95 protein-coding genes, 7 tRNA genes, 1 other RNA gene and 3 pseudogenes (1 of these 106 running past the window's edge) are annotated in these 106,451 nt (G+C 72.8%); 55 read left to right on the forward strand and 51 right to left on the reverse strand.

Features of this window, described 5'->3' with window-relative positions:
• From ABZ721_RS15505 to ABZ721_RS15520, 4 genes are all read right to left on the reverse strand, one after another.
• A protein-coding gene (locus ABZ721_RS15505; RefSeq protein ID WP_358789133.1) for a Cof-type HAD-IIB family hydrolase crosses the window boundary here: on the reverse strand, window positions 1-257 show its beginning. The gene continues 610 nt to the left of window position 1, outside the view; only the first 257 of its 867 coding nucleotides appear in the window; the start codon lies at window positions 255-257; its stop codon lies off the left edge, out of view.
• A gap of 63 nt (window positions 258-320) precedes the next feature.
• Entirely contained in the window at window positions 321-1,286 is a 966-nt protein-coding gene (locus tag ABZ721_RS15510) for a MerR family transcriptional regulator (protein WP_358789134.1), read from the reverse strand.
• 23 nt (window positions 1,287-1,309) lie between these two features.
• Window positions 1,310-3,109 (reverse strand): SDR family oxidoreductase, encoded by a 1,800-nt coding sequence (locus ABZ721_RS15515; protein WP_358789135.1) that lies wholly within the window; start codon window positions 3,107-3,109, stop codon window positions 1,310-1,312.
• Window positions 3,106-3,963 (reverse strand): M24 family metallopeptidase, encoded by an 858-nt coding sequence (locus ABZ721_RS15520; protein WP_358789136.1) that lies wholly within the window; start codon window positions 3,961-3,963, stop codon window positions 3,106-3,108. The genes ABZ721_RS15515 and ABZ721_RS15520 overlap by 4 nt, the downstream gene beginning before the upstream one ends.
• A gap of 264 nt (window positions 3,964-4,227) precedes the next feature.
• On the opposite strand from ABZ721_RS15520, the gene ABZ721_RS15525 reads away from it, so the two are divergent.
• From ABZ721_RS15525 to ABZ721_RS15540, 4 genes are read left to right on the forward strand one after another with little or no spacing between them, the layout of a single operon-like run.
• Window positions 4,228-5,307: an ABC transporter ATP-binding protein gene (locus ABZ721_RS15525; protein ID WP_358789223.1), complete on the forward strand. Its 1,080-nt coding sequence runs from the start codon at window positions 4,228-4,230 to the stop codon at window positions 5,305-5,307.
• Entirely contained in the window at window positions 5,297-6,223 is a 927-nt protein-coding gene (locus ABZ721_RS15530; protein ID WP_358789137.1) for an ABC transporter permease subunit, read from the forward strand. The genes ABZ721_RS15525 and ABZ721_RS15530 overlap by 11 nt, the downstream gene beginning before the upstream one ends.
• Window positions 6,220-7,137 carry an ABC transporter ATP-binding protein gene (locus ABZ721_RS15535; RefSeq protein WP_358789138.1) on the forward strand — a complete coding sequence of 306 codons (918 nt, stop codon included), beginning with the start codon at window positions 6,220-6,222 and terminating at the stop codon, window positions 7,135-7,137. Before ABZ721_RS15530 ends, ABZ721_RS15535 begins: the two co-directional genes overlap by 4 nt.
• Window positions 7,138-7,169: 32 nt before the next feature.
• The gene (locus ABZ721_RS15540; protein WP_358789139.1) at window positions 7,170-7,889 is read left to right on the forward strand and encodes an ABC transporter permease subunit; all 720 of its coding nucleotides are present in this window, start codon (window positions 7,170-7,172) and stop codon (window positions 7,887-7,889) included.
• Window positions 7,890-7,938: 49 nt separating this feature from the next.
• Here the strand turns inward: ABZ721_RS15540 and ABZ721_RS15545 are convergent, their stop codons facing one another.
• A complete protein-coding gene (locus tag ABZ721_RS15545; protein ID WP_358789140.1) occupies window positions 7,939-9,216 on the reverse strand; it encodes an MFS transporter in 1,278 nt (425 codons plus the stop codon).
• 112 nt (window positions 9,217-9,328) lie between these two features.
• Window positions 9,329-10,063, reverse strand: a complete 735-nt coding sequence (locus ABZ721_RS15550) for a FadR/GntR family transcriptional regulator (protein ID WP_358789141.1) — start codon at window positions 10,061-10,063, stop codon at window positions 9,329-9,331.
• A 125-nt stretch (window positions 10,064-10,188) separates the two neighbouring features.
• Here ABZ721_RS15550 and ABZ721_RS15555 point away from each other — a divergent pair, with 125 nt between their 5' ends.
• Together ABZ721_RS15555 and ABZ721_RS15560 are read left to right on the forward strand one after the other, a co-directional pair.
• On the forward strand, window positions 10,189-10,800 hold the full coding sequence (locus tag ABZ721_RS15555) for a YceI family protein (protein ID WP_358789142.1): 612 nt from the start codon (window positions 10,189-10,191) through the stop codon (window positions 10,798-10,800).
• Between the two features lie 116 nt (window positions 10,801-10,916).
• Window positions 10,917-11,675, forward strand: a complete 759-nt coding sequence (locus ABZ721_RS15560; protein ID WP_358789143.1) for a rhomboid-like protein — start codon at window positions 10,917-10,919, stop codon at window positions 11,673-11,675.
• Here ABZ721_RS15560 and ABZ721_RS15565 read toward each other — a convergent pair.
• The 10 genes from ABZ721_RS15565 to ABZ721_RS15610 form a co-directional block, all read right to left on the reverse strand.
• On the reverse strand, window positions 11,605-12,987 hold the full coding sequence (locus ABZ721_RS15565; protein WP_358789224.1) for a PLP-dependent aminotransferase family protein: 1,383 nt from the start codon (window positions 12,985-12,987) through the stop codon (window positions 11,605-11,607). The two genes, ABZ721_RS15560 and ABZ721_RS15565, sit on opposite strands and share 71 nt — an antisense overlap.
• A 178-nt stretch (window positions 12,988-13,165) precedes the next feature.
• On the reverse strand, window positions 13,166-13,984 hold the full coding sequence (locus tag ABZ721_RS15570; RefSeq protein WP_358789144.1) for an HAD family hydrolase: 819 nt from the start codon (window positions 13,982-13,984) through the stop codon (window positions 13,166-13,168).
• Window positions 13,981-15,258, reverse strand: coding sequence for a serine--tRNA ligase (gene serS / locus ABZ721_RS15575; RefSeq protein ID WP_358789145.1), 1,278 nt, complete (start codon window positions 15,256-15,258; stop codon window positions 13,981-13,983). The genes ABZ721_RS15570 and serS overlap by 4 nt, the downstream gene beginning before the upstream one ends.
• Window positions 15,259-15,892: 634 nt before the next feature.
• A complete protein-coding gene (gene pheA / locus ABZ721_RS15580) occupies window positions 15,893-16,819 on the reverse strand; it encodes a prephenate dehydratase (RefSeq protein WP_358789146.1) in 927 nt (308 codons plus the stop codon).
• A gap of 27 nt (window positions 16,820-16,846) precedes the next feature.
• Window positions 16,847-18,166, reverse strand: a complete 1,320-nt coding sequence (gene efeB, locus ABZ721_RS15585; RefSeq protein ID WP_358789147.1) for an iron uptake transporter deferrochelatase/peroxidase subunit — start codon at window positions 18,164-18,166, stop codon at window positions 16,847-16,849.
• The gene (locus ABZ721_RS15590; protein WP_358789148.1) at window positions 18,163-20,043 is read right to left on the reverse strand and encodes a copper resistance protein CopC; all 1,881 of its coding nucleotides are present in this window, start codon (window positions 20,041-20,043) and stop codon (window positions 18,163-18,165) included. The genes efeB and ABZ721_RS15590 overlap by 4 nt, the downstream gene beginning before the upstream one ends.
• Before the next feature lie 12 nt (window positions 20,044-20,055).
• Window positions 20,056-20,532, reverse strand: coding sequence for a copper chaperone PCu(A)C (locus ABZ721_RS15595; protein ID WP_358789149.1), 477 nt, complete (start codon window positions 20,530-20,532; stop codon window positions 20,056-20,058).
• Entirely contained in the window at window positions 20,529-21,173 is a 645-nt protein-coding gene (locus tag ABZ721_RS15600; RefSeq protein WP_358789150.1) for an SCO family protein, read from the reverse strand. The genes ABZ721_RS15595 and ABZ721_RS15600 overlap by 4 nt, the downstream gene beginning before the upstream one ends.
• Window positions 21,174-21,267: 94 nt before the next feature.
• Entirely contained in the window at window positions 21,268-21,987 is a 720-nt protein-coding gene (locus ABZ721_RS15605) for a YcnI family protein (RefSeq protein WP_358789151.1), read from the reverse strand.
• A 109-nt stretch (window positions 21,988-22,096) separates the two neighbouring features.
• Window positions 22,097-22,879 carry a hypothetical protein gene (locus ABZ721_RS15610; RefSeq protein ID WP_358789152.1) on the reverse strand — a complete coding sequence of 261 codons (783 nt, stop codon included), beginning with the start codon at window positions 22,877-22,879 and terminating at the stop codon, window positions 22,097-22,099.
• Between the two features lie 205 nt (window positions 22,880-23,084).
• Between ABZ721_RS15610 and ABZ721_RS15615 the strand changes: the two genes are divergently transcribed.
• Complete coding sequence (locus tag ABZ721_RS15615) at window positions 23,085-23,528, forward strand: ATP-binding protein (RefSeq protein WP_358789153.1); 444 nt, start codon at window positions 23,085-23,087, stop codon at window positions 23,526-23,528.
• Here the strand turns inward: ABZ721_RS15615 and ABZ721_RS15620 are convergent.
• From ABZ721_RS15620 to ABZ721_RS15630, 3 genes are all read right to left on the reverse strand, one after another.
• Complete coding sequence (locus ABZ721_RS15620; protein WP_358789154.1) at window positions 23,515-24,078, reverse strand: winged helix-turn-helix domain-containing protein; 564 nt, start codon at window positions 24,076-24,078, stop codon at window positions 23,515-23,517. The genes ABZ721_RS15615 and ABZ721_RS15620 overlap by 14 nt on opposite strands.
• Before the next feature lie 67 nt (window positions 24,079-24,145).
• Window positions 24,146-25,627 carry an aminopeptidase P family protein gene (locus ABZ721_RS15625; protein WP_358789155.1) on the reverse strand — a complete coding sequence of 494 codons (1,482 nt, stop codon included), beginning with the start codon at window positions 25,625-25,627 and terminating at the stop codon, window positions 24,146-24,148.
• Between the two features lie 112 nt (window positions 25,628-25,739).
• Entirely contained in the window at window positions 25,740-27,122 is a 1,383-nt protein-coding gene (locus ABZ721_RS15630) for a PP2C family protein-serine/threonine phosphatase (protein WP_358789225.1), read from the reverse strand.
• 720 nt (window positions 27,123-27,842) lie between these two features.
• Here ABZ721_RS15630 and ABZ721_RS15635 point away from each other — a divergent pair.
• Both ABZ721_RS15635 and ABZ721_RS15640 read left to right on the forward strand, forming a co-directional pair.
• On the forward strand, window positions 27,843-28,529 hold the full coding sequence (locus ABZ721_RS15635; RefSeq protein WP_358789156.1) for a bifunctional DNA primase/polymerase: 687 nt from the start codon (window positions 27,843-27,845) through the stop codon (window positions 28,527-28,529).
• Window positions 28,530-28,709: 180 nt separating this feature from the next.
• The gene (locus ABZ721_RS15640; protein WP_358789157.1) at window positions 28,710-29,354 is read left to right on the forward strand and encodes a hypothetical protein; all 645 of its coding nucleotides are present in this window, start codon (window positions 28,710-28,712) and stop codon (window positions 29,352-29,354) included.
• A 243-nt stretch (window positions 29,355-29,597) separates the two neighbouring features.
• On the opposite strand, the gene ABZ721_RS15645 is transcribed toward ABZ721_RS15640, so the two are convergent.
• From ABZ721_RS15645 to ABZ721_RS15655, 3 genes are all read right to left on the reverse strand, one after another.
• Window positions 29,598-30,560 carry a DUF5926 family protein gene (locus ABZ721_RS15645; RefSeq protein ID WP_358789158.1) on the reverse strand — a complete coding sequence of 321 codons (963 nt, stop codon included), beginning with the start codon at window positions 30,558-30,560 and terminating at the stop codon, window positions 29,598-29,600.
• 217 nt (window positions 30,561-30,777) lie between these two features.
• Complete coding sequence (locus ABZ721_RS15650; protein WP_358789159.1) at window positions 30,778-31,353, reverse strand: ATP-binding protein; 576 nt, start codon at window positions 31,351-31,353, stop codon at window positions 30,778-30,780.
• A gap of 142 nt (window positions 31,354-31,495) precedes the next feature.
• On the reverse strand, window positions 31,496-32,326 hold the full coding sequence (locus ABZ721_RS15655) for a glycerophosphodiester phosphodiesterase family protein (RefSeq protein WP_358789160.1): 831 nt from the start codon (window positions 32,324-32,326) through the stop codon (window positions 31,496-31,498).
• A gap of 178 nt (window positions 32,327-32,504) precedes the next feature.
• On the opposite strand from ABZ721_RS15655, the gene ABZ721_RS15660 reads away from it, so the two are divergent.
• The 5 genes from ABZ721_RS15660 (at window position 32,505) to ABZ721_RS15680 (ending at window position 38,072) form a co-directional block, all read left to right on the forward strand.
• Window positions 32,505-34,295: a trypsin-like peptidase domain-containing protein gene (locus tag ABZ721_RS15660; RefSeq protein ID WP_358789161.1), complete on the forward strand. Its 1,791-nt coding sequence runs from the start codon at window positions 32,505-32,507 to the stop codon at window positions 34,293-34,295.
• A 254-nt stretch (window positions 34,296-34,549) separates the two neighbouring features.
• Window positions 34,550-36,040 carry an APC family permease gene (locus ABZ721_RS15665; protein WP_358789162.1) on the forward strand — a complete coding sequence of 497 codons (1,491 nt, stop codon included), beginning with the start codon at window positions 34,550-34,552 and terminating at the stop codon, window positions 36,038-36,040.
• Window positions 36,037-36,474 (forward strand): hypothetical protein, encoded by a 438-nt coding sequence (locus tag ABZ721_RS15670; protein WP_358789163.1) that lies wholly within the window; start codon window positions 36,037-36,039, stop codon window positions 36,472-36,474. Before ABZ721_RS15665 ends, ABZ721_RS15670 begins: the two co-directional genes overlap by 4 nt.
• 3 nt (window positions 36,475-36,477) lie before the next feature.
• Entirely contained in the window at window positions 36,478-37,836 is a 1,359-nt protein-coding gene (locus ABZ721_RS15675; RefSeq protein ID WP_358789164.1) for a dipeptidase, read from the forward strand.
• Between the two features lie 149 nt (window positions 37,837-37,985).
• Window positions 37,986-38,072, forward strand: a tRNA-Ser gene (locus ABZ721_RS15680).
• Between the two features lie 72 nt (window positions 38,073-38,144).
• Here ABZ721_RS15680 and ABZ721_RS15685 read toward each other — a convergent pair.
• A complete protein-coding gene (locus ABZ721_RS15685; RefSeq protein WP_358789165.1) occupies window positions 38,145-38,375 on the reverse strand; it encodes a hypothetical protein in 231 nt (76 codons plus the stop codon).
• A 166-nt stretch (window positions 38,376-38,541) separates the two neighbouring features.
• Window positions 38,542-39,420: a bifunctional DNA primase/polymerase gene (locus ABZ721_RS15690; protein WP_358789166.1), complete on the reverse strand. Its 879-nt coding sequence runs from the start codon at window positions 39,418-39,420 to the stop codon at window positions 38,542-38,544.
• Between the two features lie 238 nt (window positions 39,421-39,658).
• Between ABZ721_RS15690 and ABZ721_RS15695 the strand changes: the two genes are divergently transcribed.
• The 9 genes from ABZ721_RS15695 to ABZ721_RS15735 all read left to right on the forward strand — a co-directional run bounded on the left by ABZ721_RS15695 (window position 39,659) and on the right by ABZ721_RS15735 (window position 48,470).
• The gene (locus tag ABZ721_RS15695; protein WP_358789167.1) at window positions 39,659-39,967 is read left to right on the forward strand and encodes a hypothetical protein; all 309 of its coding nucleotides are present in this window, start codon (window positions 39,659-39,661) and stop codon (window positions 39,965-39,967) included.
• Between the two features lie 265 nt (window positions 39,968-40,232).
• Window positions 40,233-41,393 carry an acyl-CoA dehydrogenase family protein gene (locus tag ABZ721_RS15700; protein WP_358789168.1) on the forward strand — a complete coding sequence of 387 codons (1,161 nt, stop codon included), beginning with the start codon at window positions 40,233-40,235 and terminating at the stop codon, window positions 41,391-41,393.
• Window positions 41,390-42,355: an OB-fold domain-containing protein gene (locus ABZ721_RS15705; protein ID WP_358789169.1), complete on the forward strand. Its 966-nt coding sequence runs from the start codon at window positions 41,390-41,392 to the stop codon at window positions 42,353-42,355. The genes ABZ721_RS15700 and ABZ721_RS15705 overlap by 4 nt, the downstream gene beginning before the upstream one ends.
• A 1-nt stretch (window position 42,356) precedes the next feature.
• Window positions 42,357-43,412 (forward strand): acyl-CoA dehydrogenase family protein, encoded by a 1,056-nt coding sequence (locus ABZ721_RS15710; protein ID WP_358789170.1) that lies wholly within the window; start codon window positions 42,357-42,359, stop codon window positions 43,410-43,412.
• Window positions 43,409-43,867, forward strand: a complete 459-nt coding sequence (locus tag ABZ721_RS15715; protein ID WP_358789171.1) for a MaoC family dehydratase — start codon at window positions 43,409-43,411, stop codon at window positions 43,865-43,867. The genes ABZ721_RS15710 and ABZ721_RS15715 overlap by 4 nt, the downstream gene beginning before the upstream one ends.
• Window positions 43,864-45,048, forward strand: a complete 1,185-nt coding sequence (locus ABZ721_RS15720) for a lipid-transfer protein (RefSeq protein WP_358789172.1) — start codon at window positions 43,864-43,866, stop codon at window positions 45,046-45,048. The genes ABZ721_RS15715 and ABZ721_RS15720 overlap by 4 nt, the downstream gene beginning before the upstream one ends.
• A 63-nt stretch (window positions 45,049-45,111) precedes the next feature.
• Window positions 45,112-45,957, forward strand: coding sequence for a DUF1906 domain-containing protein (locus ABZ721_RS15725; protein WP_358789173.1), 846 nt, complete (start codon window positions 45,112-45,114; stop codon window positions 45,955-45,957).
• Window positions 45,958-46,220: 263 nt separating this feature from the next.
• Complete coding sequence (locus tag ABZ721_RS15730) at window positions 46,221-46,736, forward strand: SigE family RNA polymerase sigma factor (protein WP_358789174.1); 516 nt, start codon at window positions 46,221-46,223, stop codon at window positions 46,734-46,736.
• Between the two features lie 69 nt (window positions 46,737-46,805).
• Window positions 46,806-48,470, forward strand: coding sequence for a long-chain fatty acid--CoA ligase (locus ABZ721_RS15735; protein ID WP_358789175.1), 1,665 nt, complete (start codon window positions 46,806-46,808; stop codon window positions 48,468-48,470).
• A 63-nt stretch (window positions 48,471-48,533) separates the two neighbouring features.
• Here ABZ721_RS15735 and ABZ721_RS15740 read toward each other — a convergent pair whose 3' ends face one another.
• Window positions 48,534-52,310 (reverse strand): PAS domain-containing protein, encoded by a 3,777-nt coding sequence (locus ABZ721_RS15740; RefSeq protein ID WP_358789176.1) that lies wholly within the window; start codon window positions 52,308-52,310, stop codon window positions 48,534-48,536.
• 228 nt (window positions 52,311-52,538) lie between these two features.
• Entirely contained in the window at window positions 52,539-53,204 is a 666-nt protein-coding gene (locus ABZ721_RS15745; protein ID WP_358789177.1) for a hypothetical protein, read from the reverse strand.
• Window positions 53,205-53,391: 187 nt separating this feature from the next.
• Here ABZ721_RS15745 and ABZ721_RS15750 point away from each other — a divergent pair.
• The 4 genes from ABZ721_RS15750 to ABZ721_RS15765 all read left to right on the forward strand — a co-directional run bounded on the left by ABZ721_RS15750 (window position 53,392) and on the right by ABZ721_RS15765 (window position 54,377).
• Window positions 53,392-53,482 (forward strand) — tRNA-Ser (locus ABZ721_RS15750).
• Window positions 53,483-53,673: 191 nt separating this feature from the next.
• Window positions 53,674-53,746, forward strand: a tRNA-Arg gene (locus ABZ721_RS15755).
• A 60-nt stretch (window positions 53,747-53,806) separates the two neighbouring features.
• A tRNA-Met gene (locus ABZ721_RS15760) sits at window positions 53,807-53,880 on the forward strand.
• 125 nt (window positions 53,881-54,005) lie between these two features.
• Complete coding sequence (locus ABZ721_RS15765) at window positions 54,006-54,377, forward strand: MmcQ/YjbR family DNA-binding protein (protein ID WP_358789178.1); 372 nt, start codon at window positions 54,006-54,008, stop codon at window positions 54,375-54,377.
• A 49-nt stretch (window positions 54,378-54,426) separates the two neighbouring features.
• Here ABZ721_RS15765 and ABZ721_RS15770 read toward each other — a convergent pair whose 3' ends face one another.
• Window positions 54,427-55,302 (reverse strand): MEDS domain-containing protein, encoded by an 876-nt coding sequence (locus ABZ721_RS15770; protein WP_358789179.1) that lies wholly within the window; start codon window positions 55,300-55,302, stop codon window positions 54,427-54,429.
• Window positions 55,303-55,531: 229 nt separating this feature from the next.
• Window positions 55,532-56,425: an LLM class F420-dependent oxidoreductase gene (locus ABZ721_RS15775; protein WP_358789180.1), complete on the reverse strand. Its 894-nt coding sequence runs from the start codon at window positions 56,423-56,425 to the stop codon at window positions 55,532-55,534.
• A gap of 173 nt (window positions 56,426-56,598) precedes the next feature.
• Between ABZ721_RS15775 and ABZ721_RS15780 the strand changes: the two genes are divergently transcribed.
• From ABZ721_RS15780 to ABZ721_RS15805, 6 genes and pseudogenes are all read left to right on the forward strand, one after another.
• Window positions 56,599-57,342, forward strand: coding sequence for a response regulator transcription factor (locus ABZ721_RS15780; protein WP_358789181.1), 744 nt, complete (start codon window positions 56,599-56,601; stop codon window positions 57,340-57,342).
• Complete coding sequence (locus tag ABZ721_RS15785) at window positions 57,339-58,925, forward strand: HAMP domain-containing sensor histidine kinase (protein WP_358789182.1); 1,587 nt, start codon at window positions 57,339-57,341, stop codon at window positions 58,923-58,925. The genes ABZ721_RS15780 and ABZ721_RS15785 overlap by 4 nt, the downstream gene beginning before the upstream one ends.
• 25 nt (window positions 58,926-58,950) lie before the next feature.
• Window positions 58,951-60,348, forward strand: a complete 1,398-nt coding sequence (locus ABZ721_RS15790) for a bifunctional glycosyltransferase family 2/GtrA family protein (RefSeq protein ID WP_358789183.1) — start codon at window positions 58,951-58,953, stop codon at window positions 60,346-60,348.
• On the forward strand, window positions 60,345-62,582 hold the full coding sequence (locus ABZ721_RS15795) for a glycosyltransferase family 39 protein (protein ID WP_358789184.1): 2,238 nt from the start codon (window positions 60,345-60,347) through the stop codon (window positions 62,580-62,582). The genes ABZ721_RS15790 and ABZ721_RS15795 overlap by 4 nt, the downstream gene beginning before the upstream one ends.
• A 243-nt stretch (window positions 62,583-62,825) precedes the next feature.
• Window positions 62,826-63,590 (forward strand): TetR/AcrR family transcriptional regulator, encoded by a 765-nt coding sequence (locus ABZ721_RS15800; RefSeq protein WP_358789185.1) that lies wholly within the window; start codon window positions 62,826-62,828, stop codon window positions 63,588-63,590.
• A 68-nt stretch (window positions 63,591-63,658) separates the two neighbouring features.
• Window positions 63,659-64,124 (forward strand): annotated as a pseudogene (locus tag ABZ721_RS15805) (PPOX class F420-dependent oxidoreductase).
• 25 nt (window positions 64,125-64,149) lie between these two features.
• Here ABZ721_RS15805 and ABZ721_RS15810 read toward each other — a convergent pair.
• The 4 genes from ABZ721_RS15810 to ABZ721_RS15825 all read right to left on the reverse strand — a co-directional run bounded on the left by ABZ721_RS15810 (window position 64,150) and on the right by ABZ721_RS15825 (window position 69,345).
• Window positions 64,150-64,977 carry a YceI family protein gene (locus tag ABZ721_RS15810; protein ID WP_358789186.1) on the reverse strand — a complete coding sequence of 276 codons (828 nt, stop codon included), beginning with the start codon at window positions 64,975-64,977 and terminating at the stop codon, window positions 64,150-64,152.
• 258 nt (window positions 64,978-65,235) lie between these two features.
• Window positions 65,236-67,707 (reverse strand): MFS transporter, encoded by a 2,472-nt coding sequence (locus ABZ721_RS15815; RefSeq protein ID WP_358789187.1) that lies wholly within the window; start codon window positions 67,705-67,707, stop codon window positions 65,236-65,238.
• An 11-nt stretch (window positions 67,708-67,718) separates the two neighbouring features.
• A complete protein-coding gene (locus ABZ721_RS15820) occupies window positions 67,719-68,216 on the reverse strand; it encodes a MarR family transcriptional regulator (RefSeq protein ID WP_358789188.1) in 498 nt (165 codons plus the stop codon).
• 184 nt (window positions 68,217-68,400) lie between these two features.
• Window positions 68,401-69,345 carry an aldo/keto reductase gene (locus ABZ721_RS15825; protein ID WP_358789189.1) on the reverse strand — a complete coding sequence of 315 codons (945 nt, stop codon included), beginning with the start codon at window positions 69,343-69,345 and terminating at the stop codon, window positions 68,401-68,403.
• A 137-nt stretch (window positions 69,346-69,482) separates the two neighbouring features.
• Between ABZ721_RS15825 and ABZ721_RS15830 the strand changes: the two genes are divergently transcribed.
• Window positions 69,483-69,671 carry a hypothetical protein gene (locus ABZ721_RS15830; RefSeq protein ID WP_358789190.1) on the forward strand — a complete coding sequence of 63 codons (189 nt, stop codon included), beginning with the start codon at window positions 69,483-69,485 and terminating at the stop codon, window positions 69,669-69,671.
• Window positions 69,672-69,707: 36 nt separating this feature from the next.
• Here the strand turns inward: ABZ721_RS15830 and ABZ721_RS15835 are convergent, their stop codons facing one another.
• From ABZ721_RS15835 to ABZ721_RS15875, 9 genes are all read right to left on the reverse strand, one after another.
• Window positions 69,708-70,487 carry a hypothetical protein gene (locus ABZ721_RS15835; RefSeq protein ID WP_358789191.1) on the reverse strand — a complete coding sequence of 260 codons (780 nt, stop codon included), beginning with the start codon at window positions 70,485-70,487 and terminating at the stop codon, window positions 69,708-69,710.
• 44 nt (window positions 70,488-70,531) lie between these two features.
• The gene (locus ABZ721_RS15840) at window positions 70,532-71,362 is read right to left on the reverse strand and encodes an RNA polymerase sigma factor SigF (protein WP_358789192.1); all 831 of its coding nucleotides are present in this window, start codon (window positions 71,360-71,362) and stop codon (window positions 70,532-70,534) included.
• A gap of 168 nt (window positions 71,363-71,530) precedes the next feature.
• Window positions 71,531-72,358, reverse strand: coding sequence for an RNA polymerase sigma factor SigF (locus ABZ721_RS15845; protein WP_358789193.1), 828 nt, complete (start codon window positions 72,356-72,358; stop codon window positions 71,531-71,533).
• Between the two features lie 232 nt (window positions 72,359-72,590).
• Entirely contained in the window at window positions 72,591-72,884 is a 294-nt protein-coding gene (locus tag ABZ721_RS15850; protein ID WP_358789194.1) for a Dabb family protein, read from the reverse strand.
• Window positions 72,885-72,912: 28 nt separating this feature from the next.
• Window positions 72,913-73,077, reverse strand: a complete 165-nt coding sequence (locus tag ABZ721_RS15855) for a hypothetical protein (RefSeq protein ID WP_277439019.1) — start codon at window positions 73,075-73,077, stop codon at window positions 72,913-72,915.
• Between the two features lie 241 nt (window positions 73,078-73,318).
• Window positions 73,319-73,405: transfer RNA gene (locus tag ABZ721_RS15860), tRNA-Ser, on the reverse strand.
• Between the two features lie 10 nt (window positions 73,406-73,415).
• Window positions 73,416-73,922, reverse strand: coding sequence for a nucleoside deaminase (locus tag ABZ721_RS15865; protein WP_358789195.1), 507 nt, complete (start codon window positions 73,920-73,922; stop codon window positions 73,416-73,418).
• A 62-nt stretch (window positions 73,923-73,984) separates the two neighbouring features.
• A complete protein-coding gene (locus tag ABZ721_RS15870; protein ID WP_358789196.1) occupies window positions 73,985-74,527 on the reverse strand; it encodes a hypothetical protein in 543 nt (180 codons plus the stop codon).
• A 219-nt stretch (window positions 74,528-74,746) separates the two neighbouring features.
• Window positions 74,747-74,926 (reverse strand): hypothetical protein, encoded by a 180-nt coding sequence (locus ABZ721_RS15875; RefSeq protein WP_358789226.1) that lies wholly within the window; start codon window positions 74,924-74,926, stop codon window positions 74,747-74,749.
• A gap of 318 nt (window positions 74,927-75,244) precedes the next feature.
• Here ABZ721_RS15875 and upp point away from each other — a divergent pair, with 318 nt between their 5' ends.
• Window positions 75,245-75,880, forward strand: a complete 636-nt coding sequence (gene upp, locus ABZ721_RS15880) for a uracil phosphoribosyltransferase (RefSeq protein ID WP_277439017.1) — start codon at window positions 75,245-75,247, stop codon at window positions 75,878-75,880.
• A gap of 145 nt (window positions 75,881-76,025) precedes the next feature.
• On the opposite strand, the gene ABZ721_RS15885 is transcribed toward upp, so the two are convergent.
• Both ABZ721_RS15885 and ABZ721_RS15890 read right to left on the reverse strand, forming a co-directional pair.
• Window positions 76,026-76,670: a LytR C-terminal domain-containing protein gene (locus tag ABZ721_RS15885; protein WP_358789197.1), complete on the reverse strand. Its 645-nt coding sequence runs from the start codon at window positions 76,668-76,670 to the stop codon at window positions 76,026-76,028.
• A gap of 185 nt (window positions 76,671-76,855) precedes the next feature.
• The gene (locus ABZ721_RS15890; RefSeq protein ID WP_138356234.1) at window positions 76,856-77,152 is read right to left on the reverse strand and encodes a type II toxin-antitoxin system VapB family antitoxin; all 297 of its coding nucleotides are present in this window, start codon (window positions 77,150-77,152) and stop codon (window positions 76,856-76,858) included.
• Window positions 77,153-77,250: 98 nt separating this feature from the next.
• Here ABZ721_RS15890 and ABZ721_RS15895 point away from each other — a divergent pair, with 98 nt between their 5' ends.
• The 8 genes and pseudogenes from ABZ721_RS15895 (at window position 77,251) to dacB (ending at window position 88,285) form a co-directional block, all read left to right on the forward strand.
• Window positions 77,251-78,963, forward strand: a complete 1,713-nt coding sequence (locus ABZ721_RS15895) for a helicase HerA-like domain-containing protein (RefSeq protein WP_358789198.1) — start codon at window positions 77,251-77,253, stop codon at window positions 78,961-78,963.
• 114 nt (window positions 78,964-79,077) lie between these two features.
• Window positions 79,078-79,656, forward strand: a complete 579-nt coding sequence (locus ABZ721_RS15900) for a SigE family RNA polymerase sigma factor (RefSeq protein WP_358789199.1) — start codon at window positions 79,078-79,080, stop codon at window positions 79,654-79,656.
• Window positions 79,649-80,224, forward strand: a complete 576-nt coding sequence (locus tag ABZ721_RS15905; RefSeq protein ID WP_358789200.1) for a hypothetical protein — start codon at window positions 79,649-79,651, stop codon at window positions 80,222-80,224. The genes ABZ721_RS15900 and ABZ721_RS15905 overlap by 8 nt, the downstream gene beginning before the upstream one ends.
• Window positions 80,225-80,331: 107 nt before the next feature.
• The gene (locus ABZ721_RS15910) at window positions 80,332-81,636 is read left to right on the forward strand and encodes a mannosyltransferase family protein (protein ID WP_358789201.1); all 1,305 of its coding nucleotides are present in this window, start codon (window positions 80,332-80,334) and stop codon (window positions 81,634-81,636) included.
• 227 nt (window positions 81,637-81,863) lie between these two features.
• Window positions 81,864-82,313 (forward strand): annotated as a pseudogene (locus ABZ721_RS15915) (ATP-binding cassette domain-containing protein); the annotation flags it as partial.
• A 231-nt stretch (window positions 82,314-82,544) separates the two neighbouring features.
• Window positions 82,545-83,672: pseudogene (locus ABZ721_RS15920) on the forward strand (ATP-binding SpoIIE family protein phosphatase); the annotation flags it as partial.
• A 210-nt stretch (window positions 83,673-83,882) separates the two neighbouring features.
• Entirely contained in the window at window positions 83,883-86,492 is a 2,610-nt protein-coding gene (locus ABZ721_RS15925) for a SpoIIE family protein phosphatase (RefSeq protein WP_358789202.1), read from the forward strand.
• Between the two features lie 191 nt (window positions 86,493-86,683).
• Complete coding sequence (dacB, locus tag ABZ721_RS15930; RefSeq protein ID WP_358789203.1) at window positions 86,684-88,285, forward strand: D-alanyl-D-alanine carboxypeptidase/D-alanyl-D-alanine-endopeptidase; 1,602 nt, start codon at window positions 86,684-86,686, stop codon at window positions 88,283-88,285.
• Window positions 88,286-88,359: 74 nt separating this feature from the next.
• Here dacB and ABZ721_RS15935 read toward each other — a convergent pair.
• Window positions 88,360-88,444 (reverse strand) — tRNA-Ser (locus ABZ721_RS15935).
• 72 nt (window positions 88,445-88,516) lie between these two features.
• On the opposite strand from ABZ721_RS15935, the gene ffs reads away from it, so the two are divergent.
• From ffs to ABZ721_RS15985, 10 genes are all read left to right on the forward strand, one after another.
• Window positions 88,517-88,613: signal recognition particle sRNA small type (gene ffs, locus ABZ721_RS15940), an RNA gene on the forward strand.
• Window positions 88,614-88,630: 17 nt separating this feature from the next.
• Window positions 88,631-90,892, forward strand: a complete 2,262-nt coding sequence (locus ABZ721_RS15945) for a DNA polymerase III subunit gamma and tau (RefSeq protein WP_358789204.1) — start codon at window positions 88,631-88,633, stop codon at window positions 90,890-90,892.
• A gap of 118 nt (window positions 90,893-91,010) precedes the next feature.
• Window positions 91,011-91,343, forward strand: a complete 333-nt coding sequence (locus ABZ721_RS15950) for a YbaB/EbfC family nucleoid-associated protein (protein ID WP_358789205.1) — start codon at window positions 91,011-91,013, stop codon at window positions 91,341-91,343.
• Window positions 91,344-91,406: 63 nt separating this feature from the next.
• Complete coding sequence (gene recR, locus ABZ721_RS15955) at window positions 91,407-92,006, forward strand: recombination mediator RecR (RefSeq protein ID WP_358789206.1); 600 nt, start codon at window positions 91,407-91,409, stop codon at window positions 92,004-92,006.
• Entirely contained in the window at window positions 91,999-92,721 is a 723-nt protein-coding gene (locus tag ABZ721_RS15960; RefSeq protein WP_358789207.1) for a DUF5063 domain-containing protein, read from the forward strand. The genes recR and ABZ721_RS15960 overlap by 8 nt, the downstream gene beginning before the upstream one ends.
• A 484-nt stretch (window positions 92,722-93,205) precedes the next feature.
• Window positions 93,206-94,480 (forward strand): aspartate kinase, encoded by a 1,275-nt coding sequence (locus tag ABZ721_RS15965; RefSeq protein ID WP_358789208.1) that lies wholly within the window; start codon window positions 93,206-93,208, stop codon window positions 94,478-94,480.
• Complete coding sequence (locus tag ABZ721_RS15970; protein WP_358789209.1) at window positions 94,477-95,586, forward strand: aspartate-semialdehyde dehydrogenase; 1,110 nt, start codon at window positions 94,477-94,479, stop codon at window positions 95,584-95,586. Before ABZ721_RS15965 ends, ABZ721_RS15970 begins: the two co-directional genes overlap by 4 nt.
• 392 nt (window positions 95,587-95,978) lie before the next feature.
• A complete protein-coding gene (locus tag ABZ721_RS15975; RefSeq protein ID WP_358789210.1) occupies window positions 95,979-96,542 on the forward strand; it encodes a SigE family RNA polymerase sigma factor in 564 nt (187 codons plus the stop codon).
• Window positions 96,543-96,565: 23 nt separating this feature from the next.
• A complete protein-coding gene (locus tag ABZ721_RS15980; RefSeq protein WP_358789211.1) occupies window positions 96,566-97,738 on the forward strand; it encodes a hypothetical protein in 1,173 nt (390 codons plus the stop codon).
• Between the two features lie 209 nt (window positions 97,739-97,947).
• Window positions 97,948-98,799: an SURF1 family protein gene (locus ABZ721_RS15985; RefSeq protein WP_358789212.1), complete on the forward strand. Its 852-nt coding sequence runs from the start codon at window positions 97,948-97,950 to the stop codon at window positions 98,797-98,799.
• Window positions 98,800-98,818: 19 nt separating this feature from the next.
• Here the strand turns inward: ABZ721_RS15985 and ABZ721_RS15990 are convergent, their stop codons facing one another.
• Window positions 98,819-100,603 (reverse strand): prolyl oligopeptidase family serine peptidase, encoded by a 1,785-nt coding sequence (locus ABZ721_RS15990; protein ID WP_358789213.1) that lies wholly within the window; start codon window positions 100,601-100,603, stop codon window positions 98,819-98,821.
• Window positions 100,604-100,687: 84 nt separating this feature from the next.
• On the opposite strand from ABZ721_RS15990, the gene ABZ721_RS15995 reads away from it, so the two are divergent.
• Window positions 100,688-101,350, forward strand: a complete 663-nt coding sequence (locus tag ABZ721_RS15995) for a class I SAM-dependent methyltransferase (RefSeq protein WP_358789214.1) — start codon at window positions 100,688-100,690, stop codon at window positions 101,348-101,350.
• Between the two features lie 6 nt (window positions 101,351-101,356).
• Here the strand turns inward: ABZ721_RS15995 and ABZ721_RS16000 are convergent, their stop codons facing one another.
• From ABZ721_RS16000 to ABZ721_RS16025, 6 genes are all read right to left on the reverse strand, one after another.
• Window positions 101,357-101,680, reverse strand: coding sequence for a DUF6191 domain-containing protein (locus ABZ721_RS16000; RefSeq protein ID WP_358789215.1), 324 nt, complete (start codon window positions 101,678-101,680; stop codon window positions 101,357-101,359).
• 42 nt (window positions 101,681-101,722) lie between these two features.
• Entirely contained in the window at window positions 101,723-102,565 is an 843-nt protein-coding gene (locus ABZ721_RS16005) for a methyltransferase domain-containing protein (RefSeq protein WP_358789216.1), read from the reverse strand.
• A gap of 171 nt (window positions 102,566-102,736) precedes the next feature.
• Window positions 102,737-102,810, reverse strand: a tRNA-Pro gene (locus ABZ721_RS16010).
• A gap of 64 nt (window positions 102,811-102,874) precedes the next feature.
• A complete protein-coding gene (locus ABZ721_RS16015) occupies window positions 102,875-103,825 on the reverse strand; it encodes a metallophosphoesterase (protein ID WP_358789217.1) in 951 nt (316 codons plus the stop codon).
• Entirely contained in the window at window positions 103,792-104,625 is an 834-nt protein-coding gene (locus ABZ721_RS16020) for an alpha-L-glutamate ligase (protein ID WP_358789218.1), read from the reverse strand. Before ABZ721_RS16020 ends, ABZ721_RS16015 begins: the two co-directional genes overlap by 34 nt.
• Entirely contained in the window at window positions 104,622-105,551 is a 930-nt protein-coding gene (locus ABZ721_RS16025; protein WP_358789219.1) for a hypothetical protein, read from the reverse strand. The genes ABZ721_RS16020 and ABZ721_RS16025 overlap by 4 nt, the downstream gene beginning before the upstream one ends.
• 305 nt (window positions 105,552-105,856) lie before the next feature.
• On the opposite strand from ABZ721_RS16025, the gene ABZ721_RS16030 reads away from it, so the two are divergent.
• A complete protein-coding gene (locus tag ABZ721_RS16030; protein WP_358789220.1) occupies window positions 105,857-106,324 on the forward strand; it encodes a GatB/YqeY domain-containing protein in 468 nt (155 codons plus the stop codon).
• The last annotated feature ends 127 nt before the right edge of the window (window positions 106,325-106,451 follow it).

A 106,451-nucleotide genomic window follows, 5' to 3' on the forward strand; every position in this document is an offset into this window, starting at 1 on the left:
GCGCAGATCGCCATCCCGTGCCGGGCGGTGTGCTCGGCGACGACGTTCATCCAGCGGGCGGGCCGGCCGGTGACGAAGAAGACCTCGATGCCGGCCGCCTCGGCGTCCGCGAGCGCGGCGATCGTGCGGTCCGAGACCGTCTTGTCGTCACGCAGCAGCGTGCCGTCGAGGTCGGTGGCGATCAGCCGGGGCGGGCGGGCCGACGGGCGGGCGTCCGGGGACTGGGGATGCTCGGGGGCTGAGGTCACAGCCCCCATCCTCCCGTATACGACCTCGCCACCCGCACACAGGTACGGCCGCGGGTCGCCCCGCGGTGCGACTCATCCCTGGTCGCGCGCCCCCTCCGTCCGAGTGGCGCCGTCGGCGGGGAGGCCGGCGAGGGTGTCCAGGGTGCGGGCCAGGACCTCGCGTTCCGCGGCGGCCGCGACGAAGGCCGGGACGCCTCGACGGCCGACCAGCTCGCGGACGGCGCTCACCGTGTCCGCCGGCAGCGAGACCGGGACGACGGCGGGCTCCGCCGGGGGCGCCGGCTCCGCCACGAGATCGCCGAGGTGCCTTCTGACCTGCTCGGTGGCCATCATGCGCATCGCGCGCGCCAGCTCCGCGTCCAGGGTCTGCTGGGCGAGCGGGCGCAGCCGCCGGACGAGGGACGCCGCCTCCGCCGCCTCGGCGTCGGTGGGCGGATGGTCCAGATAGCGCTGGAACACGTGCTCGGTGGTGAACTGCAGGAACCGCTCCGAGATGTACTCGACCTGGATCCGCAGCTCCCTCAGGTGGCCGCTGATCGCGGACAGCGGGACGCCCGCGGAGTACAGCTCGGCGGCGGCCGCCAACTCCTGCGGGCTGGGGACGAGGAACTCGTCCTCACTGCCGGGGACGGCCTCCAGCACCCCCAGGTCCAGGGCGTCGGTGATGGCGGCCTCGTCCGGCACGCCGCCGAAGGACTCGATCAGCTCGGCTCGGGAGATCCGGGCCGGCGTCTCGTCGGACCAGGGCCGGTCCACCTCGTTGACCAGGCCGAGGACCCCGCCGAGGCCGGTGCCGGAGTCCCACGCCTCCAGCAGCTCCTTGATGCTGGCCAGCGTGTAGCCGCGCTCCAGGAGGTCGGCGATCTGCCGCAGCCGGGCCAGGTGCGTCTCGTCGTACACGTTGGCCCGGCCCCGGCGTTCGGGTTTCGGCAGCAGCCCGCGGTCCTGGTAGCCCCGGATCGTGCGGACCGTGGTGCCACTGGAGTGGGCCAGGTCCTCGATCCGGTAGCCGTGGCGCTCGACGGTCGGGTGGCTCATGGTGGGGGACCTCCTGGCCCGGCCTAGACAGGCGGGTCGAGACGGGCCAGGCCGCGGAGCGCCCTGGGGGACAGCCGGCCCAGCAGCCGGGCGCCGCGCGCCTCGGGGGTGACCGGGACGACCGCGGAGTTGCGCAGGACCGCGCGCACGATCGCCTCGGCGACCTTCTCCGGAGGGTAGTTGCGCAGCCCGTACAACCGGGACGATCGGGCACGGCGCCGGTCCTGCTCGGCGTCGTCGGCCCCGGCGAAGCGGGTGGTCGAGGTGATGTTGGTGTTGACGATACCGGGGCAGATGGCGGTCACCCCGATGTCGTGCGGGGCCAGTTCGGCCCGCAGGCACTCGCTGAGCATCAGCACGGCGGCCTTGGACGTGCTGTAGGCGGGCAGCGCGCGCGACGGCTGGAAGGCGGCGGCCGAGGCGGTGTTGACGATGTGGCCGCCCTGGCCGCGGTCGACCATCTGCCGGGCGAAGAGCCGGCAGCCGTGGATGACGCCCCACAGGTTGACGTCCAGCACCCGCTTCCACTCCTCGGGGGTGGTGTCGAGGAAGGAGCCGGCCAGGCCGATGCCGGCGTTGTTGACCACGACGTCGGGCACGCCGTACTCGGTGGCGGTCCTCTCCGCGAGCTTCTCCATGGCCTGCTCGTCGGAGACGTCCACGGTCTCGGCCCACGCGTCCGGCGCGCCGATCAGCCGGGACAGCTCCGCGGTGCGGGCCGCGGACTCCGCGTCCCGGTCCACCGCGATGATCCGCGCGCCCGCCTCGGCGAAGGCGAACGCGGTGGCCCGTCCGATGCCGCTGCCCGCGCCCGTCACCAGCACCAGCCGGCCGGCGAAGCGCTCACCCGCGGGACCGGGCCGGTCCGGGGTGGTCCGGGCGGGACGGCCCTCCTCGTTGGACGTCACGAACTCCCCGATCCACTGGGCGAGCTGGTCCGGACGGGTCCGCGGCACCCAGTGCTTCGTGGCGATCGTGCGGCGCCGCAGGTCGGGGACCCACTGCTCCAGCCCGTCGTAGAGCTTCTGCGACAGGAACGGGTCGCCGGTCGGGGTGATCAGCTGCACCGGCACGTGGGCGTACGCGTCCGTGCGCGGGGCGCGCATCCGCTCCCTGACGTTGTCCCGGTAGAGCCACGTGCCGTGGGCGGCGTCCTCGGGCAGCGAGGCCGTCGGGTACTCAGCGGACGAGACCTTCTCGGCGCGGGCGAGCAGCTTGGGCCACTGCCGGCCGAGCACTCCGCGCCAGGCCAGCTCCGGCAGCACGGGGGTGTGGAGCGCGTACACGTACCAGGACTTGGCGCCCTGGCCGAGGAGCTGGGCGAGCCGGCGCGGGGTCGGCCGCGCGACGCGCTGCTTGATCCAGTGGCCGAGGTGGTCGAGGGAGGGGCCGGAGAGGGACGTGAAGGTCGCGATCCGGCCCTCGGTGCGTCCCACCGTGGCGAACTCCCAGCCCTGGACCGAGCCCCAGTCGTGGCCCACGAGGTGGACCGGCCGGTCCGGGCTGACGGCGTCCGCGACGGCCAGGAAGTCGTCGGTCAGCTTCTCCAGCCGGAAGCCGCCGCGCAGCGGTCGCGGCGCGGTCGAGCGCCCGTGGCCGCGCACGTCGTAGAGCACCACATGGAAGCGGTCCGCGAGCCGGTCGGCGACCTGCGACCACACCTCCTTGCTGTCCGGGTAGCCGTGCAGCAGCACCACGGTCGGCAGCGACACGTCCCCGTACTCGACGACGCACAGCTCCACCCCGTCGCCCGCCACCCACCGCTCGCGCGGCGCCCGGTGCTCCGGACTCGCCTTGCCTTCTCCCACGCCGTCTCGGCTCATACGGTCAGACCCGCTTCCTTCCAGCGCTTCACATGCGGTACCTCGTCGTCCAGCCAGTACGCGTCCGTGGCCGTGACCACGAGGATCTCCTCGAACTTCGCCCCGGTCCCGCGGAATCCGAGATGGGGCTCGACGGCCCACAGGCCCGGTTGCGGCGGGTGGTCGGACATCCGGTACGGGCTCCACAGCGGGGACCAGCCGTCCCGGTGCCCGTGCAGCGCGTCCTTCGCCAGCCCCCGCAGGCTCTGGGTGCCGAAGCCGGCGATCCGCGGCGACCAGCGCCGCTCGCGCACCCGGTCGACCTTGTGCGCGATGACCCCGAACGGATAGGCGCGGTGGCGGTTGGCGTACCCCTGCCGCACCATCAGCCGGTCCACGTCCTCGTAGATCGTCCGCAGTGGGCGGCGCTCGCGCACTCCGTGCAGGATCAGCTCACGGTGGTCGCGCAGATCCGCCAGCAGCCGGTCGTGGACGGGGTTGAGGCCCAGGCAGCCGGAGTACCCGATGTCGGCGGTGTACGCCTGGAAGACCGGGGCGACGTCCAGGATGAAGGGCATCCCCGGCTCCAGCCGCCGCTGCGTGGGGAAGAACTGCAGCGGCACCCTGAAGCCCGTGAAGGCCGTCCGGTCCCCGAACCAGGCGAACGGCAGATGGAACCAGTCCCGCACGCCCCGCTCGCGCAGCCACTCCCGCATCAGGCGGGCGGCCTCCCGCTCGGTCACCCCCGGTCTGAGCTGCGCCGCGACCGCCTCGGCGCACGCGTACGCCAGCCGCTGGACCTCGCGGAACCCGTCCAGCTCGTCCGCCGGTACGCTCGCCGGCCCCTGCACCGGCACGTTCGATCGATGACTCATCGCCACCGCCCACCCCCAGTACGGCACCCAGCCCGGCGTGCGCCGACCAACCCTGACATCGATGAATGTGACATCACTCCATGGCAAGGTCAAGAGCGCCTTCCCCGCCTGTGGAAAACCCCTGTCACCCCGCCATGACCCTGACATCGATCCCGCGCTCGGAGGACATCCCCTACGGGGGGTCAGCCCGCAGGACTACGCGGATTGGGCCCCCGAGAGGGACGCTCCGGTGTGGTCTGCGCCACTACCGTCGGGGACGTGACTGTGATCGTGACCGAAAGCCTGAGCAAGCGGTACCCGAGGGTGACCGCCCTGGACCGGCTCTCCGTGGACATCACCCCCGGTGTGACCGGGCTGGTGGGTGCGAACGGCGCCGGCAAGTCGACCCTGATCAAGATTCTGCTGGGTCTGTCCCCGGCCACCGAGGGCCGTGCCGCCGTGCTCGGACTCGACGTGGCCACCGATGGCGCGGCGATCCGCGGTCTGGTCGGGTACATGCCCGAACACGACTGCCTGCCGCCCGATGTCTCGGCGACCGAGTTCGTCGTCCACATGGCGCGGATGTCCGGGCTGCCGCCCGCCGCGGCCCGCGAGCGCACCGCCGACACCCTGCGCCACGTCGGGCTGTACGAGGAGCGGTACCGCGCCATGGGCGGCTACTCCACGGGCATGAAGCAGCGCGTCAAGCTGGCGCAGGCGCTGGTGCACGACCCGAAGCTGGTCCTCCTCGACGAGCCGACCAACGGCCTGGACCCGGCGGGCCGCGACGAGATGCTGGGACTGATCCGCCGGGTCCACAGCGACTTCGGCATCTCCGTCCTGGTCACCTCGCACCTGCTCGGCGAGCTGGAGCGCATCAGCGACCACGTCGTCGTCATCGACGGCGGGAAGCTGCTCCGCTCCTCCTCCACCAGCGACTTCACGCAGGCCACCGCCTCCCTCGCGGTCGAGGTCACCGACACCGACCGGCACCCGCACGGCACCGAGGCGCTGCGCACGGCGCTGACCGCGCTGGGCGTCTCCGTCCGGGGCGAGGGCCCCGGCTCCGCCGGCGCGAACATCGGCCACATCCTGCTCGTCGACATGGACGGCGAGGCCACCTACGACCTCATCAGGGACTCGGTCGCCGACCTGGGCCTGGGCCTGGTGCGGATGGAGCAGCGGCGCCACCGCATCGCGGAGGTCTTCAGCTCCGACGACACGACTGACGACACGACTGACGACACGACTGACGACACGACCCACGACGCAACCGACGCGAAGGGCGGCGAGTCCGACGCCCTGGAGACCGCGGGCGCCGACGGCAGCCGGCCGCAGAAGGGAGGCAGCCGAGATGCAGCCTGACACCGTTCCCGTTCCCGCCCAGCAGGAGCCCCAGCGCGCCGCCGACGTCATCCACAACATCGGCTACCGCCACTACGACGGCCCGCGCCTCGGCCGCGGCTACGCCCGCCTCTCCCTCTTCTCGCAGAGCCTGCGCGGCGCCTACGGCCTCGGCCGGTCGGCGAAGTCCAAGGTCCTGCCCATGCTGCTGTTCGCCGCGATGTGCGCTCCCGCGCTGATCATCGTCGCGGTCGCGATCAGCACGAAGATGACCAAGCTGCCGCTGCAGTACATGCAGTACACGATCTACCTGCAGATGGTCATCGCGCTCTTCGTCGCGGCCCAGGCCCCGCAGTCCGTCTCCCGCGACCTGCGGTTCAAGACGACGCCGCTGTACTTCTCGCGCCCCATCGAGCGCATCGACTACGTCGCCGCCAAGTTCGCGGCGATGACGGCGGCGCTGTTCATCCTGACCGCGGTGCCGCTGGTCATCCTCTACGTCGGCGCGCTGCTGGGGAAGTTCGGCTTCGCGTCCCAGACGGCCGGCTTCGGGAAGGGAATCGTGGCCGCTCTCCTGCTCTCCCTGCTGCTGGCCGGCATCGGCATGGTCATCGCCGCCATCACCCCCCGCCGCGGGTTCGGCGTCGCCGCGATCATCGCGGTCATCGCCATCTCGTACGGCGCGGTCAGCGCCATCCAGGGCGTCGCCTACAGCCAGGAGAACTTCGACGCGGAGGGCTGGTTCGGCCTCTTCTCCCCGATCAGCCTGCTGGACGGTGCGCAGTCCTGGTGGCTCGGCGCCACCGTCTCCAACCCGGGCAACTACGGCCCGCCCGACGCCCTCGCGGGCATCGTCTACCTGATCGTGCTCCTCGGTGTGATCGCCGGCTGCTTCGGCCTGCTGATGCGCCGCTACCGGAAGGTCGGACTCTCGTGACGACGATCACCATCGACAACGTCTCGCGCTGGTTCGGCAACGTGGTGGCGGTCAACGACGTCACCATGTCGATCGGCCCCGGCGTGACGGGCCTGCTCGGCCCGAACGGCGCGGGGAAGTCCACCCTCATCAACATGATGGCCGGCTTCCTCGCCCCCTCCACCGGCTCCGTCACCCTCGACGGCACCCGGATCTGGCGCAACGAGCAGGTGTACCACCACATCGGGATCGTGCCCGAGCGGGAGGGGATGTACGACTTCCTCACCGGCGCCGAGTTCGTCCTGGCCAACGCCGAGCTGCACGGGCTGCCCGACCCCGGCGCCGCCGCGCACCGCGCCCTGGCGACCGTCGAGATGGCGTACGCGCAGGACCGCAAGATCGACACATACTCCAAGGGCATGCGGCAGCGCGTGAAGATGGCTTCGGCCCTCGTCCACGACCCGTCGGTGCTCCTGCTCGACGAGCCCTTCAACGGCATGGACCCGCGCCAGCGGCTGCACCTGATGGACCTGCTGCGGCAGATGGGCTCCGACGGCCGGACCGTGCTGTTCTCCTCGCACATCCTGGAGGAGGTCGAGCAGCTCGCGAGCCACATCGAGGTCGTGGTGGCCGGCCGGCACGCCGCGTCCGGCGACTTCCGCAAGATCCGCCGTCTGATGACGGACCGCCCGCACCGCTACCTCGTCCGGTCCAGCGACGACCGGCAGCTGGCCGCCGCGCTCATCGCGGACGCGTCGACCGCCGCGATCGAGCTCGACTGGTCCGAGAAGGCGCTGCGCATCCAGGCGATCGACTTCTCCGGCTTCACGGAGCTGCTGCCGCGCGTCGCCCGGGAGAACGGCATCCGGCTGTACACGGTCTCGCCGTCCGACGAGTCCCTGGAGAGCGTCTTCTCCTACCTGGTCACGGCGTAAGCGCGGCCCAGACGGCCCTAAGGAGCCCACCGATGTACAACCCCACCGTGGCCCGGCTCACCTTCCGGGCGCTGCTCGGCAGGCGCCGCGCACTCATCCTCTTCGCGCTGCCCGCGCTGCTGATCGTCATCGCCGGCGCCGTGCGCGCCCTGGCCGGCGTGGACGACCAGGTCACCAGCGACCTGCTGGGCGGCTTCGCGCTCGCGACGATGGTGCCGCTGATCGGCGTCATCGCCGGCACGGGCGCCATCGCACCGGAGATCGACGACGGATCGATCGTCTACCTGCTGGCCAAACCGCTGAAGCGGCCGTCGATCATCCTGACGAAACTGGTCGTCGCGATCGGCGTCGCCATGGCGTTCTCGGCCATCCCGACCCTCATCGCCGGCTTCATCCTGAACGGCAACAGCCAGCAGCTCGCGGTCGCCTACGGCATCGCCGCGGCCGTCGCGTCGGTCACCTACGCCGCCGTCTTCCTGCTGCTGGGCGTCGTCACCCGGCACGCGGTGGTGGCGGGGCTCGTCTACGCGCTGGTCTGGGAATCCCTCATCGGCAACCTCGTGCCGGGCGCCCGCACCCTCAGCGTCCAGCAGTGGGCGCTGGCGCTGGCGGAGAAGATCGGCGGCGGCGAGATCGTGCAGTCCGACGTCGGGCTCCCGGTCGCGGTCGTCCTGCTCCTCGCGGTGACGGTCGCCGCCACGTGGTTCGCCGCGCAGCGGCTGCGCTCGCTGACCCTGGCGGGCGAGGAGTAACACCCGCAGGGGGCAGGACAAGGGCAGGGGCGAGGGCGGGGACCGGGTCTCAGATCCTGCGGTCCCTGCCCGCGCCCAGTCCCGCGGCGAGCTGCGCGCAGCACACCAGCAGCATCAGCACGATCGGCGCGGTCCAGCCGCCGGTGCTCTGGTAGAGCGCGCCGGCCGCCAGCGGTCCCGCGGCGGCGAGCAGGTAGCCGACGCCCTGCGCCATCCCCGACAGCCGTGCGGCGGTGTACGCGTTCCGGCTGCGGAGCACGATCATCGTCAGCGCCAGCCCGACGGCGCCGCCCTGGCCGACGCCGAGCAGCGCGGCCCACACCCAGGCGCCGCCCACCGGGTCCACCAGCAGCCCCACGTACCCGGCGGCGGTCAGGCCGACGGCGGCGGCGACCAGCGGGCCCTGGCTGCGCATCCGGCCCGCGAGCAGCGGGAAGACGAACGCGCCCACCACCTGGATCAGGTTGCTGACGGCGAAGACGATCCCGGCGGTGCCCTTGCTCATCCCGTGGTCGGTGAGGATCGTCGGCATCCAGGCGATGACGACGTAGACGAGCAGCGACTGCAGGCCCATGAAGCAGGTGACCTGCCAGGCCAGCGGCGCCCGCCAGACGTTCGTGTCGCGGACCGCCGGACCCGTGCCGGGAGGCGTCGCGGGCGTGCCGGGCGGGCCGGAGGCGCCGGAACGGCTCCGGCGCGACAGCACCACCTGCGGGAACCAGACCGCGGCCGCGACGGCCGCCGGCAGCGCCCAGAACGCCAGCGCCTCCTGCCAGCTGCCGCCGAACGACTTCTCCAGGGGGACGGACACCCCGGCCGCCGTCGACGCGCCGATGACCATCGAGCAGGTGTAGAGCGACGTCATGCTCGCGGCCCGGTGCGGGAAGTCGCGCTTGATCAGGCCGGGCATCAGGACGTTGAGCAGGGCTATCGCCGTTCCCAGCAGGATGCTGCCGGCGAACAGCGCGGTGACGGAGGAGAGCGAGCGCACCACGATCCCGGCGGCCAGCGCCACCAGCGCGGCGAAGAGCACCTGTTCGGTGCCGAACCGCTGCGAGAGCCGGGGCGCGACCATCGAGCCGAGACCGAGGAAGAGCACCGGCACCGACGTGACCAGGCTGCTCACCGTCGAGGAGAGCCCGTAGTGCGCGCTGACGTCACCGACCAGCGGCGCCATGCTGGCCAGCGCGCCCCGCATGTTGAGCGAGGCCACGACGATGCCGGCCAGCAGCAGGAAGGGGTGGGAGAGCAGCCGGGACGACGCGGACGGGCGGCGGTGGCCGGGCTCCGCGTCGATCAGCGGGACGGTGACGGTCGTACGGGGCAAAACGGGCGCCTTTCCGGAACGTGATGCGTGGAGCGGTGGAGCGGTGGAGCGGTCGAGCGGTGCAGCGGTCGATCGGGTGGTGCGGGTCGGCGGTCGTGCGGTCCCGGACGGTTCAGCCGGCGGCGGGGTCGTCCGGTGCCGCGGCCGGGCCGTCCGGTTCGACGGCGAGGAGGGCCTCGACCGCGCGCAGCGGCTCCCGCAGCAGCGCCCGCGCGGCGCTGTCGGCCGCCTGCGGGTCCCCCGCCTCGATGGCGTCGACCAGCGCGGTGTGGGTCGCGAGGTCGATCGGCGGCATGTCGCTGTCGCCGACCGCGGCCAGCAGCGACTCGCGGACGGACGAGCTGAAGTAGCGGTAGACCTCGGTCAGCGCGGCGTTGTGCGCGGCCTCCACCACGTACTGGTGGAAGCGGACGTCGTCGTCGGCCTGGGCGTCGCCGACCAGTTCCGCGCCGTGCCCGTGCACGGTGCCGAGCGCCGAGCGCATGCGCTCCAGGTCCGCCGGCGTCCGCCGGACGGCGGCCAGCCGGGCACCCTCCGCCTCCAGTGCGACACGCAGCTCCAGCACGTCGCGGATGCCGGCCCTGCGCATGCCGCGGAGCACGGCGGCGGGGTCGGCCCGGGAGATCACGTACGTGCCCTGGCCCTGGCGCGACTCCAGCTGGCCGGCGTGCGCCAGCACCCGGACCGCTTCGCGGACCGTGTTGCGGCCGACGCCGAGGAGGTCGGCCAGTTCGTGTTCGGTGGGGATGCGCATCCCGACCTGCCAGGTCCCGGCGGCGAGCTGCTCGCGCAGCTGCTCGACGACGGTGTCGACGAGGGAGCGGCGGTCGGCCGCGTGCAGTGTCATCCGGTCATCCTACAACTTGGTCGAACGCCTCGGGTCGAGCCCGTCGGGCGGCCTTGTTGAAACTTCAAGGGAATGGGGTTATGGTGAATGAAGTTGAACGTTGAACTACTCGTAAGGAGCACATCATGGGCCTCTTCAACCGCACCAGGACCGCGGACGCCGGCACCGCCGTGGCGACCGCCCCCGCCGCAGCCGACCTGTCGCACCTCACCGGTGAGTACACCGTCGACCCGACCCACAGCGAGATCGGCTTCTCCGTCCGGCACGCGATGGTCACCACCGTCCGCGGCCAGTTCACCGAGTACGAGGGCTCGCTGCACCTCGACGGCGGCAACCCGCACCTGTCCACCGCCGAGCTGGTCATCAAGGTCGCCAGCATCGACACCAACCAGGCCCAGCGCGACGAGCACCTGCGCACCGGCGACTTCTTCGACGCCCCCGCCTTCCCGGAGATCACCTTCCGCTCCACCGCCGCCGAGCGCCTGGGCGAGGACTCGTACCGCATGACGGGCGACCTCACCATCAAGGGCACCACCCGCCCGGTCACGCTCGACCTCGCCTACAACGGCTCCGCCAAGGACCTGTACGGCAACGAGCGCGTCGGCTTCGAGGGCACCGCGAAGATCGACCGCACCGACTGGGGCCTGAACTACAACGCGGCCCTGGAGACCGGTGGCGTGCTCATCGGCGAGCAGGTGAAGCTGAGCTTCGACATCTCCGCCATCAAGAACGCCTGATCCTGATCCCGACCCTGGCCCCCGGGGCGCCTCCCGCGCCCCGCCGACCGGGCGTGATCAAGAACGTCCGAAACGCGATTGGCCGCGTCGAGCGGCCCTGACAGATGATGAGGGTGATGGCCGCAGAGCAAGTCACCCCAACGCCCGCCGAGCGCCGCCGCATCACCCTCAAGGGTGTGGGGCGCTTCGGCGTCTCCTGGGTGCGTTCCTCCCCCGGGACCCACATCTGGCTGCTGATCCTGACGATCACGACCTGCGTGGTCGCCGTCGTGTCGCCGCACGTGCGGGCGTACCTGCTGCACCACGTCAGCACCAACCTCATCGAACTGCGGCAGCACCCGATCCGGGTGCTGCTCGCCAGCGCCCTGTGGGTCGCGACCCCGTCCGGCTTCGCCATCTACTTCGTCTTCTACGAGCTGGTGCACGCGCCCGCCGAACGCTGGCTGGGCACCTGGCGCTGGCTCGTCGTCGTCGCCACCGCGCACATCGGCGCCACGCTCGTCAGCCAGAAGGCCGTACTGTTCGGCATCCATTACGACCGGCTGCCGCGCTCCCTCGCCCACACCATCGACGTGGGGGTCAGCTACGGGATGGCCGGGGTCGTCGGGGTGCTGACGTACCTGGTGCCGCGCCCCTGGCGGTGGGGTTACCTGCTGGGGATCCTGACGTTCTTCACGGTGCCGGTCCTCACCAGCCGCACCTTCACCGACCTCGGCCACCTCACGGCCGTCCTCATCGGCCTGGCCTGCTACGCGCTGACGCCGGCCGCGCGCCTGCCCGGGAGCCCGCGCCCGCCGCAGCCCCCTACGGGCCGTCCGGCCGCCGACCGCCGGCCGGCGGAAGGATCCGGCACAGGGCTTCGAGAGCGCCGCTGAACGCGTGCTCCGGCGGGGTGCCGTACCCGACGACCAGCCCGTCCTGCACCGGCATCGTGCTGTCGGGGTGGCGGTATCCGGCCAACCCGTCCAGGACGAGACCGCGGGCGAGCGCCGCCCGGACGGCGGCGTCCTCCGTACCCGGCGGCAGCTCCAGCACCGCGTGCAGCCCGGCCGCGACGCCGGAGACGTCGATGTGCGGTGCCCGCTCGGCGAGCGCGGCGACGAGCAGATCGCGCCGCCGGCGGTAGCGCTGCCGCATCCGCCGGACGTGGCGGTCGTAGGCGCCGGAGGTGATGAGGTCCGCCAGGGTCAGCTGGTCCAGGGCGCTCGCCGTGGCCTCCCGCTCCCCCTTGGCGGCCACCACCTCCGCCACGAGCGGACCGGGCAGCACCATCCAGCCCAGCCGCACCGCCGGTGACAGGCTCTTGCTGACCGACCCGAGGTGGACGACGCGCTCCGGGTCGAGCCCCTGCAGGGCGCCGACCGGCTGCCTGTCGTAGCGGAACTCCCCGTCGTAGTCGTCCTCCAGGACGGTGCCGCCCGTCGTCCTGGCCCAGTCGACGACGGCCGCCCGCCGCTCCGGGCCGAGCGGCCCGCCGGTCGGGAACTGGTGGGCGGGCGTGAGCAGCACGGACCTCGCGCCGCTCGCCGCCAGCTCCCCGGTACGGGCGCCCTCCGCGTCGACCGCGAGCGGCACCGTGCGCATCCGGGCGGCGGCCAGGATGCCCCGGTGGAACGCCAGCCCGTACGCCTCCACGGCCATCGGGCCGCGCAGCACCCGGACCAGCAGCCGCAGGCTGTGGGCGAAGCCCGAGCTGATGACGATCGAGGCCGGGTCGGTCCGCACCCCGCGGGCGCGGGCGAGGTACTCGGCCAGCGCCTCGCGCAGCTCCGGGCGGCCGTGCGGGTCACCGGGGCCGAACGCCTCGGTGGGCGCCGCGGTCAGCGCGCGGCGGGCGGAGGTGAGCCAGGAGGAGCGGGGGAAGCTGCTCGCGTCCGGCTGCCCCTGCAGCAGGTTGTACGCGGGCCGCGCGGGCGGCGGGGAGGGGACGGGGGAGGCGGGTCCGCGCCGCGCGGGCGCGGCCCGCGGTGCGACGCGGGTGCCGGAGCCCTGGCGGGCGGTCAGCCAGCCCTCGGCGACGAGTTCGGCGTACGCCTCCGCGACGGTGTTGCGGGCGATGCCGAGGTCGGCGGAGAGCGTGCGGTAGGGCGGCAGCCGGGTGCCGGGGGCGAGCCGCCCGGAGCGGATCGCCTCGCGCAGTGCCCGCATCAGCGAGGCCCGCCGGCCGCCGGGACCGGTCAGCTCCAGGTGGAGATCGCTGCCGAAGGACCCGGCGGCACCCGGACCCGACGCCGGACCAGGACCCGGATCGGCACCTGAGCCCGAACCCACGCCCGCATCCGCACCTGAATCCGCACCTGAACCCGGATCCGCACCTGCATCCGCACCCGCTGGACCGCCCCTCGCCACCGTCATGGCGCGGTGCCTAGGCGGCGGCCGCGAGGAGCCGTTCCAGGACGACGGCGATGCCGTCGTCCTCGTTCGACGTGGTCACCTCGTCGGCGACGGCCTTCAGCTCGTCGTGGGCGTTGGCCATCGCGACGCCGTGGGCCGCCCACGCGAACATCGGCAGATCGTTGGGCATGTCGCCGAAGGCGATGGTGTCGGCGGCCTTGAGGCCCAGCCGGCGGGCGGCGATGGAGAGGCCGGTGGCCTTGCTGAGGCCGAGCGGCAGCAGCTCGACGATGCCCTCGCCCGCCATCGTCACCCCGACGAGGTCGCCCGCGACCTCGCGCGCGACCCGGGCCAGCTCGTCGTCGTCCAGGTCGCCGTGCTGCAGGTAGAGCTTGTTGAGCGGGGCGCTCCACAGCTCGCTGTCGTCCTTCATGTGGATGACCGGCAGCTCGGGGTGGTACTGGTACCCGGCGCCGACCAGCACGTCGCCCTCCAGACCGTCCTGGCTCGCGGCCAGGAAGATCGGGCCGATCTCGGCCTCGATCTTGGCCAGCGCGAGCCCGGCGAGCTGCCGGTCCAGCGTCACGGAGGTCAGCAGCCGGTGCTCGCCCGCGTGGTAGACCTGCGCGCCCTGGCCGCACACGGCCAGGCCGTCGTAGCCCAGGTCGTCCAGTATCTGCCGGGCCCAGGGCACGGAGCGGCCGGTGACGACGATGTGGGCGGCGCCCGCCGCGGTGGCCGCGGCGAGCGCTGCCCGCGACCGCTCCGAGACGGTGTGGTCGCCGCGCAGCAGCGTGCCGTCCAGGTCGGTGGCGATCAGTCGGTACGGGAGGGGTGCGGAGGAGCTCACTTGCTGACCGGCTCCAGGAACTCACGGCCGCCCAGGTAGGGGCGCAGGACCTCCGGGACCCGGACCGAGCCGTCGGCCTGCTGGTGGTTCTCCAGGATCGCCACGATGGTGCGCGGTACGGCGCACAGCGTGCCGTTGAGCGTGGCGAGGGGGCGGGTGCCGTTCTCGTCACGCATCCGGATCGACAGCCGGCGGGACTGGAACTCGGTCGTGTTCGACGTCGAGGTCAGCTCGCGGTACTTGCCCTGGGTCGGGATCCACGCCTCGCAGTCGAACTTGCGCGACGCCGAGGCGCCCAGGTCGCCCGAGGCCAGCTCGATCACCTGGAACGGCAGTTCCAGCGCGGTGAGCCACTGCTTCTCCCACTCCAGGAGCCGCTGGTGCTCGGCCTCCGCGTCCTCCGGTGTGGTGTAGACGAACATCTCGACCTTGTCGAACTGGTGCACCCGGATGATGCCGCGGGTGTCCTTGCCGTACGAACCGGCCTCGCGGCGGTAGCAGGGCGAGAAGCCCGCGTACCGCAGCGGCAGCTTGCCCGCGTCGATGATCTCGTCCATGTGGTACGCGGCGAGCGGGACCTCGGAGGTGCCGACCAGGTACAGGTCGTCCTTCTCCAGGTAGTACACGTCGTCGTCGACCTGGCCGAGGTAGCCGGTGCCGGCCATGGCCGCGGGCTTGACCAGGGTGGGCGTCAGGATCGGCACGAAGCCGGCCGCGGTGGCCTGCGCGATGGCCGCGTTGACCAGGGCCAGCTCCAGGAGCGCGCCGACGCCCGTCAGGTAGTAGAAGCGCGAGCCGGAGACCTTGGCGCCGCGGTCCACGTCGATGGCGCCCAGGATCTCGCCGAGCTCCAGGTGGTCCTTGGGCTCGAAGCCCTCGGCCGCGAAGTCGCGCGGCGCACCGAGCTGCTCCAGGACGACGAAGTCCTCCTCGCCGCCGATCGGCGCGTCCGGGTGCACGAGGTTGCCGAGCTTGAGCAGCAGGCTCTGGGCCTCCTGCGCGGCCTCGTTCTGCTCCGCGTCCGCCGCCTTGACGGCGGCCGAGAGCACGCCGGTCTTCTTCAGCAGCTCGGCCTTCTCGTCCCCCTGGGCCTTGGGGATGAGCTTGCCGAGCTGGCGCTGCTCGGCGCGCAGCTCGTCGAAGCGGTGACCGGACGACCTGCGCCGCTCGTCGGCGGAGAGGAGGGCGTCGACGAGCGCGACGTCCTCTCCACGGGCGCGCTGGGAGGCGCGCACACGGTCGGGGTCCTCACGAAGCAGGCGAAGGTCAATCACGGCTACAGGCTACCGGGGCGGCGGGGCCCAACGCGACAACTTAAGGGCTTTTGATGGCGTTATGTCCGTTTCGAAGAAACGGGGGGCGGAATGCAATAACGGACAAAAGGTCGCCGTCAACCGAATTCACCGCATCCCTCCATCGGGGCACCGCCCTTGTGGAGAAGGGGAGTTGGGAGGGGGTGCGAGCCCCTCCAGAACCCCGGTTATCCACAGGTGGATGGGGATTCTTTTCCTTTGTCCACAGGTTGTGTGTGCGAACTGTGGAAGACGGACTTGATCGTTCCGGACGCCCTGTGTTCGGCGAAGGATTCCCGGTCCAAACCCTCTTAACACGCACTTTCGAGTGAGAAGTGTTCCCTCTATAGAGTTGATCAGCGGAATTGGGCTGACGAAGGGTGACCTGAGCCGCTGTGGCCGACCGTGGTGCCTGTGTACCGATTTGTCGACTAGGTCGGATTGGTCTGTCGACTTATCCCCAGTTATCCCCAGGCCCGACCTCAGGCCTGTGGATAACTCGGTGGACAACGTGGAAGCCTTGACGAGGGCCCTGACGAGGGCCCTGATGGGGACGTGGACGGGGCGTGGACGAGCGCCTCGGCGGGGATGTGGACGGGGCCCGGAGCGGGACGGGTCAGCCCCGTCCGTCCAGTGCCCGTCCCAGCCAGTCCGCGGCGTCGGTGAACTCGTCGTCGGTCGTCCCGGGGCGCACCTGGGGGCGGACCTCGTCGGCCCGCGGGTACGAGCCCAGGAACCGCACCTGGGGGCAGATCCGCTTGAGCCCCATGAGCGCCTCGCTGACCCGGCGGTCGGTGATGTGCCCCTCGCAGTCCACCGAGAAGCAGTACCGGCCGATGCCCTCGCCTGTCGGCCGGGACTCGATACGCACGAGGTTCACGCCGCGCACGGCGTACTCCTGCAGCAGCTCCAGCAGCGCGCCCGGATGGTCGTCGCCCAGCCAGAACACCGCCGAGGTCTTGTCCGCGCCGGTCGGCGCCGCCGGCCGGCCCGGCCGCCCGACCAGGACGAAGCGCGTCGCCGCGTTCTTCGCGTCATGGATCTCGGTGACCAGCGGCTCCAGCCCGTACGTGGCCGCCGCGAACTCGCCCGCGAAGGCCCCGTCGAAGCGGCCCTCCTGCACCAGCCGCGCCCCGTCCGCGTTCGACGCCGACGACTCCCACACCGCGTCCGGCAGCTGCGCCCGCAGCCACTTGCGCACCTGAGGCTGCGCGACCGGGTGGCCGGTCACCGTCTTCACGTCGCCGAGCTGCGTGCCCGGCCGCACCAGCAGCGCGAACGCGATCGGCAGCAGCACCTCGCGGTAGATCATCAGTGGGGTGCCGGTGGCCAGCTCGTCCAGGGTGGCGGTGACGCCGCCCTCCACCGAGTTCTCGATGGGCACCAGTGCCCCGCCGGCCTCGCCGTTGCGCACGGCGTCCAGCACCGCCGGCACCGACACCATCGGCACCAGCTCCCGGGTCGCCGCCTCGGGCAGCGTTCTGAGCGCTGCCTCGGTGAAAGTGCCTTCAGGACCCAGGTACGTGTAGCGGCTTGCCGACATACGGTCACCCTAATGGGCCGGAAGGGTTCACGACTCCAGCAGCCGCTGCCCCACGTACTCCCCGGGCGCGCCCGCGCCGGGCACCGCGAACAGGGCGCTCGACTCGTGGCGCAGGAAGCGGGACAGCCCGTCCCCCCGGTCCAGTTTCCGCTGCACGGGGACGAATCCGCGCTCCGGATCGGCCTGCCAGCAGACGAAGAGCAGGCCCGCGTCCGGGCTCCCGTCCGCACTGATGCCGTCGTGGTACGAGAACGGCCGGCGGAGCATCGCCGCTCCGCCGTTGGAGGCGGGGGCGGCGACCCGGATGTGCGCGTCGCCCGCGATGGCCGGCGCCCCCGTCGCGTCCCGCTTGTCCAGGTCCACGGGCGTTGTCCCGGTGCCGCCGGACAGCGGTGCGCCGTCCGACTTGCGGCGGCCGATCACCTTCTCCTGCCGTTCGACGGAGAGGTGGTCCCAGGAGTCGAGCAGCATCCGGATCCTGCGCACCACCGCGTACGAGCCGCCCGCCATCCACTCCGGGGAGCGGGCCGTGCCGCCCGCCGGTACGAAGATCCGCCGGTCGAAGTCCGGGTCGGTGGGCCGGGGGTTGTTGGTGCCGTCCACCTGCCCCATGAGGTTGCGGGAGGTCACCGGGCGCAGGGTCGCGCCGGGGGTGCGGTTGAAGCCGTTCATCTGCCAGCGCACCCGGACGGTGTCGCCCGCGGTCTTCTGCAGCACGCGCAGGGCGTGGAACGCGACGAGCGCGTCGTCGGCACCGATCTGCACCCACAGGTCGCCGTTGCTGCGGGCCGGGTCCAGCGCGTCGGCGGAGAACGGCGGCAGCGGCGCGAGGGCCTGCGGCGCCCGGTCCGCCAGCCCCGCCTTGGCGAAGAGCGAGGCGCCGAACCCGAAGGTGACGGTCAGCGAGTTGGGGCCCGCGTCGCCGGCGATCTGGTCGTCGTCGCCGTGCAGCCGTTCGTTGCGGACCAGCTGCCGGGCCGTGGCCGACCAGCGCGCCATCAGGGCCGCGACGTTCCGGCGGGTCTGTCCGGCGGTGAGGTCGAAGGCCACCAGGTGGCCGCGGGCCTGCTGCGGGGTGGTGATGCCGGCCTGGTGCGTGCCGTCCCGGAAGGGGACGGCGGTCGCGCCGACCGAGGTCAGCGGCGTCGGGCCGTTCCGCAGGACCGCGTCGCCGAGCACCCCGCCCGCGCCGCCGGCGACGAGCCCCGCAGCGCCGGCCGCTCCGGCGGTGCCGAGCAGCCGCCGCCGGGTGAACGCCGGTCCCGCGGCGGGGGGCTCGGGTGTCCCGCCGCCGGGCGGCTCGCTGCCGGGCCGCCGCGTCGAGCGCTGTTCGGCCGTCCCGGTCATGAGGTGATCTCCACGTTCCTGGTCTCGGTCACCTGGTCGATGTCGGAGGTCCGCACGGTGACGGACACCTGCCATGTGCCGGCGATCGGCAGCTGTACCGAGGCCGCCGTCCAGTGGCCGACGTCCAGGTGCTGCAGCGCCACCGGCAGCGGTCCGATGTTCTTGGCCTTGAGGGTGAATTCGAGCTTCACCTCGGGCACGTCGACCGGCACCGGATCGGTGCCGGAGATCAGGACGTGCACCTCGTTCTGGCCGACCCGCCCCGGATCGATGGTGATCAGGGCCTGACCCTTGCCCTTGGCGCCGCCGGTGTCGTACGGGATGCGCACGCTGAGCGGCAGCCCGGAGGGGGCGTCCGCGGTCGCGGGCACCGAGCCGGTCTTCTCCTGCGCCGCGCGGCCCGGCTGCGTGCCGGTGAGCAGCGTCGTCACGGCGAGCACCACCACGGCGACGGCGACCTCGGCCAGCACGGATCTGCGCAGCCCGGTGCGTTCGAGGTCGGCCTCGCGGGTCCGCTTGGCCTGCGCCTTGTCCCGGGCGGTGCGCTGCAGGCGCAGCTGCGCCTGCCGGGCCGGGTCGGTGGACGAGCCGGCCACCACCCGCTCCGGCCGCTTGGCGGCCGGGGCCGTGACGGACACGGCGGGCGCGCCCAGCCGCGCGGTCCAGCGGCGCGACAGCCAGGCCAGTTCGACCAGCAGGACGACCAGGCCGATCTTGACGAGCAGCAGTTGCCCGTAGGAGGTGGAGACGAAGGCGTCCCACGAGCCGAGCTGCCGCCAGGACTGGTAGACGCCGGTGGCGACCAGCGTCACCACGGCCGCGAAGCCGATGCGCGAGAAGCGCTCGACGGCTTCCCGTTCGATGCCGAGCCCCGCCACCAGGGCGGTCAGCAGGGCGGTCAGGCCGCCCAGCCACACCGCCATGGCCAGCAGGTGCAGGACGTCGACCGGCATGGCGAGGCCGGACTGGATGCCGACGGAGGCGTGCTCCGCCATCGCCCAGGTCGCGGCGATGCCCGTCGCGATGACCCCGCCGCCAATGCCGAGACCCCAGGCGAGGTCGGCGCGCTCGGCCCGCTCGCTCTCGTTGGCGGGCGTCCCGCGCTTGGCGTAGGAGCCGAAGAGCACCGTCAGGAAGACGGCGGCGGCGGCGAGCAGCAGCAGCCGGGAGAGCAGTGCGGCGCCCGGCCGGGTGTTGAGCACGTCGCGCATCACCCCGAGGTCGAACGCGTCACCGAGCCCGCCGCCGTTCGCGTACGGCCCGCGCAGCATCAGCAGCGCGATGGTGGACGCGACGAGCGCCACCCAGCCGGCGCCGGCGATCCGCTGCATGGGGCGCAGCAGCGCGCCGCGCGGCCAGCACACGGCGAGGAAGACGGAGGCGCCGACGAGCAGCGCGTACCCGGCGTAGGCGACGTAGCGCCCGATGCCGTAGAGGACGCCCGCGGCGCCGCCGCCGACGGCCCGCGCCTGCTCGGCGACGTCGACGGTGGTCTTGGAGGGGGCGCCGACGGAGAACGTGAACGCGCCCGCGACCGGGTGGCTGTCCTCCGAGACGGCCTTCCAGGCGACGGTGTAGGTGCCGTCGCCGAGCCCGGCGCGCAGCGCGACCATGGCGGTGGAGCTGTTGCCGTTCGCGTGCTGCGGCGGGCCGCTGTCCACCCGCCCGCCGGCCGGGTCGAGGACCCGCAGCGAGTCGGCGGACAGCAGCACGCCCTCGGAGAAGGTGAGCAGCACCTGCTGGGGCGCGGTCTTGACGATCGCGTCCTCGCCGGGGTTGGTGTTCACCAGCGCGGCATGCGCCGAGGCCGGGGCGGCCGCTCCCAGCACGACGGCGAGCAGGGCACCCAGTACGACCAGCGCACGCCTGATGGTCATCGTCGCTCCTCCTCAGCCCTTCGGCCGGTAGCCGGCCGGCTCGACCGGCACGGTGACGCCGATCGGGTCGGCCCGGGCGAAGTGCAGTTCCATGGACACCTTCTCGCCAGCGACCGGTTTGTGCGTCAGCTCCATCAGCATCAGGTGGTTGCCGCCGCTGCTGAGCGTAAGCCGCCCGCCCGCCGGGACGGTCAGGGAGCTCACCTTGCGCATACGGTTCTCCGCGGTGGAGTGCAGGGTGATATCGGCGGCCAGGTCGCTGCTGACGGACGTCAGTTCCGCGTCGGTGTCGCCGGTGTTGACCACCGTGAAGTAGCCCGCGGCCATGTCGGCCATCACCGGCTGCGGTATGTACGCCCCGCTCACCGACAGCTTCGGCCCCTTCGCACCGGCGCGCGCCGAGGCGTCCGGCCCCGACGAGCAGCCGGCGAGGGCGAGGGCGGCGGCGAGCAGGACGGGAAGGGCCGCCGCTGACCTGCGGAGCCTCACGGGGCCTCGCTCCGCAGGAGCTTCGGCAGGTAGGCGGCGAACTCGTCCGCGGTCGTGCCGGACATGTACAGGACGTGCCCCTTGTCGTCCTTCGGCCAGAAGGCCAGCACCTCGGCGCCGTGCGTGACGGTGACGCTGCCGTCCTTCTCCGTCACCGGCTTGTCGATGCCGACGCCGACGGATCTGGCGGCCTTCTGGATCGTGGCGAAGTCGCCGGTCAGGCCGACGAAGTCCTTGTCCTGGGAAGCCAGCCACTCGCCGAGGCGCTGCGGGGTGTCGCGCGCGGGGTCCGTGCTCACGAACACGACCCGCAGCTTCTGCTGGTCGGCCTTGGGCAGCCGCGACTTGGCGATGGCGATGTCGCTCATCGTCGTCGGGCACACGTCGGGGCAGTGGGTGTAGCCGAAGAAGAGCAGGACGGGCCGGCCCGCCGTCTCCTTGACCAGGTCGTACGGCTTGTTGTGGGTGTCGGTGAGGGTCAGGGCCGGCTTGGTGAAGGGGGCGTCGAGGAGGGTGCCCGGCTGGGACGCCCCTCCGGAGACGACGGCGAGCGGCTCCTTGGAGTCGCCGCTGGAGGCCCCGCATCCGGCGAGGGCCGCGACGGCCGCGAGGGCGACGCCGATCTTGACGGTGGTGCGCATGAGAGTTCCCGAGGAGTGCGATGGCGGGGCCGGGCCGGCCGTACGGGCCGACGGGTGGCGTCGGATCGTGCCGTACGGCCGCCCGGCCGGTGCGTCAGACGGAGGTGCGGCGGCGTCCGGCCAGGACGCCGAACGCGACGCCGATGACACCGACGACGATGCCGGCGACGCCGAGGATCCGTGCGGTCGTGTCGCTGTCGTCCGAGTCGGCGGCCGCGGTCGTCGACGCCTGCGCCTTGGTGTCGGCGGCGGGGGCCGCGGAGCCGTGGGCGTCGGTCGTGGCGGCGGTCAGCTTCAGCGCGGGCGCCGGGTTCGCCGGCTCGGCCGCGCCGGGCTTCTCCTCCTCGATCCAGCGCACCACCTCGTTGTTCGAGTACGTCTGGAGGGCCTTGAAGACCAGCTGGTCCGTGTCGTCGGGCAGCGGGCCGAACGAGACGGGGAACTGCTGGAACTGGCCGGGCTCGATCGTGCCGCCGCTCCAGGTGATCTTCGTGACGGCCTCGGTGACCTGCTTGCCGTGCATGGTGATCGGCTTGGCGAGCTTGGACTTGACGACCTCCACCTTCCAGCCGGGAACGGCCTGCGTGGAGACGGACGCGATCGGGTGGTCGGCGGGCAGGTTCACTTCGAGCTTGATCGTCGAGGCGTTGTCCCGCTCGTTCGGGACCTTGAACGCGACGGTGCTGTAGCCGCCCTTGGCGGCACTGCTGGGCGTCACGGAGACGTGCGCGAAGGCCGGTACGGCGGCCAGCAGCAGCGCGGAACCGGTGAGCGCGCCGACGGTGGTCAGGCGGCGCGTGCGGGAACTGTTCATGGGGCACTCCACAGTGAGTGGGGGGAAGGGGGTCGGCGCGTGTGCGGAACGCGCGAGACCGCCGCCCCCCGTGCACCGGTGGGAACCGGGCCGGTGGAGAGCGCTCGCGTCAGACCGCCAGGGCGTACGCCGGTGGCCCGCGCCGCGCCAGGCTGTGGCGCAGCCGTACGCCGCGCGCCTTCCCCTGCCCGGCGGCGAACCGGCGCGGCCGCAGCGCGGCGAGCCGGTCGTCGGCCGCCCCCGCGACCAGGACGCGCACCAGCGCGACGAGCACGCCGCGCAGCACGTCCGCCGACAGGCCCACCAGCCGCCACAGGGCGGCCTCACCGCGCCGCAGCAGCCAGCCGACGGCCAGCGCGGCGAACAGGTGGGCGAGCAGCATCGGCAGCGAGTACGCCATCGCCGCGTGCATTCCGGTGACGCCGGCGTCACCGGATCGGGTGACGGGCTCCATGGGCATCGCGGACGCCGGGTCGATGCCCGCGTCGCGCACGATCCGCTCCGCGCTCTGCCGGGTGAGGGCCGCCGCGGAGGTGTGGCCGCCGCACAGCAGGCGGCCGGCCAGCGCCATCACGCCGGCACCGCCGTCCTGGCCCGTGGCGGGGTCCCCGCAGGCCTGTCCGGCGCCGAAGACGGCGTGCAGCGCGAGCTGCCCCAGGGCGAGCGTCGTGGCGATCCCCCGCAGCGACCGTTCGCGCCCGGCCAGCGGCGCTGCCACGGCGAACACCGCGAGGCAGCCCACCGCCAGCGCTCCGGCCGGCACCCCGTGACGGGACGCCAGCGCGTGCCCGGCCGCGGACAGCGCGACGCAGACCGCGGTGAACACCGCGGCCCTCAGCAGTCGCAGCCCGGTGCCCGCGCGCACGGGGGAAACGGGGGAAAGGGAAGCCATGACGGCCGTCATCCTCTCACCGCCGGGAACCGGCGCATACGGGGGGTGCCCGGCTTGAGGGGGTGCGGGCGAGACGTCCTTTTACACCTGTACGCCGGGGTCCCACATCCGCCGAATGAGCGGGATCACGCCAAGAGGACGCTTACGGGGCGCAATTCGTGGCTATAGGTATCCGTAAGTCGAGCCGTGGCCTGGAGGCTGGAGCATGAGCATCTGGTGGTCTCTCCACTTGCGGCGCGAGGCCGCGAGCGTTCCGCTCGCCCGACGGCTGCTGCTGGGGACGATGCAGACCGCCGGTGTCGATCCGGAGATCTGTTACGACCTGTCCGTGGCGGTGTCCGAAGCCTGTGCCAACGCCGTGGAACACGCGGGCGAGGGCGACTACAGCGTGACGGCGCGCATCGACGGCGACCGCTGCCGTATCGAGGTCGCCGACTCGGGTCCGGGCTTCGCGCCCGACCGGCCGCGCCACCAGCTCGCCCGGCCGCTGGCCCTCAAGGGCCGGCACGCCGAGGACGGGCGGGGGCTGTTCCTCATCGAGGCGCTGGTGGACCACGTCCACTTCCACAACCGGCCGGGCCGGGGCGCCGTGGTGACCATCGACAAGATCCTCAAGTGGCGGGACGACTCGCTGCTCAAGGTGTCGTAGGAGCCTCGGGGCCTTCGGCCCCTTCGTCTCCGGCGTGTCCCGCGTCCGTCTCCGCCTGCACGAGGAACGCCATCACGGTGGCGCCGAGCAGGACGGATCCGGGGGCGTGCGGGGCGCGGGCGGCCTCGTGGAGGTCGACGAGGAGTTCCGTCATCCGGGTGCGGAAGACGTCCCAGGCCTCGGGCGCCACCCACAGCTCCGCGTCGGACGTCACGCCCTCCTGCCCCGGCGCCCGGCGGGCGGCCCGGTCGCGCAGGTTGTGCGCCAGCGCCTCGGCGAGCAGCGGGGTGCCGTCCTGCCGGTCGGACAGCGGGGTGCCCCGCACGGTGCGGTAGCGCCGCTCCCGGCCGCCGCGGTGCGAGCGGACCTCGGCGAGCTCCGCGAGCCCGGCGGCGTCCAGCCGGCGCAGGTGCTGGCTGGCCAGCGCGTGCGAGATGCCCAGCTCGCGGGAGAGCTCGGCCGCGGACAGCGGCGCGGCCCACATCAGGGACAGCATGCGCAGCCGCACCGGGTGGGCCATGGCGCGCAGCGCGGGGTCGGTTGTCGTCACGGCGGCCAGTAAACCGCCCCGGGTGCCGCGGTGCGGCGCCCGAGGCGGTTCACGTGCGGTGCGCGGCTCAGCCCCGCAGGCCGGCCATCCACGCCTCGACCTCGTCGGAGGCGCGCGGCAGCGCCTCCGAGAGGTTCCGGTTGCCGTCGGCGGTGACGAGGATGTCGTCCTCGATGCGGACGCCGATGCCGCGGTACTCGGCCGGCACCGTCAGGTCGTCCGCCTGGAAGTACAGGCCGGGCTCGACGGTGAGCACCATGCCGGGCTCCAGCACGCAGTCCACGTACGTCTCGGTCCGCGCGTGCGCGCAGTCGTGGACGTCCAGGCCGAGCATGTGGCCGGTGCCGTGCAGGGTCCAGCGGCGCTGCAGCGCCAGCTCCAGCACCCGCTCGACCGGGCCCTCGACGAGGCCCCACTCGACGAGCTTCTCCGCGAGCACGCGCTGCGAGGCGTCGTGGAAGTCGCGGTAGGAGGCGCCGGGCTTGACCGCCGCGATGCCCGCGGTCTGGGACGCGTGGACCGCGTCGTAGATCTTGCGCTGGATGTCGGTGAACCGGCCGTTGATCGGCAGGGTGCGCGTGACGTCGGCGGTGTAGAGGCTGTGGGTCTCCACACCGGCGTCCAGGAGCAGCAGCTCGCCGGAGCGGACCGGGCCGTCGTTGCGCACCCAGTGCAGGGTGGTGGCGTGCGGGCCGGCGGCGCAGATCGAGCCGTAGCCGATGTCGTTGCCCTCGACGCGGGCCCGGAGGAAGAACGTCCCCTCGATGTACCGCTCTGAGGTCGCCTCGGCCCGGTCCAGCACCTTGACGACGTCCTCGAAGCCGCGGGCGGTGGAGTCGACGGCCGCCTGCAGCTCGCCGATCTCCCACTCGTCCTTGACCAGCCGCAGCTCGGAGAGGAACTCCTTCAGCTCGGCGTCGCGCTCGGCGGTGACCTTGTCGTGCAGCGCGCCCTCGACGCCCGCGTCGTAGCCGCGCACGACCCGGACCGGGCCGGTCGCCACGGCCAGCTTCGCGACGACCTCACGGACGTCGGAGCACGGCAGGCCGAGCAGTTGGGCGCCCTCGGCGAGGCTGTTGCGGCGGCCGGTCCACAGCTCGCCCTGGCCGTCGAGCCAGAACTCGCCGTTCTCACGGCTGGAGCGGGGGAGCAGGTACGCGGTCGCGTCGTGGCCCTCGCCGCCCTTGGCGGGCTCCAGGACCAGGACGGCGTCCTGCGTCTGGTCGCCGGTGAGGTGGACGTACTCGCTGGAGGCCCGGAAGGGGTACTCCGTGTCGTTCGCGCGCGTCTTGAGGTTGCCGGCCGGGATGACCAGCCGCTCGCCCGGGAACCGGGCGGACAGCGCGGCGCGGCGGCGGGCGGCGTGCGGCGCCTGGGCGATCGGCTGCAGGTCGTGCAGCTCGGTGTCGGCCCAGTCGGACTTCATCAGCTCGGCGAGCTCGTCGGAGACCTCGGGGTAGAGGCCGTTCTTGCGCTGCTTGATCGGCTGCTCTTCGGCCGCTTCGACCTCTTCGGACACGTCCTGCCTCCTCGCAATAGACCGATCCATCGTATGTGCGTACGGAAGGCCGACTACAGGGGGCTTAGGTCACGAAGTGCGGCAAAGCGGACCAGGGGGTTGGAAGGGGCAGGAGGGGCGGAAGCCCGGTCGAGGCCGAGGCTCAGTCGAAGCGGACGGCGAGCAGGACGACGTCCTCCGGACTGTCGAGGGTGTCGAGGCCGTCCGGCAGCACCGTGCGCAGGACGTGGTCGGCGAGCAGGTCCGGGTCGTCGCGGGTGGCGCGGGGCGCGCTCTGGGCGGCGCTGTGCAGCCGGGCGAGCGCACGGTCCAGCGGCTCGCCGGTGCGGTGCAGCAGGCCGTCGGTGTAGAGCAGCAGCGTCTCGCCCGACTCCGGCCTGACCTCCACGCTGGGCGCCTCCCAGCAGGCCAGCATGCCCAGCGGGGCCGAGAGCGAGGTCTCGATGTACTCGATCCGGCGGTCGCCGACGATCAGCGGGGGGCAGTGTCCCGCGCCGGCCAGCACGAGCTTGTGCTGCTCGGGCTCCGCGTAGGCGAAGAGCGCGGTCGCCGAACGGGCGGGCTCGGTGAGCCGCAGCAGCAGCTCCAGGTCGGACAGGACGGCGACCGGGTCCTCGCCCTCCATGACGGCGTAGGCCCGCAGCGAGGCCCGCAGCCGGCCCATCGCGGCGACCGCGCTGGGCCCCGAGCCGGTGACGCCGCCGACCGCGAGGCCGAGCGCGCCCTCGGGGAGCGGCAGCGCGTCGTACCAGTCGCCGCCGCCGCGCGGTCCGGTGTCGTGCCGGACGGCCATCCGGACGCCGGCGACGCGCGGCAGCCGGGCGGGCAGCAGTTCCTCGGCGACGACGGCGAGGGTGGAGCGGGCGCGGCTGAGTTCCAGCTGGCGGGCGATGTGCTCGGCCGCGTACCGGCCGTAGAGGCCGACGAGATGGCGCTGGCGTTCGACCGGTTCGGCCGGTTCGTCGTACAGCCAGACGGCCGCGGCGAGGTGGCCGGTCCGCTCGGTGGTGAGCCGCAGCGCGTAGCTGGCGTCGAAGCCGAGGTGGGCGGCGACCTCGCGGTGGCGCGGGTCGAGGCCGGGCTCGTGCGGCAGGTCGGCGTGGATGATCTCGTCGCTGTCGACGGGCGGTCGCGCGGGGGTGGGCGGCTGCGGCTCGGCGTCCGGGGCGATCGCGGTGTCCGCGGAGACCGGGGTGGCCGTGGCGGCTGCCGTGGCCGTGGTGGCCGTGGCGGCTGCGGTGACTGGGGCGGAATCGCCGGTTCCGTCGCCGCTGTTGCTCCGCTCCGCTCCGTCGAGGAGGATCCCGTACGAGGCGGCGCCGCGCGGCACGGTCTCGATGGTGCCCAGATCGGCGTGACCGAGCCCGTGACCCACGGTGGTGTCGGGACCCAACCGGTCGGCCGGTTCCAGGACGAGCAGACCGCGGCGCGCGCCGACCAACGCGGCACCGGCCCGCAGGACTTCCCGCAGGGACGCGTCGAGGCCGGTGGTGCCGGCGAGGCGTTCGGTGAGTTCGTGCAGCATGGTGAGGTCGGAGATCCAGCAGGCCAGCCGGTCCTGGACGGCCGCGAGGCGGTCCACGGGGCGGCATTCGGCCGCAGGGGCGGAAGTGTGTGGCGCGACGGGGATGGGAGGCTTGGTTCCGGCCACTTTTGGAACCCGGGTGGTGCTCATGGCCGGCGGCTTCGCGCGAGATCACGGCCCAGCCGAAAAACAGTGCTATTTGTCGGCGATTCAGGATTTTTGCCGACTCGCGTGCGGGGCTTGATGAAGCAGGTCAATTGCGTCAATAGCATCGCAAACCCCCATATCGTGCTGCGCCGCTACCAGGTTTCCACTTGTACACGCCTGCTGCTGGCCATGTCCAGGATTGTGCTGGTAGAACGAGTGGTGTCGCACTCGAAAAGCTTGGCCGAAAATGACCACACCCGAAGACAATTGCCGGTCGACTGATGGCGTCCAACAGCGCGTCATATTGACGGCGGTGGGTAGGAACCCGGTGTCTGGCTCCAGCGTCCTACTAGTAGATGACGGCCGGCCTACCCCCGAGTGGCGGGGTGTTCACACACCCAGCGGAAGCGCACAGCGCGGCAGACAGAACACGAAGCGCCATGCGTGCGCCACCCCTCGCCACGTTCCACGCTCGGCTAGCAGCGTGATGCGCTGCCTTGTAAGCGGTGTGCTCGAGATTACGTTGTGTCATGGGCAGATCCTCTGAGCGTTAACGGAAAGGAACTTTGCGCTATGCGCGAGATCCTCGGAAGGCGACGCAAGCTCTCGTTCCGACGGAGGGGCCAGTCCGCGCTGCTCAGCGCGGTTCTCACCTACACCGAACAGTGGAGCTGGCCGGTGGTGCCCGGTGTCGGGCACGAGCGCCGTGGTTCCTGGCGGAGCGCGGGGGCGCAGTCGTGCGCCTGTCCGCGCCCGGACTGCCCCGTTCCCGGCGTGCACCCGCACGATCCCGGTCTCATGGCGGCCACCCGCGACCCGCGCATGGTGCGCTGGTGGTGGACGGCCCGCCCCGACGCGCCCGTGGTGCTCGCCACGGGCGACCGCGTTTCAGCGGTCAGCCTGCCGGCCGTGGCCGGTGCGCGGGCCCTGGACACCCTCGACCGGCTGGGCGTGCGGCTGGGCCCGGTGCTGGCCACCCCGACGCGCCTGGTCCTGCTCGTCGCCCCGTACTCCCTGGAGGAGTTGGGCGAGCTGCTCGACTCCCACGAATGGGTGCCCAGCTCGCTGCGCTACCACGGGCAGGGCGGCTACGTGGCGCTGCCGCCGTCGACCGGCGGCGCGGCGCAACTGCGCTGGGTCCGGCCGCCGGTGGTCGACGAGGGCACCACCTCGCCGTGGCTGCCGAGCGTCGCGCTCATCGTGGACACCCTCGTCGGCGCGGGCCGGACGGCGCCGGACGGGACACACCTCACGTACTGACGCACGACCGGCGGGAGACGCGTGCCGGCCCGGTGCACCGGGCCGTTGACGGGGTCACTCGTTCGGGTAGCAGCAGGGGGTCGTTGCCCGGTATACGGGCCAACGGCCCCCTTTTCGGTGCGATGGGACCGATATGTTCGGCGTACCGCACCCGCCGCAATCCCTGACAGGTGGAACCCGATGGAGCGCGCCCCGAATCTGCGCATGATCGCCCTCACCAGTGTGATCGCGCTCGCGGTGGTGCTGCCGCTGGCCGCCGCCACGGCGGGTCCCGCGGGGCCGGCCGGACCCGCGCGCGGCGTCCGGGGCGACCGGCCGCAGGCCGTCCCGGGCGCGGTGGACGGCCCGGCCGCCGGGACCGTGGGCGGGCTGCTCCCGGGGCTGGGGCCGGTCTCCGGCGGCGTCTCGGGGGTGGGGACGGCCCAGGAGTCGCCGAGGGGCTCCGGGGCGGGCGCCGGCGCCGCGAAGGCCGCGCTGCGGCCGGCCGCGGCCTGCGGACCCCAACTCACCTCGCCGGAGGGCCTCCAGGCCCAGACGTGCACCATCACGGTCGGCGGCGACACCTGGGGGCGCTCGTACTACCGCAACGGGACCGGCGAACCGCTCGGCGGCGTCCTGACCCTCATGCGGCCGGACGGCCGGACGGTGCGGGTGGAGTGCCCGGTCGGGGCCGGGGCGGATCCCGCCTCGTGCGAGACCCCGCGCGAACGGACTGTGAAAGCGGTTTCCCGGGATGACGGTGTGACGCAGGTCTACAGCGCTGTCGCGGAGTTCGCTTCTGCGGGAAGTGAGCGAATGCTGCTACGAGTCGGTAGCAATCGGTAGCAATAGCTGAACAGAAATCAGCCAATGTAGATCAACTTCCGGACATGCCCTGGTGAAGGGCGTGGTCCGGGCATGGCAAAACCCGGTCGCTGGCGACGGGGGATGCACCAGCGACCGGGCTGTTTAAACGGTAACAAGATTTCTTCCGTACGCAAATTCGGCAGAAGGAAGAGGAACCCGTAATTACCGGTGGGCAGGCGGAGTTGTGACCGGAGTCACTCGTTCCGCCGGGTCCCGGGCGCCTCAGCTCAGGGTGATCTGCCGGTTCATGAAGCCGCTGCGGGCGCGGCGCTCGTCACCGGTGAGCGGGGCGGTCGCACCGAGCGCCTCCAGGAGCCGCTCGCCGAACGCGGCGGCCGGCTTCTCGACCTCGTCCGCGGCCATGCCCACCGGCAGGTCCCACACCGGCACGACGAGCCCGTGGGCGCGGAACGAGCCGACCAGGCGCGTGTCGTCGCCGAGCGAGGACGCGCCGGCGGCGTGCAGCCGCGCCATGGCGTCGAGGAGCTGCTCCTCGGGGTGCGACATCACCCAGCGCAGGTGGTTCTTGTCGGGCGTCTCGCACCAGTAGGCGGCGTCCACGCCGGACAGCCGGACGGTCGGGATCGCCGCGGCGTTGGCGCGCTCCAGGGAGGCGGCGATGTCGCCGGAGGCGTCACCCGCGTTCTCCAGCCAGAACTCGAACCCGGTGTGCACGACCGGCTCGAACGGCGCGTCCAGGTCCAGCAGGTCCTGCAGGCGCGGCCCGTCGCCGTCCGTGCGGGCGCCCTCGACGGGCGAGCCCGGCTCGGCCGTCAGCGCGCGCTGCAGGATGTCGGCGAGGCCGCGGCTGAGGTCGCCGGAGGCCGTGTCGTTCTGCAGGCCCAGCAGGACCTTGCCGCTGTCGCGGCGCAGGCCCGGCCACGCCATCGGCAGCACGGTCGCCAGCGTCAGCGACGGCACGTCCGAGGGGAGCCCGCCCTTGAGCGCCAGCTCGACGGTGGCGGCCGGCACCAGCTCCCGCAGCGCGACCCAGTCGCACTCGCCGGGCAGCCCCTCGAAGGGGCGCAGGACCAGCTCGGTCACCGCGTGCGAGGCCTCGCGGCCGTGGCACGCCTTGTACCGGCGGCCGGAGTTGCAGGGGCACGGCTCCCGCGCGCCGACTACTGGGATCTCCCCGTCGACGATCTGCGGGGCATTCGTCTTCGTCGGGCGCTTCTTGGCCATGGCTCGATCTCTCCCGGTACGGCTACGTTTCGGCCGTGAGCCTAGCGCCCGCGGGGCCCGGTGCCGGAAACGCGCGGGGTAAACCTTCGACGGATCCGGGAAAGCGGGCTGTGCGGCCGTCGTGCGGCTGCTGTGCGGCCGCCGGTCGGACCCGTGCCTCCGTGCCTCCTCCGGAAGCGTCAGGGTCGGTCGGGGCCGGTCGGTCGGGGCTCGTCGGTCAGGGCAGGTCGTCGAACGGGTCCGCGAAGTCGATCGGGACGTCCCGCCGGGGCGCCAGGTCGTCGCGGCGCGCGTGCCGGCTCCTGACCGGCAGCAGGGCCCAGACGGTGACCTCGCCGGGAGCGTCGCGCACGCCCCAGCTCAACGACAGGTTGCTGACGATGCCCAGCCCGCGGCCGCCGCGGGCCGTGAGCGACGGGCTGGCCGGCCGGGGGCGGGTCGGGCCGCCGCCGTCGGTCACCTCCACGCTGAGCAGGCCGTCGTCACCGAGCCGCCACGCGGCGCGGATCCCGCAGGAGTCGGTCGTCCCGGCCGTGCCCTCGGCGGCCGTGCCGCCTCCGTCGACCCGGTCGGCGCCCTCCTCCGGTTCGTCGCAGAGGGGGCGTGCGTGCCGGTACGAGTTGCTCAGCAACTCCGAGAGGATCAGAACCGCGTCGTCCACCACCGGCTCCGGCACCTCGTTCGCACACAGCTCCCTGCGGAGCCTGCGCCGTGCGTCCGCCACGCCCACCGGACCATGCGACAGGGACATGGTCGAGGACGTCGGCAACTCCTGTGCCACCACCAACGCCACCCCCGAGACCTCCTTGACCCCACGCCACGGGATGAATGCCCTCCCGAGCTGGGCCGGAAACAAGCCAACTGCGATCCCTTGGGGCACTCACTTCGGTCGAACACGGTCCGAACGCGCCGGTGCACTCCCGTAATAACCGTGTTTACCGCCCCAATTGGGACAGCACCTGCTTCGGCCGATTGGTGATGATCGCGTCCACCCCGAGCCGCGCGCACAGCTCGACGTCCGCCGGTTCGTTCACCGTCCACACGTGGACCTGGTGACCGGCCCGGTGCACCCGGGCGACGTATCCCGGGTTGGCCCGCAGGATCCGCATGCTCGGACCGGCGACGCCCACCCCGGCGGGCAGCCGTCCGTCGCGGTGCCGCGGCGACACGTACTGCATCAGGTAGACGGTCGGCAGCGCCGGCGCCGCCGTGTGGACGCGGCGCAGCGAGCGGGACGAGAAGCTCATGACGCGCACGGCGGAACGCTCCCCCGGCGGCGGCGCGTCCAGGTTGAAGCGGCGCAGCAGCTCCAGCAGCCGTTCCTCGACCTGGCCGGCCCAGCGGGTGGGGTGCTTGGTCTCGATCGCCAGCTCGACCCGCCGGTCGGTGTCGGCCACCAGCTCCAGCAGCCGCTCCAGGGTCAGCACGCTGCTGCGCTCGTCGTCGGTGGTGTCCGGGGCCTCGGCGTCGCTGTGCTGCCCCTTCCACGAGCCGAAGTCGAGCGTGGCGAGGTCGGCCAGTTCCATGGACGAGACGGCGCCGCGGCCGTTGGACGTGCGGTTGACGCGCCAGTCGTGCACGCAGACCAGCTCGCCGTCGGCGGTCAGCCGGATGTCGCACTCCAGCGCGTCGGCACCGTCCTCGATGGCCCTGCGGTAGGCCGCGAGCGTATGTTCGGGTACGTCCTCGGACGCCCCCCGGTGGGCGACGACCTGGATCGGGTTCCCGTCCGGGAACGCATCCCGGGCCGTATGCGCAGAAGTCACCGGGCTATGGTGCCATCGCTGCGTGTCGTGGCGGAAAGCCGACCGCGTACCGGGGGCACCGCCACACGCCCGGCTCCATACGCGGGTCATACACAGCTACCGCTTACGGCGGTCCGACACCCGGTGGGAAATGCTGTGTCCAGTCCGACACCCGCGCTCAGACCATAGGAGAACCGCTGTGAGCACCGAGAACGAGGCCGGCCAGGTCCCGGCTGCGCCCGAGCCCGGCGCGGAGTCGGTCGCGCGGGAGCACGGTGAGCTCTCGAAGGCGGCCTCCCCGGCCGAACCCGCCGCTCCCGCCGCCGCGCCGGCGCCCCCGGCCGAGCCGCCGACCGCCGTCCTGCCGACGGTCCCCCCGGCCCGGCCCGACATCCCCGCTCCCGCCGCGCCGGTGGCCGACTCCCTGCCCGCCCCGTCCCCCGCCTCCGTGTCGCACGGCGACCCGACGCCCCCCGCGGCGTACCGCGAGCCCGCCGCACCGGCGCCCGCGGCGCCCGCGGCGCCCGCGGCGCACAGCGAACCGGCCGCGCCCGCGTACGGCGAACCGGCCGCGGCCGCGCCGTACGGCGAACCGGCCGCGTCCCGCGGCGAACCCGCCCCGGCCGCGCCCTACGGGGAGCCCGCCGCGGCGGACCCGTACGCCGCGCCCGCGGGCGTGCTGACCGCGGCGCCCGGCTCGTCGTACCCCGACCCGTCGCAGGGCCACGCCCAGCACCCGTACCCGGGCGCCCCGCAGACGGCGCAGTACCCGCAGTACGCCGGCGCGCTCCCCCAGCCGGGGCAGCCCGGCGGTCCCGGCGGCCCGGTGTGGGGCACCCACGTGCCCGCGCCGCCGCCCGCCGAGCGCAAGCCGCGCGGCATGGGGTCGCTGGTCGCCGCGGTGCTGGTGGCCGCGCTCGTGGCCGGCGGTGTCGGCGGTGGCGTCGGCTACTGGGCCGCCCAGAAGGAGGACAACAACAACTCCACCACCGTCAGTTCGTCCTCGGACCCCAAGGTCCTGGACCGCGCGCCCAACTCGGTGGCGGGCATCGCCGCCAAGGCGCTGCCGAGCGTCGTGACGATCGAGGCGTCGGGCGGCAGCGAGAGCGGCACCGGCACCGGCTTCGTCTTCGACAAGCAGGGCCACATCCTCACCAACAACCACGTGGTGGCCCCGGCCGCCGACGGCGGCAAGCTGACCGCGACGTTCTCCAACGGCAAGAAGTACGACGCCGAGGTCATCGGCCGCGCCCAGGGTTACGACGTGGCCGTCATCAAGCTGAAGAACGCCGGCGACGCGAAGCTCGACCCGATACCGCTGGGCGACTCCGACGCCACGAAGGTCGGTGACGCCACCATCGCCATCGGCGCCCCCTTCGGCCTCTCCGGCACGGTGACCACCGGCATCGTCAGCGCCATGCACCGCCCCGTCGCCTCCAGCGACGGCCAGGGCGCCAGCGCCTCGTACATGAGCGCCATCCAGACCGACGCGTCGATCAACCCGGGCAACTCCGGCGGCCCGCTGCTGAACGCCAACGGCGCGGTCATAGGGATCAACTCGGCCATCCAGTCCGCCGGCGGCGGCGACGGCAAGTCCCAGGCCGGCAGCGTCGGCCTCGGCTTCGCCATCCCGATCAACCAGGCCAAGCGCGTCGCCGCCAACCTCATCGCGACCGGCAAGCCCGTCTACCCGGTGATCGGCGTGTCCCTGGACACCCAGTACCGCGGCGAGGGCGCCAAGGTCACCGAGAACGGCAACGGCGGCAACCCGGCCGTCGTCCCGAACGGCCCGGGCGACAAGGCGGGCCTCAAGCCCGGCGACATCATCACCAAGTTCGACGACACCGTCATCGACAGCGGTCAGACCCTGATCGGCGCCATCTGGCAGCGCCAGCCCGGCGACAAGGTCACCATCACCTACACCCGCGGCGGCAAGACCGCCACAGCCACCCTCACCCTCGGTAAGCGCGACGGCGACGAGACGAACTGACCCTGACGGGCCCCCAAGGGGCTGTCAGGCCAGTTGAGGCGGGGTGCCGGTAGCAATACCGGCACCCCGCCTCCTGTCGTTTACGCCTCCTGCGTGCGGGCCGCGTTCGGGCCGAACCGACCCGCATGGCGGCCGGCGGACGTGTCACCCGTTCGGCTGGCTCGCGATGCCGATCAGCCCGGGGCCGCTGATGCTGACGGCATGTGAGCGTCGCCGGTGTCCGGCTGCGCCGTTCCATGAGACGGAGGCTGCCCGTGAGTTCCATGGACATGCCGGCCGATGCTCCGCGGCAGCGGGCTTCGGGCCGGACGGCGGCGGTGGTGACCCGCCCGGCCACGCCGCTGCTCAGCTGGGTGACCCTGGCGATGATGACGACGGCGTCGGTGGCCAGCCTCAGGGCCGCGCCGACCATGGCCGTCTACGGCCTGGCGTGCGTGTTCCTGTACCTGATCCCGGCGATCGTGTTCCTGCTGCCGACCGCGCTGGTCTCCGCCGAGCTGGCGTCGGGGTGGAACGGCGGCGTCTACCGGTGGGTCAGCGAGGGCTTGTCGAAGCCGCTCGGATTCCTCGCGGTGTGGTGCCAGTTCGCGATGACGATCTTCTACTACCCGAGCCTGCTGGCGTTCGTGGCCAGCACCATCGCGTACGTCATCGATCCCGCACTGGCCTCCAACGGCCTCTACACGGCCATCGTGATCATGGTGCTGTACTGGACCGGCGTATGGATCTCCTCCCGCGGTACGAAGGCGCTGGCCGGTCTCTCCTCCTGGGGACTGATCATCGGCACGCTGGTGCCCGGCACGGTGCTGGTCGTCCTCGGCATGGTCTTCCTCGGCCAGGGCAACCCCTCGGCCGCCCCGATGACGGCCAGCCATCTGATGCCGCAGTGGGCCGGCCTCGCCAGCCTCGTACTGATCGTGAACAACTTCCTCTCCTACTCGGGGATGGAGATGAACGCCGTCCACGTCTCCTCGCTGAAGAACCCCGCCAAGGAGTATCCGAAGTCGATGTTCCTGGCGATGGGCCTGGTCCTGCTCATCTTCATCCTGCCGGCGCTGGCCATCAGCTGGGTCGTGCCCGCCGACCAGCTGAGTCTGACCGCGGGTGTCATGCAGGCGTTCGACGCCTTCTTCGGCTACTTCCACGTCGGCTGGCTGACCCCGATCGCCGCCGTCATGCTGGTGGCCGCCGCGCTCGGCGGCATGCTGACCTGGCTCGCCGGTCCTTCCAAGGGTCTGCTGGAGATCTCCCGCAGCGAGGGGTACCTGCCCCCGTACCTGCAGAAGCTCAACAAGAACGGCATCCAGCAGAACATCCTGGTCACGCAGGGCATCGTCACCACGGTCATCGCGCTGATGTACGCGCTGATCCCGGGTGTCTCCAACGTGTACTGGATCTTCTCGACGATCACCACGCAGGTGTACCTGATCGTCTACCTGCTGATGTTCGCCGCCGCCGTCCGGCTGCGGAAGACCCAGCCTGACCACCCGCGCGGCTACCGGGCCCCCGCCCTCGGTCTGCTCTGCGGGGTCGGCCTGGCCGCCTCGCTGGCCGCGCTGGCGATCGGGTTCGTGCCGCCCTCCCAGTTCGGCGGCGGCAGTGTCCTGGCCTACGTCGGCGTCGTCGGCGGCGGCCTGCTGATCCTCGGCCTGCTGATCCCCTGGGCGTTCCTGAAACTGCGCAAGCCCGGCTGGCGCACCCACACGGCCGACAACGCGGCCGCCGGTGAGGGAGGTGCGGCATGAGCCCCACCCGTTTCGCCTCCGAACACAGGTGGCTCTACATCGGGGCCATCGTCCTGCTGGTCGTCCTCGCCGTCGTCGGGATCATCCAGTACAACACCGTCAAGACGGGCCGAGAGGCTTCCGAGAAGGCCAACCAACTCGCGGACGCCGCCGTCGAGGCCGGCTACCCCCGCCCGGACACCGGCACGATCGAGCGCACCCTGGGCACCGACGGCGGCAACGTCTGCAACGATCCCGCCAGCGCCCTCAAGTCCGCCCTGTGGAAGATCAACGTCTCCAACGGGGCCGCCTTCGTCGGGCAGCGTCCCGTCATCGGCGACGGACGCGCCCTGCGGGCCGCCGCCACGATCATCCGGATCTACTGCCCGGACAAGCTCGACAAGATCAAGGACAGGATCGACGACCTCAAGACCGACACCACGGTGAGGCGGTAGGCCGTGAACGACCCCGATCTCGCGGCCCGTATCGCCGCCCTGATGCCCCGGGCCAAGGCCGACCTCACCGAACTCGTCGCGATCCCCTCGGTCGCCGACCCCCGCCAGTACCCGCCCGAGAAGTGCCGCCAGGCCGCCCAGTGGGTCGCCGACGCCTTCACCGAGGCGGGTCTGGAAGACGTCCACCTCGCGCTGACCCCGGACGGCAGCCACGCCGTGCTCGGCCACCGCCCGCCCCCGCCCGGCGCCCCCACCGTCCTGCTCTACTGCCACTACGACGTCCAGCCCCCGCTGGACGAAGCGGCCTGGACCACCGAGCCGTTCGCGCTCACCGAACGCGACGGACGCTGGTACGGGCGCGGCGCCGCGGACTGCAAGGGCAACATCGTCATGCACCTCACCGCTCTGCGGGCGCTCGGCGACGACATCCCCGTCGGCATCCGGTTCGTCGCGGAAGGCTCGGAGGAACAGGGCACCGGCGGCCTGGAGCAGTACGTCGCGCAGCACCCCGAGCAGTTCGCGGCGGACGCCCTCCTGGTGTGCGACACGGGCAACGCGGCCGTCGGCGTCGGCACCGCGACCATCACGCTGCGCGGTCTGGTCAATGTCGTCGTCACCTTCAGCAGCCTGCGCGGCGAGATCCACTCCGGCATGTTCGGAGGACCCGCGCCCGACGCCCTGGCGGCCCTGATCCAGACGCTGTCGACCCTGCGGGACCCGCAGACCGGCGCCACGCGCGTCCAGGGGATGGAGTGCGAGGGCACCTGGGAGGGCGTCGGCTACGACGAGCAGCAGTTCCGCGACGACGCCGGCGTCCTGAACGGCGTCCGGCTCACCGGGACCGGCAGCGTCGCCGACCGGCTGTGGGCCCGCCCGGCCGTCACCGTCCTCGGCATCGACTGCCCGCCCGTCGTCGGATCGGCCGCCGCCGTGCCGCACACCGCGCGGGCGCGCGTCAGCCTGCGCGTCCCGCCGGGCACAGACCCGTCGGCCGCCCTCGACGCCCTGACCCGGCACCTCACCGAGGCGACACCCTGGGGGGTGCGGGTCTCCGTCGAGACCGAGAGCACGGGCTCCCCGTTCCGCGCCGACACCGACGGCTCCGCGTACGCGGCACTCGACACGGCCATGCGGCAGGTCTACGGCAAACCCCTGGCCTACCTGGGCCAGGGCGGGTCCATCCCGCTGTGCAACGTCCTCGCCGACACCTACCCCGACGCGGAGATCATCCTCATGGGCGTCGAGGAACCCCAGTGCCTCATCCACGCGCCCAACGAGAGCGTCGACCCCACGGAGATCCAGAACATGGCCCACGTCGAAGCCGCGTTCCTCCGCGCCTACGCCGGCACCGCTCCGCGCTGACGCGTCCGATCCCCACGGGCGGCAGCCCGTCCGCGAGGCTCCCCGGAACGCGGTTCCGGGAAGCCCGTGGGCCGGGTGTGGGCCAGGGGCTCTGCCAAAGCGCGGCAGACGCTAGGCTGTAGCCGCTCCACCGCAGGTGGCGGGGCGCGGGAGGATTGCCCGAGCGGCCTAAGGGAACGGTCTTGAAAACCGTCGTGGCAGCGATGTCACCGTGAGTTCGAATCTCACATCCTCCGCAGCGACCTGACGAAGGGGCGCCCGCATCGAGCGGGCGCCCCTTCGGTGGTCTCCGGCGGGGGTCCGCGGGTTCAGGGGCGGTGTACCTGGTAGGAGCGGTGGCGGCCCGGGACGCGGGTGAGGACGCCCATGCGCTCCATGATCCGCAGGTGGTGGGCGACCGTGGCGGGGCTGCGCAGGCCGACGGCCGCGCCGATCTCGCGGACGGTCGGCGGGTAGCCGTAGAGGTCCGTCCACTCGACGACGACCTTCGCGATCTGCTCCTGCCGATCGGTCAGATACCGGGGCGCGTCCGCGCTCATGGCCGCGCCCTCTCGTTCGTCGCACTGCTCTCGGGGCCCAAGGCCGGGGCCAGGGCGGTGGGTTGGCGGCGGACTCCGCGGGTCGGCTGGTCCGGCGCAGCGCCGTGCGCGGCGCGGGCGGGGGCCCGTACGCGGCATGGCCAGGCAATTCAAGCACGTGTTCGAATTACGGCGCAGCCTGGCGCGCGGCGGAGGCGACGGTGGCGGCGGCCTCCTGGTGCGGCAGGCCGGTCCGGGTGGCGGCTTCGATCAGCGCGGGGGCGAGCGCGTCGCCGTTGCCGGACTCGTACGCGCGGCACGCGGCCCAGTACAGCCGCGAGTTGCGCTGGCCATGCGGGGAGTCGCGGACGAACTGGACGAGCGCGAGCGAGTGCCGGGGGACCGGGCGGCGGGGTAACGCGGGCGGGGGCAGCGTGAGGAGGCGCAGCAGCCGGGCGGGGATCGGGGCCGCCGGTAGACCGGGGGAGCGGGGGTCCAGCAAATAGCGGCCGGCGTTGGTGACGGAACCGGGGCCCACCAGATAGCCGCCGTGGCCGCGGACGTCGATGCCGGGCCCGGGGGCGGCGCCCGGCCTGCCGACCGAGTTGGGGACGGCGGTCCCGGCGTGCCCGGTGAACCACAGGTGGCGGCCGCCGCTGGGGGTGAGGACCGTCACGGTCTCCGGGACGGCGAAGCCGTGTTCGCGCGCCAGGGCGGCGAGGGCCGCGACCCCGTCCAGGCCGTGCTTGACGTCCAGGTCGAGGCCGACGAGGTGGTGCGGGGCGACCCCGCAGGCGATGCCGTAGCCGGTGGCCCAGGGCGCGGCGGCGAACAGCGCGCGGACGGCGTCGTGGTCGGTGGTCGCGTCGTGCACGCCGTGGCCGATCCGGCCGCACTCGCCCAGGCAGCGCGCGGGTGCGGTGTCCGCGCCCCGCGGGGGCTCGCCGCGGTGCGGGGAGCGCACGGCGGGGAGCTTGGTGCGGGAGAGCGGGATGACCGCCAGTTGCCGGGAGGCGGCGGCCAGGGCGTTGGCGAGCGCGGCGCTGTGCAGGACGGAGGAGGCCATGGCCCTATTTTCGTACTCATGTTCGAAAAAAGGGAAGGGGGCAGGGTGAAAAGAGCTTTTAGGACGCTTTGCAGGTTTGTCGACAGATCATCACGCTTGCGAGCTAAAGAGGCCATCCGGGTGGGTTCGTCGGGCATTGCGTGGGCAATTCTGCTTCCGGCGACGTCGTGATCAATCGAGCGGAGCGGTCGGCCAACCGCCTCGCAGCATCCCGTTCTCAGTTCTGTGGAGGAACAACATGGCAAGCATCCGCACCTTCCGCGTCCTCACCGCGCTGGCGGCACTCCCCGTCGCCGCGGTCCTCTTCGCGGGGTCGGCAGCTGCTGACGACGGCGCTTTCGCCGGCGACCACTCGAACGCGACCATCGTGAGCAACACCGGTGGCAACGTGGGCGGTTCGAACCACGGCAACGTGACGACCACCCAGCAGGGCGCGAGCGGATCGGGCGCCTCGAACCAGAACAACACCGCGAGCGTGAACGGCTCCGGGTTCACCAGCATCGGGCAGAGCAACGTGAACGTGCACTTCTCCCCCCTGTGGTGGTGACGTACCGGTACGACCGGGGGTAGGTGACACGACCGCGCGGCGGCACGCCCAGTGCCGTCGCGCGGTCGCGTTCTCCCGGCAGGATGTACCGGTGGATCTTGGCCGGGTGCTCGGGCGAGAGGCCCGGACGGCTTGTCCAGAGGTTTCCGAACTTCCGTCCACAGCCTGTGGACAACTTCCCACGCCTTGACAGGGGCGGGCCGGGACCAGGAATCTGACGGTACGTCAGAAATCCGGAACCCGGAAACCCGCGGAGGCCGTCCCCGTGCACCTCGCCCCCACCCCGCGCCAGCTCCGGCTACGGGCCGAGCTGCGCGACTACTTCGGCCGGCTGATACCCGAGGAGACCCGCGAGGCCCTCCGGGCCGAGCCGCCCGGCGGCCCGCTCGCCCGGGGCCTGCTGCGGCGGATCGCCGCCGACGGCCTGCTCGGCCTCGGCTGGCCCACCGAGTACGGCGGGCAGGGCCGCGGCCCCGACGAGCAGTTCGTGTTCTTCGACGAGTCCTACCGGGCCGGCGCCCCCGTGTCGATGGTCACCCTCAACACCGTCGGCCCGACCCTGATGAAGTACGGGACGGCCGCCCAGAGGGAGTACTTCCTCCCCCGGATCCTGGCCGGCGAGTGCGTCTTCGCGATCGGGTACACCGAACCCGACGCGGGCACCGACCTCGCCTCCCTCCGCACCCGCGCCGTCCGCGCCGACGGCGAGTGGCTGATCGACGGCTCCAAGACCTTCACCAGCAACGCCCAGGGCGCCGACTGGATCTGGCTCGCCTGCCGCACCGACCCCGAGGCCCCCAAGCACCGGGGCATCTCGATCATCCTCGTGCCGACGGACACCCCCGGCTTCTCCTGGACCCCGATCCACACCGTCGGCGGCCAGACCACCAGCGCCACGTACTACGACGGCGTCCGCGTCCCGTCCGGCAACCTCGTCGGCGAGGAGAACGCCGGCTGGTCGCTGATCACCAACCAGCTCAACCACGAGCGGGTCGCGCTGGCCGCCATCGGCATGCAGGCCGAGGACCTCTACGACGCGGCGCTCGCGAGCGCCCGCGCACCCGGCCCGGACGGCACCCGCCGGATCGACACCCCCTGGGTGGCGTCCCGGCTGGCCGAGGCCCACGCCCGGCTCTCCGCGACCCGGCTGCTCAACTGGCGCCTGGTCCAGGACGTCGGCGCCGGCACCCTCACCCCCGGCGACGCGTCGGGCGTGAAGTTCGCGGGCACCGAGAGCGCGATCGAGGTCTACCGGGCGCTCCAGGAGGCGGTCGGGGAGGACGCGCTCATCCGGGGCGGCGAGAGGGGCGAACTGGAACGGATGAACCGGGCCGCGCAGATCAACACCTTCGGCGGCGGGGTCAGCGAGGTCCAGCGGGAGATCGTCGCGACGATGCGGCTCGGGATGAAGAGGAGCAAGCGGTGACGGGCGAAGCAGCCGGCAACGGGCAGGACGGGCCGGACGAGCTGTACGAGCGGCTCGCGGTCCACGTCGGGCAGGTCGCCGCGGCCGGGGGCGAGGGCAAGGACCCGGTCAACGAACCGATGATCCGCCACTGGTGCGAGGCGATGGGCCACCCCGTCCCCGCCGACGGCTCCGCCCCGGCCACCATGCTCCAGGTGTGGACCATGGGCGGGCTCTCCGGCCACACGGCGGGCACCGCGCGCTCCAGCGCCTACGACGACGTCCTGGCGCTCCTCGACGAGGCCGGCTGCACCTCGGTCGTCGCGACCGACTGCGAGCAGGAGTACCTCAGGCCGCTGCGGCCCGGCGACCGGATCACGTACGACGCCGTCATCGAGTCCATCTCGCCGCGCAAGACCACCAAGCTCGGCACCGGCCACTTCGTCACGACGCGGATGGACGTCCAGGCGAACGGCGAGCTGTCCGGCACCCATCGCTTCCGCATCCTCAAGTACGCGCCCGCGCGGCCCCCGGACCCCGCGAGCCCCCGGGCCGACGCGAAGCCCGCCGTCAGGGCCACCCGCCCGCGCCCCGTCGTCAACCGCGACAACGCCGGCTACTGGGAGGCGCTGGAGCGGCACGAGCTGCTCATCCAGCGCTGCACCGGCTGCGGCACGCTGCGGCTGCCGTGGCTGCCGGGCTGCAACGCGTGCGGCTGCCCGGACTGGGACACGGTCCCGGCGGCGGGCGCGGGCACCGTCTTCAGCTACGTCGTCATGCACCATCCGCCGTTCCCGGCCTTCGATCCGCCGTACGCGGTCGCCCTCGTCGAGCTGGCGGAGGGCGTGCGCGTCCTCGGCAACGTCACGGGAGTGCCGTACGACAAGGTGCGCGCGGGGCTCCCCGTGACGCTCGATTTCCTGACGGTGGACGGCGAGTTCACGCTGCCCGTCTTCCGGTCGGTGGAAGCCGGAGAGGGCTGACATGGACTTCACACCCACCGAGGAGCAATCGGCGGCGAGCGGGCTCGCCGCCGGGATCCTCGACCGCAGCACCGACCCCCTGAAGGCGTGGAGCGCGCTGTGCGAGGCGGGACTCGTCGCCGCCGTCGAGGAGATCGGGCTGCTCGGCCTGGTGCTGCTGCTGGAGGAGGTGGGCCGCCGGACCTCGGCCGTCCCGCTCGCCGCGACCTGCGCGTACGGCCTGCTGCCGGTCGGCGCGTACGGCACCGACGAGCAGCGCGCGCGCCTGCTGCCCGGCCTGCGCGACGGGTCGTACGTCGCCACGGGAGCCTTCCCGCACCGGTCGGCGCGCGCGGTCGCGAGCGCCGACGGCCCCCGGCTGACCGGCACCTTCCCCGCCGTGCCCTGGCTGTGCGAGGCCACGCACGTCCTCGTCCCCGCCACGACCGGCACCGCCACGACCGGCACTGGCACCCGGCTGTTCTGGCTGCCGGTCCCCGCCGGCGTCGAGCCCGTCGCGACCACGGCCCCCTGGGCCGCCGGCCGGCTCGTGCTGGACGGCACGCCCGCCGAGCCGCTCGGCGACGCGAGCGCCTACGGGCAGGTCCTCGCGCGGGCCCGCACCGCCTTCGCGGGGCTCCAGGCGGGCGTCTGCGCCGGGTCGCTGGCGCGGGCGGTCGCGTACACGTCGGTGCGCGAGCAGTTCGGGCGTCCGCTGTCCACGAACCAGGCGGTGCTGCTGCGCGCCGCCGACATGTACATGGACACCGAGGCGATCCGCGTCACCGCCTACGAGGCGGCCTGGCGCTTCGACAACGCGCTCGCCGCCGACTCCCACGCCCTGACCGCCGCCTGGTGGGCGTCCGAGGGCGGCAAGCGCGTCGTCCACGCCGGGCAGCACCTGCACGGCGGGATCGGCGCGGACCTCGAGCACCCCGTCCACCGGCACTTCCTGTGGGGGCGGCAGCTGGACGCGTATCTCGGCGGCGGGGCCGAGGTGCTCGCCGAACTCGGCGCGCTGCTGGCCGATCCGGCCGTCGACCAGGGCAAGAGCGAGCACGAGGAGGAGGCCGTATGACGCACTCCCCGGTCCGGGTACCGGCCGGCCCCGTGCGGGCGGGCGACGAACTGCCGCCGCTGCGCGTCCCGGTCACCCGCACGCTGATCGTCGCGGGTGCCATCGCCTCGCGGGACTTCCAGGACGTGCACCACGACGTGGAGCTCGCCCGGCAGAAGGGCTCGCCGGACATCTTCATGAACATCCTCACCACGAACGGCCTGGTCGGCCGCTACGTCACCGAGTGGGCCGGGCCCGGCGCGGTGCTGCGAGCGGTGCGGATCCGGCTGGGGGCGCCGAACTACCCGGGCGACGAGATGGTGCTGACCGGCCGGGTGACGTCCGTCGACGGCGACGCCTCGGCCACCACCGTCGAGATCGCCGTCCTCGGCGCCAACCACCTCGGGCACCACGTCACCGGCACGGTGACCGCCGTGCTCCCGACCGCCGCCCGGAGCCCGGAGGAAGCCGTATGAGCGTCCGCAACCGCGACAGCCTCGGCGGCAGGGCCGCGATCGCCGGGATCGGCGCGACGGAGTTCTCCAAGGACTCCGGGCGCAGCGAGCTGAAGCTCACCGTGGAGGCCGTGCGGGCGGCCCTGGACGACGCCGGGCTGACGCCGGCAGACGTCGACGGGCTGGTCACGTTCACCATGGACACCAGCCCGGAGATCACGGTCGCCCAGGCGGCCGGCATCGGCGAGCTGTCGTTCTTCTCGCGCGTCCACTACGGCGGCGGGGCCGCCTGCGCGACCGTCCAGCAGGCGGCGATGGCGGTGGCGACCGGGGTGGCCGACGTGGTCGTCTGCTACCGCGCGTTCAACGAGCGGTCGGGCCGCCGCTTCGGGTCGGGGGTCCAGCAGCGCGACCCCTCCGCCGAGGGGGTGGCGCTCGGCGCCAACCTGCCCTCGGGCCTGCTCACGCCCGCCTCGTGGGTCGCCATGGCGGCGCAGCGCTACCTGCACGCCTTCGGCCTCGATCCGTCCGCGTTCGGGCCGGTCGCGGTCGCCGACCGCCGCCATGCCGCGAACAACCCCGCCGCGTACTTCCACGGCAAGCCGATCACCCTCGCCGACCACGCCGCCTCGCGCTGGATCGTCGAGCCGCTGCGGCTGCTGGACTGCTGCCAGGAGACGGACGGCGGCCAGGCGATCGTCGTGACGTCGCCCGAGCGGGCCCGCGACCTGCGGCACCCGCCCGCCGTGATCGCGGCCGCCGCGCAGGGCGCGGGCCGCGCGCAGGAGCAGATGACGAGCTTCTACCGGGACGACCTGACCGGGCTGCCGGAGATGGGGGTGGTCGCCCGCCAGCTGTGGCGGACCTCCGGGCTGGCGCCGGCCGACATCGACACCGCCGTGCTCTACGACCACTTCACCCCTTTCGTGCTCATGCAGTTGGAGGAGTTCGGCTTCTGCGGCCGGGGCGAGGCGGCGGACTTTGCGGCGGGCGGCGGCCTGGAGATCGACGGCCGGCTGCCGGTGAACACCCACGGCGGCCAGCTCGGCGAGGCGTACCTGCACGGGATGAACGGCATCGCCGAGGGCGTCCGCCAACTGCGCGGCAGCAGCGTCAACCAGGTGGCGGACGCCGCGCGCGTCCTGGTCACCGCCGGGACGGGCGTTCCGACGTCGGGGCTGGTGCTGACGGCAGACGGCTGAAACCGGGCGGCGGGGCGGGCGTGTCTGCCCGGGGCCGCCGGGCGCGGCGCGTTGACTCGCGCCATGCGTGGAACAAACCGGATTATTCGATATTTCCTTCCCGTCCTGTCCGCCCTGACGTCGCTGGCCTGCCTGGTCGGCGCCGGAGTGGCGAGCGCCGACCCCAACGCCGACTCGCTGCGCGGGGCCCGGTTCTTCCAGGGGACCGGCTTCGAGACCTGCGAGACCCCCGCGGCCGACACGATGCAGGCCTGGCGCGGCACCTCCCCCTACGGTGCCGTCGGCGTGTACTTCGGCGGCCGGGGCCGCGCCTGCGCCCAGCAGCCGAACCTCACCCCGTCCTGGGTGCGGACGGTGAACGACACCGGCTGGAGCATCCTGCCGATCTACGTGGGCTCGCAGGCGCCCTGCACGCTGAGCGACGCGAAGAAGGCGTTCTCGATCGACCAGGGCAACCCGGGCCAGGGCGGCACGAACGAGGGCAGGGACGCCGTCCAGCGCGCCCAGGACCTCGGCTTCGTCGAGAACAGCGCCCTGTACCTGGACATGGAGGCGTACGACATCCGCTCCGCGTCCTGCACGGCGACGACGCTCGCCTTCGTCCAGGCCTGGGACCGGGAGGTGCGCCGGCTCGGCTACATCCCGGGCTTCTACAGCAGCGCGGACTCCGGGATCGCGCACCTGGAGAAGGCCCGCGCCGCCGGGGTGGACGACCTGCCGAGCGTCGTCTGGTACGCCCGCTGGAACGTCCCGGCCACCTTGGAGGCGGAGCCGGCGCTGCCCCGCGAGGCCTGGCAGCCGCACAGCCGCATCCACCAGTACCAGGGGAACACCAAGGAGCAGTACGGGGGCCGGACGATCACCATCGACCGCGACCTCGTCGACGCCCCGGTCGCCGTGATCGGCTGACCTCCCCGACCCCGACCCCGACCCCCCCGATCCCCCGAAACCCCCTGCCCCCTGGATCGCCTGCCGGCCCGTCCCCGGGCCCCCGGAACGACCCGCACCCCGCTCCGACCCCACCTCCCGACCCCACCCAGGGCCCTGTGATCCTCAGGGACGGGTCCGCCTACGGGAGGTGGGGACAGCCCCCGTCCTACGACTTCAGGGTGATCCCGCTTCGGCACCTCCGGCGGATCCGCCGGGCGGGCGGCGCTCATAGCGTTATGGGCATGACCACGCCTGTGTGCACCAGCACCAGCACGATGCAGTTCTCCAGCTACGTCCGGGCCAAGGGCCCGACGCTGCTGCGTACCGCGCGCTCGCTCACCGCGAACCCGTGCGACGCCGAGGACCTGCTGCAGACCGCGCTGACCAAGACGTACCTGGCATGGGACCGCATCGACGACCACCGGGCGCTGGACGGCTACGTCCGCCGCACGCTGGTCAACACGCGCACCTCGCAGTGGCGCAAGCGCCGCGTCGACGAATTCGCGACCGAGGACGTCCCCGAGCCGCTGTCCACCGTTCCCGACCACACCGAGCAGCAGGCCCAGCGCGATGCGCTGCTGCGGGCCATCTCCCGGCTTCCTGCCAGGCAACGCGCCATGGTGGTGCTGCGCTACTACGAGGACATGAGCGAGATACAGACGGCCGAGGCCCTCGGCGTCTCGGTCGGCACCGTCAAGAGCGCGGTGTCCCGAGCGCTCGGAAAACTACGGGATGACCCCGAATTGCGCGTTGGGTAGTGACATACCGACTGGTATGGAAGCAGAATCACCGGGACCCTACCCGCACGTAATACGTGGAGGCTTCCGGTGCTGAGCACGATGCAGGACGTACCGCTGACCGTCACCCGCATCCTGACCCACGGTGCGCTGGTGCACGGTCGGTCCCAGGTCACCACCTGGACCGGGGACGCCGAGCCGCACCGCCGCTCCTTCCGCGAGATCGGGGTCCGGGCCATCCAGCTCGCGAACGCGCTCCGCGACGAGCTGGGGGTGGCCCGGGACGAACGGGTCGGAACGCTCATGTGGAACAACGCGGAACACATGGAGGCGTACCTCGCGATCCCGTCCATGGGATCCGTGCTGCACACGCTGAACCTGCGGCTACCCACCGAGCAGCTGACGTGGATCGTCAACCACGCCGCCGACCGCGTCATCCTCGTCAACGGCTCGCTGCTGCCGCTCCTCGCGCCGCTGCTGCCCGTCCTGGAGCCCGTCGAGCACATCGTCGTCGTCGGCGCCGGGGACCGCTCGCTCCTCGACGGCTGTCGCCCCGCCGTGCACGACTACGAGGAGCTGCTGGCCGGCCGCCCGACCACGTACGACTGGCCCGAGCTGGACGAGCGGGACGCCGCCGCCATGTGCTACACCTCGGGCACCACCGGCGACCCCAAGGGCGTCGTCTACTCCCACCGCTCCATCTACCTGCACTCGATGCAGGTCAACATGACCGAGTCGATGGGTCTCACGGACCGCGACACGACCCTCCTCGTCGTCCCCATGTTCCACGTCAACGCCTGGGGACTGCCGCACGCCACCTTCATGACCGGCATCAACATGCTCATGCCGGACCGCTTCCTGCAGCCGGCCCCGCTCGCCGAGATGATCGAGAGCGAGCGCCCCACCTACGCCGCGGCCGTCCCGACCATCTGGCAGGGCCTGCTCGCGGAGCTCGCGGCCAAGCCGCGCGACATCTCCTCCATGGCCACCGTCACCATCGGCGGCTCCGCCTGCCCGCCCGCCCTCATGAAGGCGTACGAGGAGCACGGGGTGCGGGTGTGCCACGCCTGGGGCATGACGGAGACCTCGCCGCTCGGCACCATGGCCCACCCGCCGGCCGGCCTCACCGCCGAGGAGGAGTGGCCGTACCGCACCAGCCAGGGCCGCTTCCCCGCCTCGGTCGAGGCCCGGCTGGTCGGCCCGGCGGGCGAGTTCATGCCGTGGGACGGCGAGTCCGCGGGCGAGCTGGAGGTCCGCGGCCCCTGGATCGCCGGCGCCTACTTCGGCGGCGCCGGCTCCGAGCCGCTGCGCCCCGAGGACAAGTTCAGCCCGGACGGATGGCTGCGCACCGGCGACGTCGGCGTCATCTCGCCCGACGGCTACCTGACCCTCACCGACCGGGCCAAGGACGTCATCAAGTCGGGTGGTGAGTGGATCTCCTCCGTCGACCTGGAGAACCACATCATGGCCCACCCGGACGTCGCCGAGGCCGCGGTCGTCGCCGTGCCCGACGACCGCTGGGGCGAGCGGCCGCTGGCGACCGTGGTGCTGAAGGAGGGCGCCACCGCCTCCTACGAGACGCTGCGGGAGTTCCTCGCCGGGCGCATCGCGCGCTGGCAGCTGCCCGAGCGCTGGGCGATCATCCCGGCCGTGCCGAAGACCTCGGTCGGCAAGTTCGACAAGAAGGTCATCCGCGAGCAGTACCGGCTGGAGCAGATCGACGTGACGTACGTGGCGGGCGCCGCGAAGGAGTGAACCCCGGACGGGTCGGGCCGGTCGGCGCAGCGCCGACCGGCCCGTCTGTGGGTCCGTAGGGCTCTAGGAGCCGATCTTGCCGAGCAGGTCCACGATGCGTGACTGCACGTCCGTGCTGGTCGAGCGCTCCGCGAGGAAGAGCACCGTCTCGCCGGAGGCCAGCCGCGGCAGTTCCGCCGGGTCGATGTCCGCCGAGGTGTAGACGACCATCGGGGTGCGGTTCAACTGGCCGTTGCCGCGCAGCCAGTCGACGATCCCCTGCCGCCGGCGGCGCACCAGCATCAGGTCCATCACCACCAGGTTCGGCCTGACCTGCGCGGCCGTCGTCATCGCCTCGACCTCGGACGAGGCGTGCGCGACCTGCATCCCGCGCCGCTCCAGCGTCGCGGTGAAGGCCTGCGCGATGTCCGGGTGGCCCTCGATCAGCAGGACCCGCGGCGGGTGCTGCTCGCTGTCGCGCGGCGCGAGCGCCTTGAGCAGGACGGCCGGGTCGGCGCCGTAGGCCGCCTCGCGCGTCGCCTGGCCGAGCCCGGCGGTCACCAGGACCGGCACCTCGGCCTCCGCTGCCGCCTGACGCAGCGACTGCAGCGCCGTACGGGTGATCGGGCCGGTCAGCGGGTCGACGAAGAGCGCGGCGGGCGGCTCGGCGACCTGCGCGTCGACCTCCGCGCGGGACCTGACGATGACCGGGCGGTAGCCGCGGTCGGTCAGCGCCTGGCGCGTCGAGACGTCCGGCTCGGGCCAGACCAGCAGCCGGCGCGGCTCGTCCAGCAGTTGGCCCGGCTCGTCGGCGGGCTCGGTCATGACCTCGACGGCGCCGTTCGGGCCGTCCAGCGGCTCGGGGCCCTCGTCGCCCTCAGCGGGCGCTCCTATGGCGAACGCCCGGCCGGGAGCGACCGTGCGGAGCAGCGCCGTCTGCTGGTCGGCGTCCTGGCCGTCGCCCTGCTCCTCGGCGGCGGGGGGCGGGGAGATCCGGAGGGCGCCGCTGTCGGGGTCCGCCTGCGGGTGCGGGCGGGCCTCCACGTCGGGGCCGTCGTCCTGCTGCGGCCCGTTGAGCTTGCGCCGCCGGCCGGAGCCGGAGGGGTTCTGCTGGGGGAACGCGTCGGGCTGGGGTTGGGGTTGGGGTTGGGGCTGGGGTTGGGGCTGGGCCTGCGTCGGCACCGGCTGGACGAAGGCCACGCCCTGGCCGAGCGTGCGCACGCTGATCGCCCGGCCGTGGCTCTGGCCCTGCTGGACCTGTCCTTGGCCCTGCTGGCTCTGGCCCTGCTGGACCGGGCCCGGTACCTGCGCGGAAAGCTGTGCCTGCGGCTGCCCGGGGTTCGGGTGCGGGCCGGACGGCGGCACCGGGGAGCGCTGCCCCTGGCTCGGGATCGGCTGGGGGGCCGGCCCCTGCGCCGGGTTCTGGAGGCGCGGCTGCGCGCCCGGTTCGGCCGCGGGCGCAGCCGGAGCCACCGGCCGCCCGGCGTCCGGCCACTGCGGACTCACCGGCTGCGGTGCGCCGTTCTGCCCCTGGGGGCCGCCCTGGTGCGGCACCGGCGGAACCTGCGGGCCGGGTGCCTCCGCCGGCAGCGGCGCCGGCGCGGCCTCGTGGACGTGCTGGGCGGGCAGCTCGACGGGACCGCCGGCTCCGTCCGACTCCCCCGGCTGCGGGGGTGCGATCCGCCGCGCCCGGCGTCCCGCCGCGGGCTCCTGCCCGGCGAGCGCGGCGCCGGTGCCGTCGCTCCCCTGCGGCACGGCCGGCTCGCCGGCCGCCGGAAGGGCGTGCTGGACGGGGGTCGCGGAGAGTTCGGGCGTGGGCTGCTGGCCGTCGGACAGCGTCCGGCGGGCCCGGCGCCCGCTGGGCTGCTGGCCCGGCCGGTGCTGCTCCGGCTGGCCGCCCGGCGCCGGAACGGCCGCCGCGCCGCCCGCGGTGTCGCCCGCGCCCGGCTCGTCGGGCAGCGGCAGGCGCAGCGCGCGCCGGCGCCCGGTCGGCGTCTCCGGCTCGCCCGGCTGCGCCTGGCTGTGCCCCTCGTTGCGGGCGCGGCCCTCGTCGTCCGGTCCCTCGGTGGGGATCGCCCACGGCGCCACCACCGTGCCGCTGTCGTCCGCGGACCGGCGCGGGCGCGCCGCGCGGTCGGTGCCCGCGACGCCGGGCTCGCCGCTTCCGGCCCAGCCCGCCGCCGGCGTGCCGTCGGCGGGGGTGCCGGCCGCGGGGGAGCCCTGGCCGTTCGAGCCGGCGGTGCCCGCCACGGGGGCGGACGCGCCGCGCACCGGGGCCTTGGCGCCGCCGGTAGCGCCACCCGTGCCGCGAGCGGGCTTCGCGGGCATCGGCATGACGGTCGTCTCGGACTCGCGCGCCCCGTCCTTCGCCGCCACCGCGGCCGCCGCCCGGCCCGCGGCCGCGACGGCCGCCGAGCCCAGCGGCACCTCCAGGACGTACGCGCTGCCCTGGCCCGGCACTTCGTGCGTCTGCAGGACGCCGCCGTGCCGCTCCACGATGCCGCGGGCGATCGGCAGGTGCACCGCGTTGCCGCCCGCGTGCGGGCCCCGCACGTCGATCCTTATGACGTCGCCGCGCTGCGCCGCCGCCACCACGATCGTCGAGTCGCCGCCGCCGGTGACGACGGTGGCGTTGCCCGCCGCGTCCACCCCCGCGACGTCCGCGATCAGGTGGGCGAGCGCCTGGGCCATCCGCTCGCCGTCGATCGCCGCCTCGATCGGCGGGGCGTGCACGGCGTACTGCGCGCGTCCCGGGCCGATCAGCTCGACGGCACCCTCGACGGCCGCCGAGACGACCTTGTCGAGCCCGATGGGCTCGCGCCGCAGCCGGTCCTCGCCGCGGTCGAGCCGCTGGAAGGCCAGCACGTTGTCGATGAGGGTGGTGATGCGGGCGTAGCCGGCCACCAGGTGGTGCAGGATCTGGTTCGCCTCGGGCCACAACTGCCCGGCGGGGTCGGCGGCCAGGCCGGACAGTTCGCCGCGCAGCTCCGCCAGCGGGCCGCGCAGCGCCTCGTCCAGCACGGCCTGCAACTGGTCGCCGCGGGCCACGGCGGCGTCGAACGCGCTGCGGTCGGTGAACGTCATGACGGCGCCGACGAGCTGCTCGCCGTCCCGCACGGGGGCGGTCGTCAGGTCGACGGGCACGGCCCGGCCGTCCTTGCGCCAGAGCACCTGGCCGCGCACCCGGTGCTTGCGGCCCGAGCGCAGCGTGTCCGCGAGCGGCGTCTCCTCGTACGGCAGCGGCGTGCCGTCGGCGCGCGTGTGGTGCGCGAGGGGGTGCAGCTCCTGGCCGCCGAGGTCGGTCGCGCGGTAGCCGAGGATCTGGGCGGCGGACGGGTTGACGAGGACGACCTTGCCCTCGGTGTCCACGCCGATGACACCCTCGGCCGCGGCGCGCAGGATCATCTCCGTCTGGCGCTGCTGGCGGGCGAGTTCCGCCTCGGTGTCCATCGTGCCGCTGAGGTCCCGCACGACCAGCATCAGCAGCTCGTCACCGGTGTAGCTGTGCGGCTCGTCGTACGGGGTACGGCCGTCCTCGAGGTTGGCGCTCGTCACCTCGACGGGGAACTCCGTGCCGTCGGTGCGGCGCGCGACCATCCGGGTCGGCTTGGTGCGGCCGTTGTCGTCCTCGGCCTTCTGCGCGCTGCGCATCGACCCGGGGATCCGCTTGGAGTCGAACGCGGGCAGCAGGTCGAACAGGCCCCGCCCGACCAGTGCCGTCCCCGGTGACTCGAAGGTCTCGATCGCTATGGCGTTGGCGTTGACGACCGTGCCGTTGCCGTTGACCAGCAGCAGCGCGTCGGGCAGGGCGTCGAGTATCGAGGCGAGGCGAGCAGCGCCTCTGGATGGCCTGCTGCTCACGAGACGCGTCCTCCCTGTTACCGCACTTACCGCACTTCCTGCGGTGGCCCCGCGCAACCCGCGCGATCGGCTCTCACCGGCGGCCCATCTTGCCGCTGACCCCATGGCATGTCACTAGAGCGAGTGTACGTGCAGCGGTTGGCCGAGCGGCCGCGGATGCCCATGTACCCCTGAGTGATTCGGTGTTCGAGCGCATACGGTGCGAGATCATCGCCCGTGTGGCGTGCGTCACGCCTGCCCGGGGCCGGCGGGCAGAACCGGTGCCATGCGGTTCCAGCGGGCGACCTCGCAGCCGTTGCTCCTGCTGTACTTCTCCTTGACGGCCGTACCGTGCCAGACCCCTGTGACCTGCGCGGTCTGCGATCCGCCGTAGATCATCGAGCACATCTGGCCGCTCGGCACGGGGCCCACGGGGCCGCCCTGCCGCCTCAGCTGCGCGCAGGAGTCCGCCACGTGCCGGGCCGGCCCGGTGAGCGGGTCCGAGGGGGACGCGATCGAGGGGTTCGCGGCCGAGGGGGACGCGGGCGAGGAGGACGCCGCCGAGGGGGACGCGAGGGGCGCGGGCAGGATCGAGGCCTCGACCGGGGCGCCGGGGGCCGCGGGCTTCGCCGCCGGGTCCTGGTCGGGCCCGCAGTCGAGCCTGCTCGTGGTGATCTTCCCCGTGCCGTCGTCGACGGTGATGGTCAGCTGGTTGTTCGCGGGGGGAGCGGGGGCCTCGGAGGCAGGCGGCACCGGGACCGCACCGGCGTCGTTCGCCAGGAGCAGCGGCAGGCCGGCGGCGAGCACGACGCCGAGGACGGCGGCGAGCGGGAGCCGCCTCGCGGGCCGGGGGCGGGTGGGCGCCGCGGGGCGGGCGAGGGAGCGGACGGGGCGGGTGGGGGCGTTGAGTCGCATCCCCCAGTCCTTACCGTCCCGGACGCCACTTTCCGCGCAACTCACCCGAACGGGGGCGAGCCGCCCTCGGAGGCCCCGCAACCTCTTTGCCGTCCCCCTCGGCAGGCTTGTACTCTGGTCTGCGATTGGTGACAGCCTGCCGGGCTGTGCCATCATCTCCACACGCCCTCGCTCGCGCGGGTGTGGAGGAGGCTTCGCCTAGTCTGGTCTATGGCGCCGCACTGCTAATGCGGTTTGGGACTTCAATCCCATCCGGGGTTCAAATCCCCGAGCCTCCGCTCGTTTCCGGAGCCCCGGTCGTCTCAGGACGACCGGGGCTCCGTCGTTGCCGAGGTGCCTCGCCGGCACCCCTCCGACGGCTGTTTTTGCAGCTCAGGCGGGGTGAGGGCAATGGATTTCACCTCACGCCGCAGGTCATGTAATGTTGTTCTCGCAACGCCGACCGGTGAGAAACCGCCGGAAAGCACAAGCACTCGTAGCTCAACGGATAGAGCATCTGACTACGGATCAGAAGGTTGCAGGTTCGAATCCTGCCGAGTGCACTCAGGTCAGAACCCCCGAGGAGATCGTCTGAGGGGGTTCTGGTTTGTTCAGTACAACGGCGCGGGGTGGAGCAGCTCGGTAGCTCGCTGGGCTCATAACCCAGAGGTCGCAGGTTCAAATCCTGTCCCCGCTACTACGACCAGAGGCCCGACACGGAAGTGTCGGGCCTCTGGTGTTTTCCGGACCCGGTGTCCCCGTCCCCCGTCCCCGGTCGCCCGCTCCGGTGGACTGTCGGTGGCACGGGCTACTGTCGGCCGGATGGTGGCGATGAACGCGCGGGGGCTGAAGGCGGCGTGCCTGGCGATGCCGGGTGCCGTGGAGGAGTTCCCGTTCCCGGGGAACCCGGATCTGTCGGTGTTCAAGGTGGAGGGGAAGGTCTTCGCGCTGAGCGCGCTGGAGGCCGAGCCGCTCAAGGTCAGCCTCAAGTGCGATCCGGAGATCGCCGAGCAGTTGCGGGCGGAGTACCCGGCGGTCATCCCCGGCTACCACCTCAACAAGCGGCACTGGAACACGGTGACGCTCGACGGTTCGCTGCCGGCCCGCATGGTGCGGGAGATGATCGAGGACTCCTACGACCTGGTGGTGGCGTCCCTGCCGCGCGCGATCCGGCTCACGTACGACCGGCCCTGACGGATCCCCCGCTGCCCCGCGCTGCCCGCCGGTACCCGGTGGCGCCCGTTCACCAGCCCGCCTCGACGTAGAGCGTCAGTTGCGGGACGCTCCGCGCGCCGCACAGGCGCAGCACGCGGGCGTGGGTCGCCGGGCAGTGCACGGCGAGCCGGGCGGACGGGGGCAGGGCCGCCGCGAGCCGGATGAGGGTCGTGGCGCAGTGGGCGTCGATGAACGACAGGGCGGTGAGGTCGATCAGGCGCGGGGGCGGTCCTGTGCCGCCCAGCGACCGCCGCAGCTCCGTGTCGAACTGCTCCCGGGTGGCGAGGTCGGCGTTCCCCGCGAGGTGCAGGATCGTGCCGGTCCTGGTGATGTGCAGCGCTTCGAGGGACTGCAGGATCTCGGTGGGGTGGGACGCGCCGACCCGGTCCATCAGCTCGGGCGGGAACAGTCGGCGGTCGTACTCGCAGATCGCGGTGAAGCCGATGTCGGCGAAGAGCGGGGTGAGCCCGTTCTCGTAGTCGATGAGCTCCTCGGGGTCGACGCCGGGCCCCAGCGCCCAGGTCATGTCGCCGACGGCCCGCAGCCCGCTGAACCCCATGACGCTCGCGCCCTCGGTGAAGTCCAGCCAGGTCGTGGCGCGGCGCTCGGCGTCGAAGCCGCGCTCCGGGTCGTAGCCGGGCGTCTCGTTGATGACGAGGAGCCGCTCGTCGCGCAGGGCCTCGGCCGCCGGGACGCCGTGGTCGGCGAGGCGGGCGGCGGCCGTCCCGGGGGTGGTGGCGGGGTCGACGAAGAGGATCACCCGTTCGCCGCGGAGCAGCCCGGCCTCGGTGAAGGCGGCCCGGACCGCCCAGCGCGCCCGGTGGCTGTCGAAGCCCAGACAGGCGTGATCCCCGGAGGCCATCCGGTCGATGGAGACGGTGTAAGGGACGGCGCCACTGTCCATGCGGGGAACGTACCTCCGTTTGTCGTGTGGTGGAGGTGCCGCGATTGAATTCGTACGAATACGACATGACGTGACCGTATGTCGGACGACAACTGCGCATGTTTGTCACGAGTATGACGAAACGTCACATATGGGACACGAGACGGCAGTTGATCAACTGCGCTGCTCCACACGCCATGTTGATCAACTGACGTCTCCCATGTGCCCCTTGGCGAGAGCCCCGTCGCCGTCAGCCCAACACCTCTGCCAGGCGCCGCCATTCGGCACGCGGCAGCACCGATCGGGCCTGGCCGGTGACGACTTGCAGGGCAACGTGGTCAGCGCCGGCCGTACGGAAGGATTTGATCCGGCCGAGGATGTGGTCGTCGTCGCCCCAGGCGAAGACGGTGTCGATCAGACGGTCACTGCCGCCGCCGGTGAAGTCCCCCTCCTCGAAGCCGAGTCGGAGGAAACTGTTGGTGTAGTTCGGCATCGCCAGGTAGGGGGCGAGGTAGCCGCGCGCGATCCCGCGGGCGACGTCCGGGTCCTTCTCCAGCACGATCTTGAACTCGGGCGCCAGCAGAGGCCCTTCGCCCAGGAGCGCGCGGGCCTGCTCGGTGTGCTCCGGCGTGACGAGGTACGGGTGCGCGCCGCCCGCCCGGTCGCGGGACAGCTCCAGCATCTTCGGGCCCAGGGCGGCCAGCACCCGCCGTCCGGCCGGTACGGGCGCGGGCGCGGCGTCCAGCGCGTCCAGGTAGGCCACCATCGCCGAGTACGGCCGCCGGTAGCGGTCGGAGAGCTGGGCGTGGCTCACCCCGAGGCCGAGCAGGAAGCGGCCCGGGTGGGCCGCCTCGACCTCGGCCGTGCGCGCGGCGACCGCGTCCGCCTCGTGGTCCCAGATGCTGAGGATCCCGGTGGCGACCGTGATGCGCGGGGAGGCGTCGAGCACCCGGGCCGCGTCCTCGACGGAGGCGCTGCCGCCCAGCCAGATCGCGCCGAAGCCCAGCTCGTCCAGCTCGGCCGCCGCCTCGGCGATCTCGCCGCGCAGCTCCGGATCGTCCGAGCGCATACCGCCGTTCCAGATCCCGTACCGGCCGACCGACTCCCGGGCGTCCGTGCCGCCGCCGCTGTCCTTGCTCCCCATGTCCGGGCTCCCCGTCCTCGCCGCTATCTCCGGTGCGTGCTGTCGGCAACCCGCTCGCCGACCGCCGTATTCCGCGCGCCCGCCCCGGCCGCACGGGGCCCCGTCCGCCCTTTCTCAGGAGATTCACAGGTTTCCGAAAGACTGCTCTCAGGGCCCCCTCGCAGGCTCGACCCATGCCTTCCTCCCCCGCGGCGGCCTCCGCCGAGCTGTCCCGCCCCGACGGGTCCCCGGTCCGTGTCCTCGTCGTCGACGACGAGACCGCCCTCTCCGATCTGCTCTCCATGGCCCTGCGCTACGAGGGCTGGGAAGTCCGTACCGCGGCCGACGGCGCCGGGGCGCTGCGCGCCGCCCGCGACACCCGGCCGGACGCCGTCGTGCTCGACGTGATGCTGCCCGACATGGACGGCCTGGAGGTGCTCGCCCGGCTGCGCCGCGAGACCCCCGACGTGCCGGTGCTCTTCCTCACCGCCAAGGACGCGGTCGAGGACCGGATCGCCGGCCTGACGGCGGGCGGCGACGACTACGTCACCAAGCCGTTCAGCCTGGAGGAGGTCGTGGCCCGGCTGCGCGGGCTGATGCGCCGCTCGGGCGCCGCCGCGGCACGCAGCGAATCCCTGCTGGTCGTCGGCGACCTCGTACTGAACGAGGACAGCCACGAGGTGTACCGCGGGGACGACTCGATCCACCTCACCGCCACCGAGTTCGAGCTGCTGCGCTTCCTGATGCGCAACCCGCGCCGGGTGCTCAGCAAGGCGCAGATCCTCGACCGCGTCTGGTCCTACGACTTCGGCGGTCAGGCCAACGTGGTCGAGCTCTACATCTCCTACCTGCGGCGGAAGATCGACGCCGGACGCGCCCCGATGATCCACACCCGGCGGGGGGCGGGCTACCTGATCAAGCCGGGCGAGGCGGCGTGAGGACCGCCCGCCGCCGTCCCTGGCCGCTGCGGGGCCGCCCCTGGTCGCTCCGGCGCCGGCTCGTGGTGTCGTCCGTCGCGCTGGTCGCCGTCGTGTGCGCGGTGATCGGCACGGTCACCGCGATCGCCCTGCACACCTACCTGTACGGGCAGCTCGACACCCAGCTCGCCGCCGTCGCGCACCGCGCCGGCGGCCCGCCGCCCGGCGCCACGATGCTGCCGCACCTGGGGTCCGGCAACGACCTGGGGTTCGTCATCGGCGGCGGCCAGCCGGTCGGCACGATCGGCGCGAAGGTCGTCGACGGGCGGATCACGGCGACCGCGATCAGCGCCCAGCGGGAGAGCGGCGAGGCGGTCCCGCAGGTGACCCCCGAGTCCCTCGCGGCCGCGCAGACCGCGGTCCTCGCCGACCTGCCGCTCGACGGCGGCGCGCACAGCATCGACGTCCCCGGCCTCGGCGCGTACCGCATGCAGTCGGTCGCGACGCAGGACGGCACGTACCTCGTCGGGATCCGGGCCTCCGGCGTGCGGGACACCCTCGACACCCTCGTCTGGGTGGAGGTGTGCGTGACCGCCGCCGGGCTCGCGGCCGCCGGGCTCGCCGGGACCGCCCTGATCCGCATCTCCCTCCAACCGCTGCGGCGCGTCGCCGCGACCGCCTCCCGGGTGTCGGAACTGACGCTGCACCGCGGGGAGGTGGCGCTGCACGAGCGGGTACCGGCGGCGGACACCGACCCGCGCACCGAGGTCGGCCAGGTCGGCGCGTCCCTCAACCGGCTGCTCGGACACGTCGGCTCCGCGCTGCACTCCCGGCAGGAGAGCGAGACGCGGGTGCGGCGCTTCGTCGCCGACGCCAGCCACGAGCTGCGCACCCCGCTCGCCTCGATCCGCGGCTACGCGGAGCTGACCCGGCGCGGCCGGGAGGACGTCGGCCCCGACACCCGGCACGCGCTGGGCCGCATCGAGTCCGAGGCCGGACGGATGACGTCGCTGGTCGAGGACCTGCTGATGCTCGCCCGGCTGGACTCCGGACGGCCGCTGAGCCTGGCCGCCACCGACCTGTCGCCGCTCGTCGTGGACTCCGTCAGCGACGCGCGGGCCGCCGGCCCCGACCACGTCTGGCGGCTGGACCTGCCCGACGAGCCGGCCACCGTCCACGGGGACGCGGAGCGGCTGCAGCAGGTGCTGGCGAACCTGCTGGGCAACGCCCGCACCCACACCCCGCCGGGCACGACCGTGACCGCGCGCGTCACCGGCGACCGGCACCACGGAGTGCTGCTCCAAGTGGTGGACGACGGGCCGGGCATCCCGCCCGACCTCACGCCGTACATCTTCGAACGGTTCGCGCGCGGCGACGCGTCGCGCGCCCGCGGCGCCGGATCGGGCTCCACCGGTCTGGGGCTGGCGATCGTGCACTCCGTGGTCGCGGCGCACGGCGGCCGCGTGTGGGTGGAGAGCGCCCCGGGCCGCACCGCCTTCACCGTCCAACTCCCCGGCCCCACAGGGACGTTGTCCGCACAGGACGCCGCCTCGGCCGAGGCCGGGGACTCACAGCGGAGCCTCAGGTTCACCACAAGGTCGTGACAGCGCGGCGGTGGAGCGTCGGGGTATGCGAACCCACCTCGGCACCCTGCCGTCCCGGCAGCACCTGCCGGTCGCACACAGCGACCCGGTGCTCGACGTCGTCATCCCCGTCCACAACGAGGAGAACGACCTGGAGCCGTGTGTCAGACGCTTGCACGCGCACCTGGCAGGCACCTTCCCCTACCCCTTCCGGATCACCATCGCGGACAACGCGAGCACCGACCTCACGGAGGCCGTCGCGAAGAGCCTCGCGGCGGAGATCCCCGAGGTCGCGTCCTTCCGGCTCGACCAGAAGGGGCGCGGGCGGGCCCTGCGGGCCGTCTGGACGCGGTCCGAGGCGCCGGTGCTCGCCTACATGGACGTCGATCTCTCGACGGACCTGAACGCGCTGCTGCCGCTGGTCGCCCCGCTGATCTCCGGCCACTCGGACCTGGCGATCGGCTCCCGGCTGACCCGCAGCTCGCGCGTCGTGCGCGGCGCCAAGCGCGAGTTCATCTCCCGCACGTACAACCTGATCCTGCGCGGCTCGCTCGCTGCCCGCTTCTCCGACGCGCAGTGCGGCTTCAAGGCGATCCGCAAGGACGTCGCCGAGCGGCTGCTGCCGATGGTGGAGGACACCGGCTGGTTCTTCGACACCGAGATGCTGGTGCTCGCGGAGCGCGCGGGGCTGCGGATCCACGAGGTGCCGGTCGACTGGGTCGACGACCCCGACAGCACCGTGGACATCGTCCGCACGGCCGCCGACGACCTCAAGGGCGTCTGGCGGGTGGGCCGCGCGCTCGCCACCGGGGCGCTCGCGCTCGACCGGCTGCGCCGCCCCTTCGGCGACGACCCGCGCGACCGTGAACTGGGCGGCGTGCCACCGGGCCTCGCCCGCCAGCTGGTCGGCTTCTGCGTCGTCGGCGCCCTGAGCACCCTGGTCTACCTGGTGCTGTACTCGGCCTTCCGGCTCGGGCTCGGCTCGCAGCCCGCCAACGCGGCCGCGCTGCTGGTCTCCGCGATCGGCAACACCGCCGCCAACCGCCGGCTGACCTTCGGCGTCCGGGGCCGGGAACAGGCCGTCCGGCACCAGGCGCAGGGCCTGGTCGTCTTCGCCATCGGCCTCGCGCTGACCAGCGGGTCGCTCGCCGCGCTGCAGGCGGCCAACACCCGTCCCTCGCACGGCACGGAACTCGCCGTCCTCATCGCCGCCAACCTCGCGGCGACGGTGCTGCGCTTCCTGCTCTTCCGCGCCTGGGTCTTCCCGTCGGGGGCGGCGACCGCCGCCGGGCCGGAACCGGCCCGCGAGTACGCGCTCGCGACCGCTGACGACCACGAGCCGGTCCTCGCACACGGCTCCGCCCACGCCACCGGCGACTTCGACCACAGACACCACCACACCCCCGACCTCGACCACGACTCCGACCCGAGGAGCGCACGATGACCGCGCCGTACAGCACCCCGGCCGACCTCCCGGCCGCCGGGCCGCCCCCGCAGCCCGCCGAGCTGCCCGGCCCGGTGACCCGCACCCCCGTGCCCGAGCACGCGCCCCCGCCCGGCGCACCGCCCGCGACCGTGCCGTCCGGCCCGGCCGTGCCGCCCGGCCCCCGGGGCTTCGCGGTGCGCGTCTGGAGGGGCCGTCCCGAGGACGCCCGCTGGGTGCGTCCCGCCTTCCTGGCGCTGCTGGCGGTGACCGCCGCGCTGTACCTGTGGGACCTGAGCGCGTCCGGCTACGCCAACTCCTTCTACAGCGCCGCGGTCCAGGCGGGCAGCGAGAGCTGGAAGGCGATGTTCTTCGGCTCGTCCGACGCGGCGAACTCGATCACCGTCGACAAGCCCCCGGCCTCGCTCTGGCCGATGGAGATCGCCGTCCGGATCTTCGGCCTCAACTCCTGGTCGGTCCTGGTCCCCGAAGCGCTGATGGGCGTCGCGACGGTGGGCGTGCTCTACGCCGCCGTCCGCCGCCGCTTCGGCGCCGCGGCCGGGCTGATCGCGGGCGCCGCACTGGCCGTCACCCCGGTCGCCGCCCTGATGTTCCGCTTCAACAACCCGGACGCGATGCTCGCGCTCCTCATGACGGCCGCCGTCTACTGCGTGCTGCGCGCCCTCGAGGGCGCCAGGACGAAGTGGCTGGTCTGGGCGGGCGTCGCCTTCGGCCTCGCCTTCCTGACCAAGACGCTGCAGGCCTTCCTCATCCTCCCGCCGCTCGCGGTCGTCTACGCGGTCGTCGCGCCGACGACGCTGCGCCGGCGCCTCGGCCAACTGGCGCTGGCCGGGCTCGCGCTGCTGGTCTCCTGCGGCTGGTGGGTGGCGATCGTCGAGCTCTGGCCGGCCTCGTCCCGCCCGTACATCGGCGGCTCGCAGGACAACAGCTTCCTGTCGCTGACCTTCGGCTACAACGGCTTCGGCCGCATCACCGGCAACGAGACGGGCAGCGTCGGCGGCGGGGGCGGCGGCCAGGGCGGCGGCCAGTGGGGGAGCACGGGCATCACCCGGCTCTTCGACGGTGACATGGGCGGCCAGATCGCCTGGCTGCTGCCGGCCGCGTTCGTCCTGCTCGTCGCGGGGCTGTGGCTGACCCGACAGGCGCCGCGCACCGACGCCCGGCGCGGCGCGTTCCTCGTCTGGGGCGGCGCGCTGCTGATGACCTTCGGGGTCTTCAGCTTCATGTCGGGCATCTTCCACCAGTACTACAACATCGCCCTGGCCCCCTACATCGCCGCCCTCGTCGGCATGGGCGCCACCCTGCTGTGGGAGAGGCGCACGCACCTCGCCGCCGCGGCGGCGCTGGCCGTGACGGCCGCGGGCACCGGCTACTGGGCGTACGTCCTGCTGGGCCGGGCGTCGGACTGGCACCCGTGGCTGCGCTGGACGGTGCTGGTCGGCGGCCTGGTGGCGGCGGCCGGCCTGCTGCTCGCCGCACGGCTCGGCCGGCGGGCCGCGGCCGCCGTGGCGGGCTTCGGGGTCGCGGCGGCGCTCGCGGCACCGTTCGCGTACACCCTGAACACCGTCGACACCGGGCACAGCGGCTCGATCGTGACGGCGGGACCCGCCGTCCAGGGCGGCATGGGCGGCCCCGGCGGGATGCGCGTCTTCGGTCCCGACGGGACGCCGGGGCAGGGCGGCCAGGGCGGCCGGACCCTGCCCGGCGGCCAGCAGCCGCCGGCGATGCCGGGCGGCGGGCAGAACGGCGGGACCGGCACGCAGGGCCGGCCCGGTCAGGGCGGCCAGGGCCAGACCGGCCCGCAGACGCAGATCTTCCCCGGCGGCGGCACCGACGGCGGGAGGACCGGCGGGCGCGGTGGCGGCGGGATGGGCGGCCTGCTCGACGGCGCCGACGTCAGTTCGGCGATGAAGGCGCTGCTGGAGAAGAACGCCTCCGACTACACCTGGGTCGCGGCGGCCATCGGTTCGCAGAACTCCGCCAGCTACCAACTCGCCACGGGCGAGCCGGTCATGGCCATCGGCGGCTTCAACGGCAGCGACCCGTCACCGACGCTCGCGCAGTTCCAGCGGTACGTCGCCGAGGGGAAGATCCACTACTTCATCTCCTCCGGCGGCGGCATGGGCGGTCAGGGCACGTCGTCCGCGATCAGCACGTGGGTCGCGTCCGCGTTCACCGCGAAGACGGTCGGCACCACCACCGTCTACGACCTGACGAGCCCCGCGAAGAGCTGACGCGGGGCACCGAACAACCCGGAGGGGTGGTTCTCGCAGGTCGACCGACCTGCGAGAACCGCCCCTCCGCCGGGTGGCGGTGTCGTGGCGCCGCTGCCGCGCCGGGCCGAGCGTCCGGAAGCGGCATAGCATCGGGTGCGGGCGGCCCCCGGGCCCACGGACCCGAACGAGCGCGCTCGCCCGAACCTGTCCGTCCGCCCGGAACGGCCCGCCGACCCGGAACACCCGAAGGGAACGCCCGCCATGGCCGAGGACAGCCGCGCGACCGCGCCCGGGGCCAGCGTGTGGCTGCATGAGCGGCCGGCGGCCAAGCGCCGCAGCGAGCAGCCGACCGGCCTGGACCGCGACAAGATCGTGGCGACCGCCGTCCGGCTGCTCGACGCCGACGGCCTCGCCAAGTTCTCGATGCGCAAGCTCGCCGCCGAGTTGGGCGTGACCGCGATGTCCGTCTACTGGTACGTCGACACCAAGGACGACCTGCTGGAGCGCGTCCTGGACGCCGTGCACCGCGAGATCGTGCTGCCGGCCGAGGAGCCGTCCGAGGAGCCGGACGCCGACTGGCGCGACGAGGTGCGCCAACTCGCCCGCGGCTTCCGCGCCATGCTGGTGGCCCACCCCTGGACGGCGCACCTGATCGGCGAGTACCTGAACATCGGCCCGGTCTCGATGGACTTCGCGAACACCGCGATGCGCGCCATGACCCGGTCCGGCCTGCCGACCGAGCAGCTGACCGGCGCGCTCGGCTGCGTCTTCCAGTTCGTCTACGGGTACGGGACCGTCGAGGGCCGCTGGGGCGAGCGGTTCCGCGCCGCCGGCCTGGACGAGGACGAGTTCCTCGCCGACTGGATGGGCGGCGTCGAGGGCCGCCCCGGGTTCGCGCCGTCCCTCGAAGTGCTGGGGCGGCGCTCCACCTCCGTCGCCGAGCAGCGCGAGCGCGACTTCACCTTCGGGCTGGAGTGCGTGATCGCCGGTATCGAGACGATGCGCGACCGCGACCCGCGGACGTGAGGGCGGGCGTCCGGCTCGCCGGGCCGCCGCACCGGAGCGGTGCGGCGCCCGCCGCGTAGGGTTTCCGCATGGCTCCCAAAACGATCGCCACCAACACCACGGCGTCCCTCGACGAGCTGCTGGAGTTCGTCCGTCCGCGCCACCGCGCCATCCTGCTCACCACCCGCGCGGACGGTCGCCCCCAGGGCTCGCCGCTGACCTGCGGGGTCGACGACGCCGGGCGGATCGTCGTGTCGACGTACCCCCGAGCGGGCCAAGACCGCCAACGCCCGGCGGGATCCGCGGACCAGCGTCATCGTCCTGTCGGACGAATGGAACGGCCCCTGGGTGCAGATCGACGGCTCGGCCGAGGTCATCGACGCGCCGGACTCCGTGGAGCCGCTCGTCGAGTACTTCCGCAACATCTCGGGCGAGCACCCGGACTGGGACGAGTACCGGGCCGCGATGATCCAGCAGGGCAAGTCCCTGATCCGCGTCACCCCCGAGCGCTGGGGCCCGATCGCGACCGGCGGCTTCCCGGCCCGGCTCGCCTGACCTTGCCTGGCCTCGCCTGACCTCCTCAGACCGCGGGCAGTTCGGTCCCGCGCACCGCCTGGACGGCGAGTTCGATCCTCAGCGTGGTGCCGATGGCGGCGATACCGGCCTGGACGACCTGGTTGTAGTTCAGCGCGAAGTCGGCGCGGCGCAGCTCGGTGGTGGCGCGGAAGGCGGTGCGCAGGCCGCCCCACGGGTCGGGGCCGGTGCCGAGGTACGCCAGGTCGAGGTCGACGGGCCGCGTCACGCCGTGCAGGGACAGCTCGCCCCGCACGGTCCAGCGGTCCTCGCCGGCCGGCTCCAGGCCGCCCGTGCTGCGGTAGGTGATCTTCGGGTGGGCGGCGGTGTCGAGGAAGTCGGGGGAGCGCAGGTGGCTGTCCCGCAGGGTGTTGCCGGTGTCGATCGACGCGGCCTCGATGACGGCGTCGACGGATGACGCGGCCGTCCGCCCGTCGATCTCGATCCGCCCGCCGAACTGCGTGAACCGGCCCTGCACGCTGGAGATCCCGAGGTGCTGGGCGGTCGCGGTGACGGAGGAGTGCGCGGGGTCGATGGTCCAGGCGCCGGGCGGCGGCAGTTCCACGCCGCCCGCCCGGGAGAGCGTCACGGTGCCGGCGTCGGCGGAACCCGACGCGGTGACGATCGCGGTCGAGGCCGCGGGCAGGTAGCCGATCGCGGTCACGATGGCGGTGTAGGCGCCGGCGGGCAGCGGTCCGGTACGGACGACGCCGTCGCCATCGGCCTCCCCGCGGTCGACTTGACTGCCCGTCATGTCGGTGACGGTCAGCACCGCGTGCGAGACGGCCCAGCCGTCCCTGGTGCGTACGCGGGCCCGCAGGCCGGGGCTGCTCATCGAGGTTCGCCTTCCGTGAGGTCCCGCCGGCGGCCCGTGGGCCCGGCGGTGGTGCCGTTGATCGCCGGGCGGGCCCGTTGGACGGAGCCCGCCCGGCGAGGGATCCGGGCGGCGGCCTCGGCCGTCCCCTGCTCCGGCCGTCGCCCGGATCCCGATTCCTCCGGACCGGCCCGCACTTCTCCGCAGGAGTGCGGGCCTCCCGTCCGGAAGCCCTGTCCCCCTGCCCGGCAACTCTCCGGGGCAGGGGAGCTGTTCCCGTTACCCCTCGGGGTGGTGGAGCTCGACGTCGAACTCCTCGGCGCCGCGCCCCTGCAGGCTCAACGCGGTGGCCAGCGGCGGGTAACCGCTCGCGACGAGCGAGTACTCGCCCGCGCCGAGGTCGGTGAACGCGTACGCGCCGTCGGCGCCGGTGGTCGTGGTGCCGGCCACGTTCCCCGCCGCGTCCACGAGGACGACCTTGGCGTCCGGCAGCGGCCGCCGGTCGGCGCCCGCCCGGACGATGCCGCACACCTGCGCACCGGGCTGGAGCGCGATCTCGACGCGGGTCGCGCCGGTGCCGCCGACCTCGACGGGCAGTGCCGCCGGCCGGTGGCCGGGCGCGTTCACGGCGACGGTGAAGTCGCCCGCGGGCAGCTCGGCGAAGGCGAACGTGCCGTCGTCACCGGTCTTCCCGGTGCCCAGCACCTCGCCGCGCACGTCGGTCACGACGACCATCGCCTCGACGACGGGCAGGTTGTCGAGCGCGCCCAGCACGGTGCCGGCGAGGCCGCCCGCGCCGCTGAGCACCACGTCGAACGACAGCGCCGCGTCGCCGACCAGCACGGTCGACGCCTGCGGCTGGTGGCCGTCGGCCGCCGCGATCAGGACGTACGAGCCGGCCTCGGGCGCCTGGAGGAGGTAGCGGCCGTCGGTGCCGGTGACGGACCGGCCCAGCTGCTGTCCCTGGAGCGAGATCAGGGTGACCTTGGCGTGGTTGATGGCCGTGCCGTCGGTGATCTTGACGGTGCCGAAGACGGGCGTACCGCCGTCGCCGGGCCGGGCGTCCAGCACCGCCACCGGGGTCATCGCGGCCACCTCCTTGGCGAACGAGGTCGCGGGTGTCACCGCCCCGGCGCTCTCGGTGCTCCCGGCCGTCCCGGTGCGGTCGGCGGGAGCCGCCTCCGCGCCGTTCGCGACCTGCTGCAGACCGCTGTTGGTCTTGAGCGCGACCTCCTTGACGAAGATCACCAGGAGCAGGGCGACGAGCGCGAACGGTGCCGCGTACAGGAAGGCGTCACCGATGCCGCGCCCGTACGCGCTCTCCACGACGCCCCTGACGGGGGCCGGGAGCTTCGCGACGTCCGGGATGCCGCCGCCGTCGCCGCCCTTGATGCCCAGCTCCGCCAGGCCGTCGGAGACCAGGTTCGTGACGCGGCTGCCGAGGACGGCGCCGAGCGCCGAGACGCCGACCGCGCCACCGAGCGAACGGAAGAACGTGACGAGCGAGCTGGCCGCGCCGAGGTCCGCGGGCGTGACCTGGTTCTGCACGGCGAGCACGAGGTTCTGCATCATCATGCCGACGCCGAGCCCCAGGAGCGCCATGTAGACGGCGACCTGCCAGTACGGGGTGTCGTAGCGCAGCAGGCCCAGCGTCGCCGCGCCGGCGGTCAGGAAGACACCGCCGCCGACCAGGAAGCCCTTCCAGCGGCCGGTCCTGGTGATGACCTGGCCCGAGACCGTCGAGGAGATGAACAGGCCCGCGATGAGCGGGATGGTCATCACGCCGGACATGGTCGGGGTCTTGCCGCGCGCCAGCTGGAAGTACTGGCTCAGGAAGACGGTGCCGGCGAACATCGCGACGCCGACGAAGAGGGAGGCGATCGAGGTGAGAGTGATCGTCTTGTTGCGGAAGAGCCGCAGCGGGATGATCGGCTCGGTGGCCTTGGACTCGACCAGCAGGAAGATCAGGCCGAGCACGACGGCGCCGGGCACCATCACGTAGGTCTGCCACGACAGCCACGGGTAGTTGGTGCCGCCGAGCGAGACCCAGATCATCAGCAGGCTGACGGCCGCGGAGATGAAGAACGCCCCGGACCAGTCGATCTTGACCTTCCGCTTGACCACCGGCAGGTGCAGCGTCTTCTGCAGCACGATGAGCGCGATGATCGCGAACGGGACGCCGACGTAGAAGCACCAGCGCCAGCCGAGCCAGTCGGTGTCGACGATGACGCCGCCGACGAGCGGGCCGCCCACGGTCGCGACGGCGAAGACGGCGCCGAGGTAGCCGCTGTAGCGACCGCGCTCGCGCGGGGAGATCATCGCCGCCATGATCACCTGGGTGAGGGCCGACAGGCCGCCGGCGCCGACGCCCTGGAGCACGCGGCAGGCGATCAGCATGCCGGGGTTGGTGGAGAACCCGGCGATGATCGAGCCGAGCACGTAGATGACCAGGGCTATCTGGATCAGCAGCTTCTTGCTGACCAGGTCGGACATCTTGCCCCAGAGCGGGGTGGTGGCGGTGACCGCGAGCAGGGCGGCGGTGACCACCCAGGTGTACGCGCTCTGGCCGCCGCCGATGTCCGCCAGGATGGCGGGCAGGGCGTTCGAGACGATCGTGGAGGAGAGGATCGCCACGAACAGGCCGAGCAGCAGCCCGGACAGCGCCTCCATGATCTGCCGGTGCGACATGGGGGCCGCGTGCCCGCCGTGGGCTTCCGCCTCCCGCACACCGGTGGGTGTGGTTGTAGCCATCTTCGTCCTTGTCAGTTCGCGTGTGTACGGGGTGGGTGGGATGCACCGGCCGGAACGGCCGGGTCGCCGACGGGGCGGGCCCGGCAGTCGCCGAAGCTCAGGCGCAGCCGTTCCAGCAGGCCGGACAGCAGGTCGACGTCGTCGTCGGACCAGTCGTTCAGATGGGCCGCCAGCACCTCGGCGGCACGGTCGGAAGCGGCGGCCAGCACCTTTTCCCCGTGCTCGTTCAGGCGCAGCAGCCGGGATCGCTTGTCCTGGGCATCGGCCGTGCGGACGATCCAGCCGCGCTCGGCGAGATGGGCGACATGTCGACTGGTGACCGAGATGTCGATGTCGAGGTACTCGGCGAGCCTGCTCATCCGCATCTCGCCGTGCCGGCCGAGGGCCATGAGGACGCCGACGGTCGCGGGCGGGGTCTCGGGCGGCAGCGCCCGGCCCACTTCCCTGCCGACGCCGACGACGACGCGCAACCGGCGCGCGAGTTCCGCGCAGTGCTCCTTCGTCGCCACGGCTGCCCGCCGATCCCCTCGATGCCATTTGGTTGCCTTAAGCAACTGTAGGATTGGTTGGTTGCTACAGGCAAATGAATACCGGCCGGATCGGGTCAAGAATCCTCAAAGGAACCGCCCGCCCCCGGCAAAGCGGGGCGGGCGGTGGCCCGCTGCCGCGGGCCGGCTCCGAGGGCCAGGAGGGTCAGGCGGACGCGACCGACAGGCGGTCCAGCTCCTCGGACGTCAGCTTCAGGTCCGCCACCGCCAGCAGCGCCGGCAACTGCTCCACGGTGCGCGCGCTGGCGATCGGCGCCGCGACCGTCGGCTGCGCCGCCAGCCAGGCCAGCGCCACGGTCGGGACCTCGGCGTCGTGCGCCCGCGCGACCTCGTCCAGCGCCACCAGCACCCGCTGCCCCCGCTCGGTGGCCAGGTACGTGCCGGCCTTGCCCGCCCGCGGGCTGTCCACCACGGCGCCGGCCCGGTACTTGCCGGTCAGGAAGCCCGAGGCCAGTGCGGAGTAGGGGACGGAGGAGAGGCCGTGCGCGGCGACGACGTCGGCCATCGCGGCCTCGTACTCCGTGCGCTCCACCAGGTTGTAGAGCTGCTGCAGCGCGACGTACGAGGCCAGCCCCTCGCGCTGGGAGAACAGCAGCGACTCGGACAGCCGCTCCGGGGAGATGTTGGACGCGGCGATCTGCCGCACCTTGCCCTCGCGCACCAGCTCGTCCAGGGCGCCGATGATCTCCTCGACCGGGACCTGCGGGTCGTCGAAGTGCGTGTAGTAGAGGTCGATGTACTCGGTGCCGAGCCGGCGCAGCGACGCCTCGGCGGCGGCCCGGATGTTCCCGGCCCGCAGTCCCTTGAAGTCCGGGTGGCTGTGGACCTTGGTCGCGACCACCACCGTCTCCCGGTTGCCGCGCGAGGCCAGCCACTTCCCGATGAGGGTCTCCGACTCGCCGCCCGAGTTGCCCGGGGCCCAGGCGGAGTAGCTGTCGGCGGTGTCGACGAAGTTGCCGCCGGCCGCCGTGTACGCGTCCAGTACGGCGAAGCTCTGCGCCTCGTCGGCCGTCCAGCCGAACACGTTGCCGCCGAGGGCGAGCGGGAAGACGTCCAGGTCAGATGTTCCGATGCGTGCCATGGGGAACATCAACGAGGCCGCGGCGGGCGGTATTCCGCCGTGGCCCGGAATGGCCCCGAACGAGGCATTGCCGGACGGCTGGACCGATGGCCGGACCGCCACCCGGGGGTGCCCCCGATTCCGCTTGTTCGCTAAGGTCGGGCAGCATGTCGAACCCTGAGAACAATTACGACCCCGCCGGCGACACCCAGATGTTCCGCGCCTTCGTCGAGGAGCCGCAGCAACAGCAGCAGCAGCAGGCTCAGACCGGGTCCGGCAGCCGCACGGGCCTGATCATCGGCATCGTCGTCGCCGTCCTCGTGATCGCCGGGGTCGTCGCGCTCGCGATGCGCTGACGCACCGCCCACGGGCAGCGGCCCGGGGCACCTCGCTCACGTGAGGGTGACGTCCCGGGTCTCGATGTGCATCCCCAGCGGAACGCGCCAGGCGTCCACGCAGACCTCCCAGGTCTGGGCCTTGGAGGCGCCGCCCGCCAGGGGCACCGGCACCGGTTTCGTGGTCTCGATCGTCGCCCAGTCGATGCCGAGGCCGCCGATGATGTGGGTGCCGAAGGTGACGCTGCCCGAAGTCGCCGCTCTGCCGCCGGAATTGGTGAAGGTGACCGTCACCTTCTCGCACCACCGGTCCGCGGCCGGAGCGCGCTTCGGCGTGCTCACGGTCAGCCGCGCGGGCGTCGCCGGCGGGGTCGTGCCCGGCGGGGACGTGTGCGGAGGTGTCGTGCCGGGTGGCGCGGGCGTCGTCGTGCCGCTGCCTCCCGCTGGTGGGTTCGCCGGTGCGCCCGGCGCCGTGGAGCCGCCCTGGACCCGTCCCGGGGTCGTCCCCGGGGCCCCCGTCGAGCCCGGGTCCGAGCCTGGTGAACCGGGCGGCGAGCCCGGTGTCGAACCGGGCGCCGGCGGTGCGCCCGAGGTGGACGGTCTGCCGGATCCCGGCGGTGCCGGGCCGTCCAGCGGCACCAGCTCGACCGGTCCGACCCGCGGTACGTCCCCCGTCGCGCCGCCCTGCGAGGGACCGACCCCGCCGACCGCCACGTACCCGTCGTCGCTCGCCGTGCCGCAGCCGGCCGTCGTCAGCGCCAGCAGCAGGACCGCGCCCACCGCCGGGACGGCGAGTGCCGCGCCCCGGCGGCCAGACATCCGTGCTATCGCGACCATCGCGCCAGTCTACTGACGGAACGTCAGCAAACCAGCGGGCCGGTCTATTCCGCTGTCAGGCCGTCCCGGAGCTGTGCGAGCGTGCGGGTGAGCAGCCGGGAGACGTGCATCTGGGAGATGCCGACCTCCTCGCCGATCTGCGACTGCGTCATGTTCGCGAAGAACCGCAGCATGATGATCTGGCGCTCGCGCGGTGGCAGTTGGGCCAGCAGCGGCTTGAGGGACTCGCGGTACTCCACGCCCTCCAGCGCGGTGTCCTCGTAGCCGAGGCGGTCCGCGAGGGTGCCCTCTCCGCCGTCGTCCTCGGGCGGCGGAGAGTCCAGCGAGCTGGCCGTGTAGGCGTTGCCGACCGCGAGGCCGTCGACGACGTCCTCCTCGGACACGCCCAGGCAGACCGCCAGTTCGGCGACGGTGGGCGACCTGTCCAGCTTCTGCGCCAGCTCGTCGCTCGCCTTGGTGAGCGCCAGCCGCAGCTCCTGCAGCCGCCGCGGCACCCGCACCGACCACGACGTGTCGCGGAAGAACCGCTTCACCTCGCCGACGATGGTGGGCATCGCGAACGTCGGGAACTCGACGCCGCGGTTGCAGTCGAAGCGGTCGATCGCCTTGATCAGGCCGATCGTGCCCACCTGGACGATGTCTTCCATCGGCTCGTTGCGGCTGCGGAAGCGGGCCGCCGCATACCGAACAAGTGGCAGATTCAGCTCGATGAGCGTGTCACGCACATAGGTTTTCTCCGGACTGTCCTGTGCCAGTTCCGCGAGGCGCAGGAACAGCGAACGGGACAGCGTGCGGGTGTCGATGGCTTCGCCGGTGCGTGCATCGATTGGTGCGCTGGTACGGCGCACCTGAGGACTGCCCACCTGAACGGACATGCCACCCCCTTGAGGTCGCGGACGGGTGTCGCGAACGACGGTTTGTTCCTCCACCTGAATACCGGAGGCCGGGTCGCGACAAACGCGGTTCCTGCAGAATGTCACATGTCGGCAACACGCTGTAGCGCCAAGTCGACATATTTCCGCAGGACGGTTCCTCCTCAAGGGTTACGCTTCGAGCTGGTTTGCGGACCTCAGCCGGGCGAAGCTGCGGGAGAGCAGCCGGGACACGTGCATCTGCGAGACGCCGAGCTCGGCACTGATCTGGGACTGCGTCAGATTGCCGAAGTACCGCAGCATCAGGATCCGCCGCTCCCGTTCGGGCAGCTGTACGAGCAGGTGCCGGACGAGGTCGCGGTGCTCCACGCCGACCAGCGCCGGATCCTCGTACCCGAGCCGGTCCAGCAGCCCCGGAGCTCCGTCGCCCTCCTGCGCGGCCTCCAGGGAGGTCGCGTGGTACGCCCGCCCGGCCTCCAGGCAGGCGAGCACCTCCTCCTCGGCCAGCTTCAGCCGCTCGGCGATCTCCCCGGTGGTCGGCGAGCGGCCGTGCAGCACCGTCAGGTCCTCGATCGCCCCGCTCACCTGGACCCACAGCTCGTGGAGCCGGCGGGGGACGTGGACGGTCCGCACGTTGTCCCTGAAGTAACGTTTGATCTCCCCCACCACCGTGGGCATGGCGAAGGTCGGGAACTGCACCCCGCGCTCCGGATCGAAGCGGTCGATGGCGTTGATCAGCCCGATGGTGCCGACCTGGACGACGTCCTCCATGGGCTCGTTCCGGCTGCGGAAGCGGGCCGCCGCGTACCGGACGAGGGGCAGGTTGACCTCGATCAGCGCGGCCCGCACGCGGGCGTGTTCCGGCGTCCCGGGTTCGAGTCCGGAGATCTCCTCGAACAGCACGGTCGTCAGCGCCCGAGCCTCCAGCGCGTTGGCATTGGGCGTACTCGTCCTGCTGCGGGCGAAAGTTGTTGACGCCGTTCGGGCCGACACGGACACACCACCCCTCATCGGTCCACTCATCCGGCAAAACCGGTCATAGCATCACAATTCATGCCCACTGTACGCAAGCACCTAATAACGCCGTGTTGAGCGGTGAGTTGACCTTGGGGGGACTCGACAAAGCCCCCCGCCCGGTGGGCGGAGGGCGGCGCGACAGGCCGTGTGACCGGCGGCGGGACCGGCCGGGGCGGGCGGAAGGGCCGTGGCGCGGGCCGGTGGGCCCGGGCCGTCAGAAGGGGTAGTCGGCGATCACCCAGGTCGCGAATTCACGCCACTGGCCCGCCGCCGCCTGGTGTGCGGGGTGCTCCAGGTACGTCTTCAGGTCGGCGGCGTCCGCGACCGACGAGTTGATCGCGAAGTCATAGGCGATCGGCCGGTCGGTGACGTTCCAGCCGCACTCCCACGAGGTCAGCTCGGGGATCAGCCCGCCCAGCTCCTCGAAGGCCTTCGCTCCGGCGACGACCCGGGACTCGTCCCGGCCGACCCCGTCATTGAGCTTGAACAGAACCAGATGGCGGATCACGCGGAACTCCTCGCCGGCGCCGAGCCGGTCAGTTGACCAGCTCGTGCATGAACTCTCCGATACCCCTCGCGGCGTTCGAAATGCCCTCGAACCCTACCTGTACGAGATCGGCGGCGCGCGCCGGCTGCGTGATGATCGTGTACAGCACGAAGACAACGAGAATGTACATAGTGACCTTTTTCGCCTGCGCCATGCCCCTTGCCCTCCCCGGCAGCAGTCGGCAGCCCCCAACCGGCTGCCTGAGCGTGCGATCGGTGGAGTCTATCCATCGAACGGCCCATTCAGCGGCCCGCCAGCGGCCCAACCGGCGCTTTGGGAGGAAGGTCCCCAAGATCGGCCCACCCACCACCGCCCCGCCCGCGCCCGCCGGCCCCACTGAACGACGAAAGCCCCGCCTCTTACGAGACGGGGCTTCCGTGCGTACTGCACAAGAGCGGTAGCGGTGGGATTTGAACCCACGGTGAAGTTGCCCCCACACACGCTTTCGAGGCGTGCTCCTTAGGCCACTCGGACACGCTACCGAGAGAGAGCTTAGCCCACGTGAGGCCGTGCTCCGAAATCGCCCGAGCGGAAGAAGCGGGTGAGGAGGGCGGCGCACTCGTCGGCGAGTACTCCGTGGATGACTTCCGGACGGTGGTTGAGGCGGCGGTCGCGGACGACGTCCCACAAGGAGCCCACGGCGCCGCCCTTCTCGTCCACCGCGCCGTACACGACACGGTCGAGTCGGGACAGGACGATCGCGCCCGCGCACATCGTGCACGGCTCCAGCGTGACGACCAGCGTGCAGCCGGTCAGCCGCCACTCGCCCGGCCGTCGGACACCGCCGTCCGGGTCCGGGTCGCCGTCCGCCGCCCGGCGCAGCGTCGCGGCGGCGTCGCGGATCGCGAGGACCTCGGCGTGGGCGGTCGGATCACCGGTCGCCTCGCGTTCGTTGCGGCCCCGGCCGATGACCGTGCCGTCCGGGGCGAGCACGACCGCGCCCACCGGCACGTCGCCGGTGCGCGGGGCGAGCTCCGCCTCCTCCAGGGCATGGCGCATCGGCCCGGCCCACGGGTCGCGCAGCGGATCGCGCGGAGGACCGGGCGGGGGTGGGGGCGTGCTCAGCGGACCGCCTCCAGAACGTCGGCGCAGCCGATCGCCTCGGCGATCTCGCCGAGCGCCTCCCCGGTGAGCGCGCCGTCGCCGCTGAGGTCCAGCAGCTCCTTCTCGCTCATGCCGAGATCGGCGAGCAGACCGGCCTCGCCGAGCGGGCCGGCCGGCACGTGGTCCTCGGCGGGGCCGGGGACCACGTCCTCGTCACCGTCGTCGTCGCCGTCCTCGGTGCCGTCGAGGTCGACCAGGTCGTCGAGGGGGTCCTCGGGGTCCCGGCCGAGCAGTTCGTCGGTGAGCAGGATCTCCCCGTACGAGCTGCGGGCTGCCGCGGCGGCATCGGACACATAGATCCTGGGGTCCTCTTCACCATCGACGCGGATGACGCCGAACCAGGCGTCCTCCTGCTCGATGAAGACCAGAACCGTTTCCTCCTCGGCGATGGCCGCACGGGCCAGATCGCTCAGGTCGCCGAGGGTTTCCACATCGTCGAGATCAGGTTCGCTCGCTTGCCAACCGTTCTCGTTGCGCGCGAGCAGTGCGGCGAAGTACACCGTGACTCTCCCACAGGTCTCAGGCCGTCCGGACCGGGCGGGGAGCACCCCACCCACTCGGCATCGTGGCAGAAACCTGGGCTTTGCGAAGGGTCTTCCGCAGTCCGACGTGCCAGGTCTTCGTCACGTCCGGCCGCGGAACGCCCCTCCGACGCCCTCCCGGGGCCGCTTCGAGCCCGCCCCCGCACCGTTTCCGGGGGTGCGGGGGAACCCGGCCGGCTACCAGCGGAAGGTGCGCATTCGCATGGCCTGCCGCATCCGGGCCGCGCGCGCCCTGCGCGGTTGCACGCGCTCGCGCAGCTCCTTCGCCTCGTTGAGCTCGCGCAGGAACATCACCCGGCGTCTGCGGCGCTCCGCGTCGCGCTCCTCCTGGGTCTTGCGCTTGCTCTGCTTGTCCAGCTTCGTGCGGCCGGCCTGCTTGTCCTGCTTGTCCTGCGGCTCGTGCTTCTCCTGCTCACCGCGCTTGTCCTGCTGGTCCCGCGCGGCGTTCCGCGCAGCCCTCCGCGCTTTCGGCTCTCCGGGTCCTCCCGGCTCGACGCTGTTCTGGCTCGGCTCCGGCATGTGCACCACCCGTGGGGGGTCGGGTCACCCGGGGGCGCTCCGGGCGTATGTGCACAGGTTCCCTCTACCGGTCGGTTTGATGCCTGATCGGCGGAGAGAGGCGGTACGGACGCGAGCGGCGGCGGGGACCCCTGGGACTCGGTTAATGTCGGGTGCATGCGGATCCACGTAGTCGACCACCCACTGGTCGCGCACAAGCTCACCACCCTGCGCGACGAGCGCACCGACTCGCCGACGTTCCGTCGGCTGGCCGATGAACTCGTCACCCTGCTCGCCTACGAGGCGACGCGTGACGTGCGTACCGAGCAGGTCGACATCCGGACCCCGGTCGCCCCGACCACCGGCGTCCGGCTCTCGTACCCGCGCCCGCTCGTCGTCCCGATCCTGCGCGCCGGCCTGGGCATGCTCGACGGCATGGTGCGGCTGCTGCCGACCGCCGAGGTCGGTTTCCTCGGCATGATCCGTGACGAGGAGACCCTGGAGGCGAAGACGTACGCCACGCGGATGCCGCAGGACCTCTCCGGCCGCCAGGTCTACGTCGTCGACCCGATGCTGGCCACCGGCGGCACGCTCGTCGCCGCCATCAACCTGCTCATCGAGCGCGGCGCGGACGACGTCACCGCGATCGTGCTGCTCGCGGCGCCCGAGGGCATCGAGGTCATGGAGCGGGAGCTGGCGGGCAAGCCGGTCACCGTCGTCACCGCCTCGGTCGACGAGGGGCTGAACGAGAACAGCTACATCGTCCCGGGCCTGGGCGACGCGGGGGACCGGCTCTACGGGACCGCCGGCTAGCCGGCCCCGCACCCCGCTTCCGACGCCTGTGCCTGACGCCTGACGCCTGAAGCTTGAGGCTTGACGCGAGGAGCCCCGGACCTGAGTGGTCCGGGGCTCCTCTGTCGTTCGGTGTCGTTCGGTGCGGGTGGGAAGAAGACGTCGGTCAGCAGCTGGGCGAGGGTGCGGGGGTCGGGGAGGCCGCGGTGGCCAGGGCCTTGGCGGCGTCCTTCGGATCGGCCAGCTTCGTGTACGCCGTCCCGATCACCAGGTCCACGGCGGGGCCGGCGCGCTTCGGGTCGATCCGCACCGTGGAGCCCGCCACCTGCGTGCCGACGACCCGCGCCGCCCGCTCACCGGCGGGGCCGGCCACGATCAGCGCCGGGACGGCGACCTTCTTCTCGTACTCGATCGGGGCGTTGCTGAACTTGATGACGTGGAAGCCGCGCTTGGCCATCTCGTCGGCCGTGACCCTGGCCAGGCCGCCCTTCGGCGTCGCGTTGAAGACGGTGACGCCGATCGTCGCCGGCGCGGGCAGCGGAGCGGGCTTGCCCGTCGGCTTCGGCGCGGGGGCGGCCGTCGGCTTGCAACTGACCGGGGCGGCGTGCGCCTGGGCGGGGTCCTTGCCCGAGCCGCCGGAGAAGACGTCGATGAGTTGCAGCGTCCCCCAGCCGATCAGGCCGAGCACCACCACCGAGGAGACGACGGCCAGAATGATGCGGCCGCGCCGGCGCGGCCGACCCAGCCGGGGGTACTGGTTTCCGGTGATCCGGTACTTCCCGCCCATGCCGGAAGGGGTGAGCATGCTCATGGGCGCAGCGTAGTGCGCTCATCGCCGGAGCGTACTAAATGATCAATGAATGGCGCAGTGCCGAACCCGAAAGGGCGAACTCCGGCCCCCGAACAGCGCTCTGCGCGCGACGCGGCGCGCGGGGCCGGTAGCGGATGCCAGGCGTGGGTGCCGGGTGCGGGAGCCGGGTGTGGCGGGGGATGCCGTCAGTCCATCTCCAGGACACGGGCATGCAGAACCTGGCGCTGCTGCAGCGCCGCCCTGACCGCCCGGTGCAGTCCGTCCTCGAGGTACAGGTCACCGTGCCACTTCACGACGTGCGCGAAGAGGTCGCCGTAGAACGTCGAGTCCTCGGCGAGCAGGGTTTCCAGATCGAGCTGGCCCTTGGTGGTGACCAGCTGGTCGAGGCGTACCGGACGTGGAGCGACATCCGCCCACTCTCGCGTGCTGACCCGGCCGTGGTCGGGATACGGCCGCCCGTTTCCGATGCGCTTGAAGATCACACGGAAAGCCTACCGGGCAAGCCCGTGCGGGCGCAGCAGTGGCGTAGGAGTGCAAAGGTGGTAATTACGTCGATAGCCGGACCTAGCGGGAGCCTGTCATGACCGATCCGCAAGCGCAGGCGGCACTTCCGGCCGATCCTCCCGCGAATTCACCGGTCGGCGCACCCGCCGCGCCGACCGCCGGTACGCCCGCCGATGCGCCGTCCGGCACGCCTGCCGATGTGCCGTCCGGTACGCCTGCCGGTACGCCCGCCGACGCGCCCGGCGCCCCGGCGGGTCTGCCCGCCCCCGCCGCCGCGATCCTGGCCGGGTACACCTTCACCGGTCCCGCGCTCGACCTGGGCGCGCTCCTGTGGGACGGCACCTGCCACCCCGACGCCCAGATCCGTATCCCGCTCGGCATGCTCAACCGGCACGGCCTCGTCGCGGGAGCCACCGGCACCGGCAAGACCAAGACGCTGCAACTCATCGCCGAACAGCTCTCGGCCAACGGGGTGCCGGTCTTCCTCGCCGACGTCAAGGGCGACGTCTCCGGCATCTCCGCGCCGGGCCAACCCAACGACAAGGTCGCGCAGCGCACCACCGAAGTCGGTCAGAACTGGGCGGCGTCCGGCTTCCCGGCCGAGTTCTACGCGCTCGGCGGCGTCGGCGCGGGCATCCCGCTGCGGGCGACGGTCACCGGCTTCGGCCCGATCCTGATGTCGAAGGTGCTCGGGCTCAACCAGACGCAGGAGCAGTCGCTCGGGCTGATCTTCCACTACGCCGACACCAAGGGCCTGGAGCTGGTCGACCTCAAGGACCTGCGGGCCGTCATCGCCTTCCTCACCTCGGACACCGGCAAGGGCGAGCTGAAGAACATCGGCGGCATCTCGTCCGCCACCGCCGGGGTCCTCATGCGCACCCTGACGGCGTTCGAGGCGCAGGGAGCCGAACCGTTCTTCGGCGAACCGGAGTTCGACACCGCCGAACTGCTGCGGACCGCGCCCGACGGGCGCGGGATGGTGTCGGTGCTGGAGCTGCCGACCGTCCAGGACCGGCCGCAGCTCTTCTCCACCTTCCTGATGTGGCTGCTCGCCGACCTCTTCCAGGACCTCCCGGAGGTCGGCGACCTCGACCGGCCGAAGCTCGTCTTCTTCTTCGACGAGGCCCACCTGCTCTTCAACGGCGCGTCGAAGGCCTTCCTCGACGCCATCACCCAGACGGTGCGGCTGATCCGCTCCAAGGGCGTGGGCATCTTCTTCGTCACCCAGACCCCGAAGGACGTGCCCTCCGACGTCCTCGCCCAGCTCGGCAACCGCGTGCAGCACGCCCTGCGCGCCTTCACCCCCGAGGACGCCAAGTCCCTCAAGGCGACCGTCACGACGTTCCCCCACTCCGCCTACGACCTCGGCGAGCTGCTGACCGCGCTGGGCACGGGCGAGGCCGTCGTCACCGTCCTCAGCGAGAAGGGCGCGCCGACCCCGGTCGCCGCCACCCGGCTGCGGGCCCCGCAGTCCCTGATGGGTCCCATCGACGCGCCCGCCATGGACGCGGCGGTGAAGTCGTCGCCGCTCTGGTCCCGCTACGCGCAGGCCGTCGACCGCGAGTCGGCCTTCGAGAAGCTGAACGCCGCTGCCGACGCCGTCGCCATGGCCCCGCCCGCGGGCTCGGAGCCCGCGCGGGCGCCCGCCGAACCGTCGGGGAAGGCGGCCGGGAGCGTCGTGGACCAGGTCGTCGGCAGCGGTGTGTTCAAGTCGCTGACGCGTTCGCTGGGCACGCAGCTCGGCCGCGAGATCAGCCGCTCGCTGTTCGGGACGCGCAAGCGCCGCTAAACCCTCCCCAGCAGGGCTTCCGCCCGGTCTCCAGAAAAATTCACCCGCGCTGTCAACCGGACACGGGGTCCGGGGCGTATGCCTGGTGAGTCCGCGGAGAATCTGGAGTGAGTGTTGACCGTCGAGGAGTTCGAGGAGTTCTACGCGCACGCGGTGGGACGCCTGACGGGTCAGCTCTACGTGATGCTCGGCGACCTGCACGAGGCGCAGGACGTCGTCCAGGAGGCGTTCGTCCGCGGCTGGAGCCGTCGCCGCCAGCTGGACGGCGACGGCGCGCCGGAGGCCTGGATCCGTACGGTCGCCTGGCGCCTCGCGGTGAGCCGCTGGCGCGGCCGGCGGCGCTCCGACGACGCCTGGCGGCGGCATGGCGGCGCGCCCTCCGTCGAGGGGCCGGGTCCCGAGCCGGTGGCGCTGGTGTCGGCGCTGCGCGAGCTGTCGCCGCGGCAGCGGCGCACGGTCGTCCTGCACTACGTCTGCGACCTGTCCGTGGACCAGATCGCCGCCGAGACCGGTGTCTCCAGCGGCACCGTCAAGACGCATCTGCACCGGGGGCGGGCGGCGCTGGCCGACCGCCTGGCGGATCCCGCCGCACCGACCGCTCCCGCCGCTTCGACCCGCTCGCACGGCCCCGACGACGCGCATGATCCGCACGCTCCGCACGATCCGCCCGTAGAGGAGGCTCCCGGTGCCTGAGCTCCACGACCCCCGAGACCCGCTCAGCCCCCGCACCCCCCGCGTCCCGAGCATCCCCAGCAGCTCCGACGCACCCGAGGACGTGCTGACGAGCGCCCTCAAGGACGCGGCCGCCGCCGGGCAGACCGCGGCGTCCCCCGCCCCCCTCACCGTGATCATGGCGCGCGGCGACCGGATGCGGCGCCGCCGGACGGTCGGCTACGCCGTCGCCGCCTGCCTCGCGGTCGGGGGTACGGGCGCCGCGGTGGCGGCCGTCCTGCCGTTGGGCGGCGGGGCGGTCGCCCCCGCGACGTCCCCGTCCGGCTCGAACCCGGACCGGGGCCGGGACACCGTGCCCAGCCCGCGGCTCTCCACCCCGGGGTCGACGCAGCTCGGGCCGGCCAGCGGCACGCCGACCGGGATCCGCACGGGCGGGCCCGGCGCGAGCGAGACGGACCACGGCCCGGCGACCCACGCGCCGACGACGACCGAGACGGCCGGTTCGGGGCCGGGCGGACCGCCCGCGGCCGCGACCACCTCGGCCCCGCCGCCGGACAGCACGCTGCGCACCACCGCCCCGCCCGGCTGACCCCCGCCGACTCCGCCACCTGAAGGACCCGCCGAAGCACCCGGTCGCGCCACCGGGCGATCCCGCACGCCCGAAACCCCCGCACCGCCACCCTCTGGAGCCGAACCATGTCCGTCGTACCCGCCCCGCGGACGCGGGGGGCCGAGGCCCCGGTGGACCCGCGACGCCTGCTGCCCTCGCCCAGGAAGGGCGACGGCGGCGGCCCGCGGGACCGCCGTCCGCCGGCGCCTTCGGCCGCGCGCCGGCTGCTCCGCGCCGTCAGCGCCACCGACCGGACGGTGCTCACGCTCTACGCGCTCACCCGGCTCGGCATCTGGGTCACCGCCTACTGCACCGGCTGGCTGTTCACCGGCGACGGCCGCGCCAGGGAGGCACCGCCGCTGCTCACGCGGTGGGAGCAGTGGGACTGGTCGTACTTCGTCCGCATCGCCGAGTACGGCTACTTCGGCAACCCCGACGGCGCCGCGCCCCCCGACAACCGCGAGGCGTTCTTCCCGGGCCTGCCGCTGCTGCTCCGCGCCGTGCACACCGTCGTCCCCGACTGGACGGTGGCGGGCCTGCTCATCTCGTTCGTCGCCGGGGCCGTCGCCGTCCTGGCCCTGGCCCGCACAGCCCGCCTCCACGTCCCCGAAGCGGCCGGCGCGGCTGCGGAGGCGGGGGAGGTGGGTGAGCACGCGGTGTTCTTCCTGCTCCTGTCGCCCTGCGCGGTGTTCCTGGCCGTCGGGTACACCGAGGCCCTCTTCCTGGCGTTCGCCCTGCCCGCCTGGCTGGCCGCCAAGCGGGGCCGCTGGCCACTGGCGGCGGTCCTGGCCTGCTGCGCCACCACCGTCCGGATCAGCGGGCTGTTCCTCGCGGCCGCCCTGGCCGCCGAGTTCCTGACCGGCCTCCCGGCCGCCACCGACCTCCGCCGACACCTGCGCACCCTCCCCTGGCTGGCCGTCCCGGTCCTGCCCGCGCTCGTCCACACCTGGTACCTGCACGCCCGGACGGGCGACTGGATGGCCTGGAAGCACGCGCAGGAACGCGGCTGGTACCGGCAGTTCCACACCCCGTGGGAGGCCTGGCAGCACACCTGGGACTCGGCCTTCTCCCACACCCAGACCACCGGCTACGCCCTCATGTTCCGGGCCGAACTCGTCGCCATGGTGCTCGGCCTGCTCGTCCTCGCCCGCCTCCTGCAGCGGCGGCGGTGGCCGGAGGCGGTCTACATCGCGCTCACCCTCTGGGCGCTGGGAACCTCGTACTGGTACATGTCCATCCCCCGCGCCACCCTCCTGTGGTGGCCGCTGTGGATCGGCCTCGCCCGCTGGTCCCTCCACCGCCCCTGGCTCCGCACCGCCCACCTTTGCCTGTCCGCCCCCCTGATGACCGTCCTGGCCGTCGCCTTCACCTCGGGCCGCTGGGCGGGCTGACGAACCGTCGAGCCGACGCGCTTTCAGCGCCCCCGCGCTCCTTGTCCGTTCGGCCAAAGGATCATCCAGATGGGGACGATCCGCGCCAATGTCCTCTACGATCGCGAATCCGAACGCCCCAGTGCGACACGGTGCACTCAGGGAGTCGGCCGGGCACGTAGGAGGCAGTTGTGGCGAGAGGCACCCCCCTGCTGGCCGTGCGCCGGGCTTCCAAGCGGTTCGGCGCGGTGCAGGCGCTGAGCGACGTCGACCTCGAGATCGACGAGGGCGAGGCGGTCGGCCTGGTCGGGGCCAACGGGGCCGGCAAGTCCACCCTGGTCAAGGTGATCGCCGGGGTGTCGCCGCCGGACAGCGGGGTGATCGAGTGGAAGGGCCGGCCGGTCGACCTCCGCACGCCGCTCGACGCGCAGAAGCTGGGCATCGTCGCCGTCCACCAGGACCTGTCGCTCTGCGACAACCTCGACACCGTCGAGAACCTCTTCCTGGGCCGCGAGCTGCGCCGGTTCCTCCGGCTCGACGAGGTCGAGATGGAGAAGCGCTCCCGCGCGCTGCTCAACGTCCTGTCCGTCCGGATCCCCGACCTGCGCGTCCCGGTCGCCTCGCTCTCGGCCGCGCAGCGCCAGGGCGTCGCCATCGCGCGTGCGCTGCTCGGGAAGCCGGCCCTCGTCGTCCTGGACGAGCCCACCGCCGCGCTGGGCCCGCAGCAGGCCGCCGTGGTCCTCGCCATGGTGCAGCGGCTGCGCGACCAGCGGCTCGGGGTGCTCCTGGTCAGCCACGAGATGGACGAGGTCCGGGCGGTCACCGACCGGGTGGCGGTGCTGCGGGTCGGCCGCAACACCGGCTTCTTCGACACGAAGTACACCACCCAGGAGCAGATCGACTCCGCCGTCACCGGCAACCAGGCCGCGGCCGTCACCCTCCAGCAGAGCCTGCTGCCGCACGGGCTGCCGGACCAGGACGCCCTCGACGTCGCCTCCCGCTACCTGCCCGCGCGGGCGGGGGTCGGCGGCGACTGGTTCGACGTCATCCCGCTGCCGGGCGCGCGCGTCGCGCTGGTCGTCGGGGACATCGTCGGGCACGGGCTGCACGCAGCCGCCACCATGGGGCGGCTGCGGACGGCGGTGCACAACTTCTCCATGCTGGACCTGCCGCCCGACGACCTCCTGGCGCACCTCGACGACCTCGTGAGCCGGATGGACCGGGACGACGGGGTCCCGGGCGGCGGCCTGACCCCCGCCGTCGGCGCCACCTGCCTCTATGCGATCTACGACCCCGTCTCGCGGCGCTGCGAGCTGGCCCGCGCCGGCCACCTGCCGCCCGCGCTCGTCCGCCCCGACGGGACGGTGGAGTACCTCGACGTGCCGGCCGGGCCGCCGCTGGGCCTGGGCGGCCTGCCCTTCGAGGCGGTGGAGCACGTGCTGCCCGAGGGCAGCAAGCTCGTCCTCTACACGGACGGCCTGGTCGAGGACCGCGACCGCGACATCGACGTCGGGCTGGAACTCCTGCGCACCGTCCTGGCGGGCCCCGACCGCGACCCGGAGCAGACCTGCGACGCGGTCCTCGACGCGCTGCTCCCGGCGGAGCCGACGGACGACGTCGCCCTGCTCGTCGCCCGCGCCCGCGCGCTGCCGGAGGACCGCGTCGCCCGCTGGTCCGTACCGTCGGAGCCGTCCGCCGTCTCGGCCGTACGGGCCGCCGCGCTGCGGCAGCTGGAGCAGTGGGGACTGGACGAGCTGGCGTTCACCACGGAGCTGATCCTCAGCGAGCTGATCACCAACGCCATCCGCCACGCGGCCGGGCCGATCACCGTCCGGCTGCTCCTGGACCGCACCCTGATCTGCGAGGTCGCCGACGCGAGCAGCACGGCCCCGCACCTGCGCTACGCGGCCACCACGGACGAGGGCGGCCGCGGCCTGTTCCTCGTCGCCCAACTGGCCGAACACTGGGGCACCCGCTACACCGCCACCGGAAAGATCATCTGGTCCGAGCAGCGCCTCCCGGCCGGGCGCGCTCCCGCCCCTTCCGGCACTCCGTGACCCCTGTTTCGCCTTGACACCCCTGGTGGGCGGGCGTACAGAGAAGAGATGCGCCAGGGCGTGCCGGCGGACCCGCGAGGGACGCAAGTGACCGGCAGTACCGCGGGAACGCGCACCGGGATCGGTCCGGATGGTGTCCGCCGGTTCCGACGCGGGCCCGAACCGTCCCAGCCGCCCCCCGCACGCCCTCCCGCGCCCGCGCCGACCCCGGTGGACGACGCTCTGCGCGTCCGGCCGCCCGCCGCGAACCAGGAGCGGGACGACCTGCTCGCCGCGGCCGTGCGCAAGGTGCTCCGGGACACCGACGCCTACAGCTGCCTGGTGTACCTGCGCTCCCGTGACCGGCGCTCGCTGGTGCTGAGCACCGTCTCGGGCGTCCCGGTGTCGGCGCTGGGCGCCTTCCGCCGCATCTCGGTGCGCGGTCAGCTGCCCGCCCCGATGGCCTATCGGACCGGCCGCAGCGTCTGCCTGTCGGGGACGGACGAGACGCTGCGGCGCTTTCCGGAGCTGCTGGTGGGCCTGCCGTACTCGTTCGCGTCCGTCTGCGCGCCGATCATCTCCGGCACGGAAACCTACGGGGTGCTGTGCGCGCTGTGGACGCCCTCGTCCACCGGCCTGCCGGCGTCCGCCCGCCGGCACCTGCGGACCTCGGCCAACCGGCTGGGGGGCCAGCTCGCGGAGCTGGCGGCCGGGGGAGACCGGGTGGAGGGCGGGGGCGACGCGGCCGTGGTCGAGCTGCCCACGGCGCCGGGCACGGCGATCCGGCTCGGGCTGTTCGACTGGAACCTCTCCACCGGCGCCCTCTCCGCCGACGACGAGCTGTGCGCGATCCTCGGCCGGACGCCGGACCGGTTCGACGGCCGGGCCGAGACCGTGGCCGCCCAGCTCCACCCCGACGACCTGCCGGGTTTCTGCACGGCCGCCCGCGGCGCGCTGCTGGAGGGCGGGGTGCTGGCCATGCGGCTGCGGGTGACGGCCGGGGGCAACCGGTCGCGAACCGTCGAGGTGCGGGCCCGGGCGTCCGAGCCGGTGGGCGGTGGGGCCCCGGACCATCTGGTGGGCACGGTCCTGGACACCGGCAGCGGGGTCGCCGCCGCCGAGGCCGTCGAACGGCTGCGGCAGGGGATCTTCTCGCTCGACCCGGACGGCCGGATCACGTACGCGAACCTCGGCGCCGAGCTGCTGCTGGGCGCCCACCGCGAGGAGATGCTCGGGCGGCACCTGTGGGACTGCCTCGGATGGCTCTCGGACCCCGCGTACGAGGACCGCCACCGGGCGGCGATGATCTCCCGGCAGTCCACCACGTACCTGGCCTGCCGCCCGCCCGACCGCTGGCTGGCCTTCGCCTTCTACCCGGACGCGCACGGGGTCACCGGCACGGTGATCCCGGCGGCCGGGCCCCTCGCGGGCAACGGGCGGGGGCCGGCGGAGGGGCCCTCCCGGGCACCGGGCGAGCCCCGGCCGACGTCGACCCGGTCGACGGGGGAGCCCTCATCGGCCCCGCGCGCATCGGGGTCGACACCGACCGCGCGGCCGTCGCGTGCGCGGCCGTCGACTCCGCCGCCGTCGCCCCCACCCGCCGCCTTCGAGCCGCCGACGCCCGCCCGGCGGGCCGGCGTCGGGGCGATCTACCGGCTGCTGCAGCTGGCCAGCACGCTGACCCAGGCCGTGACCGTCCGCGAGGTGTGCACGGCCGTCGCGGAGCAGATACTGCCGGCCTTCGGCGGCCAGGAGCTGGCGATCTACGTCGTCACCGGGAACCGCCTGAACCTCGCCCACCAGGTGGGCTACCCCGAGGCGTTCCTGGACCGTTTCGAGGGCACGCCGATGGGGGCCCGGCTGCCCGGCGTGGAGGCGCTGAGCACGGGTGCGCCGATCTTCTTCGCGTCCGTCGAAGAGCTGTCCCGCGCCTACCCCGGGATACCGCTCGACGAGATGTGCGCCTGGGCCTTCCTCCCGCTGATCGCCTCCGGCCACCCCGTCGGCAGCTGCATCCTGGGCTTCGACGAGCCGCACCCCTTCACGACCGAGGAGCGCGGGGTGCTGACCGCGCTGGGCGGCCTGATCGCCCAGGCACTGGAGCGCGCCCGCCTCTACGACACCGAGTTCGCCCTCGCCCGCGGCCTGCAGAACGCGCTGCTGCCGCACCGGCTGCCCAAGGTGCCGGGCGTGACCATCGCGGCCCGCTACCTGCCGGGGACGCAGAGCATGGAGATCGGCGGGGACTGGTACGACGCGATCGACACCGCGCAGGGGCTGTGCCTGGTCATCGGCGACGTCGAGGGCCACAGCGTCGCCGCCGCCGCGACCATGGGCCAACTCCGCAGCGCGGTACGGGCCTTCGCGACCAGCGGCTGCGAGCCGAACGAGGTGCTGGTGCGCACCAACCGGCTGCTGGCCGACCTCGACCCCGGGCTGCTCGCCAGCTGCTGCCTGATCCAGCTGGACCGGACGGCGGGGCGGGCGGTCATCGCGCGCGCCGGCCACCTCCCGCCGCTGCTGCGGCACGCCGACGGCCGCACGGAGGTCCTGGAGTGCCCGGGCGGCGCGCTGCTCGGCGTCGACCCGCTCGCGGAGTACCCGGTCAGCGAGCTGCTGCCGCCGCCGGGGTCGGTGCTCGCCCTGTACACGGACGGCCTGGTGGAGGAGCCGGGAACGTCGATCGACGAGGGCATCGACCGCCTGCGCGTCTCGCTCGCCCACGCCGACGCGAATTCCCTGGAGCAACTCGCCGACCGCCTGCTGAGCGCCGCCCGCCGCTCGACCCACCGCGCCGACGACGTGGCCCTGCTGCTCACGGCGTTCGCCCCGGAGCGGTAGCGCGCCCCGCGCCGCCCCGCACACAGGCAAGGCCGCCCCGCACACGGGCAAGGCCGCCCCGCACCCGGTGCCGGTCCAAACGGGTGAACGGATCGCTGGGACGTTCGACGGACGGTGGCGGCACGGTATGCCTCCCGTGCTGATTGACCGTCAGACGTCGGCCAGTGCGCCGGCCCTGCACTGGAGGGTTCATGAGATCGATTCCGCGAGGCCGCGGCACCTGGGCCGGCATCGTCGCCACGGTGATGGCCGTGGTCGCGACCGTGGGCGCTGCGCCGCCGCCCGGCCACCGTGACGACCTCGGGCCGGAGATCGCGGCGATCATGGGCAAGCCGGCCTACGAGCACGCCCAGTGGGGCTGGCTGGAGGTCGACGGCCAGACCGGGCGCGTCGTCCACGCGAACTACCCGGACCAGTTCTTCATCCCCGGCTCGACGGCCAAACTGATCAGCGTCTCGGGCGCCTGGCACGCGCTGGGCGGGGACCACCGCTTCACCACTCCCGTGCAGGCCGTCGGCCGCCGGACCGGAGGCGTCCTCAAGGGCTCGCTGGCGCTGGTCGCGCAGGGCGACCTCACGATGGGCGGGCGCACGAAGCCCGACGGCTCCGTCGACTACACCGCGATCGACCACACCTACGCGAACGACGTCCCGGGCGCCACGCTCACCCCCGAGAACCCGCTCGCGGGGCTCGACACGATCGCCCACCAGGTGCGCACGTCGGGCATCACCAAGGTCCAGGGCGACGTCGCCGTCGACTCCCGGCTCTTCACCGCCGCCTCGGCCCCCGAGCTGAACCCGAGCCCCACCCCGCTCATCATCAACGACAACGTCATCGACCTGCTGACCACGCCCACGACCGCCGGCCGCCCCGCGCAGCTCAGCTGGCGGCCCCAGGTCGCGCCGTACCAGGTGACGTCGACCGTGAAGACGGTCCCGGCGGGCGGTGCGACGAGCATCGCGGTCACCACCTCGCCGGACGGCACGCGCATCGGCCTGTCCGGGACGATCGCGGCCGGCGCCGAGCCGGTGCTGCGCGTCTCCGCGGTCAAGGACCCGGCCGCGTTCGGGCGCACGGCCCTGATCGAGGCGCTCGCCAGGGCGGGCGTCACGGTCACCGCCCGGCCGACCGGCCCCAACCCGGCCGGCCTGCTGCCGCGTTCCTACGACGGGACGCAGCGCGTCGCCGCGTACGAGTCGCCGGTCTTCGCCGAGTACACGAAGCTGATCTTCAAGGTCAGCCACAACCTCGGGGCGAACCTCGCCATCTGCCTGATGGCCGTGACAGCGGACAGCCACCGGTGCGAGGACGGCTTCCCCGTCCTCCGCGACTTCCTGCGCACGGCCGGCATCGATCCGACGCAGGTCCAGCTGCTCGACGGCCGCGGCGGCGACCCGAACGACCGGGTCACCCCGCGGGTGGAGGACGAGCTCCTGCACTACTGGCAGACGACCCCCGAGGCCGACCGCTTCCGCGAGGCGCTGCCGATCATGGGCGTGGACGGCTCACTGGCCTGGGTCTGCGACGGCTCTCCCACCTGCCCGGGCAAGGGCAAGGTGTGGGCGAAAACCGGCACCGCGGTCGGCTTCGACGCCGTCAACCAGCGGCTGGCCGTCGGCGGCCTCACCATCGGCGGCTACCTCGCCGCGGGCCACGGCCGCCTGAACACCTTCTACCTGGCCGTGAACGGCGCCTCCACCCCGAACATCAACGGCATCATCGACCTGGGCAACGACCTGGCCCGCATCGCGGGCCTCCTGCAACAGCAAGCAGAAACCAGGACCCGCCCCTGACCCGTACCGGAGGAAGCCCGGACCCCGCCCACGACGAAGGCCCGGACCGCATTGCGGTCCGGGCCTTCAGCCGGCGGAGGATACGAGATTCGAACTCGTGAGGGGTTGCCCCCAACACGCTTTCCAAGCGTGCGCCCTAGGCCACTAGGCGAATCCTCCGCGACGAACACTACAAGACTCGGAGGGGTGCTCGCGAACTCGTAAGTGGGTGATCCGATCGGGTACGCTGTGTGCAGCCCCTCACGTGGCGCTATCTCGCTGAACTCCCCCAGGGCCGGAAGGCAGCAAGGGTAGGTGGGCTCTGGCGGGTGCGTGAGGGGTCTTTGCGTTTTTCGGGGGCGTCGGATGTCAGTGGGCCCCCATATCCTCGTAGGCGTGTCCCTTGCTCTGTACCGCCGCTACCGTCCCGAGTCCTTCGCCGAGGTCATCGGGCAGGAGCACGTAACCGACCCGTTGCAGCAGGCGCTGCGCAACAACCGGGTCAATCACGCGTACCTGTTCAGTGGGCCCCGCGGCTGCGGGAAGACGACCAGCGCCCGCATCCTGGCGCGGTGTCTGAACTGCGTGCAGGGGCCGACGCCGACGCCGTGCGGGGAGTGCCAGTCGTGCCAGGACCTGGCGCGGAACGGGCCGGGGTCCATCGACGTGATCGAAATCGACGCGGCGTCGCACGGTGGTGTGGACGACGCGCGTGACCTGCGGGAGAAGGCGTTCTTCGGGCCGGCGGGCAGCCGGTACAAGATCTACATCATCGACGAGGCGCACATGGTCACCCCGCAGGGCTTCAACGCCCTGCTGAAGGTGGTCGAGGAGCCCCCGGAGCACCTCAAGTTCATCTTCGCGACGACCGAGCCCGAGAAGGTCATCGGCACGATCCGGTCGCGCACCCACCACTACCCCTTCCGCCTCGTCCCGCCCGGCACGCTGCGGGACTACCTCGCGGAGGTCTGCGCCCGGGAGGACATTCCGGTCCAGGACGGCGTGTATCCGCTGGTGGTCCGGTCCGGCGCGGGTTCCGTGCGTGACTCGATGTCCGTGATGGACCAGCTGCTGGCGGGCGCGGGCGCCGAGGGTGTGACGTACGCCATGGCGACGGCGCTGCTCGGCTACACGGACGCGGCGCTGCTCGACGAGGTGGTGGACGCGTTCGCCGCAGGCGACGGGGCCGCGGTCTTCGAGATGGTCGACCGCGTCATCGAGGGCGGCCACGACCCGCGGCGCTTCGTGGCGGACCTGCTGGAGCGGCTGCGCGACCTCGTGATCATCGCCGCGGTGCCCGACGCGGTCGACAAGGGGCTCATCGACGCCCCGAGCGACGTCATCGAGCGGATGCGCGCCCAGACGTCGGTCTTCGGCGCCGCCGAGCTGAGCCGCGCCGCGGACCTGGTCAACACCGGGCTGACGGAGATGCGCGGTGCCACGTCGCCGCGGCTGCAGCTGGAGCTGATCTGCGCCCGGGTGCTGCTGCCGGCGGCGTACGACGACGAGCGGTCCCTGCAGGCCCGGCTGGACCGGCTGGAGCGGCGGGGCTTCGCCCCCGGCGCCGCCCAGGTGCCGGACTTCGCCTATCAGCCCGCGCACGCCGATCACGCCCCCGCAGCTACTGGGCCCGGCACCGGTGGCGCGGCTTCCGTTCGCGCGGCCGTAGGCGGTGGCGGTGGGCGCCCGGCTCCGGCACCTCAGCAGGCCCCCGTACAGGCCCCCGTACAGGCTCCGGCACAGGCCAGCGCCCAGGCCCCCGTGCAGCAGGAACCCGCTCCCGCCGCCGTCCCGGCGCCCTCCGACGGCGGTGCCCGGCAGCGGCCCGGCGCCTGGCCGACGGCCGCCACCGCACCGGCTGCCGCCAGTGCCCCGCCGCCCGCCGAGGCCGCCCGCCCCGGTGCCTGGCCGACGGCCGCCCCGGCCGCCGCCCCGCCTGCCCCCGCCGCTCCGACCCCCCCGCCTGCCGGATCCGCAGCCCCCGCGGCCGCGTCCGGGTTCGCCGGGGACTCGACGCGCGTGCGGCAGATGTGGCCGGACATCCTGGAGGCGGTCAAGAACCGCCGCCGGCTGACGTGGATGCTCCTCCTGAACAACGCACAGGTGGCGGGCTTCGACGGGCAGACGCTGCAGCTCGGCTTCGACAACCCCGGGGCGCGTAACAGCTTCGCCAACAGCGGCAGCGAGGACGTGCTCAAGCAGGCGATCGTCGACGCGCTGGGCGTCGAGTGGCGGATCGAGGCCATCGTCGACCCGTCGGGTGGCAGCGGATCCGGAAGCGGGGGATCGTCCGGCGGCGGCTCCCGCCCGCCCGCCCCGCAGGCCCCAGCGGCCCCCACGCCCCCGCCCGCCCCCTCCGCCGCGTACACCCCGGCCCCCGCGCCGGCCCCGGCCTCCGCCCCGGCACCGTCACCTCAGCCCGCCCCGCCGGAGGCCCACGCCGCCCCCCAGGCGGCCCCCGGCCGCCCCCAGGGCCCGCGGCTGATGTCGGACGAGACGCCGCCGCCCCTCGAGGACGACATCCCCGAGGATGACGACGTGGATCTGGTCGAATCGCCGCTGTCCGGATACGAGCTGTTCGTGCGCGAAATGGGTGCGACAGTGATCGAGGAGATTCCGAACGACTGACGTTACCCAGTGTTCCGCGTCACGTCGTCCGCTCCTCCGTACGGCGTAGGGCGCAGGGCCGTCCGAGCACGTAGGCTCGCCCTACCCCGCAACGTTGTCGTGAGGCAGGAGTGAACACGTGATCCCCGGTGGTCAGCCCAACATGCAGCAGCTGCTTCAGCAGGCCCAGAAGATGCAGCAGGACCTGGCGGCAGCCCAGCAGGAGCTGGCCGAGGCGGAGGTCGAGGGTTCCGCGGGCGGCGGGCTCGTGACGGCCACGGTGACCGGTGCCGGTGAGCTCCGGGGGCTGGTCATCGACCCCAAGGCAGTCGATCCTGATGACACGGAGACGTTGGCCGACCTGGTCGTCGCCGCCGTGCACAACGCGAACGCGACCGCGCAGGAGCTCCAGCAGGAGAAGCTCGGTCCGCTCGCCCAGGGGCTGGGCGGCATGCCCGGTCTGCCGTTCTAGTCCACCGACACCACCGACCGGTGTAAGCGACGACAGTAAGCGACGACCCAAGGAAGGCGCCCCGTGTACGAAGGCGTGGTTCAGGACCTCATCGACGAACTGGGCAGGCTGCCCGGCGTGGGTCCCAAGAGCGCGCAGCGGATCGCCTTCCACATCCTGCAGGCCGACCCGGCCGACGTGCGGCGCCTGGCGCACGTGCTGGCCGAGGTCAAGGCCAAGGTGCGGTTCTGCAACGTCTGCGGAAACGTCGCGCAGGACGACCAGTGCCGGGTCTGCCGTGACCCGCGCCGCGATCTCGCGGTGATCTGCGTGGTCGAGGAGCCCAAGGACGTCGTCGCGGTCGAGCGGACCCGTGAGTTCCGCGGCAGGTACCACGTGCTGGGCGGCGCCATCAGCCCCATCGAGGGCGTCGGTCCTGACGATCTACGGATCCGCGAGCTGCTGGCGCGGCTCGCGGACGGCACCGTCACCGAGCTGATTCTGGCGACGGATCCCAACCTTGAAGGTGAAGCGACCGCTACGTACCTGGCCCGCATGGTGAAACCCATGGGGCTGAAGGTGACGCGACTGGCCAGTGGTCTGCCCGTGGGGGGAGACCTGGAGTACGCCGACGAGGTCACGCTGGGTCGTGCCTTCGAAGGGAGACGACTGCTCGATGTCTGACACCGCGGTAACCGCACAGGACCCGAAGGGCGCGCCGGGCTCTCCGCAGCGTGACCTGAACGATCCGAACGTCCAGGAACCCGACGACTTCGCCGTCCAGATCTGCGATCAGATCGAGAGCTTCATCCTCTCGGTCCGCGAGGTCGCCAAGGGCGACGACCCGGACAGCGCGGTTCCGTACCTGCTGCTCGAGGTCTCCCAGCTGCTGCTGGCCGGCGGCCGGCTCGGCGCGCACGAGGACATCGTCCCGGACGAGCGCTACGAGCCCGACATCGGCCCGGAGCCGGACGCGGACGAGCTGCGCCAGCACCTCGCGGCGCTGCTGGAGCCGATCGATGTGTACTCGGAGGTCTTCGACCCCTATGTACCGCGCAGTACGCCCGTCGCGTGCCGGATTTCGGACGATATGGCCGACGTGGTGACCGATCTCACGCACGGACTCGCGCACTTCCGCGCGGGACGGGTGAGCGAGGCGCTGTGGTGGTGGCAGTTCTCGTACCTGTCGAACTGGGGGCCGACGGCCAGCGCCTCGCTGCGCGCGCTGCAGTCCCTGGTCGCCCACGTCCGCCTGGACAGCCCGCTCGACGAGCTGGACGGCCTGGACACGGACGATTCGGCCGACGACGAGGAGCGGCTGGCCGAGGAGGCCGGCAAGGTCATGGCGGCCGAGCTGGGCACCCCGCTGAGCGCCCGCGCCCAGCCCGCCACCGGCTGACCCGACCGACCGACCACTCGCCCGCCTGCCCACTACGCGATCGGCCGGCCGGCCGTACGCCCTGCCCGCGACCGGCTGAGCCCGCCGCCGCCCGGGACCGGCCGACCCGCCAGCCCGGCCCGGGACCGGCTGACCCGCCAGTCCGACCCGCCATCGGCCGACCCGCCAGCCCGGCCCGGGACCGGCCGACCCGCCCGCCGATCCTGCCCGGGATCGACTGACCCGTCCGCCGCCCGGCCCCGGACCGGCCGACCCACGCGCCCGACTGACCCTCGCCGCCCAACCCAGCCACCCCCCAAGCCGGATATTGGGACGCCCCCTCCGGGCACGCATCCGGTGCCTGATCTGGGGTTGTTCCGTTCTGTCCTGGGCAGGGGGCCCACCGAGTGGGCCACCTGTCTCAATATCCGGTACTGCGGAGGCCGCCCCGGCCCGCTCGTTAGACTGAGCCGACCGCAGTTCCAGACCTTCCCGAGGAGCGCACGTGGGCCTTGTCGTGCAGAAGTACGGAGGCTCCTCCGTCGCCGATGCTGAAGGCATCAAGCGCGTCGCCCGGCGAATCGTCGACACCAAGAAGAACGGCCATCAGGTCGTCGTCGTGGTGTCCGCGATGGGCGATACGACGGACGAGCTGATCGATCTCGCCGAGCAGGTGTCACCCATTCCCGCCGGTCGGGAGTTCGACATGCTGCTGACCGCCGGAGAGCGGATCTCCATGGCGCTGCTGGCGATGGCGATCAAAAACCTCGGTCATGAGGCGCAGTCGTTCACCGGCAGCCAGGCCGGGGTCATCACCGACTCCGTCCACAACAAGGCGCGGATCATCGACGTGACGCCGGGCCGCATCCGGACCGCGCTCGACGAGGGCAACATCGCGATCGTGGCCGGGTTCCAGGGCGTGTCCCAGGACAAGAAGGACATCACCACGCTGGGCCGCGGTGGTTCCGACACGACCGCGGTGGCGCTGGCCGCCGCGCTCGCCGCCGAGGTGTGCGAGATCTACACGGACGTCGACGGGGTGTTCACCGCCGACCCGCGGGTCGTCAAGCGCGCCCAGAAGATGGACTGGATCTCCTTCGAGGACATGCTGGAACTGGCCAGCTCCGGTTCGAAGGTGCTGCTGCACCGCTGCGTCGAGTACGCCCGTCGTTACAACATCCCGATCCACGTCCGCTCGTCCTTCTCCGGCCTGCCGGGGACCTGGGTGAGCAACGAAGCACCGCAAGGAGGCAAGCCGATGGAGCAGGCGATCATCTCCGGGGTTGCGCACGACACGTCCGAGGCCAAGATCACGGTCGTCGGTGTGCCGGACAAGCCGGGCGAGGCGGCGACGATCTTCCGGGCCATCGCGGACGCCGAGGTCAACATCGACATGGTCGTCCAGAACGTGTCGGCGGCGGCCACCGGCCTCACCGACATCTCGTTCACCCTCCCCAAGGCCGAAGGCCGCAAGGCGATGGACGCGCTCACCCGGTCACAGGACCGCATCGGCTACGACTCGCTGCGCTACGACGACCAGATCGGCAAGATCTCGCTGGTCGGCGCCGGGATGAAGACCAACCCGGGCGTCACGGCGACCTTCTTCGAGGCGCTGTCGAACGCCGGGGTCAACATCGAACTGATCTCGACGTCCGAGATCCGCATCTCGGTGGTCACCCGCGCCGACGACGTGAAGCCGGCCGTCCAGGCGGTGCACTCCGCCTTCGGACTCGACAGCGAGAGCGACGAAGCCGTCGTCTACGGCGGTACGGGACGATGAGCCGCGGGCCGTCCGACGGCGGTCGCGGCCCGTCGGACGCCGCCGGACGGCGCAAGCCGACCCTGGCCGTCGTCGGGGCGACGGGCGCGGTCGGCACGGTGATGCTGGAGCTGCTCTCCACCCGCCAGGACGTGTGGGGTGAGATCCGGCTGATCGCCTCCGCGCGGTCGGCCGGCCGCCGCCTCGTCGTGCGCGGCGTGCAGACCGAGGTCGTCGTGCTGAACGAGGAGGCCTTCGACGGCGTCGACGTCGCGATGTTCGACGTCCCGGACGAGGTCTCCGCCCAGTGGGCGCCGATCGCCGCCTCCAAGGGCGCGGTCGTCGTGGACAACTCCGGAGCCTTCCGGATGGATCCCGACGTCCCGCTGGTGGTGCCGGAGGTGAACGCGCGCGCGGTCCGGATGCGCCCGCGCGGCATCATCGCCAACCCCAACTGCACGACGCTGTCCATGATCGTGGCCATCGGCGCGCTGCACGCCGAGTTCGGGCTGAGCGAGCTGATCGTCTCCTCGTACCAGGCGGCCTCCGGCGCCGGCCAGTCCGGCGTGGACACCCTGCGCGACCAGTTGTCCAAGATCGCCGGCACCCAGCTGGGGACCCAGCCGGGCGACGTGCGGCGCACGGTCGGCGACTTCGGTCCCTTCCCGGCCCCGCTCGCGCTCAACGTGGTGCCGTGGGCGGGCTCGCTGCGCGAGGACGGCTGGTCCTCGGAGGAGCTCAAGGTCCGGGACGAGTCGCGGAAGATCCTCGACCTGCCGGAGCTGCGCGTCACCGCGACCTGCGTACGGGTGCCGGTCGTCACGACGCACTCGCTGTCGGTGCACGCGCGGTTCGAGAACGAGGTGACCGTGGCGAAGGCGCACGAGATCCTGCGGGACGCTCCCGGCGTCGTCGTGACCGACGACCCCGCCCAGGGCGAGTTCCCGACCCCCGCCGACGTGGTGGGCACCGATCCGACCTGGGTCGGCCGCGTACGGCGCTCGATGGACGACCCGAACGCGCTGGAACTCTTCGTGTGCGGGGACAACCTGCGCAAGGGCGCTGCCCTGAACACTGCACAGATCGCCGAGGTCGTGGCGGCCGAGTTCGTGGGTTCGCACACATGATGTGATCAACTCTTTGGTCTGGACCACTTGAAGTGGATCCGTCGCCAATGGACAATTCGCTCCCTGGCCACTGCAACCGGCAGTAGACGGGGAGCGTCTTTGTGTCAGCGCACTGCCCTAATGTGCTGCGTGCCGGGGGAGTTGGGCAGGCGCGGGTTCGCGCCTGGGGCAAATGGGCGCATTGGGGAAGAGTGGGTACGCATGGGGACGTTCGGCGCCGGATCAAAGGCGAAGCCTTGCGCGTACAACCCTGACGGGGGGACGCGTGTCCAACAGTCGTGGCAGAGGCACTGGGTATCGAGACGGCACTGGGGCGGAGCGGAGCTCCGACACGCGTGCCGCGCTCGCGTACGCCCTCCCGTACGGCCGGCCGGGCCCGTACTCCCGGCGGGATGCCCGTGATAGCGCCCTGGCCGATCGTGCGCGTGCCGTCCGAGCTGGGTACTGAGGCCGCCATGGCCGTCGGCACCTCGGTCGACCACCTCACCGAGACCTACAGTGCCCACTACCGGTCGCTGCTCGGCCTCGCCGCGCTGCTGCTGGACGACACGGCCTCCTGCGAGGACGTCGTCCAGGAGGCCTTCATCCGCGTCCACTCCGCGCGCAGCCGCGTGCGCGACCCCGAGAAGACCCTCGCCTACCTGCGGCAGACGGTGGTCAACCTCTCCAGGTCGGCGCTCCGGCGGCGCATCCTGGGTCTCAAGCTCCTCTCCAAGCCCATGCCCGACATGGCGAGTGCGGAGGAGGGCGCGTACGAGATCCTGGAGCGCGACCAGCTCAAGTCCGCAATGCGTTCACTCCAGCGCCGTCAGCGCGAGGTCCTCGTGCTGCGCTACTTCGCCGACATGACCGAGGCCCAGGTCGCCGAAACGCTCGGAATTTCCCTGGGCTCGGTGAAGGCGTACGGTTCCCGTGGCCTCGCGGCGCTTCGCATCGCGATGGAGGCGACCGTATGACCACCCCCTACGACTCACGTGGCATGGATCCAGAGAACTCCGAACTCCCCGAATCTCCCGACTCCCGCGACTCCCGCGACTCCCGCGACTCCCGCGGCGACTTTCGCGAAGACCCGAACGGGCCGGCGGCCGGCCCCGACGGTCCGACCGGCCCCGGTGGACCGACCGCGGGGCGCGGCGAGGCGCCCGCCGGTTCCGGAGCGGGCTTCGACGAGCTGGCGCTGCGCCGGCTGATGCAGGACGCGGTGGCGGGCCTCAAGCCCGCCCCCGACGCGCTCGACCATCTGCGGCACGCCGTTCCGGCCCGCCGCACGCGCCGCCGCCAGGCGGTGGCCGGTGCGGCCGCCGCGTTCCTGCTGGCGTGTACCGCCGTGCCGGCCCTGCTGCACGCCGCCAACACCGCGGACCAGCAGGACACCACCGCGGCCGGCGCCGCCAACCCCAACGAGCCGCAGCAGGACACCGGCGGCGCGGGGGAGAGCGACCCGGACGAGACGGGCGGCCCGGCCGACACCGGGCCCGGCGGGGGCAGCACGCCCACCCCGTCGGCGACCCCGTCCCCGACGCCCACACCCACGAACGCGCCCGGCGCCACCGTCGCCGCGACGCCCACCGGCCCGACCGGCCGCACGGCCCCGGCCTGCGCCCGCTCCCAGCTCGGCAGCGGCGCGAGCAAGACCGACGCCCCGGACGCCAAGGGCAACGTGTACGGCTGGTTCCGGGTCGCGAACGTCTCGGCGAAGGGCTGCGTCGTCAAGGGCGGCGGCGCCCTGACCGTGGTGGCGCAGGGCGGCGCCGACGCGTCGAAGATCCAGGTCCTGAACCACACGACGGGCGATCCCGCCACCGGCCTGCCCGACGTCTCGGCCGCCCCGCTGATCCTCGAACCGGGCGACACGTACGAGGTCCGCTTCGCCTGGGTGCCGGACACCGCGGGCCCCAACGGGTGCGCGACCACGCCGACCCCGACGCCCACGCCGAGCACCGTCGGCGGGGCCACCGGCAGCAGCTCCAACAACGGCACCAGCGCCTCGGAGAACACCCCGGCGGCGGCCGACGAGCCGCCGTCGCCCGGCCCGGCGAGCGTCGAGGTCAGCCATACGCCGGAGGCGGGCGCGCCGGCGGTGGCGGACGCGACGATTCCGGACGCGTGCGCGGGGACGATCTACAAGACGACGGTGCTCGCGCCGCAGTAGCGGGGGCGGGGGCGGGAGCGGGTGTCCGCCCACGGTCACGGGTGCCCACTCCCGTGAGCCGGGAAGCAGCTGCCCCGGGAGCACAGGTGCCCTGGGAGCCCAGGTGGCCGGGAGCAGGTGGCCCGGGAGCACACGCGCTCCGGGAGCAGGTGCCCGGGAGCAGGTGGCCCGGTGGCGGCCATCCGCCCCGCTCCCCGTACCGTTGAGGCGTGTACCGGTTTCTGCTGACCCCGCGCTGGGTGGGAGTCCACCTCTTCGTCGTGCTCGCCGTGCCGTTCTGCGTCTTCATGGGCAGCTGGCAGCTGAGCCGCTTCGAGGACCGGATGAACAGCCACCACGTCGCGGAGCAGGCGCCGAAGGCCGCCGCGTCCGCCGCCCCGGCCCCGCTCGCCGCCGTCCTCCCCGACACGACGGCGCAGGTCACGCAGGACACCACCGGCCGCACCGTCACCGCGACCGGCCGCTACGACACCGCTCACCAGCTCCTGGTCCCCGGCCGCGACCTCGGCGACCGCACCGGCTTCTACGTGCTCACCCCGCTCCGTACGAACGGGGGCGCGGCCCTGCCCGTCGTCCGCGGCTGGCTGCCGGGCGAGGCCTCGTCCGCGAACCCCGCCGGCATCCCGGCGGCCCCCGCGGGCGACGTCACCGTCTCCGGCGCCCTCCAGGCGCCCGAGAACACCGGCACCCAGGGCGTCCACTCCGCCGGCGGCCTGCCGCCGGGGCAGCTCGGGATGATCAGCGCCGCGTCGCTCGTCAACGTGCTGCCGTACGAGGTCTACAGCGGCTGGATCACGGTCACCGACGCCACCGCGCCGCTCCGGGCGGTGCCTCCGGCGGCGCCCAGCAACTCCGGGCTCGACCTCAAGGCCTTCCAGAACCTGGGGTACACCGGCGAGTGGTTCGTCTTCGCGGGCTTCGTCGTCTTCATGTGGTTCCGGCTGGTGCGCCGCGAGGCGGAGCTGCGCGAGGACACGGCCCTTGGCCTCGTCCCGGACCAGGACCAGGCGGTCCCCGCGGAGTCGCCGGGCAAGCTGGAAGAAGCCCTGCCCGGCGACTGAGGCGAGCCGGCAATCCGGGTCAGAGCGCGTGCTTCATGGCGAAGGCCAGCTCCAGCCGCACCTGCTTGATCCGCTCCTCGACGACGAGCGAGCCGTGTCCCGCGTCGTACCGGTACACCTCGTGGACCTTGCCCAGCGCCACCAGCCGTTCGACGTAGTTGTCGATCTGCTGGATCGGGCACCTCGGGTCGTTCATGCCCGCCGAGATGTACACCGGCGCGGTCACCTGCTCGACGTACGTGATCGGCGACGAGGCCTCGTAGCGCTCGGGAACCTCGGTGGGCGAGCCGCCGAAGAGCGTGCGGTCCAGGGACTTCAGCGCCTCCATCTCGTCGTTGTACGAGGTGACGTAGTCGGCGACGGGAACGGCCGCGAGCCCCGCCGTCCAGGCGGTCGGCTGCGTGCCGAGCCCCAGCAGCGTCAGGTAGCCGCCCCACGAGCCGCCGGAGAGCACCAGCTTCGCCGGGTCGGCGAGCCCCGAGCCGACGGCCCACTCGCGGACCGCCGCGACGTCCTCCAGCTCGATCAGCCCGACGCGGTGCTTGAGCGCGTCCGTCCACTCCCGCCCGTAGCCGGTGGAGCCGCGATAGTTGAGCCGGACGACGGCGAAGCCGTGGTCGACCCAGGCCGCCGGTCCGGCCGAGAAGGCGTCGGAGTCGTGCCAGGCGGGGCCGCCGTGGACCTCGAAGACCGTCGGGAACGGCCCCTCGCCCTCGGGCTTCTGGACGAGGGCGTGCACCGGCCCGCCGGGGCCGTCCACCCAGACGTCCTCGACCGGCACCGAGGCCGGCGCCTTGAGCCCCGGCGCCTCCAGCACGATCCCGCCCGCCGTGGACCGCACGACCGACGGCTGCTCCGCCGACGACCACAGGTACTCCACCGAACCGTCGGGGCGCGCCGTCGCGTTGCTCACCGTGCCCCGCGGGGTCTCCAGCCGGTCGAGCCCGCCGCCGGCCAGGTCGTAGCGGAACATCTCGCTGCGCGCCTGGTACGAGTGCACGACGAGCAGCGCGGAGCCGTCCGGATACCACTCGGCGGAGACGTCGCCCGGCAGGTCGATCGCCAGCGGCGTCTCCTCACCGGTCAGCACGTCCCACACCATCGGCAGCCAGCGCCCGGCGCGCTGGTGCCCGACGAGCAGCCGGGTGTCGCCGGCCACCGGCGCGAAGCCGAGGCAGTCGAGCCCGAGCTCCTCGGTGCCGCCGCGGGAGTCGTCCAGCTCGGCGACGGTCGAACCGTCGAGCCGCACCACGCGCAGCGCGCCGTGCATCGCGTCGCCGTGCTCGGTGTGCTCGATGACGAGCAGCGTGCCGTCCTCCGACAGGTCGCCGATCCCGGCCGACTCCGCGTGCCGGTAGATCTCGACCGGCGCGGCGCCCGGCCGCACGACGTGCACCGACGTGCCCTCGTCGTCCGTCGACCGGCCGATCACGACGGTTCCGTCCGCGCCGAGCGCCAGACCGGCCGGGTACGCGGGTTCGAGGCCGGGCGTGGCCGGCTCGTCCTCGCCGCCGCCGAACGGCTGGCGCATCCACACCCCGAACTCGTCGCCGTCGGTGTCGGAGAACCACCACACCCACTCGCCGTCGCGGGACAGCGTGCCGTCCGTCGTCCCGTTCGGCCGGTCCGTCACCTGGCGTCGCTCGCCCGTGGTCCGGTCCCAGGCGTACAGCTCGTACGTGCCGGTCGCGTTCGATACGAAGAGGCAGCGCTGCGGCGCGTCCTCCGCCCACTCCGGCAGCCCCACCCGAGGCGCCCGGAACCGCTTTTCCCATTCCGGCATGGCAGCCGTGACATCACTCATGGCTCCATCAAACCCGATGGCCGGGCGCCTTCACCCCGACTAGGGTCACTCCTCATGGACACGAGGGCCCCGGCGGGCTGACGAGTGACGAAACGTGCCAGGTGGGACGAGAATTTCGAGAACCTCCCCTCCAGAGCCGCGAGCGAACACGACGACCTGGAGGATTTCCGGGCCGGCGAGGACATGGTCCGCCCCTTCGAGGCGGCGGAGCTGGGTCCCGTCACCGGGAGGTCACTGCTGCACCTGCAGTGCCGCCTCGGCCACGAGGCCCTCGCGTGGGCACGTCACGGCGCCTCGCGGGTCGTCGGGCTGGACTCCTCCGAGTCCGCCGTCGAGGCCGCCCGCGACCTGGCCGCCGACCTCGGCCTCCCGCCGGACCGCGCCTCCTTCGTCGCCGCCGACGTGTACGACGCGGCCGACGCCGCCCCCGACTCCGCCTACGACATCGTCTACACCGGCCCCGGCGTCCTCTGCCGCCTCCCGGACCTGGTCCGCTGGGCCGAGACGGCCGCAGCTCTCGTCGCACCCGGCGGGTTCCTGTACCTCGCGGACTTCCATCCGCTGGCGAGCTCGCTGGTCGCCGACGACGACCTCGAAGGCTGGGGGCGGCAGCACACGCTCGGCGACGTCGTCACGGCCGTCGCCGCCACCGGCCTGCGCCTGGACTTCCTGCACGAGCACGACGGGACGCACGCGCACGTGCCGCTGATGTACTCGCTGCGGGCGACGCGCGAGGTTCCGAGCTGATGCCGATCAGGAAGCGCGGCGGTGGGAGGGGACCCGGAGAACGGCCGTGCCGCCGTCGAGGTCGACCCGGGAGCGGGGCGGCGCCCCGTCGCCCTCCTCGTCCCGCAGCACCAGCGACGTCCTGCGCTGCTTGAGCTCTTCCTGCTTGCCCGCCGACAGCGTCGCGTGCAGCAGCTCGAACCCCGTCGACGCCACCTGCCCCTGCCGCCCGGCCCCGCGCCAGGGCAGCATCCCGGCCCGTCCGGCCCGCAGCATCGCCTGGTCGACGAACGCGGCGACCGTCAGCAGGACCACGAGGCCCGGCAGCGTCATGAAGAAGAGGACAGCCATTCCCCGAGCATCCCCCACCGGGCCCCGGAGGGCGAGAGCCGGTCAGGCCCGATCCGCGGTGAGGGCGTACGACGGCAGGGGCGCGTTGCCCTTGTCGACGGCCAGGGAGCCGAGCACGTCGAGCTGGCTGGTGAGGAAGCCCCGCGCCAGCGGGGAGAGGTCCGCGAACCGCGGATCGGAGCCGGCCATCCGCCGCGCGGCGTCCACCTCCCAGTCGGCGTCCTGCAAGCCCGTCGTGTCGACGTCCAGCTCGGAGGCGACCCGCCACCCGGCCTCCGCGAGGATCCGCAGCAGCGCCTCGCGCGAGAACGGCGTCCGGATGTTCCCCTCACCGCGCGCCCCGACCGCCTCGACGTGCCCCTGCACGAGCACGGCCAGCAGATGCGGCAGCTGCTCCACCCTGCGCGGGCGCAGATCCCACTCGGAGAAGCACAGCCGCCGCGCCCACGGCCGGACGCGGGTCAGCGTCGCACGCAGCTGGTCGAGGGAGGCGAAGTACCAGGAGCAGTGCGACAGCACGACGTAGTCGAACGCGTCGTCCGGGAACGTGACCGCCTCGTCCAGCACGTCGACGCCGAACCGGATGTCGATCCGCGCCCCGAGCGGCCCCGCCGCCAGGAACGCCGCGGACTCCCCCAACGTGACCGGACTGCCGTACGAAGGCTCCGCGACATCCACCCCGACCACCCGCCCCTGCGGCCCGACGGCGTCGGCGAGCACGGCAGTCATGTCCCCCTGCCCGCACCCGACTTCCAGCACGGAGGCCCCGGCAGGAATCCCCCACCCGTCCACGAGCCCCACCCGAAACCGCGTCTGATCCCGCTGCACCCCAAGATGCCCCACAGCGGCCGCCATGGCCCCCGCAATGTCCTCAACCCGACCCATAAACCATCTCCCAGCTCAGCCCAGCGGCCCCCGCCGCAGCGACTGTAGGTGAGGGCCGGAGAAAGGGCGCGGGCTTTTCCGCCCCGGGAAACCCCCGCGGTGCGTCCCCGGAAACGAGTCAGGGCCCTGATCATCAATGATAATCAGGGCCCTGAACTGCAGTGTCACCAGTCGGGGTGGCGGGATTTGAACCCACGGCCTCTTCGTCCCGAACGAAGCGCGCTACCAAGCTGCGCCACACCCCGGTGCAACGAGGTTTACTTTAGCGGACCGGGAGCCGGAGACGAAATCCGGTTTCTCGGGGGTGCCTCAGGGGGTGGGGTGGCCCGGGGTTCTGGGGGTCAGGGTGAGGAGGCTGGCCTCCGGGGGGCAGGCGAAGCGGACGGGGGTGTAGCGGTTGGCGCCGCAGCCTGCGGAGACGTGGAGGTAGGAGCGTTCGCCGGCCGCGGTGTGGGTGGAGAGGCCCTTCACGCGCTGGGTGTCCAGGTCGCAGTTGGTGACGAGGGCGCCGTAGAAGGGGATGCAGAGCTGGCCGCCGTGGGTGTGGCCGGCCAGGATCAGGGGGTAGCGGTCGGCCGCGAAGGCGTCCAGGACCCGCAGGTACGGGGCGTGGACGATGGCGAGGCTGAGGTCCGCGGCGGGGTCCGGGCCGCCGGCTACGGCGGCGTAGCGGTCGCGCTTGATGTGCGGGTCGTCGAGGCCGGTCAGGGCGAGCTGGATGCCGTCGTCGAGCTTCAGCTGGCCGCGGGTGTTGCTCAGGCCCACCCAGCCGGCGGCGTCGAACCCGTCCCGCAGGTCGCCCCACGGGTTGCGGACCACGTTGGTGACCGGGTCCGTCTTGCCGTTCAGTCCGTGCTGCCGCCGGGACTTCTCCAGGAGGTAGCGGCCCGGGTTGCGGAAGCGGGGGCCGTAGTAGTCGTTCGAGCCGAAGACGTACGCGCCGGGGAACTCCATCAGCGGTCCGAGCGCGTCCAGGACCTCGGGGACGCCCTCCGGGTCGGAGAGGTTGTCGCCCGTGTTGACGACCAGGTCCGGGCGCAGGCCCGCCAGGGACTGCAGCCAGTGGCGCTTCCTGTTCTGGCCGGAGACCATGTGGATGTCCGAGACCTGCAGGATCCTGATCGGCCGCATTCCGGCGGGCAGCACCGGGACGTCGAAGCGGCGCAGCCGGAAGGCCCGCGGTTCGATTCCGGCCGCATAGGCCACACAGGCCGCGCCGACTGCCGTCACACCGAGGGGAACTCCGTATCGCGCTCGCATGCGTCCATCGTCGCAGATGAGATGAGGGCCGCCAGGGCCTGTGGCGCGCCCTCGCCGCCGCGGAAGCCGGGAAAGGCGTTGATGTCGACGATCAGCGGTCTCCCGGCCGCGTCCGTGATGACGTCCACGCCGTAGACATCGAGGGCGAAGGCCTCGCCCGCCCGCCGCGCCAGGTCCATGGCCTCCCGGGGTGGAGGTGGGTGATTTGTTGTATTTATTCGCTTTTCCAGAGGGGACGGCCGGACCGCTGTGAAGACCCTTCCCGCTATCACCCACAGCTTGTGGTCCCAGCCGTCGCCCGTTGTGTAGTCCTGGACGACGACCTGCTCGTCCGGCCACTTCCGGGCGAGTTCCCGCAGGTCATCGGCGGTGTCGATCCTGGCGACGACGTCCCCGCGGCGGTTCGCCCGGCTCTTGACGATGAACGGGTGACCCGACGGCGGCGGCGCGGTGATCCGTGACAGGGGCACGACGTCCCGGGTCACGGGGAACGGCAGGCCCGCGGCCAGCGCGGTCTCCGCCATCAGGACGCGGTCCTGGCACAGCTCGGTCGCCGCCGCCGAATTGACGACGCGCGCTCCGCGCCGCTCAAAGGTCCGGGCGAGCCGGATCGCCTGCGGCGTGTGCGACTTGAGGAGGTAGACGTCCGCCGGCTCGTCACCGCTCTCCGCCAGTGTCGCCGGGTTGGCGAAGGAGACCCGGGTTCTGTGATCCCGCGTCAGGAGGGCTGCTGTGGAGGTCAGTAGGGGGTGGTCCGGCTTGTCCGTCAGGAAACAGACCCTTGGCGGCGAGGCCGTCATGTGCCGGCCTGCGCCGGGACGAAGTCCACGGTCTCCGGGCGCAACGTGCCGTGCCCGGGGTGCTGGGTCGCGCCGCCCGCCCTAGCCAGGTCGAGGACGGCCCGCGCCACCCGGGCGACCGCGTCGGGCACCTTCCGGAAGCTCGGGAAGTCGTTGATGTCGACGACGACCGGGCCGTCGGGCCCGAGCAGCACGTCGAATCCGTACAGGTCCAGGCCGAAGACGGCGCCGATCTCGGCCGCCAGCTCCGCCACCTCGCGGGGGAGCGGCACGAGCCGCTCGTCCACCGCGAGCTCCGGGCGCAGCGGCGAGGCCCGGACCGCCGCGAACACCTCGCCGCCGACGCAGTACACCTTCAGGTCCGTCCCCGAGTTGGGCACGTACGGCTGGGCGATGAGCAGGCCGACGTCGTCGGGGCCGGGGGACGTTCCGTCGCCGTCCGGCCCCGTCAGCCGGTCCGGCGTGCGGACCAGCCGCACCCCGCGCCCCGCGCTGCCCGCCGCGGGCTTCACGACGAGCGGGAAGTGCTCCTGGGGGACGGTCGCGAAGAGTTCGGGCGTGGCCGCCGCGTACGTCACCGGCATCGGCAGGCCGTGCTGCTGCGCGATCAGCGCCGTGAGCGCCTTGTCGCGGACCGTACGGATCGCGCGGGCGTCGTTGACGGTGGTCAGACCGAGTGCCGCCGCGCCTTCGAGGAGGGTCAGGCCGGGGCCGCCGGAGACCGTCTTGAGGACCCAGGCGTCGTGCGCGCCCGAGCGCACCGCGGCGGAGAGCCCGGACAGTTCGGAGAACTCGGACAGCCGGAGGAGGGAACTGCCGGGGCGGATGACGTCCACCCGGTGTCCCCAGGCGGCCAGTTGTGCGACCACGTCGAGGGGCATGCCGTCGTGACGGTAGTGCTCCTCGACGAGGAAACAGAGCCTCATCTGGTCCCCTTGCCCCCCGGACGTCCGCCGATCCGTCCGGCAGAGCTGTGACCGAACAGGATGCCACGGGGCGTCGTGTCTTTCGCCGCACGGTACCGCTCCGGTACCGCTCCGAGACGGCTCCGGGACGCCCTCGGGACCCGGACGGGACCCGGACGGGACGTCGACGGGACGTCGATGGGACGTGGACGGGGTGCGGACGGGGTGCGGATGCCTGTCCGGGCGTGGTCCGGGCGGGCCGCTTCGGTCGCTCCCCGGACGTTAATGGGCGGCAGCACTGCCGTGCGGGTGCGAGACTCGACGGCATGACCACCACGCTCAAGCAGCGACTCCACGACGACCTCGTCACGGCCATGAAGAGCCGCGACGAACTTCGCTCCGCCACGCTCCGCCTCACCCTGACCGCCATCACCAAGAAGGAGGTCGCGGGCACGACCGCCCGTGAGCTCTCCGACGACGAGGTGCTCAAGGTGATCGCCGGTGAGGCGAAGAAGCGCCGCGAGGCGGCCGAAGCCTTCGCCCAGGGCAACCGTCCCGCCCAGGCCGAGCGCGAGCTGGCCGAGGGGGAGGTGCTCGACGCGTACCTGCCGAAGCAGCTCTCGGACGAGGAGCTGGTCGGGATCGTCAGCGCCGCCGTGGCCGAGGCCAGGGCGGGCGGCGCCGAGGGGCCGCGTGCCATGGGCGCGATCATGAAGATCGTGAACCCGAAGGTCGCCGGCCTCGCGGAGGGCGGCCGCGTCGCGGCCGAGGTGAAGAAGCAGCTCGCCGGCTGAGAGCGACTGCCGCGGCAACTGACGAGGGGCGGGGGGCCGGGCGGGGGGGGCCCGCGGACAAGCCCCGGCAGCGGCCGGAAAACGAGAGAGAGGGGGGGGTGGTGTATGATGTTTAAAAGGTTGGTTT

The organism is Streptomyces sp. NPDC006733 (genome assembly GCF_040636125.1).
Taxonomy (GTDB): Bacteria; Actinomycetota; Actinomycetes; order Streptomycetales; family Streptomycetaceae; genus Actinacidiphila.

What these genes read in the sequence shown, in the direction of transcription:
- ABZ721_RS15510 (WP_358789134.1), bottom strand. Translation starts at nt 1,286, where the DNA reads ATGAGCCACCCGACCGTCGAGCGCCACGGCTACCGGATCGAGGACCTG.
- ABZ721_RS15515 (WP_358789135.1), bottom strand. Translation starts at nt 3,109, where the DNA reads ATGAGCCGAGACGGCGTGGGAGAAGGCAAGGCGAGTCCGGAGCACCGG.
- ABZ721_RS15520 (WP_358789136.1), bottom strand. Translation starts at nt 3,963, where the DNA reads ATGAGTCATCGATCGAACGTGCCGGTGCAGGGGCCGGCGAGCGTACCG.
- ABZ721_RS15530 (WP_358789137.1), top strand. Translation starts at nt 5,297, where the DNA reads ATGCAGCCTGACACCGTTCCCGTTCCCGCCCAGCAGGAGCCCCAGCGC.
- ABZ721_RS15540 (WP_358789139.1), top strand. Translation starts at nt 7,170, where the DNA reads ATGTACAACCCCACCGTGGCCCGGCTCACCTTCCGGGCGCTGCTCGGC.
- ABZ721_RS15550 (WP_358789141.1), bottom strand. Translation starts at nt 10,063, where the DNA reads ATGACACTGCACGCGGCCGACCGCCGCTCCCTCGTCGACACCGTCGTC.
- ABZ721_RS15555 (WP_358789142.1), top strand. Translation starts at nt 10,189, where the DNA reads ATGGGCCTCTTCAACCGCACCAGGACCGCGGACGCCGGCACCGCCGTG.
- ABZ721_RS15560 (WP_358789143.1), top strand. Translation starts at nt 10,917, where the DNA reads ATGGCCGCAGAGCAAGTCACCCCAACGCCCGCCGAGCGCCGCCGCATC.
- pheA (WP_358789146.1), bottom strand. Translation starts at nt 16,819, where the DNA reads ATGTCGGCAAGCCGCTACACGTACCTGGGTCCTGAAGGCACTTTCACC.
- efeB (WP_358789147.1), bottom strand. Translation starts at nt 18,166, where the DNA reads ATGACCGGGACGGCCGAACAGCGCTCGACGCGGCGGCCCGGCAGCGAG.
- ABZ721_RS15590 (WP_358789148.1), bottom strand. Translation starts at nt 20,043, where the DNA reads ATGACCATCAGGCGTGCGCTGGTCGTACTGGGTGCCCTGCTCGCCGTC.
- ABZ721_RS15600 (WP_358789150.1), bottom strand. Translation starts at nt 21,173, where the DNA reads ATGCGCACCACCGTCAAGATCGGCGTCGCCCTCGCGGCCGTCGCGGCC.
- ABZ721_RS15605 (WP_358789151.1), bottom strand. Translation starts at nt 21,987, where the DNA reads ATGAACAGTTCCCGCACGCGCCGCCTGACCACCGTCGGCGCGCTCACC.
- ABZ721_RS15610 (WP_358789152.1), bottom strand. Translation starts at nt 22,879, where the DNA reads ATGGCTTCCCTTTCCCCCGTTTCCCCCGTGCGCGCGGGCACCGGGCTG.
- ABZ721_RS15615 (WP_358789153.1), top strand. Translation starts at nt 23,085, where the DNA reads ATGAGCATCTGGTGGTCTCTCCACTTGCGGCGCGAGGCCGCGAGCGTT.
- ABZ721_RS15625 (WP_358789155.1), bottom strand. Translation starts at nt 25,627, where the DNA reads ATGGATCGGTCTATTGCGAGGAGGCAGGACGTGTCCGAAGAGGTCGAA.
- ABZ721_RS15630 (WP_358789225.1), bottom strand. Translation starts at nt 27,122, where the DNA reads ATGCTGCACGAACTCACCGAACGCCTCGCCGGCACCACCGGCCTCGAC.
- ABZ721_RS15635 (WP_358789156.1), top strand. Translation starts at nt 27,843, where the DNA reads ATGCGCGAGATCCTCGGAAGGCGACGCAAGCTCTCGTTCCGACGGAGG.
- ABZ721_RS15640 (WP_358789157.1), top strand. Translation starts at nt 28,710, where the DNA reads ATGGAGCGCGCCCCGAATCTGCGCATGATCGCCCTCACCAGTGTGATC.
- ABZ721_RS15645 (WP_358789158.1), bottom strand. Translation starts at nt 30,560, where the DNA reads ATGGCCAAGAAGCGCCCGACGAAGACGAATGCCCCGCAGATCGTCGAC.
- ABZ721_RS15670 (WP_358789163.1), top strand. Translation starts at nt 36,037, where the DNA reads ATGAGCCCCACCCGTTTCGCCTCCGAACACAGGTGGCTCTACATCGGG.
- ABZ721_RS15685 (WP_358789165.1), bottom strand. Translation starts at nt 38,375, where the DNA reads ATGAGCGCGGACGCGCCCCGGTATCTGACCGATCGGCAGGAGCAGATC.
- ABZ721_RS15690 (WP_358789166.1), bottom strand. Translation starts at nt 39,420, where the DNA reads ATGGCCTCCTCCGTCCTGCACAGCGCCGCGCTCGCCAACGCCCTGGCC.
- ABZ721_RS15695 (WP_358789167.1), top strand. Translation starts at nt 39,659, where the DNA reads ATGGCAAGCATCCGCACCTTCCGCGTCCTCACCGCGCTGGCGGCACTC.
- ABZ721_RS15710 (WP_358789170.1), top strand. Translation starts at nt 42,357, where the DNA reads ATGGACTTCACACCCACCGAGGAGCAATCGGCGGCGAGCGGGCTCGCC.
- ABZ721_RS15715 (WP_358789171.1), top strand. Translation starts at nt 43,409, where the DNA reads ATGACGCACTCCCCGGTCCGGGTACCGGCCGGCCCCGTGCGGGCGGGC.
- ABZ721_RS15720 (WP_358789172.1), top strand. Translation starts at nt 43,864, where the DNA reads ATGAGCGTCCGCAACCGCGACAGCCTCGGCGGCAGGGCCGCGATCGCC.
- ABZ721_RS15725 (WP_358789173.1), top strand. Translation starts at nt 45,112, where the DNA reads ATGCGTGGAACAAACCGGATTATTCGATATTTCCTTCCCGTCCTGTCC.
- ABZ721_RS15730 (WP_358789174.1), top strand. Translation starts at nt 46,221, where the DNA reads ATGACCACGCCTGTGTGCACCAGCACCAGCACGATGCAGTTCTCCAGC.
- ABZ721_RS15745 (WP_358789177.1), bottom strand. Translation starts at nt 53,204, where the DNA reads ATGCGACTCAACGCCCCCACCCGCCCCGTCCGCTCCCTCGCCCGCCCC.
- ABZ721_RS15765 (WP_358789178.1), top strand. Translation starts at nt 54,006, where the DNA reads ATGGTGGCGATGAACGCGCGGGGGCTGAAGGCGGCGTGCCTGGCGATG.
- ABZ721_RS15770 (WP_358789179.1), bottom strand. Translation starts at nt 55,302, where the DNA reads ATGGACAGTGGCGCCGTCCCTTACACCGTCTCCATCGACCGGATGGCC.
- ABZ721_RS15775 (WP_358789180.1), bottom strand. Translation starts at nt 56,425, where the DNA reads ATGGGGAGCAAGGACAGCGGCGGCGGCACGGACGCCCGGGAGTCGGTC.
- ABZ721_RS15780 (WP_358789181.1), top strand. Translation starts at nt 56,599, where the DNA reads ATGCCTTCCTCCCCCGCGGCGGCCTCCGCCGAGCTGTCCCGCCCCGAC.
- ABZ721_RS15790 (WP_358789183.1), top strand. Translation starts at nt 58,951, where the DNA reads ATGCGAACCCACCTCGGCACCCTGCCGTCCCGGCAGCACCTGCCGGTC.
- ABZ721_RS15795 (WP_358789184.1), top strand. Translation starts at nt 60,345, where the DNA reads ATGACCGCGCCGTACAGCACCCCGGCCGACCTCCCGGCCGCCGGGCCG.
- ABZ721_RS15800 (WP_358789185.1), top strand. Translation starts at nt 62,826, where the DNA reads ATGGCCGAGGACAGCCGCGCGACCGCGCCCGGGGCCAGCGTGTGGCTG.
- ABZ721_RS15810 (WP_358789186.1), bottom strand. Translation starts at nt 64,977, where the DNA reads ATGAGCAGCCCCGGCCTGCGGGCCCGCGTACGCACCAGGGACGGCTGG.
- ABZ721_RS15815 (WP_358789187.1), bottom strand. Translation starts at nt 67,707, where the DNA reads ATGGCTACAACCACACCCACCGGTGTGCGGGAGGCGGAAGCCCACGGC.
- ABZ721_RS15825 (WP_358789189.1), bottom strand. Translation starts at nt 69,345, where the DNA reads ATGTTCCCCATGGCACGCATCGGAACATCTGACCTGGACGTCTTCCCG.
- ABZ721_RS15830 (WP_358789190.1), top strand. Translation starts at nt 69,483, where the DNA reads ATGTCGAACCCTGAGAACAATTACGACCCCGCCGGCGACACCCAGATG.
- ABZ721_RS15835 (WP_358789191.1), bottom strand. Translation starts at nt 70,487, where the DNA reads ATGGTCGCGATAGCACGGATGTCTGGCCGCCGGGGCGCGGCACTCGCC.
- ABZ721_RS15840 (WP_358789192.1), bottom strand. Translation starts at nt 71,362, where the DNA reads ATGTCCGTTCAGGTGGGCAGTCCTCAGGTGCGCCGTACCAGCGCACCA.
- ABZ721_RS15855 (WP_277439019.1), bottom strand. Translation starts at nt 73,077, where the DNA reads ATGGCGCAGGCGAAAAAGGTCACTATGTACATTCTCGTTGTCTTCGTG.
- ABZ721_RS15865 (WP_358789195.1), bottom strand. Translation starts at nt 73,922, where the DNA reads ATGCGCCATGCCCTGGAGGAGGCGGAGCTCGCCCCGCGCACCGGCGAC.
- upp (WP_277439017.1), top strand. Translation starts at nt 75,245, where the DNA reads ATGCGGATCCACGTAGTCGACCACCCACTGGTCGCGCACAAGCTCACC.
- ABZ721_RS15885 (WP_358789197.1), bottom strand. Translation starts at nt 76,670, where the DNA reads ATGAGCATGCTCACCCCTTCCGGCATGGGCGGGAAGTACCGGATCACC.
- ABZ721_RS15895 (WP_358789198.1), top strand. Translation starts at nt 77,251, where the DNA reads ATGACCGATCCGCAAGCGCAGGCGGCACTTCCGGCCGATCCTCCCGCG.
- ABZ721_RS15910 (WP_358789201.1), top strand. Translation starts at nt 80,332, where the DNA reads ATGTCCGTCGTACCCGCCCCGCGGACGCGGGGGGCCGAGGCCCCGGTG.
- dacB (WP_358789203.1), top strand. Translation starts at nt 86,684, where the DNA reads ATGAGATCGATTCCGCGAGGCCGCGGCACCTGGGCCGGCATCGTCGCC.
- ABZ721_RS15945 (WP_358789204.1), top strand. Translation starts at nt 88,631, where the DNA reads ATGTCAGTGGGCCCCCATATCCTCGTAGGCGTGTCCCTTGCTCTGTAC.
- ABZ721_RS15960 (WP_358789207.1), top strand. Translation starts at nt 91,999, where the DNA reads ATGTCTGACACCGCGGTAACCGCACAGGACCCGAAGGGCGCGCCGGGC.
- ABZ721_RS15970 (WP_358789209.1), top strand. Translation starts at nt 94,477, where the DNA reads ATGAGCCGCGGGCCGTCCGACGGCGGTCGCGGCCCGTCGGACGCCGCC.
- ABZ721_RS15975 (WP_358789210.1), top strand. Translation starts at nt 95,979, where the DNA reads ATGCCCGTGATAGCGCCCTGGCCGATCGTGCGCGTGCCGTCCGAGCTG.
- ABZ721_RS15980 (WP_358789211.1), top strand. Translation starts at nt 96,566, where the DNA reads ATGGATCCAGAGAACTCCGAACTCCCCGAATCTCCCGACTCCCGCGAC.
- ABZ721_RS15990 (WP_358789213.1), bottom strand. Translation starts at nt 100,603, where the DNA reads ATGAGTGATGTCACGGCTGCCATGCCGGAATGGGAAAAGCGGTTCCGG.
- ABZ721_RS16000 (WP_358789215.1), bottom strand. Translation starts at nt 101,680, where the DNA reads ATGGCTGTCCTCTTCTTCATGACGCTGCCGGGCCTCGTGGTCCTGCTG.
- ABZ721_RS16005 (WP_358789216.1), bottom strand. Translation starts at nt 102,565, where the DNA reads ATGGGTCGGGTTGAGGACATTGCGGGGGCCATGGCGGCCGCTGTGGGG.
- ABZ721_RS16015 (WP_358789217.1), bottom strand. Translation starts at nt 103,825, where the DNA reads ATGCGAGCGCGATACGGAGTTCCCCTCGGTGTGACGGCAGTCGGCGCG.
- ABZ721_RS16020 (WP_358789218.1), bottom strand. Translation starts at nt 104,625, where the DNA reads ATGACGGCCTCGCCGCCAAGGGTCTGTTTCCTGACGGACAAGCCGGAC.
- ABZ721_RS16025 (WP_358789219.1), bottom strand. Translation starts at nt 105,551, where the DNA reads ATGAGGCTCTGTTTCCTCGTCGAGGAGCACTACCGTCACGACGGCATG.
- ABZ721_RS16030 (WP_358789220.1), top strand. Translation starts at nt 105,857, where the DNA reads ATGACCACCACGCTCAAGCAGCGACTCCACGACGACCTCGTCACGGCC.